We start from the raw sequence: 89,333 nt of genomic DNA on the forward strand, positions 1-89,333 counted from the left end.
GGATAGTCGCCCAACGCTTCTATCAGCATGCGAACGGCGCGTTCTTTAATCTCAGGAGTGTAGTTTCGTGTTTTCATTGTCGTATTCTCTCAGAATGTTGAGTCTCCGACAATCCCGGGGCGGTTCATATAACGAAAAACAACCTAATAAGCTTAAAGTAGACTCTCTTTCAAAAGTACACTCTGAAGCATTTAGAGCCTATATCAGATATTGCCAAAAAAACAAAATAAACCTAGAGATTCCATCAAAACTGAAAGCAGCAATTATTGATTTTTCTGAAAAAACAAAGTTAATACCAATCCCTTCATTACCCAATGTTACAGCTTTTAAAAGCAAAAACAAGCCAACAGAACCATTAAATAAAATTTGTTATGACGATTTAACACAAGCTTTAAAATCAGAAGTAGATCGCCTCTACGAAAAAATTAATTTTATTGAAAAGGTTAATAAGGCAGAGCCATATACATTAGCTGAAGCTCATTCAGAAATATTCCCACCCATGACTAAAGAGCGTATTTTTGCATGGTATGAGATGATACTCAGTGGAGAGGTTTCTACTAGACTTAATATACAGACTCTCTCTATAAAATTAAAAGATTGCATAGATACTGAGTTGTCGGAGTTAATGGAACAACGTGATCCAAAAATACTTGATAAATTCAGAGCTATTTATGAAAGAGATAAAACATTAATCAATACGTCTCAAACAACTCTACATTTAAAAAAACAGCAAGGATTTGGCTTAAGTAACTGGAATTTTGATGTCTTGAGGGGATTAAAAACCTTAATCGCTAATGGCTATCCAATGCAAAAGACGCTGGATGAAATTGATGCAAAATATTCGGCTGATTCTTGCATCGCTATAGGAGAGTGTGAGGATATTATCCAACTATTAATTTTACGAATATCCCGTTCACAAAAAAAATATAAGCACCCCCAAATAGACAATTGGGATGCTTTTTTAGGAATGTATTTTCCTTCTATGATTGATTCTGCTGCAATCTATTTAATGCTCGCACTTCAAACTGGGTGGAATAAAGAGACTATTTTAGCAATTGATCCTAACAATTATGAGCATGTATTAACTGGTGCTTTAAACGAAAATCAATCCATTATCTTCTCAGAAAAACATAGAAGCCAAGATTCTAACCTACCTTATGGTAATTCGAAGGAATTTATAGCTCCAAGCAATAAGGATGATAGATATTCAATCTACAATATTATTCAATTAGCAAAAAATATTGTAGCACCTCTTGAGAGATATTCATTTGATTATATCCCTATGCATCATCAAGAAGATAATTTAAACCCTCTATTTATATGTCTTAGATATTGGGCCGACTGGGTTTCTAAAGGAGGAAGACATACTTCGATATCTCAAAACAAAGCCTTCCAAACCGCAATCAAACATTTTATTAACAAACATGAAATTAAAGAGCATGGAACGCAAATTTCTGCAATTGGCGATCTTACTTCGAGAATTCGTATCACTTGGATGCAAATCAAACGGAAGAATCTTCCTTTGACAGTCGTGAGACTAGTTCAAGGACATAATTCAAAAAATACTACTGATCAATATTACGACAATTCTGGTATAGCAAAGCAAGATAGAAAAAACCGTTTAAGAATAGAACAAGAAGAGATCGTTACTTTACTTAGAAATAAGAAATTCAAAGGGATTGTGGGAACAAAAAACGATGAAAATCTAAATACAAACATAGGGCTAAAGATTTTTCATATACCTGGACAAAGAGGCGCTCTATGGGGATGCTCTAATCAATATGACCCAACATGGCTTGAGGCAGAAAATGAAATTTCTAACGGTGAAAAATGTTACTCAATTCAAAATTGTATTTTCTGTAAACAAATTCGACTCTTTGAAGACTCCGTACCTTATTTGATGGAGAGATTACTACATATAAGAGACTTAACGAATGAGACCCTTGAGTCTCACTCTATTTTAAATGATGAAAAACTGATTATCGAGTCAATTCTAGATAACTGGAATGATGATGATCACATTAAATACTCAGCAAGATATCAAAGAAAAAATGCACCGCTTTTACCTAGAAATCTAAATGACTTAAAGGTTATTTTTGAGGATGATGATGCTTGATCTAGATAAATATTTTACCATTGAATCCTTACAGAGAGATAAAGGTGAATCTGCTAATAAAGAGTGTAATCACTCTTTAGAAACAACGTGCGGGAAAACATCTGGCTCTGCTATTTCACTTTCTGTAAAACTAAGGGAGAATTCTAGCCATGACTTTCCTATTTCAGAATACTCTTTATATAGAGACAATGTTTGGTTGCTTGAATACACTACTGGCAAAAACCCTACAAAAATACATTTTTACAAAGAAGACGAAAAATACAATGGTTTAAAACGAGTATTATTATATTACGCAATTCCAGACTTCTCTCTTTCCGGCACTATTAAAAGTTACAGCACTACTAGATCTTACTCTAATCTCTTTAATATATTTATATCCTATGTTTTTAAGCATAATCATTTATCAGCAAATGATCGAACCGATATAGATTGCATTACTCCAAGCATGTTAAATGAAGCTCTTGATAGAGCCAAAAATAATAATGATGCCCCAAGGCATTATTCTTCAATGTTTAGTATGATCAGATTATGGTTATCCCTATCACGTCAACGATCCATACCTGAAAAATATAGACTAGATATTGATTTTACGTCTGTTGATAACAAAAAGAGGCACAAGGATGTTGTTAATCACTTTCAAGGCATAGTATCTACTTGGGTACCATTTTCTGAAAGTGAATTAGCAAAATTAATGGAATATTCACTGTTCTGGCTCGAAAGTGCATTACCAGAATTAATAAATGTACGTGATTATCTCGGTGGACTAGATTTAGCTAACAAAAGTAGTGCCACTTTCTATTCATGGGAGCCAAATGAAGAATTTGAAAAACTTACGAATATCACAATACATGAAATAAACGTAATGTCTAGTAGTCGAATTTACTCGAAAACAAAACTTGAAAATCGGAGCAAACCTTACTCTTATACATGGAAAAATCAATATGCGATAGCCTTAGATCACGTTAGGAATGCTTTGTTTATCTTTGTTGGCCTTCTTATAGGAATGAGAGCAAGAGAGATTGGACAAATCATGCTAGATGATATCTACATTGATAATAACGGAGAATACTGGATTAATATTACACGATTTAAAACGACCAATGACTCAAATTATCAAGGTGAAACTGAAGTAATTCCGATTCCTTCTTTTATCGGTGACTGTGTATCTTCTTTCAAGCATTTGAAAAGCTTATCCGACTTTAATAAGGAAAGTTATTTGTTTCAGTCTAATAAAGGCAGAAAGGTTCTAAATAATTTCACAGATGCACAGATTAAACTCATCACAAATGAGATCAAAAAATTTACTGGAATAGAAAGAGTTCATAACCATCGGTTCAGAAAAACAATAGCTGAAATATTAATTAATCGAAGTGAAAAGAATATCGATTTAATTCGGATGCTATTTGGGCATGAGAGCTATGCAATGACACTGAAGTATATAGCTAGAAATCCATTTATGGTTAATGCTATTGCAGAAGCTATTGAGGTGAATTTTACCAAGGACTTTCATGAAGTATTAAGAAGTATTAGAGATGAATCTTATTCTGGTAAATCAGCGGAAAAAATTGCACATGCTATGATTAAGACTCCAGAAAAATTCGTGGGTAAACAACTTAAACTTCAAGTAATTAACTATGTATCTCACATACTTTCTAGTGGAGAGATGTGGTTTATCCACAGATCTGCATTGGGAACATACTGCATTCATAGTGGGGAAATAAAGAAAGACGATTTACCTCCATGTCTAATTGGAAAGAAAAATTTGGGTCAATTTTTAAGTCCTGATGTAACTAACTGTCAGTTGGATTGTCAATATTGTGTCGCGATTGAGAAATCAAGGAAAGCTATCTCTGACAATATTAACTTTTATCATAGTGTTTTAGAATCTACAGATAATATTGGTAAGAAAGCTGGGAAAATGATTCGTAAAAAACTTGCTGCAAATGAAAAGCACTTAGAAGAATTAGATATGAATCATCACAGAGTCAAAAGGACTCTTAAAATGAAAGTGGTACAATTATGAGTTCAGTAATAACCAGATCTAAAATTGTTAGCGCTATCGTTGAAGAAAAGGTCAAGAATCCTAGCGTTAAACTGAAAATACAAGATATATGCGCAATCGTAGAAATATCTAGACAATCATTTAACCGATACTATTCTGACTTAAAACCCTATATGAAAGGTGAAAAACCTATAAGTGAATTAATTGAGGGTGAAGATGAAATTTCTTCTAATCAGTTATTATGTACCTACCAATCAAAGATTATTGAGTTGGAGAGCAAGCTTCATAATATTGAAGGAGAGCATATTAAAGAAGTAGCTAATATAAAAAATAGTATAACAACTTCACTAATGAATAATGATCTTACTTTGTATGATGCAGACGCTGTTAGACTACAGTTGCAGAAACAAAGTTTACATAATGATAAATTGCTTAATAAGATTAATACTTTACAAACTGAGCTAAGCAAACAACATATAAAACAAAATATTGAGCCTGTAATAACTCTCTCATCTGCTAACTTTGAAATTTTAGAAGATAATTTCGAACTAATCTTTAGAAATTATATTGATAAGGTTGATATTGACACTTTCGAAGATGAGAAAGATAACGAAATTGATCATATAATAACTAAGTTGAATAAAATTTCAGCAAATAGAAAAGTTATTACTATCTTATTCATGGAAAGGTATTTATGTAGTTTTAAAAAATTCGTAGAACGTTATGTATTCGATTCTGAAACATTCCATCTATTCACCAGACTACCTATACATTCAAGATCGGAATTAAAGTTAATTTTAAAAAGACTTAGCTGCCAATTAGAGATAAAAATCTATATTCCTTATTCAGAGTCAGAAGCAATTACTAAAACACAACGTCAATTCTTTTTCAAAAATGTACCTGAGCTTGAATTACAAGCAGCTGATAAGTCATTCATACCCTCAGTTCAGGATGGTTTTGATACAGTTTGCCAATATCGAATCAATCAGGGGGATTAATGATAGTAATCAAGACAATACTTATCGAGTATAAAAGCATTGATACGCTTAGTAATGCTCAGCATTACATTTTAAAAGCTTTACTTCATAATGATAAAGAAATATTGCTCAGCCATCCTAATTTATTTCTTTACAATGAAACAAATGGGGCAGTTAACACATCTAGGCGTTATGCAAACATAATATCGCAATTTTATTCATATTTATCTACAGAGAACAAGTTTAGTAGTATTGATATTGGTAAATATCATGTTCTTATTGATAACCATGACATCAGAAAATGGCAAATTTATCGCCAAATCAAGCGAGTAGAAAAACAGTCTATTAAACCTACTTCAAAGACGATTTTTGAAGACGCAAGAATTCTTTTAAATTATGTTAAGTGGCTACACAATGCTGGATATATTACGAATGTTTCAGTACAGCATAAAGATTGGATTGCAAATTTCAAAAATAAGAGAATGCTAAATTATATTCAACAAGAAGCTAAACAAGTCGCAGATGCTAAAAATATAAGAATTTTAGATAAGGAAAGAAGACAAAAATATTCAAAATCTCTAATTACAAATCAAGAGATTAAAGCTCTTCTTGATGCCTATGCTGATTCCGTCTATTCTGCATTATTCAAGCTATCACTTGGTACTGGAATGCGCCCTATAGAACTGGTTCAATTTCCATATATTGGAAATGGAGATAATAAGAGCATTATGCCTTATTCTGAAATGGATAAAGATAAAGCTACTGTAGAATTCAAAGTGGTTGGAAAAGGTAGAAAACTCCGAACTGTCATCATTAATCTCAAAGATTTAAAAGAACTAGATAATACCTATATCAAACCTTTTTATAATGAAAGAAGAAAACTATACCGAGAAAAATATGGTGTTGCTTGCCCACCTTCAGTTTTGTTTTTGAACAAATCTGGCAAACCTATAACTCCAATGATGATTTCAAGACGCTCAAATGATGCCAAATTAAAAGCGATGCAGTTTTATCCTGATTTTAGAGAAAAAATTACTTTTTATGAAGCTAGGCACTGGTGGCCAACAATGTTTGCAATTGAATTTTTTAAGGAAAAGCTTCTTAATGAATCCTCAGAGGTTCTTTACGCTGCTTTCGGTGAAGCCTTAAAAAACCAGATGGGGCATGAAGATTTAGAAACCACTTACAAATACTACATAGATATGGCTAGACTAGTATATTCAGCACATCAAGGGACTGTTCATGAGTTACTAACATCACCTCAAAAAACAGTTCAAGAAATGCTTAATGACATGGAATGAGCTATGCTGAAGAAACCGTACAACTAAACTTGGTAAACTAAGCGTATTGACAGGAGTTTACCATGACCAAGAAAGTAAGAACCTACAGTGACGAATTTAAAGCTGAAGCCGTCAAGAAGATAGCGGATAACAACGGCAATATTTCAGCGACCGCAAAGCAACTTGGCATTGCCATGCAAACGCTCTCAAATTGGCATAACAAAGCCAATCAAGGCAAGCTTGTCGGCACAGAGCAATACGATCCTGATCTTATGAGTGCTCTTCAAGAAATAAAGCAGCTCAAGCGTCAGCTCAAAGTGGCTGAAGAGGAGCGCGAGATTCTAAAAAAGGCGACCGCGTACTTCGCGAAAAACAGCCCGTAAAGTACGCTTTTATCAAAGACAATCGTCAGATATTTAGCACCACTACTATGTGCCGTGTATTAAGCGTTAAGCCCTCAAGCTACTACGATTGGCTAAGTCGTGACATCAGCGAACAGCAGGTACACCGCAATCAGTGCGAGCTACTAGTTAAAGCCGCTCACAGTGAAATGAAAGAACGTTATGGCGTAGATCGATTGCATGCTCATCTAAGCAAACAAGGCCACAACATTAGCCTGTATATGGTAAGAAGCATCAAAGAGCAACACGGCATTAAATGTCGTCGTCATAAGCGCTTTAAAGTCACCACCGACTCCAATCACAACAAGCTGGTCTATCCAAACGTACTGGATCAGAAGTTTGATGCTAAGCGCCCTAACGAGTCGTGGGTCAGCGACATCACCTATATCTGGACGAATGAGGGTTGGCTGTACTTAGCAGGGGTCAAAGACTTATACACCAAAGAGCTTGTCGGTTACGCTATTAACAAGCGTATGACCGCAGATTTAGTTTGAAAAGCACTAAATATGGCCATCAAGAATAAACGTCCAAGCAAAGGGCTAATCGTTCATTCAGACAGAGGCAGTCAGTATTGCAGTCACGCCTACCACAAGACCATTAAGCAGCATCAATTTATAGGCTCAATGAGCGGCAAAGGCAACTGTTTCGATAACGCTCCGATAGAAAGCTTCTGGGGCACATTAAAGAACGAGCTGGTATATCATCAGGATTATAAGACTAGATTTGCAGCGATCAACGATATTATTAGATACATCGAGCTGTACTACAATCAGACGAGGATTCAAAAGGGTTTGGGCTATCAATCGCCAAGACAGGTGTGGTTTGATTATTATCGTCAGGCTGCGTAATTAAAATCTCCCAAGTTTATGTGTACGGATTTGACGGCAGGGGTCATTATCTAACGGGTTCCAAATAACACCGCTAAAATCTGTCGGAATGTCTAAGTCACCTGATTTAAATGCACATACCTTGTTCCGACCGAGTTTGCCCATGAAATAACCCAACTCTAAAATCACATTTTGACGGGCTCGAGGGTGGTAATTATCTGCATTTTTCGATTTACCTACATCATCTGGAGTCAGTAATATAATTGCAAACCCTACATCAGAATAATGCTCAATTTTTTCAATAATCGTTTTATTACCACTTGCCTGTTCATGAAGAACAATAGCTTCAAAATCATTTTTTTCTAGAAAACGCGCCATCATTTCTTTTGCATGATCGTCATGCCCATGAACGACAAATACTTTTCTATTAGATTGAGCTACAGAGTTAGCATCATGTGTCTTAAGCTCAGGCTCTATTTTGCTATTTGAAGCAACATATTCTTTGTAGTCGCGCACAAAGGGAATCATTAGCCCTCTAACTAAGTTGTGAATAGAGGAGATTATTTTATTGTCGCGGCTACTAAAAAACTCATATGCAAAATTTGACGCATAACTTGTATCATTACCTAGTTTTTGGATTAATGCATACTTTAACCCTAAGTCATTTTTATCATCACCACTCCATTGCAATTTGCTAGTACCAACCATTCCCTGCTGAGTGGCATAGCTCGCTTCTAGAAACTGTTCTAAATCAATATTTTCAGTAAGTATTTCATTAAAAGGCTGTAAGTCTTTATGACGTAACAATTGAGCCAGCTTTTCAAGCAAGCCTTCATAAGTTTGGCTCTGTGATGCTTGGAGATCTAACACGGTATTATCGATTTTTTTGAATAGATCAACGGCCATTTTTATTCTCCTCGCTATCAGCCTGTATTCTTGCTTCACTTGCTTTATCTATAATCATTTGTCTATAGGCTGCCTTGATGCCGTCAGCCATGTCAATAGCCACGGGGTTTGAAGCGTAATTTTCGAACTTTTTATCAACCATGTTTTCCATTTCAACGATAGCTAACTCAATGCTTTCAGCACTTTCAGCATCGAACTGTATGGTTCCTAATTCACCTTCAAGCTCATCGGTCACTTTGCCCAACTCACTTAATGTCTTGTTCAGTTGATCCAGCCCTTTTATCTCAAACATCTTATCTACTCCTATTTCATGACTATCGAATTTTATAAAGTTATAATAGCAGGTTAGCTGATTAACAATTCACATTAGCCGAGCATATGCGACAATATGTGTCGTTTGAAATATTTGGCTCATTGTTTGGATAGAATGACTTTGTCATAATGCCAAAGCAGTTTTATAAGTGCTCCTTTTACCTTACACCTTAGGAAGTATCATGACCAACCTGTCTACCGAAACCCTCTTTGATGAAACTGAAACGGCAAATAGCAAACAAATTGCTATTTTGAAAAAGCACTTTCCTCAATGTTTTGACAAGGATGGTCACTTTCAGCCTGAAAAGATGATGGAGGTCGTAAAAGCCAACGAAGTAGATATGGTCAAGGAATCATATAGCTTAAATTGGCTTGGTAAAGCCTATGCTAGGCTGTTAACCAACTTACCGCCACAAAAGCTACTAAAGCCTGATACAGCCCATAACGAGAGCTCAGAGAACAGTGATAGCGGTAATGTACTGATTAAAGGCGATAATCTTGAAGTATTGAAGCATTTGGTCAATGGCTACCGTGAAAAAATTAAAATGATATACATTGATCCTCCTTACAATACGGGATCAGATGGGTTTGTGTACCAAGATAGCTTTAAATTTTCAGTGGATGATTTAAGTCGCTTAGCTGGTATTGATAAGGCTGAGGCGGAGCGTATTTTAAGCTTTAATGCTAAGGGTTCGAATAGTCACAGTGCTTGGTTAACCTTTATGTATCCTAGGTTGTATATTGCTAGAGAACTTCTTCAAGAAGATGGTGTGATTGCTATATCAATAGATGAAAACGAGTTTTTCACTCTTAGAACAGTGATGAATGAAATTTTTGGTGAGAGCAATTATTGCGGAGAGATCGTCTGGAAGAACACATCAAAGAATGATCAAAAATATATATCTTTCCAGCACGAGTACATTCTTATTTTTACAAAAAGTAAAGGCACAAATGAAGGAGACTGGACTGAAAAAAAAGGTGGTTTAGATGAAATTTATAAAGCCTTTGATAAATTCCATAAACAATATGGCGATAATTGGAACCAGATTCATAAAGAAGCGTTAGCTTGGTATAAAGGATTTCCACAGTCCAGCCCAGTTTTTTCGAGTAAACACTATAACTGGATGGACAATAGAGGAGTTTACTTTGCCTCTGATATATCTGGTCCTAATGATGGTCAATACGTATATGATGTAATGCACCCTACTACTCAACAACCTTGCAAGCAGCCATCAAGAGGTTGGTTTTGTCCTGAATCAAAAATGCTAGAGCTTATAGAGCAAGACAGAATCCATTTTGGGGAAGATCACACGAAAGTACCGAACAATAAGACTTACCTGAAAGAAACAGAAAATCAAAGTTTAACTAGCTTGAGATTTACAGATAGTCGTGCTTCTTCGAAGAGGCTAAGTAGATTGATGGGCGGGAAAGTATTTACTAACCCTAAAGATGAGCTACTTCTAGCTGAATTAATGAAAGCTTTTGGAGTTACGAATGAAGATATAGTTTTAGATTTCTTTGCTGGTTCAGGGACAACTGCTCACTCAATTTGGCACTTGAATGCGAAAGAGTCATCTAACTTAAAGTTTATTCTTGTTCAAATAGATGAAAAATCAAAGCAAAAATCAGAAGCATACAAAGCTGGATATCTAAGTATCTTTGATATAACTAAAGAACGGTTAAGTAGAACTGCTAAGATCTTTAAAGAAGAAATATCTAACAATTTTTTGGATTTAGGCTTCAAAATATTTGAAACCACTAATGATTTCCGTCCCAAGATAGATGATGACTTTGAAGTTAGTAATGAGAGCCTATTTGACGACATGGTGCTCAGTGATGAACAGTACCAAGCACTGCTGACGACATGGATGTTATATGACAATAACCATCTAACACAGCAAATTGAAGATATAGACTTGCAGGGCTATAACGCTGAGCTGGTGAATAAGAACCTATATCTAATCGCCTCTGACTTTGGCACTCAAAACTTGAAGTGCTTGTTAGACAAGTTAGATGAAGATAAAGATTTTGCGCCAGATAGAGTTATAGTTAATGGCTACAACTTCGATACCGCCATACAGATGGAGTTAAACGAAGCCATCAAAAGCTATCAAAACAAAAAGAAGATCACGATCAATATTATTGTTAGATACTAAATTTTTGATAGCTATTTTCTTTTTTAACTTCATATACGAGAGTGACTATGGCAGGCTTTAATTTCGAACCAAATCTACCTCATCAAGAAAAGGCAATTATTGCGTTAATAAAGTCGTTTGCAAACGTAGAGTTTCATTCTTCAAGCGACTATACCATCAATCAATATATCAACCCTAAGATCAGTTTTAAAGCTATAGCGCTAGCCACTGATATTGAGCAAGTGCAAAAAGATAACGGTATATTTGGCACAGATAAACGCAGTGACGACCCTATATTTGATATATCAATGGAAACGGGTACAGGTAAGACCTATACCTATACCAAAACCATGTATGAGCTTAACAAAATCTATGGGCTGTTTAAGTTTATCGTCGTCGTGCCTACTCTTTCTATTAAAGCTGGTACGGTAAACTTCCTAAAGAGTGACGCTTTGCGTGAGCACTTTCGCCATGATTTTCAAGGTGAATATCATGATAAGCAAATTGTCACTTACGTGGTTGAAAGCAAAAAAAGTAAGAAAGGCAAAAGATCCTATATGCCTGAGTCTGTGACTCAGTTTGTCAATGCTAGTCACGGTGACAAAAGTAAAATACACGTTTTGGTGATTAATCAAGGCATGATTAACTCACCTACTATTCAAGAAGAAAGATTTGATCGAGCATTGCTCGGAGAGAAATATGATCGCGCCATCGATGCGCTAGCAGGGGTCAATCCTGTCGTTATCATAGACGAGCCGCATAAGTTTCCACAAACTGGTAAAACTTGGAAAAGCATATCAAACTTAGAAGCACAGTTCACGCTACGCTATGGTGCAACTTTCAACGATGAATATAAAAACCTCATTTACCATCTAACTGCTGTTGATGCCTTTAACCAAGACCTAGTCAAAGGAGTTACCGCCTATGTTGAAACCTTATCAGGTAATGACAACGCTAAGCTCACTTTAAAGTCATTAGATGGTAAAGAAGCCGAGTTTGAGCTTAGCGAAAATGGTACTAAGACTCGCCATATACTTGGTAATAATGATTCACTTTCAAGTATCCATTCAGCGATACATAGTTTAAATATTGAAAAATTAAATAAAACTACTTTGGTTCTTAGTAACGGTATTGAGCTTAAAAAAGACGAGAGTATCAACCCCTATTCTTATCATGAATCACTTCAAGACAGTATGATTCAAAAGGCTATCAAAGAGCACTTTAAGCTAGAGCGAGAGCTACTTACTCGCAGTCCTCGTATCAAACCGTTAACATTGTTCTTTATTGATGATATCGAAGGTTATAGAGACGGTAATGAGCTCGCTGGCAGTTTAAAAACACAGTTTGAGGCTTGGGTACTAGCAATAGCTAAGTCCTATCTTGCTAAAGAAACAGATCCATTCTATAAGCAGTATTTACAGCGTACTATTAAAGATATTAGCCTTACCCATGGTGGCTATTTTTCAAAAGATAACACGGGTAACGACGAAAAAATCGAAGCTGAGATTAACGAAATTTTGCATGATAAAGAAAGTTTATTGTCACTAGATAATCCTAGACGCTTTATTTTCTCTAAATGGACACTACGCGAAGGGTGGGATAACCCAAACGTATTTCAAATCTGTAAGCTACGCTCAAGTGGTAGTACGACCTCTAAACTACAGGAGGTAGGACGAGGTTTGCGACTGCCTGTCAATGAGCACATGGCTAGAGAGAAAACAGATGACTTTCGCTTAAACTACTATGTCGACTTTACGGAAAAGGATTTTGTAGAGGAGCTCACCCAAGAGATTAATCAAACCTCTGCATCAGAGATAGTGCCAGAAGAGCTGAACAATGAGTTAGTTGAGCAAATCAAAAATCATTATGAAGTGAGTAAAAGAGAGCTCAGCAATCAACTTTATGACCAAAACCTAATTGATGATGACGAGAAGTTCTTGGAGGGTGGTTATCAAGCCCTTAAAGACCTCTATCCTGATGCCTTTGGTACAGCACTTAAAAAAGGCAAAATTGAGAATAAATCTAAAGAGGATACAAAAGCTAAAACCAAGGTTAGACTCGGTAAGTATGAAGAACTTAAGGAGTTATGGGAGCTGATTAACCAGCGTGCCATTTTAGAATATCAGTTTGAAGATGAGGGTAATTTTTATGAAAAGCTACTTATGGACTATCTTAAGCAAGAAATTACCGCTAATAACTTTAGTAAGACTGGGCTCGTAACAAAGGTATCGAAGCTTCATATCCACAATAACCAAGCTGGTTATCAGAGTGTATATGACGATGAAGAAGACTTTGCAAAAATCAGCACAATGAGTTACGGCAGTTTCTTACGTCAGTTATCTGAAAAAACATACATAAAACTTCCAACCTTACATAAAGCTTTTGTTACTCTCAAACATCTGAAAGACAAAGATGAACAGGGTCTAGATATTAATGACTACTTAAATGTCCAAACTATCCGTAAGTTTGCTGACGGGATAAGGTCATATTTGCTGCACAATGCTATGCAAAAATTTGAAGTAAGCTATAACGTTATATCTAATAAAGTACATCCTACTAGTTACACAGATTCGGACGGTCAGCCATACAGCGAAATAAAATCTAGCAATCTGGGTAAGCATTATGATAAAGCGAAGCCTAGCGATGACTTCCTTTTTGAAGATATTTTTTATGATTCGCCCTTAGAAAAACAAAACATGAAAGAGCAGATAAAACACGTGACAGTGTTTAGTAAGATCCCTCGCAATTCAATTAGAATACCGATAGCTGGAGGTGGTACTTACTCACCTGATTTCGCTTATGTTGTTGAAACTGAAAAAGGTCAAACGCTAAATTTAATTATTGAGACCAAAGATACCAGCTCATCTGATAATCTGAGAGCAGAGGAAAGCCGTAAGATTAAGCATGCTGAGCGGTTGTTTAATCAAATGGAGTCAGATGGACTTAGTGTCAGCTTTAGCACACAGTTTCAGGATGACTTGGTAAAGGATATTATTAAGAATGCTTTGGAATATACTACAACCTAATTAAGATCTTGCTTTATACAATGAGATGTGGACTGCCTACTACAGCATTGAATAACAATAGATACTATAATGTAGAAATGCTATGATAAAAAGTTGATTTCTATCATAGAGAGCTTGGCGGAATTACTATGCTAATCGATGCTGGAAAAGACTTAATAGCCTCTTTGGGCTTCAATAGAGCGGTTTCTGTTCATTCAAATGAATGTACGGAAAGTGAAGCTATTGTTTTACAGCAGGTTAAAGATTTAAATGTAGATTTAGTATATCTTAATACTGATGAAAACGGCTCTAGCTTCCCAGCTATTTTTCTAAAAAAAGTTTCAACATTTGATTCCATGGCACTTCTTGAAATTGCCGAAACACAAAAAAATATCTGGAATTATAAGAAGGTTTTATTCTTATATGTGTTTTCTGACACTGAAATTCGCATTTATAACTGTGCAGGAAAGCCAATCCTAAAGGCACAACAAACAGATTATGAAAAAGAACTAGAAGGTTTAGAGATTGGAAAATACAGCTTATCTAATCAACAACACCTAGAAGAACTGAATAGAGTTTTTTCTAGAATTGCGATAGATACTGGTATTGTCTGGACATTGGAAGAATCTGATAAGATTCGCACAAAAATAAACTTGAAACGTCGAGTTGATAGGTACTTAGTTGATAGTTTGGTAGAAACGACCAAACAACTTGAAGCTGACGGACTATCAGAAGATTTAATTCATAAACTTATTTTACGTTCCGTTTTTTTGTTATACCTAGAAGATCGTGGTGCAACTGATGACAATCTTTATCAGCAGATCAATGCAAAAGCAACATGCTATTTTGATATTCTACAAAATGTAGAAGATACTTATCATCTATATCGAAAGCTAGAAGCACATTTCAATGGTAATGTGTTTACTGTCAAAGCAGACGAGATGAAGTTGGTTACTAAAGAACAGCTAGCCGTTATTCGTAAGTGCTTTATTAGTGGTAATGAAGATACTGCGCAAGTTGACTTATTCTCTGAATGGCGATTATTTGACTTCAGTATTATTCAAATAGAGCTTTTGAGTGAAATATACGAACGTTTTTTATTAGAGTCCAATCCAGAACAGAAAAAACGATCAGGAACATTTTATACACCTCCATCATTAGTTGAGTTTATTCTTAATGAAAAACTTCCAACTGCTAAATCATATACTAACTATAATGTCAAAATCCTTGACCCTAGCTGTGGTTCAGGGATCTTCTTGGTTGAAAGCTTTAAACGCCTTGTCAAACGTTATGAAAATCATCATGGCAAAAAGCTCACTGATTTCAAAAAACTAAAGAAATTGCTGACAGAAAATATTTTTGGGATAGAAATAGAGCCACAATCAATTAGAGTTGCAACTTTTAGTTTATACCTTGCTTTGGTCGATTTCCTAGATCCAAAAACTATTTGGCAAAAAGAGAGTCATTTATTACCTAATTTAATCAATGATCCAAATGATCACACAATAAAGATTCAAGGCCATAATTTATTTTGTAGAGATACAATCGAAGTAAATGAAGAAGTTGAGAGTAATGGGTTTGATTTAATCGTTGGTAATCCGCCTTTTGGTACTAAACAACTGTCGCAATCAATTCGGCAGTATTGCGATAAGTATAATTTTGCCAAAGAAATGGTATTACCTTTTTTACATAAAGCAGTCGACCTTGCACCCCATGGAGAAATTGCACTGATCTTCAATACTAAGGTATTGACTAACACGGGTGGTACATATCAAAGTTTTAGGCAATGGCTGTTTAATGAATGTTATGTAGAAAAAGTTTTCAATTTTTCAATTTTGCGGAAAGCTCCGAAGAGTTTTGGTGGTCATTTATTTGGTGATGCTGTTGGACCAATAAGTATTGTTTATTATCAAAGCCAAACACCTGAAAACCCATCGACTCAAATTGAGTATGCTGCACCCAAAACCTATGTTAAATCTAATGTGATTGAAGGTTTGCAGATTGACCGTACAGATATAAAGCATCTACCTAGAGTAGAGTGTCAAAATCCAAATAGCAAAATATGGAAAATTGCTATGTGGGGAGGTGTTGCAGATTGGAAGTTGATTGAAGATTTAACGGACAAAACATCTTCTATGAAAGAGTTTTTAAAAAACTCAAACAATAAGTGGGAAGAACCAAAAGTAGGTCTTCATGGGGAACAAAGTCATATCAACTTTACTCCTGAAAAAGTCATTAATACTAGATATATCGAAAGATACTATACGCCTGAATCAGCTTCTGAACCTAATCTAAAAGAATTTAGGTCAATTAATAAAGGGCTATTTAAGCCACCCTTTGTCATCATGAAAAAAGGTCAACATAAAAAGAGACTTACAGCTTCTTATATTGATTATTTTTCTTATTGTACAACTGCTTGTTATGTATTTAACGGCAGTGTAGCTGTACAGGACAAGAAAGTCTTGGTTTGTGTTCTTAACTCCAAAGTGATGACATATTTATTGTTTTTAACAAGCTCGTCTTGGGGTATCGAAAGAGAACAGATTTTCATGGATGAAATCTTAGAAAGCCCAGCTTTGATGCCATTGTTGAGTAATGAAACACTATTTTTAATAGAAAATAAATTCAATGAAATTAAGACCATTCAGTCTGAGTTTAACTTAGCTAATACAAGAATATCTGAAATAGAACAAGAAATAGATTCTATTCTAGTATCTGATATCTTTGATGCCTCAGAAGAAGCAGGTTTAACTATTAGTGACAATTTAACCTACAACTTAGATTTATTTGACAAACAGTCACAGTCCATTGCTTTACATTCAGTACAGCAAGATCAAATAACGGATTATTCAAAAGTCATTATTGACAATTTAAACGCCTTTATTGAAGATCAAAATTTGTATGTAAATGCGACTATTTTCGATATTAGCCACTATAGTCCGCTGATGATTGTGAAGCTATCATTTTCTGAAGTAAAAGAAACAATACAAATTTCTAGTGAGAATATATCTGCTCAATTAAAGCTATTAGATGAAAAACTTTGGGAAGAAAAGGCGAGTAATATTTATTTTAGAAAAACATTAAACTATAAATCAGATGATAATATTTTTATTATTCGTCCAAACCAACGTCGATTTTGGTCAAAATCTATGGCGATGGAAGATGGTTCCAACTTGATCCTTGAAATACTTAACGGGGTTTAAATGGCACTATCAATTACTATTCAAAATGCATTCAAGAATGCTTTCGAGAAAGACTGTATTGAATTACTGATAAATGCCTATAGTCAGGCGCTTTCTGAAAAAAAGTATCAATTAGAATGGTATGAAAACGATTTTACAGAAATGCTTTGTTGCTATATCAATAGCAACAAAGCCTCTATAGATAAGGAAATAACAGCTATAACTGAGCGTAAGTTATTAGTATCTTTAAATAAACAAACCAAAGGTTATGCCGATAAGCTTTCAAGATTAGATTTAGTATTATTCAAAATATGGAGTAAAAATCGACACACCTGTCAGATGGAAGCCAAACGTTTGAAAGAAAAAGACTCGACTTTAAAGCGAGCTTATATCAATGAGGGTATGGATAGGTTTATTTCTCAAAAATACCCATTAGGAAATATGATAGGTTATCTTATAGAAGGTAATGAGCAAAAAACAGTAGAAGGAATTAATAAGCTACTTGCATTAGATGGTAAAAGTGCTGAAAGCTTGGTGTCTAAAACATTCCCTTTACATAGCAGTTATTATGAGTCTGATAACCATGCCAATATAGGCCAACTAAAACATATCATTTTGGACTTTACTTAATTATCTGATATATTTTTTACAACTTATAGTTAACTATTTCAGTGCAGATATTATCAACTTCATTTTAGCCCTATGAGTATTACAAAGGTTTTCAAGCAAACCACCTCAGACTCTATACTCCTTATCGTTCTTCGTTTCATGTTGCTTCTGAAACTTTTCAAGCTCGTTCAGGTTTAGTGTTATGAAATTCCTACATACTAGCTCTATTAAATCAATTCTTTAATATCAACCTTTAAAGCATCACAAATTTCATAGACCTTTTTGAGCGTGATATTCTTCTCACCACGCTCAATATTTCCCATATAGCTTCTATCGATTCCTGCTAATTCAGCCAGTTTTTCCTGAGATATTCCTTTATTTCTTCGTACCTCACGAACACGCTTTCCAAAAGCAATCATACGTTCATCTGTCGTCATCTCATTAACCACTGCTAAAAATAGCAATACTCACAGTGGTAGGCTATAATATCCACGGGATATAGTCGGTATTAAAGGTAGGTATGAAAACAAAACTAGAGTATCAGTCAGAAGCTACAGAGACGAATAAACTTATCTGTGAGAAGTACTGGCTACGTGAGAGCGATAAACGAAGTGGCTATATATATACTTGTAAAGAAATAGGTCAGGAGTTTGGCCTTAAACATCAAGACGTACCCAGTATTGTTAAAGCAAATGCCCATCTTGTTGTACTAGACTGCCAATGCATAGAATGTGGTAAAACTAAGGTTTGCTATACTCGTTCACAGCTGACTCAATTAAAACCTGATAGTTGGCGTTGTGACAGTTGTTGGAAAGTGCTTCAAGAAAGAAGAGAACAAGAGTATCTAGAGTATCGGCTTGAACAAAAGCGTTTAGAAGAAGAACGAAGACAAGCGGCTCTCGAATATATTAATGACTATAGAAGTGCGCAATTAACTGCGGTCCCGCTAATAACTGAGCTTAATGAAGTAGATAAGCTTTTACTTGCTGCAACTATAGAAAGCCTAGGAGCAGAAAACCTAAAAACCACGATCTCTCTGCGCGATAATATATCACTATTTTTATCACCGTTCTTTGGACTAGATCAAAAAATACTTCACCATCTTTTCAAGCTAAATCTACTTTTATTGGCTCCTGAAGAGAGCTATGAATATGTTAGTGTCAATGAAGAAAAAGAGTTAGAGATTGATTATTATCAGGCAACTTTTGAGTTTGCTTATGAGACTAATGACCTGACTAAAATAATGGTAGATGCTAAATCCAAAAAGAATATCAGTGCTTTAGTCAGCAATACTCAGTTTGAAATATGGTGTCAGCAAATACAGCTAGGAGAGTGCCTAAGCTATCTGATTACTAGGTCAAAACTAAACAATTTGGCACCGCCTATTGGTGAGAAGCTTGTAAGCTTACTTAGAGCATGTTTAGCTGAATGCTCTGTCTCTGTTATGCAGTATATAATCTATAAAGCGGTTGAAAGTGCCGCTGCATACGTGCAGAAACCAAATATTACTAGAAAGCATGCCTCAAACTCCATTTCAGGTAATATCGAACGGGTTTTCGGTAAGATATCTAGTGGTAGTTGGTATTCTAACAAGTCTCATCGTGACGCTAGTCATCCCCAATCTGCCATGACTAAAGTATTTTTTGATTACGTGTTTGGCATAGAAGATTGTGGTTTTCATTACACTCTCGATGAACTGTTTAATCCTTACAAACCACAGCAGGCTATTGGACAAGTGGGTTATGCTACCCTAGGAAGTGCGCAAAATACTAACTACTCAATTACAATAAATAATTTAAAGTAGTGTAAAGCCTAAAGCGCCAAATACAGTTCAAGTGCCTAAGACCAAAGCCAAATACTAAGTGTATTTGGCTTTTTTAATGATTCTAATAATAGCTTAGAAATTGATGCGACAATAGTTGTCGTATATTGTTTAGTTGTTCATACAAACTAATGCCTAAATCTCTTAAAAATACGATAATATTGATATGATTGTGAACACTCATAATAAAAGTGAAATGAAGTGGACTGAAATAACTCAAGAATTTAAAACTTGGTTTTATATATTATAGAAAGGATTAAAGATGCTGAAAACGGATGAAGCCTTAAGCATAGCAAACGAAGACAATACGAAACCAGTTATAAAAGATATCAATAAGCTTCTACGTGTCGCATTGATCAACAGTTACCCTAAAGGTCAAAGCCACCTTATTGAAGTTGGTGATAACACAATCATTACGGGGCGCAATAGCGCAGGCAAAACCACCTTGATGGGAGCAGTCATTCCTTTTTTTGGCACTAGATTGAGTGAGGTTTCTAAAAAGAATGAAGCGGTTAAAAGCTTTATTGACTTTTATCTTCCTTATGATGACAGTTACTTGGTTTATGAATATAGAAGACAGGGCGAAAAAAAATGCGTGATCCTCAGGCGGAGCAGTGAGGGGCAACAAATTTTCAACTTTATCAATGCTGGATACAATGAAACCTGGTTTGTCACAAAAGATGCTACCAATCAGCGAAGATTTAGGCAGTTTGAAGAAGTTAAAGGCATAATCGAATCTCAAGGTTTTAACGTCTCAAATAATATCAAGCAGCTGGCTTACGAGGCCATCATATCTAATTGTCCTAATAGACGCTTAAAAGCCTCTATTCGTTCATCTAAAGCTCTACAGACCATCAATTCGCTTCGTCCTGATTACTCACTGGCTGTCGGTAAAGGTAGCTTCTACGGATTTTCCTTAATCGCTAGCAATATTCTAAAAAGTAAAATTGAGTTTGATCAAATATGTGAGTTTTTGGTTGAAGCAATGAAGACGGAAAATAAAGTTCAGAATAATGAGATTTCTATAGATTCTCAAGGGGTTGATACCAATAAGTGGCTTTCAGATCGCAACTCATGGAATGAGGTTGAGCAACTTAGAGGTAAGTTTAACGAACTAGGCCAATATGTTGAGCAAAACGCCTCTAATCAAAACGCCCTATCGATAATAGTTAAGACGCTCAGAGGCTTAGTCAAAGCCTTTGATACAAAGATTGCAGAAAATAAAACCATTGAAGATGATGTCAAATTAAAAGTTGAAGCTCTAGAGCAAGCAATTACCAAGATTGAAATTGCTTGGGATAAAGAAAAAGGCCAATTGCAGAATGAAATAGATGATCTGAGCTCTAAGATAATAAAGCTTGAAAGAGCGAAACGAGATTTTGAAGAGGGTGTACCTGGGCATCATCAACCATTGGCCATATTACAAAATATGATTAGAGGGATCTCGTCACTTGAAGAGCAAATAAAGCACGAGAATGAGCGACTCAAAGCTCTACGCAAAGACGAAGAAGATGCCACTAAAATAATCGAAAGCATTAAAAATCAGCTTGCTAAAGATTTGAAGCAAATAGAGTCTAAAAAAGGTGGACTAGCTTCACAACAAGAGTTAACGCTACAGCAGATTAAAACAGGTTATTACGAGTCTCTTTCAAATTTAGGTGACGATAAGGCTGCTAAGCTTAACTTAATTAAAAAAGAATATGAGATCAAGTCTAGTGCCATCAAGGAAAAACATACCCAGCTTATTATCGATAAAAATAATCTGGAATCAGAATTAAAGAATATTAGATGTAGTATCGAGCTTACCAATGAAATAGAGAGCCTGAAGCTAAATTTAGACAATGCTAAAACTCAACTTAATCAGGATATAAAAAATCAAAGAGCAGCTGAAAAATATCTAGATAAGACCAGTAATGAGTATGAAAAACTACAAAAAGAGCATGAACGCTTATTAAGTGATATTGCTGACAAGACCTCGAACATTGATGACCTATATGCTTTGCTCAAAGATGACACATTGCTCAGTTTCTTATTGAGAAATGAATCCGATGAAGTGCTTTCGCCTTTGATCAATCAGATACGAAAAACTATCGATCCATCCCTATTCAACCGCTCCGACCTATCACCTCAATGGCTTGCACCTAAAGAATCAGACGACGAGGCTTTGTATGGTCTGTATCTTGATACATCAAGAATAGACACAACTAATAATCCTCAAAAACTACTTACCCTTGAAAGTATTACTGAGCAAAGACTGGTGTTAGAGGATAAGATATTAAAACGTAGAGCTAATATCTCATCACTCGAAAAAACAATTCATCAAGCCAAGCTTACTAAGAAAAAAGCCAATGAAGATGTCTATAAGGCAAATACCAATGTGGTTAACACTGAAAAAGACATCGAAAATAAACAAACGACGCAAAAACAGCTAGAAATAAGAGCTGAAAACGAAATTGAAGAAGCTAAGAGTAATATTGAGAACCAATTAAACGAAATTAAAAATAAAATTAATGACAAAGTATCAGAATCTAAGGCTACTGACGCCAAGATGAATGACGCTGAGCAGAAGATAGAAAACAATCACAAGTTGGCTATTGAACGACTGAAAGAAGATAAGAAAAAAAGAGAACAGGCAGTAGAGCAACAATACGTTAAAGAGCTTGAAGGCTTGAAACTTGAAGCTGATCAGGCTCAAGAACGTCACGACAGAGCTATTGATGAAAATGGCTACGATGATAACGTTATAGCTCAGACTATAGCCAAAGTGCAGCAGCTATCCACAAAATTAGATGTTGCTGAAAAAGCCAAAATCCGCGTTAAGCACTATCATGAGTTTATTGATGAAGAATATCGAAATTTACCTATGCTGTTCGAAAAACGCAATGGTCTATCAATTGAGCTAGTGGATAAACAAGCGGCTTTTGATAAAGCTCTGATATCTAAGCAGGAAGATGCCAAATCCCTTGCTGAGAAAGCGAAGATCATTAACAATCGAATTGAGAGCGCAAAAACCGATCTGATAAGTATCAAAGAAAGCTTAAGTAATGCCAGTAATGCCTTTGATCAAGCTTTGGTTGCAGACCATACCTTAGAGCCTGAATATATGGGACATTCTTTGCAAGACTTGCATAATGCAAGCTTAGCAGTCTTGAACGATGCCAAATCTTTGGTTCGCGACACCAAAAAGAATATGGAAAAAGGTATTTATGCACTAAAGACCATAAGAAAACCCTTTACCACCAATGGGTCTATGTTTGAGAGCTTAATGTCTGACCGTATCCTACTCAGCATACCTGATCAGGAAAACTGGTACATACAAGCTAGAAAGTTTAGCGACTACCTAAACAACGAGCATGAAATTAAAAAAGATACACTCATTGGCCAGTACCGAGTCACAGCTCACCAAGTTAGAGAGTTTAAATCAAAGCTAGATGATGCTCATAATAGCTTGAGTAATTTTTCGAAGCGTATTAATACCAAATGCAAAGAGGTTTGTGAAAAACTAGAAGCTTTAGCCATTGAGGAGCTTCATATAGCTATAAGTTCGGGAATCAAAGAAAACAAATGGTATTCCACCTTGGCTGATTTCACTGATGCGCATCAAAGATGGGCTAATGAGGACATCCATGACACAACGCGTATGCCTAATCAGGAGCTGCTGTCCAAATTACAACTCGTGCAAGACTATATTGGTCAAAACCAGATGAATATCAAACTGTCAGAGCAGTTTAGTTTCAGTCTAAGGATCAAACAGGTCGGCGGTGAAATCAAGGAAACCAAAAGAGCAAAGGTATTTAAAGATATGGGGTCAAACGGCACCATGCGTATTGCTCAGCTCATCATTTATATTTCTTTGCTCTCAGTTATATCAACCACATCGAGCGATGAGGTCGAGCTGAAATTCTTTATTGATGAAATTGGCGTGTTAGATCCGCAAAATACTCGTGAGTTATTAAACTTGCTACAAAAACTTGGTATATCAGCAATGTGCGCCGCTCCTGAGAATCCAGATGATGAGGTTGTCCCCTTATTCGCTAATAATATTGCCTGCCATCACAATAAAACCAGAAATATGTACTCAATCTCTCAAACGGATGATATGTATATGTTGACTCAGGATTCAGAACTTGAGGAATTTGGAGTGTTTTCCTAATGAAAGAGCATGAAATACTAAGATTGTTAATGAACAATAAATTTATATGCTCTGTGAGTTATCCAGAGGCATATAGGCATCTAAGAGATAACAAAGTAGCCTATGATCGTATGGTGTCTCAGCTACAACCATTTGGGGTCAATCTAGTCACCCTCAGTGATGGGGAGGTTTATGCTGGTTTAAATAATATACCTAGTGACTCTGACAGAAGAGCAGTGGTTAAACAGTTTAATGAAATTTATCATGACATAGCGCCTATAGTAGAAATGATTGCTTGCCTATCAACAGCCGATGAAGGTAATGTATTAACTGTTGGTGAAAATCTAAGCCAAACAGAGCTGGTTTTAGAAGCAAATAATAACAAGCATTTTGCAAGTATGCTAAACGAGGTTTCTGAGATCACAGGCGCTTCTAAAAAACCCAATGACGAAAAGGTAGCTGCTCTTTTAGAAAGACTCCAGAAGCACGAAATACTGAAGTTGGTTGAACCCAATAAAAAGATTTATCGAGCAACAGGAAAAATTGGCTATATATATGATGTATTTGATTATATTGCTGAAAACATATTAGATGAGCCCACTGAAGAGATCTTTGCTGAGCAGCAAGGGCTTGGGTTATGAGTAAAGTCAGCCTCAGGTTATCGGAAGAAACAATCAGAACACTTGGTAGAGCTGTAACTGATAAAGCTGATTTGATTTATCAAGCCTACTCTCCTAATGGCTGCTATGAGTTGGTCAACGATAAACATAAACAGTATCAGATACTACAAGACAGTGGTGTTATCAGTATCAATCCTAATAACATTACCCTAGGCTCAAACTTTACAGCAATCTTAAAGAATCTGGATAGAAAGTCTCGTAATGCAAATATTGCTCCTGATATTGAACTGTCTAAACATCAGATCAGTAATGAGGTTGCCCTAGCGCAAATACAGTCAGATTCGTTTGAAGATGAAAGTGAAGAGATGATGCATTTGGCTAATATACGAGATATCTGCATCTCCATCGCTGAATATCTTGGGCGTGAGATGGCTAATATCGAGTATGTCATCAACTCTGATCTAAACAACACATCAAACGTTAAGGTAAAAAGACAGATTCTTGAAGGTTTAAATAAAAAGATCAAACTTCAACTCGAAAAAATAGAAATATTAAGTCGCGATGAACTCCGCAAACTACATGGCGAGTATACGCCAGCGGCAGCTATACTGAATGAGTATTTGGCGGATTCTATTTCTAGATTCAATCTTGAAATGGGAGTCCACTTACAAAAAATCCTGATATTAATTGATAAACTGAAAAAAGAGCAAGATCAGAAAAGTAGGAGGCTTTGGCTATTACGCAAGGCTTTAAGAAACAGTCAACTCGTTCCTGAAAAAATAGATATTGAGTATAACGATATTGTGGATAAAGGCTTAGCTTTTGGTGGTATGGCTTTGGCTGGCACTTTGCACAATATTGAAACTGTAGATGACAGCGAATTTCTTTTCTCTGTGGTAGGTAAAATTAGCGCCAAAAAGCCCAAACGCAAGAGTGATAATCTATACAAAGGTGAGTATGAGGAGTTTGACCGAGAACATAAGAAACCACCACCCTCCCCTGAAAAATTGCTTGTTATGCAGTATATGGCCGATAATTGCGACATGCCTTTTACCAAAGCCTTATCTGTCAGGGAGTACTGGGATTTGTCAGGTTTGAAGCGCAAGATACGCTACAAAGCCTTTTTAGCCTTGTTCTTAAAAGTAGCAAAAAGTGATTTTATTGACGACAGGATCATTAAATCTAAAGGTCAATTTAACTATAAAGTTTATTTAAAATCACTAAACCTTTCTGATACTTGCGACACACGCTATGTCATCGATGCTAAATATATAAAGTTTAATAGAAACGAAGAGTCGCCATCAAAGGACCAGATATGGAAGTAGACCTAGAAAAATCCTTAAATACAGCGGGTAAACTTGATTACTTGAAAGAGAAGATGATACTGGGGGTGAAATTCGCTACCTATCGAAGCCCTGACAATATCCTTGTATTATTGGCGTCTTTTGACCCCAGTATTGGCTACACAGAAAATGGAAAAGTGATCATTAATATGGGTGGCTGGGGCCGTATTAGAGAGATCGTAAAAGCTCAAACAGGGATAGACCTACTCAGACACAATTTAAATGAGCTAAAAGGTAGAGACCGTGTAGATAACACAGCCATCACAACTAACGATAAATTATTAAGTAAAGCACCTACCAAAGGCTTTCTTGAGTGTCGTCTACTAGGTAGTGAAAAACATATTATTAATGTATCAAACAACTACACGCATAAGCAAACTCAAGAGAATGCCTATTTAGGTGTGGAAATTAACGACCTCACTGATTGGAATATCGATAACATTATAATCATAGAGAATTTTAATGCATTTTGTAGATTTAATGAGCAGCATGCCAAGCTAGTAAAAGGGTTAACTGGCGCAGTAACTGTGCTTGCCTATCGAGGTCATAACAATAAAAATATAACTTCTATATTGAAAGCTTTAGCTCAAAAAGACTGTAAACGCTATATCTTTGCTGACTATGACTTGGCTGGTCTGAAAATAGCTGAATCGATGTCAAAAACTCTCAAAGCTCACGGATATATACTACCTAACAAACCTTGGATGCAGACTGAAAAATATATTGAAATGACGGTTAAAGAAAATCGTAAGAAGCAGTCATCTATTAAGATAAGCTCACCTAGCTTAACTTCCTACTTTGAACATATCCGTGACAAGTATTTAGCAGTACCACAAGAGACGCTTATAGCGAGAAGAACTCCACTGAAGGTAGTTAATATCTGAACACACAGCTATGCTCTCCGTCATTAATAGACAGCTTCTTCTTACTCGTTATTAATAAACATATGTTTTATTAATAAATTTTATCAAATAGACCTTAAAGTTGTATACCAATCTAGAACCGTAAGGACACAACCTACCTCTACAGCAAATAACATCTTAATTTCAAGTGAAAACTATATTCTTTTTAGATTGAAATATTGTGTAATAGCCACCATGTATGTCAAAACTGATTACTTAGAATAAGGATATAAAATGCACTATAGTTGGGATGTGGATAGAGCGGAAGGTCATATAGATAAACTTTGTGACTCAGTAAAAGATGTTGAAATAGTGCCTTATACTCGCGAGATGAGTTTGGGTAATATACCAGTTAACAAAGCATATGAAATGGATGCAGTCCATATCTACGTTGATATTTTAAATCTTGAAGACTTATTGACTAAAGATGGTAATGAGAATGAAACTTCGCACAAAAGGGCCATTAGATTCTTTGATTCACATTTTAGAACCATCAGGTACATATTGGATGAGTCCGAGTCTTTATTTGTAGACTTCCACAATCAACGCCTACATGCCGTCGTCACAAAGCCTTATGACAATGAGAAGAAGCGCTTAGATAGAGCCGTGGCCCTTAGCGATTTGATTATTGATGCTGTCGCTCAGCAGAAAAAAGATAGTAACGACAGTTATATCGATGCAGCGACGATCAGAGTGGGTATCGACTCTGGTATCGCCTTAGCTGTTAATAATGGCCGAGCTAAGAATAAAGAGCCTTTGTTTTTAGGTAATCCCGCCAATCATGCTGCAAAGCATGCTGCAGGTGACAAAAAAGGAATTTACCTCACTACTAACGCAAGGGATGTTCTTGAACTGTCCAAAGTGGCTGCTGACAAAACCAAGACATCAGCGTTAACTTCTGATGAGATCAAACTATCAGTTGATCGTACAACGCTACCGAATGGTTTGTCACTTGAGAGTGTTAATAAGAACGCGCCTGAGCCTAAACTATTAAAAGATTTTCAGTTCTCGCGGGCAGCATCACCTTTGGAGGATTTTGACTTTAATAAGTACTACTATAAGACGGCTAAAAGACAAGAGCTGGTTTCTTTGTATGCCGATATTGATGGATTTACAAACTATGTGAACGTCAATATTGGTTCAGAGCAAGGTAAAAAGAACATTGTCCGCTGTTTGCACGTGATCAGATCAGAGATGGATGATTGCATCAATACTGATTTCAAAGGTAAGCGTGTACGTTTTATTGGCGACTGCATGCATGCCATTATCTGCGAAGGTAGTAATAAATATACAGACAGACTAAAGACAGTGGAAGTTGGCACTGAGGCATCAGGCGGTATTAGAAGCAGCTTTAACCTATCACTAGAAAAGCTTAATGATAGATTTGGTATTCAAACCGACGATTTGGGTTTGGCTATTGGTTATGAGCTGGGTGATGTGTCTAATCTTAGAGTTGGTCAAGAGGGCGTAGATAATAGTACGCGTTTTTCATTAGGGATATCTACGATAGCCTCCGAAAAAGAACAAATGCAGTGCGAACACGAAACAGAGACGCGCATCGGTAAAACGGCATTTGGAGTATTAGAAGGTTCTAAATATGAAGATTTATTTTCTGATAGATCAGCCACAGACATAACCTTTGAGCGTATTGAAGAAGTTGATAATGAAGCGATAGAAGAAGATACCGCTAAAAACGAAAGTTCAATGTACGACGATATCTCTTATTCTGTACCGACTCCATCGGATGAAGAGCTAATATCATCACGACCTGCGTTTAAGCCTCATGCCCAATTTAAATGATCTTGAGCAGTACCTCAATGCTGATGGTATAGCCTTCAAAAAAGACAATGCATCCAATCTTTGTTTTGCATTGAATGTGCCGATGTCTAACGGTAAAAGAAAGGGCTTTGAGCTAACCGCCACTCAATCTGATTCTGAATTGTTGATCAAAGAAAGTGGCGGTTTTTTGCCAAATTTCTGCCCTAACAGGCACATAAACATGGGTGGTTATTTTTGCTTAGGTTTAAAGGTCGATAGCCTAGAAATAAGTGATTGGATCTCTGTCGTTAAAAAGTATTTAAGAGCTCAAGAGTACGTCAATAAGCATAGAAAGTGGCCAAAGAGTATTAATGAATGGAGTCATGGGGAAGCAGCGTACTATCAGAATCTTGTAGAAGAAGGCTTGCTCAAGTTGCATGCCAATAACTTAAGTATTGATTTCAAAGAAATTAAACTTATTGAAGTTAGTCCTGCTAAATCCTATCCATGCCAATCACATTATCGTTTATATTATGGATCAAAACTTATAGCCACAGGTATTGAGGATAAAATACTTAATAAGAGAGCTTTTTGTGTTTGTGTCAAAGACGGTAGCGGAAAGCGTAGACATAAAACGATAGGTAATTGTAAGCATCAATGCGCTAATATTCTGTATCAAATACCCTTTAATGAAAAAAGAAGAGTATTAGAAGAAAGAAAATTTTGGAAAGCTTGTGAAGCCGTAGATTGTTGTATGACAATGGATGACTGTAAGTTAAACAATAATACATAGGGGACTAAGATGTCGCTTTCAGAAAGATTTAAAAATAAAGATCAAGCTGTCATAAGCGAGCTGTTAAAGCAAAAAATTGTTAATGGAAATATAGAGCTTGCAAAAGAAATTCAGCAAAGAGGTCAAGTGGTAGGTTTTGAGCAGGGTGATAACATCATTACTCAAGGAGATGATGACCAAGATGTTTTCTTCATCATTGCAGGTAACACAAGCTTGATCATCAATGGCTCAGAACTATTTTCTAGGGGGTCAGGCATCACTATTGGTGAGATGTCAGCAATCAACCCAGCCGAACCAAGGTCAGCAACTTTAATTGCTAAGGTAGATACAGTTACTGTAAAGGTTGATGTTGATTCGTTTACTGAGTTACTAGACAAATATCCTATGGCTTACAAGTTTTTGCTTATAGATTACAATAGTAGGATGCAGGAAAAAAATGCCTTAATCCAACAACGTAATGCAAAGCCACGGTTATTTATCGCGAGCACCGTTGAAGCCATACCTGTAGTTGAGGATATAAAGCTTAATTTACATCACGCAAATATAGAAGTGACGCTTTGGAGTGAACCAGAGACTTTTCAAGCTGGTTCTTATACATTAGAGTCTTTAGAGCAGCACGTTAAAACTCATGATTTTGGTTTGGCCATCATGACTGCTGATGATATTGTCATATCAAGAGAGGTAGAATCAGCTGCACCGCGTGATAATGTCGTATTTGAATTGGGATTGTTTATGGGTCATTTGGGCAAAGAGCGCACACTACTTGCTTTTCCAAGTGGGCAAGAATCTAAACTTGCAAGTGATTTACAAGGAGTGACGCCTTTGCACTATAAAGATGAGGATGGCAAAATCGATACCACAAATTTAGTAACACTTCTGAAAAGAAAAATCGCAGAGAAAGGGGTTAAATAAATTCTATTTGGAGACCATCCCAGATTCTGTGTAACTGCCATTTAGATTAAATGCTTACTGATACGGTCATCAAACATAATCATAAAACGATTCAGAGCAGACGTCCAGTTACGGATTGGCATCGACCACTTTTTAGACGCCTGCTGGGTGGCTAAGTACACCACTTTGAATGCTGCCTGATCAGATGGGAACACCTTACGCTTATTCACTGCCGTCCGAATCACACTGTTTAGCGACTCTATCGCATTGGTGGTATAAATCACTTTTCTGATGTCTTTCGGATACTCAAAGAACACCGTTAAGCCCTCCCAGTTATTGCGCCAAGACTTGATGACATGCGGATACTCCTTGCCCCATACTTCATCAAAGTGCTCAAGGTTGGCCTCTGCTATCTCAAGCGTATCAGCGCCGTAGATGGCTTTTAAATCAGCCGCTACGGCCTTTTTATCCGTCCACGGCACAAACTTCATTGAGTAACGCACCATGTGTACGATACACAGCTGAACCTGAGCGTTAGGGTAGACCGTATTAATGGCATCAGGGAAGCCCTTTAAACCATCAACACAGGCAATGAGTATATCTTGTACCCCGCGGTTTTGTAGTTCAGTGAGAACACCAAGCCAGAATTTAGCGCCCTCATTCTCTGATAGCCACATGCCAAGCAGCTCTTTTTTACCATCAAGAGCAACGCCTAAGGCCAGATAGATAGCTTTGTTGATGATCTGCTTGTCCTGACGAACTTTGACGACAATGCAGTCTAAGTAGACGATAGGATAAACACTGCTCAGTGGCCGGTTCTGCCAAGCGGTGATGTCCTCTAATATGTTATCGGTGATTCTTGAGATAAGAGAGCTTGAGATGTCAACGTCGTAGAGCTCTTTAATGCTCTCTACAATCTCGGTGGTGGTTTGACCCTTGGCGTAAAGGAATATGATCTTGTCATCAAGGCCTGAGATACGGGTTTGATGCTTACGCACTAGTGCAGGTTCAAAAGCGCCATCACGGTCTCTTGGGGTGGAGATTTCAAGATCGCCTGTATCACTGCGGACGGTCTTTTTAGTGTGCCCATTGCGCTTGTTAGGCTTATCCGCCTTTTCATGTTTGGGGTAGCCGAGATGGTCTTCCATTTCAGCTTCAAGGGCAGTATCGATAAAGGATTGCATGAGCTGCTTTTGAAAATCTTTGATGTCATCAAAGCTATTAATGCTACCAGCCATTTGCTCGGCCAGTTTCTTAATGTCAGATTGAGTAGTCATTGCTTATTCTCCTGTTAGTGGATTATAAGCAGTTACACAGTTTTTAGGAAACTCCCTCTATTTGAGTTGTTTAAGCAACTGTTAACAACAAGTTTATTTGGTATAACCAACAAATATTGATTTTAAATTGGTTTTTGAAGAAATATTTAAGATAACTGAGTATGAAACTTTATTACTCCAAATTGTAACAAGTTACTATTGGTAATAGCTCTCAGTATGATACTTTATTATTTTTCACTCAAAATGGCAGGTAATAAAATCAAGAGTTTAGCCGAATCTCAGTATGATACTTTATTACTCGCTGACATATGGTGCGCTATTCAATGAAGTTTGTACCATGGACGGATAAAAAAGCAGTAGCGGCTGATTTAAAAGCTATCTATGCCGCTGATAGGCTTGAGATAGCACAGGCAAACCTTGAGCACTTTGATAAGACTTGGTGTAAAGAGAGTACCCGCAAATGGTTACCTCTTGGCGCAATAACTGGGAGGGCTTAACGGTATTCTTCGAGTATCCTAAAGGTCAATGTCGATCCTTAACTGGACGTCTGCTTTAAATCGCTTTGTAATTATGTTTGATGACCGTATTAGTAAGTATTTAATCTAAATGGCAGTTGCACAGAATTCGAGATGGTCTCCAATAACTATTAATACGAAATTTTAAAAATGAGCCATTATGAGGCTCATTTTTATAGATTGAAAAAATGATCTAATCTTTTTAAGTTACTATATTCTATTGAATCTGAAGAAAATCCACTTTTTAAGTTGTTAAACGCTATACTTTTAATTTCTGGTTCTAAGTTCAGTATTACAGACACGACCTTCTCTAATAAAGATATAATTGAAGAATTTTCAGGATCTAATATTCCCATAACTGATGTATATTTATTCCACAAGATTAAATGTTCAGTACTAAAATTAGTTTCCATGCCTTTCTCACATTTCCTTCCAAGACCAGAGTGGATTAACCACGTCGTAATAACTGCCTGCGGTTCGTAATTATCTTCACTCTCAATGAGTTTATAGACTAGAGTTAGTAAAGTCTGTGGACTAATTTTCTGCACGTCAACATAAAGAAAAATATCTAAAAACAACTTATATTTTATTTTGAAATTTGTATGAAACAGTATTATCTTGTCAAAAATATATTGAAAATCTGTATCTTTATAATCTAGAACTTCTGGTCTTCCTAAGAAGTAATCTACTGAATCACCCAAAAAATCTAATCTCATATTTAAGTCTATAATACCTAACTTACTGGTACTAACTATTTTATCTTGTAAAACACTCTTGTCTAACACATGTTTATCACCTAAATACTCTAGAATATTAAAAATATTTCCAGTCTGAACACCTTGATTTTCTATAGAAACCAATTTGTTAACGTATAAATCATCAGTAATTAGAAGTCCTTTCTTATCCTTTAACGATTGGTCATACTGTAATAAACTTTCCTCATCTAAGTGTATCAAATCTAACTTAGTCAGATTATTTTGTATAGCTTTTAAAATTTCTCCTGCAATATTATTATAAGGGGAAAGTAGAGCATGAGCTGTAAGGTTAAGTTCTTTAAAGAACCTTTCCAAGATAGAAAATCTTGGTAAGGACTCCAAGAAGCTATTAAAAATCCCTAATTCATTAAGAACTAGTATTGAAGTTTCCTCTATTAACAAAACATCAGACGTATCTATTAGGTCTTTAAAATCATTTTTATTTAACTGAGGAGAATGTATAATTTTAAATTCTAATTCTTGATCTGTAGAAGATTTTGATAAAAACCAAGTAGTAAAAATATCTCTAGTATCCTGTAGATATAGCCCTCTCATAAAAAAAGGTATAGTTAATTCACTACTTCTAAGCTTTTGCTTATTACTTTCCCATAATTCAATCAGTTCTGGAGTAATACCCGCCATGTCTCTCAAAGATTCTAATAATCCTTCAGCACCTTCATCCGTATTGATACTCCCTATCTTAAAAACTTTAGAGTTAGGAAATTTCTTGGTATATTCATTTCGTCTTTCTGTATAATCTGTAAACTGATTATCATTTTCAAATGGGCACAAAAGCATGCATAACTGTAAATAATCACCTTCCTGATCACAGTTATTTTGATCTACAAGTGTTCCATATTTTAAAACCGCAGTCTTTGTTTTTTCCGTATAGTCAGCTCTGTTCGGATAAATACTAATAAGTTGTCTAATAATAAAGATTTTATCTTCTATATTAGACGAATTTGCTAAATTCTCCTCAAGCAGTTCGACTACATTATCAATTAAGCCTAATGAAAGAGAGAGATTGATAAAAAAATCTTTTTCTTGCTTTCCTATGTCCTCTAACTTAATTACATCTGCAATAATCTGATAGGCAACTCCTACCCTACCTTGATTTTGTAAAGCTGCCGCTTGTACTAGTTTCCATTTTGAAATAGCTATACCTTTAGCAATATTCTTTTCTGCTAATCTTTCTGCATCAGCCCAGCGCTCTGTAGTGATAAAAGCTTGGGCTAGGTCTAAATATCTATTTTTACTCAACTCTCTTGTTTCTAATATATTCTCTGCTAACTCAATTAATTGATTAGCAGTCATACTGTCCCGAGGATTTAAATATCTAATCAGTTGTACAGCGATAACTAAAGGCTTATCTAAATCTATATATTTTTGATATAAGTTTTGGGTAAACTCATTATGTCTACTTTTATCTCGGTTGGACTTATTGACAAAATCTTGAATCGCAATGAATGCTTCACCGTCTGGGAGCGACTTTACAATTTTCTCATATTGAGCAGCTAGATTTTTGTCGAACATTGAGTCAGCGATTTCAGCCCCAATACAAAAAATAGCAGGAACATTTTCTCTAGAAGAACTTAATAAAATACTTTCATATTTTTGAATTAACGACAAACATAGTTTAGATTTATTTAAATTATAACATGAGAGGATATGCATACTACATTCATCACCATCTAGTGACTCTAGCTTTTCAAGTAATTCGATTACTTTTGTATATTGCCCACAATTAAATAATATACGAACATATGATCGTATGACTTCTGAATGTGATGTTCTTTCACTTAAAATCTCATCAAAATAACAGGTAAGCTCTTCTAATTTGTTAAAATATCCGTAAATTAATGCACTGATATCTATAAGCATAGTAATATCATTTGGATATCCTAGTTTTTTAGCTGCAATCCATGCTTTCTGTAATGAACTAAATGCTTGCTTCATCCCTTCTAGATCGTAATCAGGTCTTCCCTCAATAGGAAGAATCTCTCCATATATTCCCACATCATTTGAAGATTTCTGGAAGAACCTTCTAGCAGCTAATGCATTAAAAATATAGGTTTTTCTATCATCCTCAAATTCATGACCTAAATTTTCTTCAATGATGAGATCTAGTTCTTCATGAAGAGATCCTATAGTACATATAACCATTTGCATCATAGTTTCAGTGGGATAATATTGTTTTAGTAGTTGTAGAGCCTCTGTAGGTCTCTTCAGCATTGCTAGAATTTTAGCTTTCAGTGCGCATTCTGGAAGACTGCTACTCCCTAGTGTGTCAAGTGATTCTTCGAGCTCATCTTGTGAAAGTGTTGAGTCTAGTTTAAATTTTGACTCTAAGTATGCCAAACGATATCGATCTTTAGAACTCTTCTCTTGTGCTAACTTAAAGTATTTTTCCGCATCATCACGAAATCCTTCATGAGACAGAATATTACCTCTTTGATAGTAAAACTCTGCCATTTCATGGGTATTAAAGTTATCTTTTTTAGTATTTAGTTTGTCTAATACTACTTTCGCAGCCTGTATGCGATTATTTGACAAATAATCTGAACACATCTTTAAATCAGTTGAAACCTCATCCTTAGGATTATCAATCCAAGGGGCTTCATTTTTCAGTTCAATCGATTTCAAAAAAATAGGCTTTTCATCGATGTTTTTTGCAATTAAACTCAAAGTATCCAACAAAGGTCTTTCTAATTCGTTAATACCTTTTCTAATCTCGGAGAATGCTAGTTTTTCTTGAAATCTATTCGCATAAAAACTATATATATCTAAATCCTGATTTAGCAGGTTTGTAGTAGGAATGCTTATCGAAATAGTTTTTTGACTATTCAACTTTTTAGCATTTTTGTCAAACCATTTCTCATCAAGCCAAAAATAATAAATAGGACACTCATAAAACTTTTTTTCATCTCGAATATCTACAACCGCTACCATCACAAGAGGTTCTTGTCGGTGATAATATGCTAATGTAGTGGTTTTGAAGTCGTAAGAGATAGATGTATGAGTTTTATTATATGTTGGCGACATAGTACCTTTGAGCTGTAGATAGAAGCTAAACTCGACTTGACTACTATCATTTTTCAACTGTATCAAGTAGTCAATTCCAAAGTCTGAATCACCATCTTGTTCTTTTTCTATCCAATCAAGTGGCATATGATTAGTCAAAGCTTTTTTCGCTAATCGTCCAATTCTTTGGCTATCACCTTCTTCAGGCAAATTTGTCATATTCACATCCTAAATATTTGTAGAATCAAGGTTATCTATAACCAGCTTTGTTGCAAAAATATATTAATAATGGCTTATTTATAAATATGATTATCAGATGGATAAGTTTGCAACTAAAACTTACTGTACATCAATTGTTAAACCTATAACAACTCCCTGATTAGGGCATGTCTTCAATTGGATAAGCCCTAAATAATAGTTACAATACCGCATCTATTGAGTCGATGCGAGAAATACAAGTTATGGCAAGAAAAGCATTAACAGATACGCTTTGGGATCAATTGCAATCGACGATGATAAAGTACGGCTGCTATCAAACTCAAAACAGCCGAGAGATCATGGAAGCCATACTGTGGAAGCTACGCACAGGCGCGCCTTGGCGTGACATACCTGAAGAATTATGTTCGTGGAAAACAGCCTATAGTCGTTTCAACCGCTGGTCGAAAACTGGCTTATGGGCGGATTTTTTTTTAGCTTACGAAAAGAAATTGATACGGAATGGATATTCACAGACGGAAGCTATGTTCGCTGTCACCAGCATGCAAGTGGAGCTCGGCGTGGTGAAGATCGAGCAATTGGACAAAGCCGTGGCGGCGCAACTACAAAGATACACCTATCCTGTGATGCCGATGGATATCCGCTCAATTTTAAAATCACTGGGGGTGAAGTCCACGACAGTCAAGTTGCAGGTGAATTGATTGAAATGATTGGACAAGCTGATTACTTTATCGCTGATAAAGGCTATGACTCAGAGTCTATCAGAGACAAAGCTCGAAGCCATAATATGATACCCGTCGTTCCTAAAAGGAAAAATGCCAAACAGCCTAATCCAGAGTTTGATAGCTATTTGTATAAACTGCGTCATCTTGTTGAAAATATGTTTGCAAGGCTTAAGCATTTTCGTAGTATCGCTACTCGCTACGAGAAGTTGGCTCGTAATTTTAAGTCAATACCCTACCTGGCGTGTACTATCATTCATTGTAAAATGAATGATAGTACACGCCCTAGTGACATCTTGAATTTGAGTCGTTTATGAAAATGCTAACTTTTAACTTTATGTACTACACCGCCCATCCATGATGTTTACATTCTTATAATTTTATTATCAAATTTAGGCTCTTATTCGGGCTACTTTAGTTTCCAAAAAGCCAAATAAATTGAAAAATTTAATATATTTACATTTACAATCTAAATTTTACCATCAGAACGATAAACCTACCGTATCAGTTGCCTTTTAGATATTATTTACTAGTTTACATAAAAAATAACGGATTATAATGAATCGGTAAATCTGTCACATATTACCCAAGTACCATTTTGGAGCGCTGGTAGAATAACCTGCTGCATATGATCACAGCGCGCCGCAAACAATAGTAGCAGCTCAGTATCGTCTTCGATATCAGTTGCTGGGTCCAATAATATGTCACGCAATTGCTCGGCAAATGGGCTACCACCCGGCTCACGAGTACGCAGATATGGAATGCCATTAGCTTCTAAGCGCAAGCACAACTGTTCAATCGCGGTGGTTTTGCCCACGCCTTCAGTCCCTTCAAAACTAATAAAGCGGCCTAACGTAGGTGCTGTTTCCGTATTTGAAGCACTTGATTCAGGTAGATTCGATGATGGTGTGTTGGCATGTGACGGTGTTGCGCTGGTGTGCATAGATACTGACATGATATGACCTTATGTCATTGATGAGCGCTACCTCTACTTTGTAGCACTCAATAAACGATAAGTTTTTTAAGAGGACTAAGAAGGAATATTACTGCGGCGGCGTTTGAGATTTTTTCTCACGCATGACACTGAGATAGTCTTTTACCGCTTGATTATGTTCAGCCAAGCTGTTGGTAAATTTGTGCCCGCCATTGCCCGTTGCCACAAAATACAACGCTTCACTATCGGCAGGATGTAAGGTCGCTTCGATAGAGGCCGCTGATGGTAGCGCAATTGGCGTTGGCGGTAAACCATCAATTTGGTAGGTATTGTAAGACGTTTTTTCATTAATGTCTTTGCGGCGGATATTGCCATCATAACGACTGCCCATACCATAGATAATGGTCGGGTCCGTCTGCATACGCATGTTTTTATTCAAGCGATTTCTAAATACGGCAGAGACTAAAGGACGTTCATCAGCAACGCTGGTCTCTTTTTCGATAATAGACGCCATCACTAACGCTTCATATGGACTCTTATAAGGGAGGTTCGGCGCACGATTTTCCCACGCATCAGTCAATACCTGCTGCTGACGCTTATATAAGTCAGTCAATACTTTTTTATCGCTGGTTCCTTCACCATAATAATAGGTATCAGGCGCGAACCAACCTTCAAGATTATAGTTAACAATCGGGTCACTGCTATTAGCCACACTATCTGGCAATACACCCGTCAAATCTAGTGCTTGAGCAATACTGGCATTGTCACTATCTGCGGTCAGTACTTCTTTTTCGATTTTGTTATTGTCACGTAGAGCTTGGTAAAGGTCTTTAGATGTCTTGCCTTCGATAATCTGTACCTTGACCATGGCCGCTTTTGCGCCTTGACCTAGTATTTGTAGCGCCTCAGCGATAGTTGGGTTTTCGGGTAATTGATACGTACCAGCATGCAACGGTGCATCGACTTGCGATTTGATATACAGCTTGGCCACGCCTGCCGAAAACAGCGGAATCTGCTGTTGCCACTGCGGTAGTAGACCATAATACGTCTGACCTGGTTCAATCGTGACCATTTGCTGCGGCTGCTCGATACGCCCAAACAACGTCTGATAAACCATGACCAAGAAAAACGCAGCAATTAGCCCCAACACCAGCAGCACTTGATAGCCGCGTTGCATAAAAAACGATGGGTTATTGACTTTATATTGACGCGGTTTACTGTTGCCGCTGATGAGCGAGACGTTGGTTGCTGGCGTTGCTGATGTGTCTTCCACCTCATCTACCACTGGTTGTGCGTCCGGCAGCGTGGTATCGACACGCTCCTCGACTGTGCCATCTTGCTTGTTTGACGGCGACTCATTGGGACGTTCAGGTGGTATATTGGGTGTAGGCTTGCTCATGGCAACTCGCGAGGCAGATGTTTGCTAGAATTTAGCACTGAACCGTGCGATTTTCAATGGTATTTCATTGTTACTTATCTTTTTAGCTTTCCTTAACTTGAGTGAATATCCACTCTATCCAACTTTTAACAGTAAGACACCTTCTTGAGAAAGTGCTAGAAGCTCTATTTAAATTTTCAATTTTACAAGCTTCAACAATATCTTGAACGTTTTCAATTGATAGTACACCTGCCTTACTTATATATAAATCAAATACTTTGGAAAAAGGTTTAGATGAGAGAATGAGTTCTGCAAACCGAATTTGTTTTGTAGTGAGTGGCAACTGCATTATTTCTAAACCTAAATCAGTAAAATATACCAACCCCCTATCTATAGATACCAAGCCTAAATATCTTGCTGCGTTCGCATAGTAATCGGCTTGCCTATCAGTAAAATCGTAAATATCAGCTATTTCTCTCTTAGAAAAACCTCTTCCACCACTCTCATCAACATCTTCACTTAGACTACTAAAGTATTTTTTTACGAGCTCTTCACATAGATTCACGATCTTATTGAAATCGTCTGCTTGAGGGAAAGGTGCATCTTGACTATTGAGCTTAGGTAAGGTTTTATTTAGTAAGTTTTTCAAATATTCTAATGTCAATTCTTTAGTTATAATCGAATATCTACTTGAACTCAACAATCTAATCGACATAGGGTCATTTATATCCTCAAACAAGTATTCTCTAATGTAAAATATTCCATTAGAGTATGTGAGATAGATATTTTTGATATCCTTTGTCGACACTTTGTTTAACCAAGTTCTATAAGGATAATACAGCTGTCTAACTACAAAATCTCTTGAAAGTACGTTCTTAGCCTCTATAAGATAAATACTATCGTGACTTTCGTAACCAGCATCGATTTCTATTTGAGAACCTCTTACTTTAAAATCAAAAATCTTGTTTGGCTCCTCGATCTTAAAATCAAACTCGCCTGATCCCATTCGACCGCTTATAGTGCTATATAGTTCATCCGCACCTGTAAAACTCGTTAAAATTGAACATAAATCAGCACAATATATAGCTGATGATTCAGTAGTAATCAGATTTGGATCTATTGTTTCAATAAATGACGGGAACTGCTTCTCTAGAACTACATCTGATCTTTTAGGAGTATCGTAATCTTCAAAGTTATGGAACATGTCAAATCTTCCAACTTTATAGCCTCCTCTACTAATTGGCAAAATAGATAGCTTATTCTTTTTGAATATTTCTGGTAAGTCTTTTCTAGCATCAAACTTAGTCATAAGCCTAGCTTGTCTGAAATCGTTGATTCTTTTAGAGTGTACAATGAATTCACCTTCAGCCTCTATCTTGTCCAAGAGACTATCTTCTTCGAATAATCTCTCCCAAGCTAGATCGTTTTTAGATTTATTCATAGCTAATAATTCCTTACCAGAATTTCTTTAACCTCGCCTCGCTTACTTCCAACAGAGTTAATACTTCTATTAGCTCCTACTTCAATTATCTCAAAGTCTTCATATAATTCTTTCATAAAGGCAGTAGCAGAGTTAGACAAAAGGAAATTAACACCCCTTTTATTTAGATTGATACAAGTATCTCTAAGTCTTACTTGTTCATCATCACCAAAACCACCCTGAACGTATCCTGTAAAGTTTGAGCTTTTCGAAACAGGATCATACGGTGGATCAAGATAAACAAATGAGCCTTTACGCGCCCCCTTAACAGCTTCCTCAAAATCTCCATTACGCAATGCAATATCATTATTCTGTAAGTAATTACTTACCGCTTGCAGAACAGTTTCGTTGATTATATTAGGGTTTTTATAACGCCCAAAAGGTGTATTAAACTCGCCTGAGCTATTGACTCTATACAGTCCATTGAAACAGGTCTTATTTAGGTAAATAACACGAGATGCACGCTCTATCTTAGTTAAATCAACAAAATCTTCCTGCCTATCTAGAGCTCTTATCCGATAAAAGTACTCGGAGTTATTTTCATGAATAGCTAAGTGTTCAATAAGAGCATCTACATCATCTCTAATCGTTTCATAAACATTGATTAATTCAGAGTTGTAATCATTGATCACTGCTTTTTTTGGTTGCATGTGCAGAAGTATTGCGCCACCACCCAAAAAAGGCTCGTAGTAAGTAGATATACGGCTAGGAAGCAACGGCTCAATCTCAGTTATAAGTTGGCGTTTTCCACCTACCCACTTCAAGAAGGGCATGACTAATTTATTTTTCTTTGCCACTCTTAACCTCTTTTTCAAATGATTTATCATTAAATAATACCGACAAGCTGATATTAAAACTATCTGCAAAAACTTTGATATTTACTAACGCAGGATTACGCTCTCCACGTTCAACCATACCTATATACGTGCGATGAAAACCGGTTTTTTCGGCTAATTGCTCTTGGCTCAAGTCATTTTTTTTACGCAACTGGCGTATTCTTTCACCGAAATCACATAGAACTTTTTCTTTCATATAAGGCACGCATATTGGTTTTTTTGTTTGACTCATGCTATATTTTGTATACAATAAGTCTACATACAATAAGTATCATAGAGGAAGGTAGGTTATGATAAGTATCGAAAATATGACTATCAATATTAACTCCAGCTCAACAGTACTTAGTGAACTATTAGATACTGTAGACTCTGCAGTAGTAAGAGATGAATTAGTAAATATGCTTCGCATCATTAGTGAAGATAAGAGGTTTATTGATCAAACTGTTGTTATTCCAGATGATTGTGGGCAGTATGGTTTTGTACAAGGAGAGTTCAATTTGCCTGAGCTTCTTTATTTCTTAGCTGACATGCTGGAATAGACATGGAAAGTCACTCGTTTTTCAGTAGTACTAATTCAGATTTTAACTTACTGAAAGGTGACTGCTTAACTGTTATCCCTCAGTTAGATAATAACGTAGATATGGTCTTTGCCGATCCACCTTATTTTTTGTCCAATGATGGTCTGACAGTGAAAAACGGTAAAGTCCAGTCAGTCAATAAAGGTCAGTGGGACAAGCTTGTCAGTGACAATGATGCTTACGTATTTACATACGAATGGCTGTCTGCTGTACGAGAAAAAATGGCAGATAATGCGACCTTATGGGTCAGTGGTACACACCATAATATTTTTACCTTAGGACGTATTTTACCGCAGCTTGGTTTTAAGATACTTAATGTTATAACTTGGGAAAAAACCAATCCACCACCTAACTTTTCTTGTCGGTTTTTCACTCATTCTACAGAATTCATTATTTGGGCAAGAAAACACCCTAAAGTACCGCACTACTTCGATTACGATTTGATGAAACGACTTAATAACGATAAGCAAATGAAAGATGTATGGCGCTTGCCAGCAATTGCTAAGTGGGAAAAATCTTGTGGTAGGCACCCTACGCAAAAACCTTTGGCTTTACTAGCTCAAATTATTTTAGCCTCTACTAAGAAAAATGCAGTGGTTCTTGACCCTTTTTCTGGCTCTGCGACGACAGGTATTGCAAGTAATGTCTTAGGAAGGCAATTTATTGGTATTGAACAGGAAGCTGAATACCTACAACTTAGCCAAGCGCGCTACGAAGACCTGCAACAAGAAGGAAGAAAAGAGTTTTTCAAACAGCATTTCTATCGTTTATTAAATAAAGAGAGTAACAACTAAACGGATTTAAAATCCACAACATCACCTGACAATAACGTCAGACTGCTCATTGGCATGATACCGCGCAGTGCATTGCAAAAGAAGAGGTGCGTTAATTTAGGCAAATCCTCATCTTGTAGCGACCTGATTATGACTGGATATTGCGTCGTGGATAGTGCATCTATAATTACCTGACGCATGACGCCAGCGACGCCCGATTGAGCCATAGAAGGAGTGTACCACTGACCGGTGCTTAGGTAATCTTCATCATCTTTATGAATACTAGAGGTAGTTTTGGATTCCGATAGCGACTCTTCTGCCAATTGATAGAATACATTACTCATCGTACCCTCGACCCACTGCCCGCTCATATCGCGTAGCAGACCTTCACCAAGTGTTGAAGCAAGCTTTGATGCCAATGGCTCAGCTTTTATACGTTGTAGCTCACCACTAGCGAGGACATTGTCTAAACGATTAAGGCTCTTGAGACCTGCCAGCGGTGGCGGTAAGCAAGCAATCTGAGAAGCCAAACATATTGCCGAAGCATAAGGTTGGGTGGGTACCAAGTTTCCATCAGGCAAAGACAATTGCAGCGCAGTAGAAACTCTCATTGCCGTAGCCTTTAGCCATATCTCACAGTCGCTACCATTTGCATTAGGTGTATAGCCATAACCGCGCACATCCTGCGCAGCGCGGGTTACTACTAGCTTTAGCATGCCCTGCTCTAACTGCTGGGCATACAGTTGCAGTACGGCTAATAGCTCTTCGCTATTTATGTTTAGCTGCAAGGCTTCAGCATGAGAGACAAGCCGCTGATAATGATAATCTGACCATAGTATCAACCCATCAATGACACCCATAGTGGTAAAAAACCCGTCAGCGTATGCCAGTCCGCGATTATCTAGAGACATGGTCGCTGTTTGGCTGGTCGACCTATCCTCTTCGGTCACACTGCTGTCTTCGGTCACACTGCTGACTTGTGGGTACAGACACACCCAACCGTTTGGTACTAACGTCGTATCGGTCATGATTTAGCTATTGTCTGTTTGAGCAGCGGCTTTATTGATCACCAGCATGCAACTATAAAACTCGCATTTTGCTAGCTCTATTTTTTGTCCACCGACGATTCTATTTTTGATGATTTGACTATTGAGCATATCAGCCACCATTTTACCGCCATCATCGCCCATCAGTTGACGCGATAGTTGATAGGCTTTTTTGGCGTGGTTTTGGCTCAGCTCTTTTTCTTTGTCTGTATCAGTAGGATTGGCATAGTACCAACCCAGCTCTAGATATTTTTCAGAGTCGATGATATCTAGATAAGGCGCATCCGTTTTCATAAAGCGATATTTTGCCGCTGGATTACTGGCATAGTCTAGGCTGTTTTCGTCAGTGCTCATCACTTCGCCAAACACAGATTTTATACTATCTAACTCATCCACCGCGAGCGACTCTACCTTATCCGTACCCCATGCTGCGACATCATATCTCACTGGCGTGCCTTGCTGAGCAGTAGCGCCGTCTAGGTCAGGATTGTTTGCGCTGTCCTGTACTGGCTCATTCGTTGTTGCCTGCTCAGTGGTCTCCGCATCTGGATTTGGAGCATCTTCTTTGGTGCTGTCACAGCCACTGAGCGTCACACCAACTGCCATTATCGTACCGACTAGAAGGGTCTGTAGGTTAGGATTCCACATGGATAATTTACTCACACTTTTAGATTGATCTCGAAATAGTATTAACGAGCTGGCAGGAACGCCGCTGATAACGAATAGTTTTCAATAAAGAGCATATTTCACAAATATTATAATCTAGCAGTCATTACAGCATATTGATATAGGTTTCCATATTTTATAGTTTACCCAACTGCTCAGCACTTGACTACCTTTTACGTTACGCGGAGTACTCCCCGAGAGTACAGATTTGTTAAATATATAACGTACCAAAACGACCTTCTCTTTAATAGGAAGTGGAAAACTGCCTGAGCGTGTTTTACATATATTTGCCTCAATGTCAGAATTTATTTTCAAAAACGATAAGGCAGCTTCTGACTAACACTGTCACTTCCTAATCATTGATTGGTGATGGCCTCTTGGTTTGTCAATCATAGCGTTATCCCTTATGATGATTGAGCGCTACTTATTGCTTCTTTGATAGTATTTTTATTTTCTAGCCAGCGGACTATTTATGACCCAACACTTTATCGTTATTGGCAATCCAATCGCCCATAGTAAATCTCCTGAAATTCATGAGCAGTTTGCTGTACAAGCAGGGATTGATATTAGCTATCAGCGTCAGTACTGCCCTGATGATGCCACCAGTTTTACGGCTGTCGTTGAGGCGTTTTTTTGCGGTGGCGGTTTGGGTGCCAATGTGACAGTTCCTTTTAAACAAGTGGCTTATGACTGCTGCGCGGCGCGTGGTGGTTTATCAGAACATGCCAAGACGGCAGGTGCGGTCAATACGTTACTGTTGAACAAAGCACTATTAGAAAGCGGCGTGCCAATCACTGAAGCACTCTATGGTGATAACACGGATGGGCAGGGACTTATCAATCACATTATGAGTATGGACTGGCCGCTGACCGATGCTCGTGTGGCGCTAATAGGTGCAGGCGGTGCCGCTCGTGGCGTAATACTGCCATTATTTGAAGCGGGTATTGGCTCTCTCACGATTGCCAATCGCACCGTGTCTAAGGCAGCCGATTTGGTAAATGAGCTCAGTGCGGCCAGCTCAGTGATCGATGAACAACATATCGAGGTTTGCGCGACCAATGAACTCAGTGGCGCTTTTGACATTATCATTAATGCCACCTCTATCGGTCTATCAGGTGATACATTACCGCTAGATGATGCTCTAAACTGTCAATACGCTTATGACATGATGTATGGACGTCCGCTACCGTTCTTGCAGCACTTTGCCGCTCGCGGCGCACAGACCTCTGAAGGCTACGGTATGCTTATCGGTCAAGCTGCTTTAAGCTTTGAGCGTTGGACTGGGCATACTATCGATGTCGCACAAGCGACAACAACGTTAAATAAAGACCGTTAATCAAAGAAAAATCTTTGCAGAGCTATGCTATTAGCTAAAACGTAATAACAGCCAATTTTCAAAACGGCGCAGCGGTACACGCAATCGTGTAGAGTGTATCGCCAGCCCACCGCTCAATCCAATCATGCAACCGAGTGCCGTATCAATCATACGCGCTTGAATAACCTCCCCAACGACTGGAGACACTGACATCGTACTACCATACTCAGCGATAAATATCGTCAGCGGCGTGATAAATATCACCGCCAGTCCATAATGCCGATCGACAAATGACTCAATCAAAAACATCATACATAGTATCGCGATAGCGATGCCCCATCCTGATAGTCCCCAAGACAGCATCCAGCCTGCTACGCCCATGCCAGCTAATGTACCTAACAACCGATGCAACTGTTTGATCCACATGGTCCGTAGCTGCATACCTTGGATGATAATAAAGCAGCTCATCGCTGCCCAATAGGGATAAGGCAGCTCTAACAGAACGGCAACGACCAACGCCAAACTAACGAAACTTACCACGATAAGACTATCGCTAATCATATCAGGCTGATAATCATAGACAGGTACGGAAGCAATAGGTCGCGTCGCCAATAAGAACAAACTATAGAGTAGCGCTAGCAACATCGAGGAGCCACTACCCAATATCACAAGCCCTATCGCTGAGAGCAGTTGATCGATCGGGACAGGGATAAATAGCGCAATCGCACCCGCCATCAATACAAACAATCCCGCTGGTGGTGGTTGTCGATAGTAGCGACCTAACATCACCACGCTAATCCCAATCAGCATAAACACAGGTAGCCGCAGCACTGGCAGTAGCTGCGCGATCAGACCCAATGCAAAGCTCATTATCATCGCAAATCCCCAAGCCATGACCGTCACTAGCCGATGTGGTAGCCCGCCTACAAACGGTAGGTTTAGAATAATCATTGAGCCTAGCGAGGCTTTGATACCTGAAGACAAGTCACCAAAATAAGCTCCTACAAACACTGGAAAGCTAATCGCAATCGCCGCGATAATTGGCATATGCCATGGTCGGTGACTACGATTGATTGTCAGTAAATGACTTAGCTCACCATCGATTAACCACTTGATACTAGCTAATAGTGTGCCCAACCAAGAGGCTCGCTGTTGCTTTTTTGAGGTGCTCATAAATGGCTTTTCCTATTTGATAAGTCCATTTGTCTTTGAATTTAGATGAGTCTACATAGCCCTTTATAGAATATTTTCAAGCGAAGATACAATTCACCTATACAAACTAAAATGAATTAATAACATAATTAATCATGAATAATAGTTATTAGTTGTATATTTGTCGCTGTAGAAGATTTATAATCATATCAACGCCATAACAGCTGACCGCCACTAAAGGCGTTCTAATAATTAATACACTGGAAAGCTGTCCACTAACAACTCACTTGATGACTAATATAACGTCTAGCTCATCCAAAATAAGTAAATATCGCTTACATAAGTTGTGACTCAAATATTGCGCCATAAGTCTATGATAGCGAACTAACCAAAGAGAGCGATTATGTTAACTTACAAAGCCCCCTTACGTGATATCAAATTTTTGATTAATGATGTATTTGACTATCAGACGCATTATAAAAGCTTAGACAACGGCGAAAACGCTGATCCTGAAACTGTAGACATGATTCTACAAGGTATGGCTGATTTTGCTGAAAACGTCATTGCCCCACTCTATCAATCAGGTGGTGAAGAAGGCTGTCATTTTGAAGATGGCGTCGTGACCACACCAAAAGGCTTCAAAGAGGCTTATGACCAGTTTGTAGAAGGCGGCTGGCAAGGTATTTCATACCCTGAAGAATTCGGTGGTATGAATCTGCCAACGTCAATCAACCTTATCAAATCTGAGATGATCGGTACTGCTAACTGGTCATGGTCAATGTATCCTGGTCTATCAACAGGTTGTATCAACACGCTGCTTCAGTACGGTACTGACGAGCAAAAAGCACTGTATTTACCTAAGTTGGTCGAAGGCTCATGGGCAGGTACCATGTGTCTGACTGAACCACAGTGTGGTACGGATTTGGGTCAAGTTAAATCGAAAGCCATTCCACAAGATGACGGCACCTATAAAATCAGCGGTACCAAAATCTTTATCTCAAGCGGTGAGCATGACTTAACAGATAATATCGTTCATATCGTTCTAGCACGTCTACCAAATGCACCAGAAGGCACGCGCGGTATTTCACTATTTATCGTACCTAAGTTCACGCCGAACGCTGAAGGTGAAGCTGGCGAGCGCAATGCCGTTGTTTGTGGTTCAATTGAGCACAAAATGGGCATTAGCGCATCTTCGACGTGTGTATTGAACTTTGATGGCGCAGTCGGCTACCTAATCGGCGAACCGCATAAAGGCCTAAAAGCCATGTTTACTTTTATGAATACGGCTCGTATCGGTACTGGTATTCAAGGTCTAGCTCATACTGAGCTTTCTTTCCAGAATGCACTACCATATGCTAAAGAGCGTCGTTCTATGCGTACGCTATCTGGTACTAAAGATCCTGAAAAAGTAGCTGATGCTATCATCCATCATGCCGACGTACGCCGTATGCTACTGACGCAAAAAGCCTTTGCTGAAGGCGGTCGCTCAATGATTTATCATTCAGCACGTTATGCCGATAAAATGGCACAAGGTATTATCAATGGCGATGATGAAGAGTTCGAAAAGTGGGACGACAAATTGGGCTTCTATACGCCAATTCTAAAAGGCTTCTTAACCGAGCTAGGCATCGAAGCTGCTAAACACGGTCAGCAAGTCTATGGCGGTCATGGCTACATCAAAGAATGGGGCATGGAGATGATCGCTCGTGATGCTCGTATTGCGACGATGTACGAAGGCACCACTGGCGTACAAGCACTTGATCTACTAGGTCGTAAGGTTATCCTACAGTCTAAAGGTAAGATTATCCGTGACTACACGTCAAACATCATGAAATGGTGTGGCGAGTACGCACTCGATAAAGAAATGCGTAAATTCGTTTGGGCATTGACCAAGCTATGTGCTGAGTGGAACACCTTGACGGTACGCTTGATGCTGATGGCACGTAAAGATCGTGAAATCATCTCAGCAGCGTCAGAGGATTTCCTAATGTACTCAGGCTACGTGATGATGGGTTACCACTGGGCGCGTATGGCAGCGGTCGCTTATGAAAAGTTAGAAAAGGGTGGCACAGAAGCACCAGAATTCTACAAAGCAAAAATTCAGACTGCTGAATTCTACTTTGATAAGTTGCTACCACGCACGTCTGGTCACGCAGAAGCGATGGTTGCACCAAGCGAAAGCATGACATCAATGGAAATCGATCACTTTGCTTTCTTAGATTAAAATTGACTAATACAGCATCGATAATCAATAAAAAGCGCCTATCATTTAGGCGCTTTTTTATGCTTAACTGAAAATCTGCTTATACAGAATATAAAGTAACGAGCAATTTTAGGAGAAAGCTATGCCAATACCCTATTACAAAGCTGCCGCGTTAGCCACACGCTGTATGCAAACATTGGTAATTAGCACTGTACTAGCAAGTATCGCTGCAAATAGTGCGATTGCAAAAAATAGCGACACCCCTCTTCATTTTTCGAAAAGTGCTATTAGTAGCGTCATCACTGGTAAATTAAATCCTAATGACAATGAACGTTGGTATCGTTTTGACGCTACCAGTGGACAGTATGCCGTGATTAATATTGCCCCACTTGCGGGAACATCTGAGACTGCCAATGTCGGCGTATTACATATGCCAAATGGTACGCAAGATGGCGGCAAAGGCGGTATTATCTATCAAGGCTACTTACCTGCGACGGGCACATATCGATTGCGTATCGCCCGCAATCTTATGGCCACTGAAGACAAAGTTGCGGGCTACAAGGTTGAAGTAATGATACTACCAACGTATGCCAGTCAGCTTTTATGCAATTGATTGTCGTCATTTAAGGTTGGTAACTTTAGCCTGCGAGCAGTCGCTTCTTTAACCAAACAGTTTTTGAGAAGATGGTTTTCAAAATACAGTTTGTAAAAAGGCAGGCGCTGTTAACTACCAAGCATTTTCTTATGATAGACCGCACTAATCTCTTCAACTTCTACACATATCTGCAATGCTGCACGTCCTGACTGCTCTGCGCCTATTTTTTCCTCGATAGTAGCAACCAGCAGCTCAGCCAACTGGTCACGAGTGGCCATATCACGTCCACTCATCAGCTTTAGGTGAGCATAAATAAATCCATTGGCTTGTTCATCGTCTTCAACACCTACTAGAAATGAGTTAATAGGTACAATGCGTGCTTTTATATCAGCAGGTTGCTTAAACTGACCACTATCCCATAATACTTTGTTTAGCGATTTGAGCAATGATTCTTCGTGAGCGATACTGACGTTTGGTGTTACTTGAATGGTTAAATGTGGCATGAGCATGTCCTTAAATGTAGATAAAAATAATAGATAAGCTGGCGTATAAGTCTACGCCTTATCGCTATGGTCAATCCACAATAATCTTGCGCTCAAATATCTTCAATACAAGCGAGCCCAGTATAGATTACTCATAAATATGCTTAGCGAAATTGTCGACATGTCCATTTTGTACTAGGCAGATTATAGCCACCGTAAAATCTTTTATTCATCCGTAATAGCGTCAAAGCAAGCATCAAGCGTTGCAGCCAACTGTGCAGGCGGCAATTCAATCTCCAGACCGCGGCGACCCCCACTTACATAGACAGTGGCCTGATCTTGAGCTGTGCTATCTATGACAGTTTTTAGTCGTTTTTTTTGACCCAGTGGACTGACACCGCCCAACACATAGCCCGTACTACGCTCTACTTGTTTGGGGTCGGCCATCTGTACTTTTTTGCAAGATAGCAACTTGTTAGAAGATAGCGCCTTAGCCATTTTTTTAAAGTTAAGTGTCTTATCGACTGGCAATATCGCCACAGCCAGTACGCTAGTATCGGTAGTCACGACTAAAGTTTTGAACACCTGTGTCACCGCTACGCCAAGTTTTTCTGCGGCTTCTAAGCCAAATGAAACGGCATTGCTGTCATGAATATATTCGTGTACTTGGTAATCAAGGTTACGTTTTTTGGCAAGATCGATAGCTGGAGTCATAAGTTTTAGGCTTAATAAAGTGAAATTGAAAAATGGACGCTATATCTATGAATCATCAATGATAAAAATATATTATTACGCTAAATATATGAACTTTCCAATGTTTGAGCATTTTATATAATTTGTCACTCACTACAGCGTAACCAAACCGTATTAATATTGGTAGTATATACAGACACTATATATCGCTTTGGTGGCTTTTATGGCATCATAAGCGCAACATATTTGACTATTTTTGATACTGATTATGATACCGAAGTTCCTAAAAAAACGGATTTTTAAAGCGCCGGTCGCGACTGACCGTGCGTCTGAAACTGATGGCAATGCAATCGCTACTAAGCCTTATTCTAATGCACCGATCAATCAGCTGTATCGTAAGCTGTCAGGTCAGATGCTCGATATCGCCGTAAAACCTAAGCTATTAGGCGAGCTGCCTGAGTTCGACAATGATGATCAGACGCTAAGGTTTTATGTACTACAGGACTATTCTCGCTCCAACAGTATTCTGATCGACTTGCAAACGCAAGAGCACAACTTACCGCCTGCACTGGTTGGAGTAAATGATGCCGCCCATAATATTAAAGAAAATGCGGCCATCATATTTTTGAATCACCCAAGTGCCAAAGACAGTCAGTTGTCTCCTCGACTTTCTCGCTTAGTATCTGCTATATTGCAATATCCAGAGTTAAAGGTGCGTTTAGTGCCCGTATCGATTCTGTGGGGACGCGCACCTGAAAAAGAAGATTCGCTATTTAAACTGTTGACTGCTGACAACTGGCAAGACCCTAGCATTACCAAGCAACTATTTAATATCGGGGTTATGGGCCGCGATACTTTCGTACAGTTTCATCCACCGCAAGACTTACGTACCATTATCAATGATAATCTTAAAGGCGATGTGGAAGGACCAGCTACCTTTGATTCGGTCGCTACAGATGCACTGAAAGCAAATTTAACCGCGGCGGATTCACTCGATACAGAGTCAACGGCTACCAACAGTGATGCCGCAGCTGACGCTGAGCAGACACCAAGCTATGCGCTAGTCGCATCAGCTAATAGTAATCGTGAACTGGTTCGTATGTTGCAGCAGCAATTGTCAATTTATTTAGATAAACAGCGCGCTAGCATGCTCGGCCCAGATCTATCAGATAGACGTAACTTAGTGGATAAACTGGTGTACTCGCCAGCTATTAAGCATGCAATTGAGATGGAAGCGGCCGAAAAGGGGACTAGCGTTCGAGAAGCTCGCAGTCAGGCTAGAGGTTATGCTAATGAGATGGTCAATGACTACTCTCATTCTATCATCCGTGGTTTTTATAAATTTCTGACATGGTTATGGACGCAGTTATATGACGGTGTAGAAGTCCATCACTTCGAGCGAGTACGTGACCTTGCGACCGATTATGAGCTGATTTATGTGCCTTGTCATCGCAGCCATGTTGACTATCTATTACTGTCTTATGTCATCTACAAGCGCGGTCTGAGTATCCCTTATGTCGCAGCAGGTGACAACTTAGATGTGCCGGTATTAGGCCCCCTATTACGCGGTGCCGTCGCTTTTTATATTCGTCGTAGCTTCCGCGGCAACGCGCTGTATACCGCTGTACTGCGCGAATATATGCATACTCTTATCACGCGCAACACTCCGATTGAATACTTCATCGAAGGTGGTCGCTCACGTTCAGGTCGCTTGCTACCCCCAAAGATGGGTATGCTAGCGATGACCGTCCATAGTCAGCTACGCCAAACCAATAAGCCTGTGGTATTTATACCGACTTATATTGGTTACGAGCGCATTATGGAAGGCGGCACGTATGTCGGTGAGCTAAAAGGTAAGCCAAAAGAGTCGGAGTCTTTAATCGGGCTGCTCAAAGTTGGCCGTAAAATTGAACGTATCTTTGGCAATGTGCATTTGAGCTTTGGTACGCCGTTGCACCTTAGCGAATTTATGACAAAATTCGATGTGCCAGCCAATAGCTTACCATCCGATCGTACTGACTCACCGCTTGATGAAAAAACCAGTGCTATGGTTGATAACATCGGGGTGAAAGTCATGCAGCATATCAATAAAGCTGCAGTAGTAACCCCTGTCTCGCTGCTGTCATTGGTTCTGCTATCGGCACCGAAAGCTGCATTGGATGAAAACATCTGCCGTGAGCAAATCGCTTTGTATCAAGGTCTGGCTCAGCAGCTGGTCTATGCAGAGGATACGGTTATCACTGATATGACGCCGCAGCAAATCATCGATTATGGTATTAAGCTAAAACTTATTGAGCGTACGCCGCATATCTTGGGCGATATCATTCAGGTCGCAGGTAAGCAAGCAGCATTACTTAGCTACTTCCGCAACAACATTTTGCATGTCTTTATCCTGCTGTCGTTCCTGTCTGCGCTAGTCGCACGCAATGGACGTATCAAACGCAGCCGTCTCGATAGTATCGCTGAGCAGCTATATCCGTTCTTACAAAGTGAGCTATTCTTATATTATCCAGCACACGGCTTAGCCGATACGCTCAATAAGAAAGTTGATAATCTGCTGTCTCATGGACTCATCGTTGATTTAGGTGATGATACGCTCAGTGTTCCTGAGTCTAATAGCAAGCACTATCAGCAGCTACAAGTGCTGGCGACACCAGTTGGACAAAGTCTTGAGCGTTACTTTATGACGCTTGCTTTACTTGCTCAACAAGGCTCTGGTAATTTGACTGAAAACGAAGTTGTGGACCTGTGTCACCTACTCGGACAGCGTTTGTCTGTGCTTTATGCAGATGATATTCCTGACTTCTTTGATCGCGCCTTATTTACCAGTTTCATTAGTGCGTTGACTCGTCTTAACTATCTACAAAAAGACGATGAAACAGGCATACTGACTTTCGACCATCGTATTAACGACATCGCTCATCATGCTAAGTACGTGCTAACGCCTGATATGATGCAAATCTTGCAGCAAGTCGCTAGTTTAGACGAAGAAGAAATCACTCACGCCATTACTGAGATTAGTAATAAAAAGCAGCGTAAATTTGGGCGTAAGCGTTAGTCTTAACAACTACCCATACCCTTTAAGATTTTACGCTAAACAAAAAAAGACCGCTAATCATTAGCGGTCTTTTTTTGGATTGAACTATATTAAGCAGCCGTATTAGTTGGTAATCTTCTTGTACTTGGCACGTTTAGGACTGGCATCATCACCCATTGTCTTTTTACGATACGCTTCAAACTCAGTATAGTTACCATCGAACCAAACTGGGCCTTCTTCTTCGAATGCCAAGATATGAGTCGCGATACGGTCAAGGAACCAGCGATCATGCGATACGACCATTACTGTACCTGGGAATACTTGAATCGCATCCTCTAGTGCACGTAAGGTTTCGATATCCAAATCGTTTGATGGTTCATCGAGGAGCAATACGTTTGCGCCTTGCTTTAGCGTCTTCGCTAACTGCAGACGGTTACGCTCACCACCTGATAATTGACCGACGTGCTTTTGCTGATCTGAACCTTTGAAGTTAAAACGTCCGATATACGCGCGGCTTGGCGTGGTGTAATCACCAACGGTAATGATATCAAGGCCGTCAGAAACTTCTTCCCATACGGTTTTGTTATCATCTAGATGATCACGTACCTGACCGACATAGGCAACTTTAACACTTTCACCCAAATCAACTGAACCAGTATCTGGGGTATCGCGCTCAGTAATCATGTTAAATAGCGTAGTTTTACCCGCACCATTTGGACCGATGATACCCACGATAGCGCCAGCTGGAACGTTAAAGCTTAGGTTTTCGTACAGCAGACGATCGCCAAATGACTTGGAGATATCATTAACTTCGATGACTTTATTACCCAAACGTGGACCAGGTGGAATATAAATCTCAGAAGTCTCATTACGTTTTTGGAACTCAGTTGAGTTCAACTCTTCAAAACGCTGTACACGAGATTTAGACTTAGCCTGTTGGCCTTTTTGGTTTTTGCGAATCCACTCAAGCTCTTTTTTCAGCGCTTTAGCAAATGATTCTTCTTGCTTGTTCTGCTGCTCTAGACGCGTGTTCTTTTGCTCTAGCCACTCGGTATAGTTACCTTCATACGGATAGCCATGGCCACGGTCAAGCTCCAAGATCCACTGAGCAACATTATCCAAGAAATAGCGATCATGGGTAATGGCAACGATAGTACCGCTGTAGTTCTGCAAGAACTGCTCTAGCCATGCAACAGACTCGGCGTCCAAATGGTTGGTCGGTTCGTCAAGTAATAGCATGTCAGGGCGAGACAATAGTAGACGGCATAGTGCCACACGGCGTTTTTCACCACCTGATAGTTTGCTAACGTCCGCATCCCACGGTGGCAGACGGAGCGCATCGGCCGCTTTTTCTAGCTGGTTGTTTAAGTTGTGCGCATCCCAAGACTGGATGATGTCTTCCATCTTGCCTTGCTCTTCAGCAAGCTTATCAAAATCAGCATCAGGCTCTGCGTATTCAGCATAGATAGCATCTAGACGAGCGAGCGCATCTAACGCTTCGCGCATACCGTCTTCGACATTACCACGAACGTCTTTGCTATCATCTAGCTGTGGTTCCTGTGGCAGATAGCCAACTTTGGTACCTGCCTGAGCGCGCGCTTCACCACTAAACTCAGTATCCACGCCTGCCATAATGCGTAGCAAGGTTGATTTACCTGAACCGTTGATACCCAAGACACCGATTTTGGCACCAGGGAAAAACGATAGGTTGATATTTTTTAGGATTTCACGCTTAGGGGGAACAAGTTTTGACACGTTGTTCATCGTGTAAATATATTGAGCCATTAACACTCCGATAGACTGCATAGAAGAGAACAGCAAATGCAACTCAGCGATGATGCCAAGCGTGCCGTACCTCAAAATCAGGGTTACAAATTATAGGTCATTATCGCATTGTGGCGCATACCCTGCAAGCTGACAGGTTGTTTTACCAGTTGTTTTACTGTTTTTGACAGCAGGCTATGCCTTTTGGCTATAAAACTCGCTTTAAAAAATAACTCAAGGAGTCTTATCTTAATGAACTAACTTAACATTTTGATTCATTAGCGTTTTATAAAGACCACAAAAAATAGCATCAAAACTTTCGCAAATTTAATCAATAGCCGTTAGCATGTTAGTGTGGCTTAACAAGGTCTATCGGCTCGATTTCATTTTCGATTATTAGAATGACTTATGAAATGACTTTGTATGCGTTACATCATTCACTTTCATAGCAATCATACAGGTACTGATAATATGGCCAACGGCTATCGCCCTGAAATTATTCAACGTGCGTTTGTCGATTTTATCGGATCGCGCCTTCATCCATTTTGGTCGCTGACAACGCCCAAACTAAGACTTGTTGCACGGTATCCATTGAGTGATGATTTGATCGCACTTAGATTTGAGACCAATAGTGCTTTTAGGCAGCAGACTTCTGAGATGATGTGTGGTTGGCAAGGCGGTCAGTATCTTGATTTGCGCGTTTATATTGAGGGGGTCTATCACCAACGTAGTTACTCGATAGTGGGCTTGGCGCATCAACCCCTCTGGTGGCTCGACGATAATACCGAGAGCCATACGGCAGACCAACGTCATACGGTAACTATCGCGATTAAACCACAAGGGTTGGTATCTGACTATTTAACCAAGCAAATGCCACTGGCTAGCGTCGTTGATACAAGTCTGCCACTTGGACATTTCACTTTGGGACAGACCTCGATAGTAGGGCAGCAAATATCAGAGAATGACAAACCTATTCCTTTGCTATTTATCGCTGGTGGTAGCGGTATCACGCCTATGCTCGGACTTATCACTCAAGCCCTGAATAATGGACATCAGGTGACGCTATTGCATTACAATCGGACTGTTTCATCCAAACTGCAACATCAGTGGCAACAGCTGAACGATAATCATTCAGACTTCACTTATCATCTAATCCATACTGAAGAGCCGACTACCTATTTGGCTGGCACACGATACTTGAGTGCAGAGGGTCTGCTATCGCTAAACTTACCTCTAGCAGATACACAAATATTTGCTTGTGGCTCACAAGCGTTATTAACTGGCTTATATAAAGCCGCCGCAGAGATAACTTGCTCTACAGATAAACAGCTGCGCGATAACATCATCGTAGAGAACTTTGGTAACTCCCTAACTAATGTTGATAACGGTAGCAATCGGAAATTCGATAAAACAATACCTGTAGAAGAACACACTGTCTATTTGCGATCACGGCAACGACAATTTAGCAGTGACACGACCATATTGGATGCTGCTGAGAATGCAGATGTACGGTTAGCACATGGTTGCCGGCAAGGTATTTGCCAGTTGTGCCGCTGTAATAAAATCAGCGGCGTGGTCAAAAACGTTCAAACAGGGAAAGTGAGCAGTGATGGTTACGAGTCTATTCAGACTTGCATCAATATTGCCATGACTGATGTGGTTCTCGATGTTTAATGACTGGTTTAATAGAATGGATAGCTCAATAGAAAGCATATGCTAGACACCCTATGAGAAATAAAAGATAAACGTCACTTTATAGGTTAAAACTCAGATAACTTATCAAACCGGATGCAGTACTGCTTATTCATGCCGTTTCGGTTAAGGATTTATTTATGCGCTTATTACTACCTGTTACTACGCCACAATCTGCTGTGCCTATCTTGACGCCCCTGTCCAATGCACAACTAGCGAAAAACGCGCCTTTGCCTTTGACGCCGCAAACGCCGTACTCGCAGCTTGATGATGGAGTAATCAATGATAGCGGTCAGCCAGACACGTCAACACGGACTCGCTACCCAACAGTAACTGATGCCCCTTTATCAAAGCCTCAAAGTGATGCTTTAGCCGTAGAGCTCAATGCCCTGTACAAAAGCGTTATGGACTCGTTAGGCAGTAAGGATGCACGCTACATACAGCGGATATATGCCACCGTGGTATATAGTGAAGTTATTGGCCGTGGTCTACTTGCAGTGGCTGGGCGTATGCCATCAAAATGCAGTCTGGTCGCTACTTGGCTACTAGGTACGTCTTTACTTAGCTTTAGCAAAATATTGAACAATATGGAGCTGGGTCATAACGTCATGCATGGTCAATATGACTGGATGCAACACCCGCACCTTAATAGTCAAAAATTCGACTGGGATATTGTCTGCCCTGCTCCATTATGGCAACACTCTCATAATTATTTACATCATACTTTTACCAATATTGTTGGCCGTGATCATGACGTAGGCTATCACTTGATTCGAGTGACTGATGAGCAGCCTTGGACGCCGGAAGATCGCTATAATATGCTTAGTACAGCGGTACTGGCATTTGGCTTTGAATGGGCAGTAGCCTTTCATGATATCCAAATCAGTGCAGATGAATACGCTGACTCTCCTAATCTGCACAAAATCATGCAGCAAAAGTCTCGTGCGTTATTTGCCAAAATTGGACGACAAATAGGCAAAGACTATATTGCCCTGCCGTCTGTGGTAGCGCTGACACTAGGTCGTCGTAGCGCCTTTAGTACGTTGAGCGGTAACATGACTGCCAACACTGTCCGTAACCTATGGACGTGGGCGGTGATTTTCTGTGGGCATTTCACTGAGCAAGCGCATATCTATACCCATCTCGATGCCAATGAAAGTAAAGGCGACTGGTATGTACGCCAAATCCTTGGCTCTAGCAATATCAAAGGCAGCAAATGGTTCCACCTTTTGACAGGTAATTTATCTCATCAGATTGAGCATCATATATTTCCTGATATGCCAGCTGGCCACTATGCAAAGATTGCACCGCAGGTACAGGCCATATGCCGTAAGTATGGTTTAAGCTATAACACTGGCCGCTTTGGCACACAACTAAAGCAAGTACTCGGACGTATTTATCACTTTAGCAAACCTAGTGAAAAAGAATGGCAAGCCCATGTACAGTCAGTGGAAAATGCAGATAGTACTGCTTATAAAGATAATAGGTCAGCGGCCGATTTAGAAAACAAATTAGCAATAGAAAACACTAGTGGTCTCACTCGTTTTCTACCTCCAGTCGTTCGTAAAGCCATATCCTATGCATGGTGACATATTCAGATTTGCAACCAGATACGGCCATGATAAGGTAGGACAACAAACATAGGTGACGTTAACAGTCGTCCTATCTACCATTACGGTAAGCGTCTAGACTGTTAAGTATCAAAACTACATACTACACTGGCACTATCAAATTAATAAATATTTAATTCATAATAAAAATTCGACAATAAAAAATGGAGTATATTAATGAGTAATCAAGCCTCTAAACCAAATCTAGACATTGTCCATAATCAAGCAGCAAAACGCTTCGAGACCTCTATCGATGGTCAGACAGGTTATATTAGCTATCAGGAAAGTGCTGACAAGTTGGTCTACGATCATACTATCGTACCGCAGCAATTAGGCGGTCAAGGCGTTGGTTCAGCACTGGTAAAGCACGCATTGAATTATGCGCGTGAACAAAACAAAAAAGTGATACCGCAATGCTCATTTGTCGCGTCATACATTAGCAAACATCCTGAGTATCAAGATTTAATTTAGCTAGCTAAGTAATTAGGCTCAAGTAATTCGTTAACTAGGTTCAGTTAAATGATATCGGTCAAAGCAGGAAAAATGTGCAAATATTTATTTCGCATAGGAGACATACCCTAGCACCACTTTTAATAAACCAATTCGACATAACAATAAAGGTTATTAATATGAGTAGTTTATCTGACAAACAAATCAATCTACAGCTAGAAGAGCTTGCTGGCTGGCAGCGTGACGGCAATAGCATCGTCAAGACCTACCACTTTAGCGATTTTATCGAGGCTATGAGCTTTATGAATCAAGCGGCATTTCATGCTGAAGCGCTCGAGCACCATCCAGAATGGCGCAACACCTACAATATCGTGGAGGTTCGTTTAACCAACCATGATACAGGCGGTATCTCTAGTTTAGACATTCGTTTAGCCAAACGCATGGAGCATATCATTCAGCCCAAACGGTTGTAGTAGAAAGTCTATAATGCATACCTTGATACTAATTATCTTGGCTCTATACCTATTACCCTAATTAAAAAAGACAAAAAAGACCCTCAATTGAGGGTCTTTTTTATAGTAATTATTTATAACGATAAGCCGTGTTTACATTTTACGACTGACAAAAGCAACGATAAACAAAATAACAGCGACTGCTAAGAAAATGTATGCCAAATTAGCAGACAAACCTGCGACACCGCCAAAACCTAGGAAACTTGCTAATAATGCGATCACTGCAAAAATAATAGCCCAACGAAACATAATCTTCTCCTCAAATAATGGTAAAAAACAGATATTAGAATTTATATAGCATCTATTTAACTTGTTTTTATCTAATGCTAGTTATTACTGTTTACGTGTATAGATTAGCAATGTTCGTCTCTAAAGAACGTTCATTTTAGTAATAATATCGGTAGGTTATGTAAAGTTTGTAGTAACTGTTAATGTCTCATACCTCTTTCTCTTTAATAGATGATATTTTCGAAATAGAATTATATTTCTGAATACAGCCTTTTTTTAACTGAGAGTTCTTAAACTAAGCGCTTCTTACCTGGACGTGTTTTTATTGAATGATCTTTTACTGAACACTACTCTTCCAACTGTATGCAGAACTATTTTAAATTTCTAACGTTATATGCAATGTTGTATGGGAAATAGGCTGCAAACTATAAACTGTAGCGACTTCACAAACCCCTAACCTAATCAAACGACTTGGTTTATAGTTTACTATCCACCTATTCTCAAATCTATTAAGGACAATACATATGGATACCAATACGGATACTGAAAACTCTATACAAAAAACCAGCGGCGACACACGCCCTTATGCAGTTGTTCTATATGGTGCGACAAGCTTCGTCGGTCAGATCACTGCCCACTATTTAACCAATTTTTTATCAAATAATAAAAATGAAGATGGCTCAAATGTATCATGGGCGATCGCAGGTCGTGATAAAGACAAGCTCAATAAGCTACAGGCCAAACTTGAGAGTAAGGTAGACATTATTATTGCCAACAGTAACGATGCTACCAGCCTTGATAAGATGACAAAGCAAACTCAAGTCATCATTTCTACTGTAGGCCCATATCTGAAATATGGTGAGCCACTGATTAAATCTTGTGCTGAAAACGGTACGGATTATGTCGATCTTACTGGTGAGGCTATTTTCATCAAAGATATGATGGACAAGTACCAAGACACTGCCAAGCAAAGTGGTGCTCGTATCGTCAACTCTTGTGGTTTTGATTCTATCCCCTCAGATTTGGGTGCGTACTTTACCCAAGCTAAGGCAGAAGAAAAGTTCGGCGAGACCTGTAATGTCATTCATATGCGTGTCAAAGCAGCGAAAGGTGGGATCTCAGGCGGTACTATCGCATCGATGGCATCAATATTTGAAGAAGCTGGTGAGGACAAAGCACGTCGCAAACAAGTGGCCAATCCATACCTGTTAAACGATGATGCCAACGCACCAAACGTACGTCAGGATAATGTTAGCAAACCGGTATATGACAGCAACCATAAGCGCTGGTTAGCACCGTTCGTCATGGCGACCATCAATACACGTATCGTCCATCGCACTAACCAATTGCTCAGCTATGAGTACGGTCGCGATTTCAAATATGACGAAGCAATGTGGATGAAAGACGGCGTCAAAGGAAAACTGTCTAGCTATGCTATGAGTGCAGGTTTGTTAGGCTTTGCCACTGCAATGATGATTAAACCAAGTCGCGAGTTACTATCCAAGCACGTCTTACCAAAAGCTGGTTCAGGCCCTTCTAAGGACGAGCAAGAAAACGGCTACTTTGATATTCGTCACTTTGGCCAAACGGCCAAAAATGACACTATTACCGTTAAAGTAACAGGTGATAGAGATCCTGGTTATGGCAGTACCTCTCGTATGATTTCGCAGGCGGCATTATGCTTGGCACAAGATATCAGCAAAGAGGACGTTGGCGGTGGGTTCTGGACACCAGCATCTGCGATGGGAAATAAGCTAATAACACGCTTAGAAGCGCATTCTGGTCTTAGCTTTGAAGTAATTGAGAGTTAGTCTATTGAGTGAGAACAAAGGCTCAATGTCTTTATGACCGTATCTTGGTTTCGAGATACGGTTTTTTTATGGTCTACTCTGAAATTCAGAAGAGAATTAAATAAAGAATAACGTACTTTTTTGGTGAACAATGTTTCTGTTTTCCGATTATTTAATACTTTATGATACTAACCATTAATCCAATATTGTTACTGTCATTTTGTAGATATTATAGAAAAATCAGATATAAACATTAGTTTAATTAAATGTATATAAACAAAGAATACACGTACCAAAATCTGATAATCATATAAACACTGGTTTTGAATTATAAATAAAAACTACTGATAAAAATCTCTATAATGCTGACAAATGGCACTCAAAAAAACTATTAATAACAATCAGCTAAGTTTAAATAATAACTATAAGTAATCAAAAATTCATATTTTTAATACTAGGGATGTCGGTAGATATTTGTTATTAACAGACTCATTTATTAACAGCTTTAATAACACAATCAACCTTTGCTACTAATGAGTCTTTGAAAAATTTAGAAGTTAAAATATCAGCTAGACTTTAAGTATGACAGTTTCATAACGTCACAAGAAAACATTAAACTGTTAGAACCTTAATGAGTTTGCTACTGAAATATAAACTACATCGTTGATAATTTGCATACAGTATTTATAGACACCTTTAAATAAAAACAGCTCATCATTGAATATGAGTTACCGTTTTTAACTATTGCTAATTATATATCATGGAGTTTTATAATGAAAAAGAATGTTTTATCACTAATCGTCGGCGCTACCCTTGTATTACCAACTATGACAATGGCGGCACCCGTTAACAATAGCGATCTAATGCCAGCAGATATGCGTAATACTCCTGTCGAGAGCACTGTGCAAGCCGAAATAGAAGGTCCTGATGGTGAGTTGCTCGCGACTCAACCTGGCGCTGTAGATGTCAAAGCGTCAAACACTGCTGATGTCGATATGGACATGGATAATGAAGCAGATGAAACTGACGATATGGATAATGAAGCAAGCGATGATAACGCAGCTTTGATGAACAACGCTCAAGCGACAACAAATGCGGCAGCAATGACTACTGCTACAACTGTTCAGGCTCCTGTACAGAACGCTCAAGCGCCTAACATGCAACACAGCAATGCAGACTATCAGCCTTTAATCGCTGGTGAAGCGGCTACTGAGAATAAAGTTGCAGATGCTGCTAGTACGTTGCAAGAAAAGAAAAAAGACAAGCGTGGTGAGTTATTAGCTACTCAGCCAGCAAATGTACAGTTCAAAGAGAATCGTCGTATCGCTGTATCACGCTAAGCAGATAGGTAGTTTGTTTGATTAGTTTGTAAGCGTACTACTTATATAAAAAGGCAGCCATATGGCTGCCTTTTTATATATCAAACTATCAATTCTAGCTATTTTTAGCAGTATTTATTTCTTAGTTTTAGTCACGCCAGCTTCTTGTAATAAAGCACCGAGTGTACCCATTTTACTTGGGGCTTCAGCTTTATCATTTTTTACTGGCTTACTACGATTGCTCGCGTTGTCTTTATCCTGACGCTTGCCACGTGGCTTAGACGGACGTTTGTCAGTAGCTGGACGGCTATTATTTGGACGGTCACTATTTGTATTATTACTGCGTGAACGACTGGTTTTCTCGCCATCTGTACTAGCTGTCGTAGACTTGGCAGCCGTACGGACAGGTTTTTCAGATTCAGGTTTCATGCTAAATCCGATACGACCACGTTTTTCATCGATAGAGATAACCCGTACCGATACGATATCACCAGGTTTGACACGGTTCATAGGATCTGCGACAAAGTCATTGGCCATCTGCGAGATATGTACCAAGCCATCCTGATGTACACCAACATCAACGAAACAACCAAAGGCCGTTACATTGGTGACTACCCCTTCTAACATCATGCCTTCGCTCAAATCTTTGATGCTATTGACGTCATCACGGAAATTGGCCGTTTTAAATTCAGGACGAGGATCACGAGCAGGTTTGGCAAGCTCTTCGATAATCGCTTTTACGCTGACATTATCGTCGTTAGCAGCCAATGTAGTCGTATCGATAGTATTTAACACGCCATCATTACCGATGACTTCTGACAACGGCTTTCCCGCTTGTGCGAGTAAACTATCGACCAATGCATAGCTCTCTGGATGCACACCAGTGGCATCTAATGGATTGCTACCATTATGAATACGCAAGAAACCAGCTGCTTGCTCAAATGTCTTAGCGCCTAGACGTGGGACGTTTTTAAGCGCTTCACGGCTATCAAATGCACCATGCTCTTTGCGATAGGTGACGATTTGCTGCGCTACATTGCGGTTAAGACCTGCGATGTGAGCCAGGATAGCTGGGCTGGCTGTATTTACGTCCACACCCACGGCATTCACGCTATCTTGAGTTACTTTATCAAGACTATCGGCAAGTTGGTTTTGATTGACGTCATGCTGATATTGACCCACACCAATGGCCTTTGGATCAACTTTCACAAGCTCTGACAATGGATCTTGCAAGCGACGCGCAATAGAAACTGCACCGCGTACAGAAACGTCTAGATTGGCCAGCTCTTCACTAGCAAGTTCACTCGCTGAATAAACAGACGCGCCCGACTCATTAACGATAACGGCTTTGGCTTTTAGTGCATCGTTCGCAGCCAAAATCTCTTTAATCATCGCATCTGTTTCGCGACTTGCCGTACCATTACCGATAGCGACCAAATCAACGTTATAAGTGCTTAACAGCTCATCGATGACTTTTTTAGCTTCATCCATCTTATTATCAGGTGCAAATGGATACACTGTCGCGATGACAGGCTTCTCTTCGCTATCTGACATGACATGACCTTGCGCATCGACGATGGCCATTTTTACGCCATGACGGATACCAGGATCGACACCTAAGATCACTTTAGGACCTGCAGGTGCAGACATTAGCAAATGCTGTAAATTGCTAGCGAACACATCAATCGCATCCGCTTCTGCGGCTAAGCGCTTTTCAGTTAACAAGCGGTGCTCGATATGCGGACGCCATTTGTCTTTCCATAAGCTACTGGCTGCCTCTGCCAAAAACTCACGGCGTGCTGCTGGCGCTTTGGCATCGACGTCGAAATGATTGATAATTTTTTCGATAAATGGTGCGTCTTCGCCTTCAATTTTTAGACCCAAGACATTTTCTTGACGACCGCGCAACATTGCTAATAGGCGATGATTTGGCAGTCGAGCAAGGCTTTCACTATGCTCAAAGTAGTCTTTGAATTTTTCGCCAACTTCGCGCTTTTCTTCGCTCGCAACGCTCGATACGATACTGGCAGTTTTGGCAAAACCACTGCGTAAGTTGTCCAACAAGCCCAATGCTTGTGTCCATTCATCAACGATAATCGCTTGTACGCCAGCGAGTTGCTTTTCGTTATCGCTAAAATCAACCTCGATTTCATTACCACTGTCATCAGTGATACTTGACTGGACTTGATAATCAGCCAAGGCATCCATCGGAGTGATCTCTTGGGTCAAGACCGCTTGGGCAGCAGCATCAAGACCAGCGGCACGAGCTTTGGCAGCAGGTGAACGACGACGCGGACGATATGGCAGATAAATGTCTTCAAGCTCAAGCTTAGACGTCGCATTATCGATACGCGTCTGTAGCTCGTCAGTCATATTGCCCTGTGTGCTTAGCAGCTCAGTAATTTTGAGGCGACGTGTTGCCATATCACGCTCATAATTAAGAGACTTCTCTAAAGCACGCAGCTGCGCATCATCAAGATTCTGAGTCTTTTCTTTGCGGTAACGCGCAATAAAAGGAACCGTCGCGCCTTCATCATAAAGTTTGACAAACGCATTGACTTGAGCAGTCTTAATGCCAAGCGCGCGAGCAAGCTTGTCGTGAATATTCGCGTGTGTGGTTGCATCTAAAACCTGTGCATTTGTCGAGGTTTGAGATGACGTTAAGGTATCAGTGCTACTCATATACGTATCAATCGTTGAGAAATGTAGCTTTGCATTATAGCAAAAGCTGCATGAATAAAAATCCTTTTTATCTTTTCGTTATTTATGGCGCATTTTAGGACGCAAATCGTTCTATATCACACATTCTATGGACTTGTTAAACAAACGCATACAGCATTTATTACCATGGGTGATGCAATTCTCGGTGCAATCTTATACACTAAAGTATCAATAACACAAATATTGATATGTGCTGACATATTGAACAATAGTTTTTAATTTTATGAAGTGCTTATTCGTAACCAATAATTAAATAATGATAATTAGTGGCAGTGTTTTTGCTCATAGCTATTTACTTGTAGTTTCTGATAACAATAATTTTTATAAAAGGATGCCTGTATGACTGATAACAACAGCCCTGACACGTTGACTCAGCGTATTTTAGTCGTCGATGACGATGCTCGTCTGCGCTCTTTGTTGCAACGCTTCCTAGAAGACGACGGTTTTGTCGTTCGTACCGCTCATGATGGCAGTCAGATGGACAAACTCATGCAACGTGAGCTTTTCTCTTTGGTCGTGCTCGATTTGATGCTGCCAGGCGAAGACGGTATCAGTATCTGTAAGCGTCTGCGCGAGGACAATGCAGATATTCCTATCATTATGCTGACTGCCAAAGGCGGTGATGCTGACCGTATCGCCGGTCTAGAAGCGGGTGCAGATGACTATCTGCCCAAGCCTTTTAATCCAAAAGAGCTGTTGGCTCGTATCAAAGCTGTATTACGTCGTCAAAACCGTGAGTTGCCAGGTGCACCAAGTCATCAAATGGAAGTGGTCGAGTTTGGTCCATGGACACTAGATCTATCGACACGTACACTTAAACGCGATGGTAACGTAGTCACTTTGACGACAGGTGAGTTTTCAGTGCTAAAAGCGCTCGTACAGCATCCACGTGAGCCATTGACCCGTGATAAATTGATGAACCTTGCCCGTGGTCGTGAATGGGGTGCGATGGAGCGTTCTATCGACGTCCAAGTATCACGTCTGCGTCGTCTGATTGAAGACAATCCTTCACAAGCGCGTTATATCCAGACCGTCTGGGGCGTTGGCTATGTGTTCGTTCCTGATGAAGCTGAGGTAGAAACCATCAAGAGTGAATAACTTTTGACTGATCTAATTCCTTTTAATATAGGCCGTGTTTGTTTACTCACAAACACGTGCCAATATGATGAGCCTATTTGTGAAAAACCCAATTATTTTTCAAAACATACCCTGCACGTTAGTGACAGGGTTTTTAGGTGCTGGCAAAACCACTGTAATTAATCAGTTACTGGCCACAAAACCTGATGACGAACGCTGGGCCCTCTTAATCAATGAGTTTGGCCGTATCGGTATTGATGGCGCACTCCTTGCAAGATCCCAAGATAACGAGCTTGAGCAAAAAAATATCGCCATTCGTGAGGTCAGTGGTGGCTGTATTTGCTGCACCAGTCAGCTGCCCTTACAAATTGCAATCAGTCGCCTGCTCAGTGAGCATCATCCACAGCGATTGTTAATCGAGCCCACAGGATTGGCACATCCACGTGAGCTGATATTACAACTCAGTGCGCCGCATTGGCAAACTGCCCTAAAAATGAATGCTGTCATAACCGTGCTAAGTGGCGAGCAGTGGCAACAGATTAAGTATCGTGATCATGATGGTTTTCAAGCGCATGTCCGTGATGCCGATGTGCTGATAATCAATCGTTATACCCAATTAGATACTAGCGAAAAACAAACCTTGGTAGAATGGATAACCACGCTAAATTCACAAGTAAAAATCATTTGGGCAGCATCAGAACTAATGGCACCTGAGGCATCTGAGGCAATAGACTCATCAGATGTCCATTCATCAGACACTCATTCCTCAGATAGTCTTGTAGCAGGTACATACTCGACTACGTTAAACGACCAACTAAATCAGCCCAGCTCTATCATTTCGAAACAACGAAAAGTCAGTATCTCTAATCCTACAAAATCTATGATTGGTTTACAGTCTCAAGCCAATTCTTTAGCAACTGTGCCATTATCGAGTTCATCTACCGATGAGACAGAAGCTCAGGCTAGTGCTAATAGTGATCTACCCTATCGCTATCATGAAGAGCAGCAAGATTTTCAATTGGCTGGATGGCGACTACCTGCACACTACATACTAAACGCTGACGATTTACAGGATTGGTTATTAGCACTGCCAAACTGGCAACGTATCAAAGGCGTGGTACATACTTCTGATGGCTGGGTGCAGATCAATTTTAACCCTGGTAGTCTAACCACCAGAACCATCGACCCACAGACGGATAGTCGATTGGAAATTATTTTGCAATTAGGCAATACTGTCGATACAAATGCTGCCGATACAGATATAGAAGAAACTGAGAGTGATGCCAAAGCGTCATCAGTATTGATAGATTGGGAAGAGTGCGATCGCGAACTGATGGCACTGGTTATATAGCAACAGACAAAAAAAGGGCGGACATTGCTATTTTAGCTAGCAATGTCCGCCCTTTCTTTTTTTAACGCAACTAGAGCGTGTCCTCATTTTAAAAATGGTGATAAACATGAGATAAATCGCATTCAAACAAGGAAAATAGCGCAGATAATATCGAGATATTAGTCAGCTATTTGATGCCGTTTGGCAAGATTTAGCCATTTTTAACCCATTTAGATGACTATCGATTGAATTGAGGACAAGCCCTAACTATTCTTAACGCAATTGACTGTCTTTACTACCACGGCGATTAAACAGCTCAGCTGCTTTTGCTTCCTGCTCAAGCTCCGTCTGACAGCTAACACAATGCTTAATACCAGGTACTGCTAGTCGCCTTGCCTCTGGAATAGGCTTACCACATTCGTCACATAACTCAGCACTTACACCTGTCGGTAACGAACGTCGCGCTCGCTCCAATGCATCATTTACAGTTGCATCCATTTGTTCGTGCTCAGCACCATCTCTTGACCAGCCACCTGCCATAATCTTATCCTATTTTTTTATTCATTATAATTAGACAATACAAATGTCTTTAATAACAAATAGATGGGGCTAGTTATGGTTAATTGCAACCTGCGATAGTGTATAAAACCATCAATAAAGAATGACGTAATTATTTTGACTTACCTTAAAACTTTGCTACTAGTCTTTAGGTTGTAACTCAATCACTTGACCGCGTACGCCAATACTTTCGTCACTCATCAGACAGACATAGCCTGCCATGATATCTTCAGGTGTTTTTAAGCTCATAGGGTTTTCACCGGGATACGCATGCGCACGCATGTTAGTGCGAGTACCACCTGGGTTGACACAATTGAAACGTAGATTGGTTGTGTTCTGAGTCTCTTGAGTAAAGATATCACTCATACCTTCTACTGCTTGTTTGGAAAGTGCATAAGCACCCCAAAATGCGCGAGGATGTGTACCTACAGTGCTAGAGGTAAAGACAACAGATCCATGATCAGCATCTTTTAATAACGGCAATAGCGCTTGAGTCAGCATAAAAGTCGCTGTGAAATTGACTTTCATCACTTGGGCAAAAGTATCGACGTCATACATCTCAAGCGGCGTCAGTTGTCCTAATACACCAGCATTATGCAATATGCCATCTAACTGGCCGACTTCTTTATTGATTAGCCCTTCGAGCTGCTGCATTTCAGCGTAAGTCGCCCCTTCTAGATTCATCGGCAACATAGCAGGCTGCTTACCACCAAGACTCTCAATCTCATCGTAGACGTATTCAAGCTTGCTGCTAGTGCGTCCTAACAATAAGACAGTGGCGCCATAACGAGCATAGGTCAATGCCGCAACGCGGCCAATACCATCCCCTGCTCCAGTCACCAAAATAGTCTTACCATCTAGGCAATTACTGGACGGTACAAAGCTACGTATATCATCATGAGTCAAAGGCTGAATAGGACTTTGAACAGTTTTTTTATTGTCTTGTGGAACGACTGGTTGATTATTATTGTCACTCATGGCATTGCTCACTACTTATCATTAAATCGTTGAGGATATGTGCTTATGGTTGTAAATCTGGTGATATATAGCAGTCTATATATACTCAAATTTGCCAGACGATAGCAGCAATTTATTTAGCTGCTCAGGGGTGTCAGTAATATAGTCGGCGCCCCATTTTTTCAAAGACTTTTGATCTTCAGGTGGAATATATCCATAAGCGGCCAAAATCGTTGGCATGCCAGCAGCGTTGCCAGCTTCAATATCACGTACATGGTCACCGACATAGAGTACGCAGCCTGCCGCGCCTCGAGGGATACCCAGTTTTTCTAGCGCCATATACATTGGCTCTGGGTCTGGTTTGGTACGTGATACGTCATCTGGACAGACCAAAACCGCACAGCGTTGATCCAGTTGCATCTCACTTAATAGCTTTTCGGCTAAATAACGTGGCTTGTTGGTAACGATACCCCAAGGCACACCTTTTGCTTCAAGCTCAGTCAGCACCGCTTCAAGCGCCTGAAACACGCAGCTATCGACACAAATATCTACTTCATAATCATCTAAGAACTGCTGACGAAACTCAAGCAACGCTTCCTCGCTGACTTCGAGTTGATCGTTATGTCTTAGCATCAATTGCACCATAGCTGAGGCACCCGCAGAGACTTGCTCACGGATTTCTGCTTCAGGCGGTGCCTGCCAATCATTTTCGAGACTCATTTTGCCAATAATACGAACAAAATCAGCAGCAGTATCGATTAATGTCCCATCAAGGTCAAATAAAACAGCTTTTACAAATTGGGTCATAGTGAATGCTCTTGAGATTGATGACGTGTTTAGTGAAAGTACGGCAAATAAATGGCTGCGTGCAGCATTAAATCAATGGCTTTTGTACGGCTATCATATAATTAACATCGACGTTTTGGGCAAGCCAGTAGCGTTTGGTCAGCGGATTATAATGCAAACCGATAATATCCTGACGAACAAATCCAGAATTAAGTGCCATTTTGTCTAATTCTGCTGGTGTAATAAATTTGGCATAGTCATGGGTACCACGATCAAGCAACCGCAGAACATACTCTGCACCAACGATGGCAAACAGATAAGACTTAGGATTGCGATTAATCGTTGATAGTACACAGACACCGCCAGGAGCCAGTAACTCATAACAAGCCTGCACAATCGAGCTAGGATCTGGCACGTGCTCTAGCATCTCCATGCACGTCACCACATCAAACTGACCAGCCTGCGTTTTTGCCAACTCTTCAACGGGTATATGCTGATAGCGTAGCGTGTTCTCTAACTGGCTTTGCTCCGCATGTAATGCTGCAGCCTTTAAGTTTTCTGTACCTAAATCAATCCCTGTCACATCAGCACCGCGGCGTGCCATAGATTCTGACAATATTCCGCCGCCGCACCCTACGTCGAGTACTTTTTTGCCAGCAAGTCCTTGCTCAGCGGTTTTATTAGCAGCATTTTGATAGCCACGTTTAACGTTTTCTTCTATCCAATTTAGACGTAATGGATTGATCTCGTGTAGCGTTGCAAACGCCCCTGTATTGCTCCACCATTCACTCGCCAAGTTATTAAATTTTTCGACTTCGCTAGGATCCACGTTGATGGTGTTAGATTCTGTATTATTGAAAGTGCTATTGTTATTTTGATCACTCGAAGTTGATGAAGAATTTAAAACTGAGCTCATGGTATGTTCCTTGATTGTCACTATCGTTATTATCGTTTACAGTGCACGATTATGTGCTTAATATTAGCATGAGAGTAGCAGTTTTGTCGTAAGCACATCGTCAGCGATTGTGAATAGGCTTAAATTTTACCCTGTTTTTTGGGCAATATCTTGATATAGAAAAGATACATATCCTCGTGACAATATCGCGTCCTGATACTTTCGACTGTCTTAAATCTTACATAGAAATAAAGCAGGCGTTTAAGAAACAGTAGGTTCAGAAAGTAACAAGCAATATACCTTAAATAATAGCTAACAGCTTTACAACTATCGGTTAAGAATGCGATTCACAAGTACATACATTTTACGTTATCATAGTCGATACTTGGCTGTTGTTCGATTATACTCGACACTGTCTGGTTTAGACGCTTTAAGCGCTATATATTTTAAAGTGTCACATATTTAACAACCATATAGACACCAACCTCCTAACCCATTCTAAGTCTCCACACCTCAAGGATAAAGTATGAAACGTGTCATCACACTGACTGGTCTAGCCATGGCCATTGGACTTGCCTCTATGGGCGCACAAGCTGCAGACTATGTCGCTGGAAAAGATTACCGTGTGCTAGACAACCCAGAGAAAATCAGCGGTGATGCTATCATTGTTCGTGAATTCTTTTGGTATGGTTGCCCACATTGTAATGTGCTTGATCCGCATATGGAAAAATGGGCAAAGACTAAAGACAAAGATGTCGTATTCTTCAAAACACCAGCGGCACTTAACCCTGTTTGGGAAGCCAATGCACGCGGTTTTTATGCGGCTCAGCTTTTAGGGTTCGAAGACAAAACTCATTCTGCATTATTTGATGCTATCCACAAAGATGGTAAAAAACTGTTTGATCAATCATCATTGAGCAAATGGTACGCGTCAAAAGGCGTGAATGAAAAGAAATTTAACAGCCTATATAACTCATTCGCTGTTGGTACAAAAATTGGTCGCTCACAAGAAGGCGCTAAACGTTATCAGCTTTCTGGCGTACCAGCTGTGGTGGTGCAAGGCAAATATGTAGTCACTGGTGAGAGTGCTAAAGTACCTAAAGTCGTCGACTACTTGGTCGACAAAGCCCGTGCTGAAAAGAAATAACTCAAGCAATAAATACTTGAATAATAGACATAACGCACAGTACATCCGTACGTCATGCACAAAAAAGCCAATCATAAATTGATTGGCTTTTTTTCATCTTAACCTTTTAGCTATACGTCTTTTAATCACCCATTTTTTAACTACTAATCTTTCAACTAATAAAATTCTAATTAATAGATTTCTAGCTTGGTTATAAATGTTATTTTTTCAGCTGCGACAAAATAGCCACTTCACGAATATAACTCGCTAAATCTGCTTTAGATTCTGCCAGCAACTCATCGTCTTGCATATGTTTGGCATATTCTATCCACAACAGCAACTGATACATACTGTGGTGCTCAGAAGCTTTATATTGCTTCACAAACTGCTTGAGCGTACCTTCATCATTGATATTTAGACGCTCGTACCAGCTCTCTATTTTTGAGACTTGCTCTTTAGGAAAGAAGGCATCAAATAACGCCTTTATCAGCTCATGGCGATTCTCTTCAATCATCAGCTTACCAACACGTTTGGTCTGACGGTTGCGAGCATTGGCGCTAGTAATATCAGCCAATGCCATTAGCTCTGCCATAAAATAATCACTGGCAGGTAAGGCTTTTAACTGTTTTTTCGATAAGCTAGCAAGCGGTATCGATAACTGCTGCAAGCGCTCATGGGCTTTTTTGAGTTCTGTGCGCGAAACGCGCATGTCCTGTTCTTTCCAGTCAATCATAAAAGCTTTCCAAAATAATAATTAATAAATTAAATAGTGTCTGATATCATTACCAACGACTTTTTTCGCGGTGTTTTGCCAATACCTTCACGCCTTTAGGCATAGCATCAGCAAGGCGGCGTTGTAGATGATCAGTGATAAAAACAGAGCGATGTTTGCCGCCCGTACAGCCTATGGCAACCGTGACCGTATGACGATTATTGTGCAAAAAATCTGGTAGCCAACGGGTCAAAAACTTATCGATATCACCCGTCATTTCTGCTACTTCTGGATAATCTGAGAAGAAAGCCCCTACCTCAGTATCCAGACCTGTCGAGTCACGTAACTCAGGGTTCCAGTGCGGATTCGGTAAAATTCTAACATCGAATACAAAGTCAGCATCGATAGGGCTACCGTATTTAAAACCAAAAGACAGTAGATTGATGAAAATCTGGTTGTCCATACCTATGTGTTCACGCAAGCTGTCTTTCAACTGATGGATATTTAGGCTACTGGTATCAATCCTAATATCAGCGTGACTAGCAATTGGCTCTAATAGCTCAACTTCTTTTTTGATAGCAGCAGGTAAGTTGAAAGTAACATGCTTAGCATTATCACTATCGATATCTTGAGACATCAGCGGATGTACGCGTCGCGTCGCATTGAAACGAGCTATCAGCGTACTCTCTTGTGCAGTCACATATAAAATTTGTACCGCATGAGACCCATAAGTCTCCTTGAGAGAAGCATACGTTACTGCAAAGTTAGATAAATCAGCACGTGGCGTTCGAATATCGACACCCAGCGCAATACGATGAATGCCGCTTTCATTGACCAGTTTATGAGCAGCATTAGGTAACAAAGACAGCGGTAGGTTATCAATAGAGTAATAGCCTAGATCTTCTAAGATATTCAATACTGAGGTTTTACCAGATCCTGAACGCCCTGAGACCACCAATATACTGAGCTTATTCGTAGACGTCTGATCCGCTATCGTTGCTGCTGCATTACTATTTTGATCCTGACTTACACCCATGATCTACTCATCCAAGTCTATTGTATCTAGTCTACTGCTATGTCATAAAAGCTAATTTACCACTACCAACTGATTGTCTAACAAACGCGCTTTTCCTAGCCACGCTGCAACTAAAATAACGATATTTTTGTTTTCTATATTAAAGGTTTTAGAGTCACTTACGACAGAACATAGCTCTTCAGTCTTTATTTCCAGATAATCAATAATAAAACCTGCGTCACTAATACGTGTCCGCATATCTACTAATAGCTTATCAAATGCTTGCTGACTAAGAGCCTTACTTTTCAAGCTCTGTGCTAATTCTTGCAATGCTTGATGTAATACAGGAGCTACTTGACGCTCATTTGCACTTAAGTATTGATTACGCGATGATAGCGCTAAGCCATCATCAGCACGAACAATAGGCGCACCAATGATATTAATAGGATAACTCAAGTCACGTACCAATTGCTTAATGATAGCAAGCTGCTGATAGTCTTTTTGTCCAAATACTGCCACATCTGGTTGTACGATATTGAATAGTTTAGCGACAACAATACCAACACCATCAAAGTGTCCAGGACGTGATTGACCACATAACTGATTGGCAATAGCACCAGCCAATACAGCAGTAGGTGGTGGTAATACTGGATACATTACATCAATACTAGGTGCAAACACATAATCTGCATTCACTGTCGCAAGCTTAGCCACATCTGCATCTAGCGTACGCGGATAGCTGTCAAAATCTTCCCCAACGCCAAACTGAGTAGGGTTAACGAAGATACTGACCACCACTACATCTGCATGCTGTTTGGCAATTTCTACCAGCTCAAGATGACCGTCATGCAGATTACCCATCGTTGGTACTAACGCAATGCGCTGCTGACGGCCTTGTTTGTCACGTTGCTGACCACGATAAGGCTGAAGCGCTTCACGTAGTGACGAGATATCATGATAAATAATTGGAGACATGATTACTTTTCTTCTATTCAAACGTTCTGTTGTTCAATAGCTCAAATAACTTTAATAACGTCAAAATCAGCTAAATTGGTGCTGCTCAGTCGGGAAGCTACCTTTACGTACTGACTGCTGATAGAGCGCAAAAGCACCTTCGATACTGTGTGTACTATTGCGCTCATCTGTTAAAAAATCATGGACAAAACGTGGAACTCGGCCATGCGCCATACCTAGCATGTCATGCATAACCAATACCTGACCATCAGTATCGGCTCCAGCACCAATACCAATGACTGGCACGGCCACAGCTTCAGTAACGACTTTTGCAAGCGCAGCTGGAACACATTCTAACACTAGTAGTGCAGCGCCAGCGGCTACAACTGCTTTAGCATCGGCAAGCAGTTTATCAGCTGCTTCATCGCCGCGACCTTGAATTTTATAACCGCCAAACACGTTCACAGACTGCGGGGTCAAACCAAGATGTACACAAGTTGGTGTGCCTGCTTGCGCCAAGGTCGTTACCAATTCACAAAGCTCACTACCACCTTCGATTTTTATGACATGCGCCCCTGCTTGCATCAGCGTGCGGCTATTAGCAACGGCTTCTGGTAGTGTCACATAACTCATAAACGGTAGATCAGCCAATATCAACGCGTGCTTGTTACTACGGGCAATATTGGCAGTGTGATAAGCCATATCATTGACTGTCACAGGTAGTGTCGAGTCATGGCCTTGTACAACCATGCCCAAGCTATCCCCAATTAAAATCGTATCAATTTCGGCTTTTTCCATCATTCGTGCAAACATCGAGTCATAGCAGGTCAAGCAAGTGAACTTGGTACCGTCTTTTTTAAACTTATTTAGAGTAGATAATGTCGTCATATGACCCTCAATTAATCTGCAATGCCTTTGATTATCAATATTGCTACTATCAGAGCTATGCTTGAAATACGTTAGACAAATCTTTCAAACATTTAACGTCTATCACTTAGCATCAATTACTTATAATCAATCGCTTGATAGTAATGTTAAACCTGTCCAATCGCGACTTTGGGAATAGTCACCTATCGACTTACCTGCGATGGTTAAATTTGGTGCCAACTCTCGCAGTGGTATTAAGACAAAATTACGCTCACTTAAGCCAGCGTGCGGTATTGTCAGTGTTGGATCAGTAATCTGTGTCTCACCGTATAGCAAAATATCAACATCTAGACTACGTTCACCCCAACGGCGCAAACATGCTCGCTTAGCCATACTCTCTAACTGCTGACAAAAAGCAAGCAGCTCGTAAGGGGCAAATGTTGTCTCAAAACCAGCCACTGCATTGACAAAATCTGGCTGGTCTTGTGGACCCATCGGTGCTGAAGCGTAAAAAGAAGAGACACTTACTTCGCGTACCTGCTCATGTGCTCGCATCATTGCAAGCGCCTGCTGCAAATGATCGTTAGGCGACCCTAACTCATTAGCGAGGTTGCTACCTAGGCCTACATAACAGGTAACCCAGTTACTATTATCTGTACTGTTGTCCATATTATGCGCTTTCAGTACTAGGCTGACGGCGGCGGCGCTTCGATGGTACAGGGCCTTTGTTATCAGTTACTTTCATAGCGGGCATCTGATCGCTCGTATCTTGCTTCGCTTTAGCACCCTTTGCAGTAGTTGCTTTCACCGATTTCTTGGCTCTCGCAGGTGCAGCGGTTTTTGTCGCGTCTTTGCTATCTAATGCCTTGCTACCTACTTCCTTTACACCTTTAGTATCGCTTTTATCAGTCGATTCAACTGCAGGCTTAGGCACTTTTTTCGCATACTTCGCTGCTGGCTGTGCTTTGCTATCACCGCCCTTCGCATCGCTATTGCCTTGTACTTCGACACTGCTTGTACTATCTACAGTAGGTTGACGACGGCGACGCTTATGAGGGATCGGCTCGTTATTCATACTGACTAGCGCAGGTGATCTTGCGATCGAGCGAGCTGGTCTAGCCTGACTAGCTGACGCTTGAGCTTCTGGCTTATTAGTATTAGACGGCTGAACGTTATTTGAGCGTTCAGACTTAGCCGCTTGCTTTGATGCATCTTGATTGGTTGATGCTGGCTTTCGTACAGGTGCTTTACTACGTTTCGATGTATTATCAGCTGACAGTTGCTTCTGTAAAGGTGGCACAACGTTCTCGTGCTCGATAACAAATAATGGCTTAGGCTTTGCCTGTTGATTTGCCGACTGTTTGTTATTAGCAAGAGACAACTGCTGTAGCTGAGCAAGCTCGTTATTGTCTTGCTCTACTTGCTGCACGTTGTGTCTGCTACTGTCAGTGCGACCAGCTTTAGCTTGGCTTGCAGCGCGGCGGCGACGGGCTGGAATATTTGACGAATCATTTACCATTGTTTGATTATTTCTACCTTTTTCAGCACGGTCATCGGCTTTGTTTTGCTTTGTACTGTTCTGATTAGGTGTTGCGTTATCAGTAGTCTGTGTTTTTGATTCTTGACGATTACGTCCGCGACCACGTTGCCCTTTTTTATAAGCACCTCGGCGAATATTTTCGTCAAACTCATCAATCGCTTGCTGCTGTTCTTGTTCAGACAAGGTTTGATACGTCTGCCACCAGTCACCCATATCGTTGGTTGACTCTGATAGCGGATGCTCAGCATCGCCACATTGCTCACGCAATAACAAAAAGTCAAAGCCAGCACGGAAACGCGGATGCTCAGATAGCTGAATGATTTGCTTGCTACGCGGAGCTGCAAGTTTTGGCTGCAATATCCAAATATCACGGATAAACTGCTCAGCAAATTTCGGAATAGCGGTTTTGATACGCTGGCGGTCGATGACTTTACCAGCCGCATGCATTTGCGCTTCGGCAAATGGCATATTGCGCTTCTTGGCTTTTGCTAATTGATGCAGATAGTTTTCCCACAGTAAGGCAGCATAGAAGAACGCAGGGTTGATACTCTTGCCCGCTGCAATACGCTTATCGGTATTGATAGCTACCTGATTGACTAAAGCACTTGGCTCAGACGGTGGATAAATAATGAGACTATCAATCGCACCTGATTCAAACAATAATGGCAATAGGGGTACTAGATATCCACCAGTAAACATCTTTTGCGTTTCATCATAGAGACGATGCGGCGATATTTGCTCAAGCAGCGCCCAGTTCCCGTCATTGAATTGCGCGGACAACGCTTCATCAAACTCAAAACCTAACTTGGCTTTGAAACGTAAGGCACGGAGCAAGCGCACAGGATCTTCTTCGATACGTACTGGCGCATTGCCCAATAGGCGAATGATTCTGTTATCAATATCATCAAGCGCGCCGCAGAAATCATGAACGATGCCTTTGAGCGGTTGATAATAAAGCGCATTAATAGAGAAATCGCGACGGGAGAAATCTTGTTGGATATCGCCCCAAACATTGTCGCGCAAAATCATACCATCTTGATTGGTATTGGCATCACTGGTTGGTGGCCCACGGAAAGTAGCAACTTCGATCAGCTCACGACCTGAATATACATGCGCTAACTGGAAGCGGCGACCGATAATGCGGCAGCGCTTGCCAAAGACATCTTTAATCTCATGTGGCTTGGCATCGGTGACAGCGTCAAAGTCTTTCGGGCGCAGACCTAATAAAGTATCGCGCACCCCACCACCGACGATATACGCATCAAACCCAGCACGGGTCAATGTGGCAATCACTTCAGTAATGGAATTGGGTAATTCAGATTTGTTCAGTTCTAACTGCTTGGCGGCACGCTCGGCCATGCATCTACTCCTCGCCGGTATTCTTTAACTACCCCTGAATAACACAGCGTTTATCAGGCGGATGTACCCGCTAGTTTAACAAATTTTGGACCTACTGGGGGTGTTATGACATTTACTTACATGCTATTTTGTCAATATTAGGGTTAATTAATGCAAAACACCGTCATTAATCGCGCACGCTTAAACGTCTTTGGTTTTTCTCGACTGTTTTTGCACCGATACCTTTCACTTTGGCTAACTCATCCACTGTCTTAAAACCGCCAAACATGTCACGATATAAAATTATCGCCTGCGCTTTACTGCTGCCGATACCATCTAACGAAACTAGCTCGCCTTCATTGGCTCGATTGATATTAATGACTTTCTGTTCACGCGCTTGTGTAATAGCTTTTTCTTTTGCGATTAAATACTCATAGGCACGTTTAGGGTCGTCAAAACAAGGATCTGCATTGGCGTTATTGAGTGCGACCACAGACAATAGGAGACTAAAAACTGTGGTCGTCAGTAAGCTGACAAGTGAAAATTTACGATGAGCGTTCATGCTGTTTCGCCGCTTCCCACAGTGCATCCATTTCTGTTATATCGCTGTCCTCTAACTGCTTGCCAGCAGCAGCCAATTGCGTTTCAATGTAACCAAAGCGAGATTTAAACTTGTGCACGCAGGTTAAGGTAGCCGCCTCTGCATCCAAATTTAATTTGCGTGCGACATTGACCAGTGCAAAAATACAGTCGCCTAATTCTTTTTCAACCTCTCTGATGTTAGCTTTGACCTCAGCTGTAGACTTATCTGTTAGCTCATGTTTTAGCTCAGCAATCTCTTCGTCTAACTTATCTACGGCACCTGCAATACCTTCCCAATCAAAACCCAACTTTGACGCTTGCTTTTGTACATCTTGCGCCTGCATCAATGCGCTACCCGCTTTGACTTGATCTAAGCGACGCTTTGATTTACCACGTGCTTCGCGTGCCTGCTGCTCCTCAAGCTTGATTTCGTCCCAGCGTACTTTTACTGCCGCATCGTCTTTGAGCGTTTCAGCTTCAAACACATGCGGATGACGGCGAACCAGCTTCTCTTGCAAAGTACTGATAACATCACTCATATCAAAGCGCCCTTGCTCCGCATATATCTGACAATGAAACACCACTTGCAGCAGCACATCGCCAAGCTCACCTTTGATGTCTTCATCATCGTCGCTTTGTACCGCTTCGCCTAGCTCGTAAGCCTCTTCAATGGCATACGGAATAAGGCTATGGTTGGTTTGCTTTTTGTCCCACGGACAGTCTGTCCTTAGTCGTGCCATCAACGCTAACAAATCATCAAGCTGGCCAGTGGCTTCTGGTGCTCCTTGTACTGGTACAGGCACGGTAACTTTATTGTCTGAAATACTCATAAGGGCGGCTCTTATCGTTTATGTGTTGTTTGCTGATTCGTCTAATAGTTAGTGTATCATTGAACACAGCTTGGCTTATAATTGTGCTACTGACGACTTCATTTTACCACTGCTCATGCGCGAGGAACTTTATCATTATGTCCACTTCTGCGACCACCAACTATCAACCAGCCGCGAAATTCGACCCTATTACTATCAGTTCATTTAAAGCCTATGACATTCGCGGTGAGCTTGGGGTCAATCTCGATGAAAATATTGCCTACCGTATCGGGCGCGCGTTCGCACAGATTTTATATCAGCGTTATCAGGCAACGGCTCAAACCCAAGTCGATGATATGGCAACTTTAAAACCTGCTATCGTTATTGGTAGTGATATTCGCCACTCTAGTGAGCAGTTAAAGCAAGCAGCTATCACAGGTATGATGGATGCAGGCGTTGATGTGATTGACTTGGGTATGAGTGGTACTGAAGAAGTATATTTTGCCACCAGTCACTATCAGGCGTTAGGTGGTATTGAGGTAACTGCTAGTCACAACCCTATCAATTATAATGGCCTAAAACTGGTTAAAGAACATTCAAAACCAATCAGCGCTGATGATGGTTTGGCAGAGATTCAAGCACTGGCAGAATCTGGGCAGTTCACTACGGATAATCAATCAGGCAAATTGCAGTTATTGACGGATAAAAGCGCGTATATCGATCATGTCATGACTTTTATCGATACTGATAAACTAAAACCACTCAAACTGGTCGTTAACTCAGGCAATGGTAGCGCAGGTCCTGTGGTCGATTTATTAATCGATAAATTAGCACAAGCAGATGCACCGATTGAAGTGATTAAATTGCATCATACACCAGATGGTAGCTTCCCTAATGGCATCCCCAATCCAATGATTGAAGCCAATAGAGTGGCTACCCAGCAAGCCGTTTTGGAAAATAACGCGGATCTTGGCATTGCCTTTGATGGTGACTTTGATCGCTGCTTCTTATTTGATGAACGTGGTGAGTTTATCGATGGTAGCTACATCGTCGGTATGCTCGCTCAAGCATTTTTAAATAAATACCCAAGCGAGTCAATCGTCTATGATCCACGAGTAATTTATAACACCGAAGCAGTGATAGAGGAACATAACGGTAAGGCTGTCATTAGTAAATCTGGACACTCATTTATTAAGCAAGTCATGCGGGACTCAGGTGCTGTGTACGGTGGTGAAATGTCTGCCCATCACTATTTCCGCGACTTCTTCTATTGCGATAGTGGTATGGTTCCATGGTTATTGACCATTGAACTGTTGTCTATCACTGGTAAAACACTATCCGAATTGGTCACAGGCTATATTGCTGCCTATCCTAGCTCAGGCGAATTAAACTTTCGTCTCACAACTCATGATGCACCAACAATTATTAGCGCGATTGAAGCCAAATTCAGCAACGAGCAACCAATTAAATCAACACTCGATGGTTTAAGTCTGAATTTCGGTGACTGGCGCTTCAATCTACGTGCCTCGAATACCGAGCCACTTATCAGATTGAATATCGAAAGTCGCGGCGACCAACCGTTACTGGCTGCTAAAATTCAAGAGATAGAGCAGTGGCTAGCAACGCAAGGTGCCGTACCAGCATAAAGTTATTAATCCAGTAGAAACAATTCTGATTGTCAGTCTAAAAAGGCTCGCTAATGAGTGTTAGCGAGCCTTTTTTCTATACACAGAAAACCTTAAACCAAACTATTTAGTTCGACCAATACCCATATAGTCACCTACTAAGCTATTAATTTGTGAGCGTGTCAGGGCATTTTGCGCATCAAATACTGGCATGGCTTGCTGATTGATTTTGGCGATATCTAATTGATCTCGTGGTGACCAACTAATGATGAAAATAGCATTGGTATCGCAAAGCTGATGATAAGGACTAGCAATCAGCTCAAGCAATGACTGTTGTTGATAAAGCTCAGCAAGCTCGTGCTGTGCCTTATCACTATAAACCAGTGTGCGAATATTATAAGACCACAGTAATGCTAATAACGGATGGATAGCTGAGCTAGCAGTACGTCCTGAACCTGATTTATAACTACCGCCCCAAATCATGACTGTTTTATTATCAATAAAACCATCAAAATATTGCCAAAATTTACGGAATATCAGCTCTTTTTGGTCTTCATTGATATGTACAATAGATTGTAATAAAGGCATATCCAAACTGTGTGTGCGGCTTGATTGTTGCAATTTAGCCAGCTCGGTAGGCAAAGTATTACCACCGAATCCCCACCCTGCTTTTAGATAACTGCTGCCTACCCGCTCATCCAATCCCATGATACGACTGACTTGACTGATATCAACATTTTGACTATCAGCCAAACGTGACATTTCATTCATAAAGCTCACTCTGGTTGCTAGCATTGCCATGATACTACTGCGAGCGAACTCTATCGTTGCGATATCCGCATGGTGAGTCGCGCGTGCATGCTGCATTAAAGGCTTCAACACATTCAAGTGCTGGCTGCTACTCACTGTCTTTTCACCCAGTAGCCATAATGAAGGGTTCAACATCGAGCTATACGCATCGCCGTCCTGTAAGAATACAAATGGCACGTAATACACCCAAGCACGCTGTAAACGCTGAGCCAAACCGGCTACATGGCCTAATTGCTCAATGCCGCTCATAATCACAGGTAGCGCCTGCTGATGACTTTGATTAAATGCGGTAATCCAACTGTCTTCTGTCCATGCTAGCTTGACACTGTCTAAAAACAACCAATAAAGCGTCACCGTACTTTGAACATCAGTTTTGTCATGGCCTACTGCTTCATAACCTTTTATTAGCATATCGGCACTAGCTGGTAGGGCTTTACTAATAATAACCTGCTGCTGCTCATACATTTGCCATAGCGCTTGCAGATGATGCTCAAAACTATACTGTTGTATCTGCTGCGTCAGTAGCGCCTTGTCTGCATAAAGATGCACACACTGACCAAGACTTGCCAGCACCACTGCACTGGTAATCGCCTCTATACTGTGACCAATAAGCACACAAACTGTAGAGTCAGTTAATTGGTTTGGTTCAGATTCATTATTGTATTTATTCATATGGCTACCATCTAAAGCCGTCTCCATGAGCGTGCTTTCCTATATTATTGACGTATCAATACTACTAAGACAGCTGCTTAATACGCTGTAATAATTGGTCAGTAGACGTATCGAATAGACCTTGAGCATCTTTTTGCATGTGCTGCATAGCATGGTGTACGGAGTCTGCCATTTGCTTGCCCATCTCGACGCCCCATTGATCAAACGGATTGATATCCCAAATGCTGGCCATGACATAGACCTTATGCTCGTAAAGCGCTATCAATGCGCCTAAGCTATGCGGCGTCAGCTCATCAATCAGTAATGTGGTTGACGGTTGATTCCCATGGTAGTACTTATATTTATCCGCATAAGATACTGTCTTTGGATCGGCCAGATCTGTTACAGCCGCATTGCCAAATGCCAATACTCGACTTTGCGCCAGACAATTCGCTAAAGACAATTCGTGCTGTTGTTGCAATGATGAGTTTCGCGCCTCATCACCGTAGCGACGTACGCAAGCGATAAAGTCACAGGAGACCTGCTGCGTGCCTTGATGCAGCAGCTGATAGAATGCATGCTGTGCATTTGAGCCAATTTCACCCCATAGAATTGGACACGTATCATAGTCAATATGATCCCCGTTCCGAGTAACAGACTTACCATTACTCTCCATCTCTAGCTGAGTAAGATAACTCGGCAAATAGCCTAGCCTGCCATCATAAGGTAATACAGTGTGCGCATTTACTTGTAAAAAAGTACTATTCCAAACTGCCAGCAAGCCTAGCAGTACGGGTAAATTGTCGGCAAAGTCAGCTTGTGCAAAATGCTCATCCATACTATGAGCGCCACTTAATAATGCCTTAAAGCCATTCATACCGATACGAATAGCAATGGCAAGGCCAATCGCCGACCATAAAGAAAAGCGACCGCCGACCCACTCCCAAAGTTGCAACTGATGCTCAGGATGAATTCCCCAAGCCCTCATTTTTTCACTATTGGCTGAGATGCCGATAAAGTGTCGACGCAATACACTATCTTCTGTGCCTGCACGGAGTTTTGCCGTCGCAAGTAGCCAAGATAATGCTGTCTTAGCATTCGATAAAGTGTCAACCGTACCAAAGGATTTGGAAGAAATAATAAATAGTGTGGTCTCAGGGTTTAAATGCTTGAGTAGATTGTCAAGCTGCGTACCGTCCATATTGGAGACAAAATGCACCTCAATACTGGTATCTGCCCATTCATCAAGCGCTGTAGTCGCCATGAGTGGGCCAAGATCAGAACCACCAACCCCGATATTGACAACATCTGTAATTGCCTTGCCCGAAAACCCGCGCCATGTACCATTGCGCACGCGCTCAGATAGGCGCGCTACTTGTGCCAAACTATGATGTACATCAGCGACAATATTTTGTCCATCGACTTGTAATGTCGCTGTCGCTGGCAAACGTAGCGCTGTATGCAACGCAGCACGCTGCTCGCTGGTATTTACCATCGCCCCTTGCAGTAATGAATCAATACGAGTATCCAGCTCACAACTATCGGCCAAACTTAGCAAGTTAGACAATACTGTCTGATCGATACGCTGCTTACTAAAATCCATATACAGCGCACCAGCCTGCGCGCTAAAATGCTTGGCACGCTTATCATCTTGCGAGAATAACTGTGCAAGCGACCACGGATGTTTTGCAAGCGTCTGTAGTTGCTGCCAGTATTTAGAATGTCGAGCACTGCTATATGCCTTGTCGCCCTTTATCTCGTTCATCAGCTACTCATCATCTGCTAATTGCTGCTCGGCGAAGTAGATGAACGCCTGCATATACGAGCGCATATCGCCTGCATCGTAGCTATCACCACGCATGGTCGTGACATGGACACCATATTCACTAATGAGCGCATCAATCGCATCTGTCAGCTGAATCTCACCACCGACAGATGCTTTAGTATTGGCTAAGTAATCAAAGATATGGTTGCTAAATACATAGCGCCCTACGACGGCCAGATTTGAGGGGGCATCATCTAGATTAGGTTTTTCTACAAAACCAGCCACTTTAAAGCTAGCATTAGTATTTACTTCTTCATCAATGTCATTAGTATTGCTGAGCTTTTCATCTAGTTGAGCGATACCATACTTATGTACGTCTTCATCCGCTACTTGATCAACCAATATCTGTGAATGACTATCTGTAGCAAACGCATCTAACATAAAGGCCAAATTATCAGCTGACATATCAGTGGTAAATGGATCAAGCACGACATCAGGTAACAATACGGCAAAGTCATGCTCACCGATGATTGGTCGCGCTGCCAGTACCGCATGTCCCAAACCTAACGCTTTACCTTGACGTATCATCGATACCGTCACATCTTCTGGCAACCAATTTAAGCTATCAGCCAGCTCGTCTTTACCTTTATGACGTAATTGATTATCCAATTCCGCATTGATATCAAAGTAGTTTTCTATCGCGCTCTTTTGCGCATGACCGACTAAGACAATATGCTTAATACCCGCAGCGATAGCCTCTTCAACCACGTAGTGAATAGCAGGACGATTGCCAAGCGGCAATAACTCTTTTGGTACAGACTTCGACAATGGCAACATACGAGTACCAAAGCCTGCGACAGGAATAACGGCGTGAGTGATTTTTTTCATAGTATGTTAGCTATATTAAAAAGATGAAAGGAATATAGATAAGCGTTAGAAACAATAACGTATTAAAATTACTATAGCTCAATAAACTCAACGATGTTCTTAATCCATTTATTGTAATTATAATTTTGCAATACATGGTTGCTAGCATAGCGCATCATTTCTATCTGCTGTGTAGTATAACCTCTAGATAATTGTGCAAATAATTCACCTGCTTGCTCTTTACTATCAATGACTTCACACATACCTTCAAAGCGAGTACTGATCGACAAACTAGGATTGGTCACTGCTAAACGACCGCATGCCATAATCTCAATCAAACGACGGGAAAACATACTTGGAGAGTCAGTCACAGTATTAACATTGAGACAGTGTGAATACTGCTTGAATAGTTCACCTGTTTTATCATAAGGTACAGCAGATTTTAAAGTCATATTAGGTAAGTTAGGATAACGATAAACGTCAGACTTACGATCAGAATTGCGATCAACAATAGTCAGCCCATAGGGAGAAGCTGCAGTAAACGCCATATCCTGCCACTGTTGCCGTGCATTATGTATGTGGTGACTATAGCTACCAACAAACAAACTTTGGTTATAGCGTGGTGGTAATGCAATAGGATAGTGAAATTTAGGCTGGACTGCAAAAGGCAGAACCCCTACTTTTACGCTCTTACCTAATATAGAACGATATCGCTCGACACAGTTTTCATCCACAGTCAGAATGTACTTAAACAAACTGGCGGAGTCGATAAAGCGATTGAAATGCGCGCCGTCTTCTTTATTCCAAAAGACGGCAGGGATATTATATGTATCCGCCAGCTCTAACAGCTTGCGTAGCTCAACGTTATTACGTTCAGGGTAACCAGGATAATTGGCAATCTTATAGCGCCATTTGTCTTTGTGACCGCGCCATGCAGATTCGACGAGTATGAAGTCGGGCTTATTACGTTTCCTCAGTTGGTAGAATAGATAGTTTTCTTTGATTCTAATTTCATTTGCAACTTCTAACGATCTAGATGAAAGCTCATCGCTAATCAATACCAACTCAACTATATTTGTTGAAGTTTTTGATTTATTCCTGAAGAAAACCAAAATAAGACCCTCTGATAAAATCTATAATAAGCCGAACATTCATAGTTTTAATTACAAACTCCTTTAGATATAATCCTTTGTTTCCCAAATATATTCCTAATGTATATTCTAACTTTTAACTCTTCAGCAGGATAACCTTCAACTTTAAATACTAATTTCGTGCGTTTAGTATCCCAAGCAGACTTTATTGCCTTACCTTCATGAACTACATAATACACTAGATTATAAACTGAAAAATACTTATCAATATTAAAATTAATCTGCACCTCAGAAGTTTCTTTATCATACTCCACTGATAACATTTTTAGCCATTGCTCATCTTTAAGCTCCAATAAATTACAATTATTTAAGGCTGCCTTATCTGATAAGGGCACTTCTTGAGCTTCTTTTTCACCTATAGCATCGAATTTCTCTTGTAACAGTAAGGTGAGAAAATACTTTATATTCTCCCTATGAGGAACAGCATGCCCCTTGCCCCAAGATCCGAATATAATTTTAATATTATCTTCAAAAAATAGATAGTTATGACCACAGGTATAGCTTTGACTTAAACTACACTTCTGTACAAACTTAGAAACGTGTTTGAATATATGTTTATGATCGTTCTCATTCATTAATATTATAATTTTAGAGTTAATATTACACTCTATCTCTTCGTTAATTCCATTAACTAGCGCCAATTCTCTTAAGTCTCTTTTAAGTTTATAATTTTCTGGACTTAAGTTTGGGAAACAGCAATCGAGATATTTTTTAAATGCATTTAAATTATACTCGCTCAATATTATTTGTGGGTTCCATATCAGAGCAGATGCTTTGTTATCATTTTTCATGTGATTTAAGAGATTTAAGATTGCATAGCCTGCACCAGATCCCCCACACAAAACTATCTCACAATTATACTCTGAATATAGGTTAACTATATTGTCTAAAATACGAGCAATTGCGCTTGTTATATCCGGAAACAAGTGATTGCCGTTATACCAAGCGAGTGAGAGCTCTTTTGAAAGATATAAACTTGGATCGGAAAAAGCAATAAATGGTAAGTCTGGGCTTAATTCTGTACTTAAGTCCATCTTTGAGAAAAATGGATTACTCTTTTCAGATCTATTAGTAATTGCTCCATTTAATGAAACTAAAATCTTTTTATATTTTCTTATATTATTTTTACTGAACCCTCTAAATAATATATCTAAGGGAGCTTTAATACTATTATAGTTGATAGAGTAAGCAGCTGTCTCATTCTTAGGTATCAAACCAAACAACTCTTCTTCACTTATATCGAAATAGGTTTTCTTATTCCACCTTTTAAAACCTTCTCTTTTTAATAAAGAAAAAGAATACTCATCAATTTTCTTCAAAAAGAATTTATACAATTTATCAGAATAATGAAATGGACTCTTACCCCATTTATGATTAGCATTCGCTAAAATCAACTCTTCAGGATAATAAATAAACTGATTCGGTTTAAGTTTTGTGGCCAAATAATCATATTGTCTTGTTAACAAATCATTAAAGGACTTAATATATTCTTGCGAATCATGATGAATGCTAGGATAATTTTTAATCTCAGCACCATCCTCATAAATATTTGCCCAAAACACTGCATTAACAATAACTTTATCTAATAAATCTTTTTCTTTAACAAAGTCTAGGAACTTATCAACACCTAATTTCCATACACTGAAAAACTCATCATTTTTAGCTGTTACTAAACTTGATTCAGGATTGCAAGCCTTTGATTTTCTCAGCTCGAAAGAGTTAGTTACAAAAATACCTTCTTCAATTTCAATCAGTCCAAATCTATCGTCAATAAAATCTAAAATTATAAAATCAGGATCAGCCTGTGATATATCATCAAATAGACTATTTAGTAACTCTCTCTTTAAAATTCTTTTTTGAAACTGACTTTTTAATAATGATAGATCATAGTTATTATGGACCTTAGGGTATATTAAGCGAGCTAGAGAATACCTTGCTGTATATCCCACAGGATTTAGTTCTCTTTTATCAATTGAGCTAAATCCGTCTCGAGACACACAAGATCCATAGATATAAAAACTTCTTTCCATAACTTGATTCTCTTTCGATTATTTTTGGATTAAATTTAAAAGCATAACAAGGCAATTAACATTGTAGCTAAAATATAGTAAAATTATCTTAGGAATAATATAGCCTATTTAAAAC

68 protein-coding genes and 2 pseudogenes are annotated in these 89,333 nt (G+C 39.6%); 35 read left to right on the plus strand and 35 right to left on the minus strand.

The annotated features are described in order from the left end of the window. Positions 1-67 precede the first annotated feature (67 nt). The 5 genes and pseudogenes from JMX91_RS08850 (at position 68) to JMX91_RS08870 (ending at position 7,624) form a co-directional block, all read left to right on the plus strand. Positions 68-2,116: a hypothetical protein gene (locus JMX91_RS08850; protein WP_201548659.1), complete on the plus strand. Its 2,049-nt coding sequence runs from the start codon at positions 68-70 to the stop codon at positions 2,114-2,116. Further along, on the plus strand, positions 2,103-4,139 hold the full coding sequence (locus tag JMX91_RS08855; protein ID WP_201548661.1) for a tyrosine-type recombinase/integrase: 2,037 nt from the start codon (positions 2,103-2,105) through the stop codon (positions 4,137-4,139). Before JMX91_RS08850 ends, JMX91_RS08855 begins: the two co-directional genes overlap by 14 nt. After that, the gene (locus tag JMX91_RS08860; RefSeq protein WP_201548662.1) at positions 4,136-5,116 is read left to right on the plus strand and encodes a hypothetical protein; all 981 of its coding nucleotides are present in this window, start codon (positions 4,136-4,138) and stop codon (positions 5,114-5,116) included. Before JMX91_RS08855 ends, JMX91_RS08860 begins: the two co-directional genes overlap by 4 nt. Continuing rightward, positions 5,116-6,396 carry a tyrosine-type recombinase/integrase gene (locus JMX91_RS08865; RefSeq protein ID WP_201548663.1) on the plus strand — a complete coding sequence of 427 codons (1,281 nt, stop codon included), beginning with the start codon at positions 5,116-5,118 and terminating at the stop codon, positions 6,394-6,396. The genes JMX91_RS08860 and JMX91_RS08865 overlap by 1 nt, the downstream gene beginning before the upstream one ends. A 62-nt stretch (positions 6,397-6,458) precedes the next feature. Further along, positions 6,459-7,624: pseudogene (locus JMX91_RS08870) on the plus strand (IS3 family transposase). Here the strand turns inward: JMX91_RS08870 and JMX91_RS08875 are convergent. Together JMX91_RS08875 and JMX91_RS08880 are read right to left on the minus strand one after the other, a co-directional pair. Beyond that, positions 7,625-8,509: a TIR domain-containing protein gene (locus JMX91_RS08875; RefSeq protein WP_201548664.1), complete on the minus strand. Its 885-nt coding sequence runs from the start codon at positions 8,507-8,509 to the stop codon at positions 7,625-7,627. Beyond that, a complete protein-coding gene (locus JMX91_RS08880) occupies positions 8,499-8,801 on the minus strand; it encodes a hypothetical protein (protein WP_201548665.1) in 303 nt (100 codons plus the stop codon). Before JMX91_RS08880 ends, JMX91_RS08875 begins: the two co-directional genes overlap by 11 nt. A 202-nt stretch (positions 8,802-9,003) precedes the next feature. On the opposite strand from JMX91_RS08880, the gene JMX91_RS08885 reads away from it, so the two are divergent. From JMX91_RS08885 to JMX91_RS08900, 4 genes are all read left to right on the plus strand, one after another. Next, the gene (locus tag JMX91_RS08885; RefSeq protein WP_201548666.1) at positions 9,004-10,977 is read left to right on the plus strand and encodes a site-specific DNA-methyltransferase; all 1,974 of its coding nucleotides are present in this window, start codon (positions 9,004-9,006) and stop codon (positions 10,975-10,977) included. Positions 10,978-11,024: 47 nt separating this feature from the next. Further along, entirely contained in the window at positions 11,025-13,982 is a 2,958-nt protein-coding gene (locus tag JMX91_RS08890; RefSeq protein WP_201548667.1) for a type III restriction-modification system endonuclease, read from the plus strand. A gap of 128 nt (positions 13,983-14,110) precedes the next feature. Next, positions 14,111-17,164 carry a class I SAM-dependent DNA methyltransferase gene (locus tag JMX91_RS08895; protein WP_201548668.1) on the plus strand — a complete coding sequence of 1,018 codons (3,054 nt, stop codon included), beginning with the start codon at positions 14,111-14,113 and terminating at the stop codon, positions 17,162-17,164. Continuing rightward, positions 17,165-17,773: a hypothetical protein gene (locus JMX91_RS08900; RefSeq protein ID WP_201548670.1), complete on the plus strand. Its 609-nt coding sequence runs from the start codon at positions 17,165-17,167 to the stop codon at positions 17,771-17,773. Positions 17,774-17,979: 206 nt separating this feature from the next. On the opposite strand, the gene JMX91_RS08905 is transcribed toward JMX91_RS08900, so the two are convergent. Next, entirely contained in the window at positions 17,980-18,189 is a 210-nt protein-coding gene (locus tag JMX91_RS08905) for a helix-turn-helix domain-containing protein (protein ID WP_201548671.1), read from the minus strand. Between the two features lie 83 nt (positions 18,190-18,272). On the opposite strand from JMX91_RS08905, the gene JMX91_RS08910 reads away from it, so the two are divergent. From JMX91_RS08910 to JMX91_RS08945, 8 genes are all read left to right on the plus strand, one after another. Further along, a complete protein-coding gene (locus JMX91_RS08910) occupies positions 18,273-19,556 on the plus strand; it encodes a hypothetical protein (RefSeq protein ID WP_201548672.1) in 1,284 nt (427 codons plus the stop codon). Between the two features lie 280 nt (positions 19,557-19,836). Then, complete coding sequence (locus JMX91_RS08915; protein ID WP_201548673.1) at positions 19,837-23,727, plus strand: ATP-binding protein; 3,891 nt, start codon at positions 19,837-19,839, stop codon at positions 23,725-23,727. Next, entirely contained in the window at positions 23,727-24,347 is a 621-nt protein-coding gene (locus tag JMX91_RS08920; protein ID WP_201548674.1) for a condensin complex protein MksE, read from the plus strand. Before JMX91_RS08915 ends, JMX91_RS08920 begins: the two co-directional genes overlap by 1 nt. After that, the gene (locus tag JMX91_RS08925; protein ID WP_201548675.1) at positions 24,344-25,651 is read left to right on the plus strand and encodes a hypothetical protein; all 1,308 of its coding nucleotides are present in this window, start codon (positions 24,344-24,346) and stop codon (positions 25,649-25,651) included. Before JMX91_RS08920 ends, JMX91_RS08925 begins: the two co-directional genes overlap by 4 nt. Continuing rightward, complete coding sequence (locus JMX91_RS08930; protein ID WP_201548676.1) at positions 25,642-26,553, plus strand: DUF2399 domain-containing protein; 912 nt, start codon at positions 25,642-25,644, stop codon at positions 26,551-26,553. Before JMX91_RS08925 ends, JMX91_RS08930 begins: the two co-directional genes overlap by 10 nt. Positions 26,554-26,805: 252 nt before the next feature. Next, positions 26,806-28,371, plus strand: coding sequence for a transcriptional regulator (locus JMX91_RS08935; RefSeq protein WP_201548677.1), 1,566 nt, complete (start codon positions 26,806-26,808; stop codon positions 28,369-28,371). Beyond that, entirely contained in the window at positions 28,355-29,122 is a 768-nt protein-coding gene (locus tag JMX91_RS08940; protein ID WP_201548679.1) for an E2 domain-containing protein, read from the plus strand. Before JMX91_RS08935 ends, JMX91_RS08940 begins: the two co-directional genes overlap by 17 nt. Before the next feature lie 9 nt (positions 29,123-29,131). Continuing rightward, entirely contained in the window at positions 29,132-30,034 is a 903-nt protein-coding gene (locus JMX91_RS08945; RefSeq protein WP_201548680.1) for a TIR domain-containing protein, read from the plus strand. A gap of 41 nt (positions 30,035-30,075) precedes the next feature. On the opposite strand, the gene JMX91_RS08950 is transcribed toward JMX91_RS08945, so the two are convergent. Continuing rightward, a complete protein-coding gene (locus JMX91_RS08950) occupies positions 30,076-31,290 on the minus strand; it encodes an IS256 family transposase (protein ID WP_201548681.1) in 1,215 nt (404 codons plus the stop codon). Positions 31,291-31,613: 323 nt separating this feature from the next. Here JMX91_RS08950 and JMX91_RS13315 point away from each other — a divergent pair, with 323 nt between their 5' ends. Next, positions 31,614-31,787: a hypothetical protein gene (locus tag JMX91_RS13315; RefSeq protein WP_227679346.1), complete on the plus strand. Its 174-nt coding sequence runs from the start codon at positions 31,614-31,616 to the stop codon at positions 31,785-31,787. Positions 31,788-31,978: 191 nt separating this feature from the next. On the opposite strand, the gene JMX91_RS08960 is transcribed toward JMX91_RS13315, so the two are convergent. Further along, a complete protein-coding gene (locus tag JMX91_RS08960) occupies positions 31,979-35,800 on the minus strand; it encodes a DUF4365 domain-containing protein (RefSeq protein WP_201548682.1) in 3,822 nt (1,273 codons plus the stop codon). 242 nt (positions 35,801-36,042) lie between these two features. Here JMX91_RS08960 and JMX91_RS08965 point away from each other — a divergent pair. Further along, positions 36,043-36,836 (plus strand): IS5 family transposase gene (locus tag JMX91_RS08965; RefSeq protein WP_201548734.1). Its coding sequence is split into 2 segments (ribosomal slippage): positions 36,043-36,250 and positions 36,250-36,836, totalling 795 coding nucleotides; the frame shifts between segments, so codons are not numbered across the junction. A 242-nt stretch (positions 36,837-37,078) separates the two neighbouring features. On the opposite strand, the pseudogene tmk reads toward JMX91_RS08965, so the two are convergent. The 5 genes and pseudogenes from tmk to JMX91_RS08990 form a co-directional block, all read right to left on the minus strand. Continuing rightward, positions 37,079-37,462 (minus strand): annotated as a pseudogene (gene tmk / locus JMX91_RS08970) (dTMP kinase); the annotation flags it as partial. Between the two features lie 100 nt (positions 37,463-37,562). Next, a complete protein-coding gene (mltG, locus tag JMX91_RS08975) occupies positions 37,563-38,852 on the minus strand; it encodes an endolytic transglycosylase MltG (RefSeq protein WP_201548683.1) in 1,290 nt (429 codons plus the stop codon). A gap of 82 nt (positions 38,853-38,934) precedes the next feature. Beyond that, positions 38,935-40,272, minus strand: a complete 1,338-nt coding sequence (locus JMX91_RS08980) for a type II restriction enzyme (RefSeq protein ID WP_201548684.1) — start codon at positions 40,270-40,272, stop codon at positions 38,935-38,937. A gap of 2 nt (positions 40,273-40,274) precedes the next feature. After that, a complete protein-coding gene (locus tag JMX91_RS08985) occupies positions 40,275-41,108 on the minus strand; it encodes a DNA adenine methylase (protein ID WP_201548685.1) in 834 nt (277 codons plus the stop codon). After that, complete coding sequence (locus tag JMX91_RS08990) at positions 41,092-41,343, minus strand: helix-turn-helix domain-containing protein (RefSeq protein ID WP_201548687.1); 252 nt, start codon at positions 41,341-41,343, stop codon at positions 41,092-41,094. Before JMX91_RS08990 ends, JMX91_RS08985 begins: the two co-directional genes overlap by 17 nt. Positions 41,344-41,437: 94 nt before the next feature. Here JMX91_RS08990 and JMX91_RS08995 point away from each other — a divergent pair, with 94 nt between their 5' ends. Both JMX91_RS08995 and JMX91_RS09000 read left to right on the plus strand, forming a co-directional pair. Beyond that, positions 41,438-41,686: a hypothetical protein gene (locus JMX91_RS08995; RefSeq protein WP_201548689.1), complete on the plus strand. Its 249-nt coding sequence runs from the start codon at positions 41,438-41,440 to the stop codon at positions 41,684-41,686. Between the two features lie 2 nt (positions 41,687-41,688). Further along, positions 41,689-42,519, plus strand: coding sequence for a DNA-methyltransferase (locus JMX91_RS09000; protein ID WP_201548691.1), 831 nt, complete (start codon positions 41,689-41,691; stop codon positions 42,517-42,519). On the opposite strand, the gene JMX91_RS09005 is transcribed toward JMX91_RS09000, so the two are convergent. Further along, the gene (locus JMX91_RS09005) at positions 42,516-43,526 is read right to left on the minus strand and encodes an aminotransferase class IV (RefSeq protein WP_201548692.1); all 1,011 of its coding nucleotides are present in this window, start codon (positions 43,524-43,526) and stop codon (positions 42,516-42,518) included. The two genes, JMX91_RS09000 and JMX91_RS09005, sit on opposite strands and share 4 nt — an antisense overlap. A 3-nt stretch (positions 43,527-43,529) precedes the next feature. Then, positions 43,530-44,192, minus strand: coding sequence for a hypothetical protein (locus JMX91_RS09010; protein ID WP_165598150.1), 663 nt, complete (start codon positions 44,190-44,192; stop codon positions 43,530-43,532). 490 nt (positions 44,193-44,682) lie between these two features. Between JMX91_RS09010 and aroE the strand changes: the two genes are divergently transcribed. Continuing rightward, positions 44,683-45,546: a shikimate dehydrogenase gene (gene aroE, locus JMX91_RS09015; protein WP_201548694.1), complete on the plus strand. Its 864-nt coding sequence runs from the start codon at positions 44,683-44,685 to the stop codon at positions 45,544-45,546. Positions 45,547-45,576: 30 nt separating this feature from the next. Here aroE and JMX91_RS09020 read toward each other — a convergent pair whose 3' ends face one another. Then, entirely contained in the window at positions 45,577-46,698 is a 1,122-nt protein-coding gene (locus tag JMX91_RS09020) for an FUSC family protein (protein ID WP_201548696.1), read from the minus strand. Between the two features lie 382 nt (positions 46,699-47,080). Here JMX91_RS09020 and JMX91_RS09025 point away from each other — a divergent pair, with 382 nt between their 5' ends. Further along, positions 47,081-48,901 (plus strand): acyl-CoA dehydrogenase C-terminal domain-containing protein, encoded by a 1,821-nt coding sequence (locus tag JMX91_RS09025; protein WP_201548698.1) that lies wholly within the window; start codon positions 47,081-47,083, stop codon positions 48,899-48,901. Between the two features lie 121 nt (positions 48,902-49,022). Continuing rightward, entirely contained in the window at positions 49,023-49,493 is a 471-nt protein-coding gene (locus JMX91_RS09030; protein WP_201548699.1) for a hypothetical protein, read from the plus strand. A 110-nt stretch (positions 49,494-49,603) separates the two neighbouring features. Here JMX91_RS09030 and JMX91_RS09035 read toward each other — a convergent pair whose 3' ends face one another. Beyond that, a complete protein-coding gene (locus JMX91_RS09035) occupies positions 49,604-49,978 on the minus strand; it encodes a 5-carboxymethyl-2-hydroxymuconate Delta-isomerase (protein WP_201548700.1) in 375 nt (124 codons plus the stop codon). Between the two features lie 204 nt (positions 49,979-50,182). Further along, entirely contained in the window at positions 50,183-50,671 is a 489-nt protein-coding gene (gene ybaK / locus JMX91_RS09040; protein ID WP_201548701.1) for a Cys-tRNA(Pro) deacylase, read from the minus strand. 247 nt (positions 50,672-50,918) lie between these two features. On the opposite strand from ybaK, the gene plsB reads away from it, so the two are divergent. Continuing rightward, positions 50,919-53,708, plus strand: a complete 2,790-nt coding sequence (gene plsB, locus JMX91_RS09045) for a glycerol-3-phosphate 1-O-acyltransferase PlsB (RefSeq protein WP_201548702.1) — start codon at positions 50,919-50,921, stop codon at positions 53,706-53,708. A 102-nt stretch (positions 53,709-53,810) separates the two neighbouring features. Here the strand turns inward: plsB and ettA are convergent, their stop codons facing one another. After that, on the minus strand, positions 53,811-55,472 hold the full coding sequence (gene ettA, locus JMX91_RS09050) for an energy-dependent translational throttle protein EttA (protein WP_134292306.1): 1,662 nt from the start codon (positions 55,470-55,472) through the stop codon (positions 53,811-53,813). A gap of 402 nt (positions 55,473-55,874) precedes the next feature. Between ettA and JMX91_RS09055 the strand changes: the two genes are divergently transcribed. The 4 genes from JMX91_RS09055 (at position 55,875) to JMX91_RS09070 (ending at position 59,676) form a co-directional block, all read left to right on the plus strand. Next, a complete protein-coding gene (locus JMX91_RS09055; RefSeq protein ID WP_227679348.1) occupies positions 55,875-57,125 on the plus strand; it encodes a flavin reductase family protein in 1,251 nt (416 codons plus the stop codon). A gap of 158 nt (positions 57,126-57,283) precedes the next feature. Further along, positions 57,284-58,732: a fatty acid desaturase family protein gene (locus JMX91_RS09060; RefSeq protein WP_201548703.1), complete on the plus strand. Its 1,449-nt coding sequence runs from the start codon at positions 57,284-57,286 to the stop codon at positions 58,730-58,732. Positions 58,733-58,930: 198 nt separating this feature from the next. Beyond that, positions 58,931-59,224, plus strand: a complete 294-nt coding sequence (locus JMX91_RS09065; protein WP_201548704.1) for a GNAT family N-acetyltransferase — start codon at positions 58,931-58,933, stop codon at positions 59,222-59,224. Positions 59,225-59,382: 158 nt separating this feature from the next. After that, positions 59,383-59,676, plus strand: a complete 294-nt coding sequence (locus JMX91_RS09070; protein ID WP_057757953.1) for a 4a-hydroxytetrahydrobiopterin dehydratase — start codon at positions 59,383-59,385, stop codon at positions 59,674-59,676. A 132-nt stretch (positions 59,677-59,808) separates the two neighbouring features. Here the strand turns inward: JMX91_RS09070 and JMX91_RS09075 are convergent, their stop codons facing one another. Then, positions 59,809-59,964: a DUF1328 domain-containing protein gene (locus JMX91_RS09075; RefSeq protein WP_082624527.1), complete on the minus strand. Its 156-nt coding sequence runs from the start codon at positions 59,962-59,964 to the stop codon at positions 59,809-59,811. Between the two features lie 503 nt (positions 59,965-60,467). Between JMX91_RS09075 and JMX91_RS09080 the strand changes: the two genes are divergently transcribed. Beyond that, positions 60,468-61,754, plus strand: coding sequence for a saccharopine dehydrogenase family protein (locus JMX91_RS09080; protein ID WP_201548706.1), 1,287 nt, complete (start codon positions 60,468-60,470; stop codon positions 61,752-61,754). Between the two features lie 752 nt (positions 61,755-62,506). After that, the gene (locus JMX91_RS09085; RefSeq protein WP_201548708.1) at positions 62,507-63,073 is read left to right on the plus strand and encodes a hypothetical protein; all 567 of its coding nucleotides are present in this window, start codon (positions 62,507-62,509) and stop codon (positions 63,071-63,073) included. A gap of 114 nt (positions 63,074-63,187) precedes the next feature. Here the strand turns inward: JMX91_RS09085 and JMX91_RS09090 are convergent, their stop codons facing one another. Next, positions 63,188-65,734 carry a Tex family protein gene (locus JMX91_RS09090; RefSeq protein WP_201548709.1) on the minus strand — a complete coding sequence of 849 codons (2,547 nt, stop codon included), beginning with the start codon at positions 65,732-65,734 and terminating at the stop codon, positions 63,188-63,190. 378 nt (positions 65,735-66,112) lie between these two features. Between JMX91_RS09090 and ompR the strand changes: the two genes are divergently transcribed. Together ompR and JMX91_RS09100 are read left to right on the plus strand one after the other, a co-directional pair. Then, a complete protein-coding gene (gene ompR / locus JMX91_RS09095) occupies positions 66,113-66,871 on the plus strand; it encodes a two-component system response regulator OmpR (RefSeq protein WP_057757943.1) in 759 nt (252 codons plus the stop codon). Positions 66,872-66,950: 79 nt separating this feature from the next. Further along, the gene (locus JMX91_RS09100) at positions 66,951-68,201 is read left to right on the plus strand and encodes a GTP-binding protein (protein WP_227679349.1); all 1,251 of its coding nucleotides are present in this window, start codon (positions 66,951-66,953) and stop codon (positions 68,199-68,201) included. A gap of 252 nt (positions 68,202-68,453) precedes the next feature. Here JMX91_RS09100 and JMX91_RS09105 read toward each other — a convergent pair whose 3' ends face one another. The 4 genes from JMX91_RS09105 to ubiG form a co-directional block, all read right to left on the minus strand. Then, positions 68,454-68,720: a DksA/TraR family C4-type zinc finger protein gene (locus tag JMX91_RS09105; RefSeq protein WP_201548710.1), complete on the minus strand. Its 267-nt coding sequence runs from the start codon at positions 68,718-68,720 to the stop codon at positions 68,454-68,456. A gap of 159 nt (positions 68,721-68,879) precedes the next feature. Then, on the minus strand, positions 68,880-69,716 hold the full coding sequence (locus JMX91_RS09110) for a YciK family oxidoreductase (RefSeq protein ID WP_227679350.1): 837 nt from the start codon (positions 69,714-69,716) through the stop codon (positions 68,880-68,882). 75 nt (positions 69,717-69,791) lie between these two features. After that, positions 69,792-70,502 (minus strand): HAD family hydrolase, encoded by a 711-nt coding sequence (locus JMX91_RS09115; protein WP_201548711.1) that lies wholly within the window; start codon positions 70,500-70,502, stop codon positions 69,792-69,794. 67 nt (positions 70,503-70,569) lie between these two features. After that, positions 70,570-71,397: a bifunctional 2-polyprenyl-6-hydroxyphenol methylase/3-demethylubiquinol 3-O-methyltransferase UbiG gene (gene ubiG / locus JMX91_RS09120; protein ID WP_201548712.1), complete on the minus strand. Its 828-nt coding sequence runs from the start codon at positions 71,395-71,397 to the stop codon at positions 70,570-70,572. A 505-nt stretch (positions 71,398-71,902) separates the two neighbouring features. Here ubiG and JMX91_RS09125 point away from each other — a divergent pair. Next, the gene (locus JMX91_RS09125; RefSeq protein WP_102091399.1) at positions 71,903-72,523 is read left to right on the plus strand and encodes a thiol:disulfide interchange protein DsbA/DsbL; all 621 of its coding nucleotides are present in this window, start codon (positions 71,903-71,905) and stop codon (positions 72,521-72,523) included. Positions 72,524-72,722: 199 nt separating this feature from the next. On the opposite strand, the gene yjgA is transcribed toward JMX91_RS09125, so the two are convergent. The 8 genes from yjgA to mazG all read right to left on the minus strand — a co-directional run bounded on the left by yjgA (position 72,723) and on the right by mazG (position 80,340). Continuing rightward, positions 72,723-73,235: a ribosome biogenesis factor YjgA gene (gene yjgA / locus JMX91_RS09130; RefSeq protein ID WP_057757930.1), complete on the minus strand. Its 513-nt coding sequence runs from the start codon at positions 73,233-73,235 to the stop codon at positions 72,723-72,725. Between the two features lie 49 nt (positions 73,236-73,284). Continuing rightward, positions 73,285-74,250: an RNase adapter RapZ gene (gene rapZ / locus JMX91_RS09135; RefSeq protein ID WP_201548713.1), complete on the minus strand. Its 966-nt coding sequence runs from the start codon at positions 74,248-74,250 to the stop codon at positions 73,285-73,287. 51 nt (positions 74,251-74,301) lie between these two features. After that, positions 74,302-75,204, minus strand: a complete 903-nt coding sequence (panC, locus tag JMX91_RS09140; RefSeq protein WP_201548714.1) for a pantoate--beta-alanine ligase — start codon at positions 75,202-75,204, stop codon at positions 74,302-74,304. 66 nt (positions 75,205-75,270) lie between these two features. Continuing rightward, a complete protein-coding gene (panB, locus tag JMX91_RS09145; RefSeq protein WP_201548716.1) occupies positions 75,271-76,071 on the minus strand; it encodes a 3-methyl-2-oxobutanoate hydroxymethyltransferase in 801 nt (266 codons plus the stop codon). Positions 76,072-76,197: 126 nt separating this feature from the next. After that, complete coding sequence (gene folK, locus JMX91_RS09150; protein ID WP_201548718.1) at positions 76,198-76,719, minus strand: 2-amino-4-hydroxy-6-hydroxymethyldihydropteridine diphosphokinase; 522 nt, start codon at positions 76,717-76,719, stop codon at positions 76,198-76,200. Position 76,720: 1 nt separating this feature from the next. Beyond that, positions 76,721-78,949, minus strand: coding sequence for a polynucleotide adenylyltransferase PcnB (pcnB, locus tag JMX91_RS09155; RefSeq protein WP_201548720.1), 2,229 nt, complete (start codon positions 78,947-78,949; stop codon positions 76,721-76,723). A gap of 166 nt (positions 78,950-79,115) precedes the next feature. Beyond that, the gene (locus JMX91_RS09160) at positions 79,116-79,490 is read right to left on the minus strand and encodes a ComEA family DNA-binding protein (protein ID WP_201548722.1); all 375 of its coding nucleotides are present in this window, start codon (positions 79,488-79,490) and stop codon (positions 79,116-79,118) included. Beyond that, on the minus strand, positions 79,474-80,340 hold the full coding sequence (gene mazG, locus JMX91_RS09165; RefSeq protein WP_201548724.1) for a nucleoside triphosphate pyrophosphohydrolase: 867 nt from the start codon (positions 80,338-80,340) through the stop codon (positions 79,474-79,476). Before mazG ends, JMX91_RS09160 begins: the two co-directional genes overlap by 17 nt. 137 nt (positions 80,341-80,477) lie before the next feature. Here mazG and JMX91_RS09170 point away from each other — a divergent pair, with 137 nt between their 5' ends. Beyond that, the gene (locus JMX91_RS09170) at positions 80,478-81,965 is read left to right on the plus strand and encodes a phosphomannomutase CpsG (protein ID WP_201548726.1); all 1,488 of its coding nucleotides are present in this window, start codon (positions 80,478-80,480) and stop codon (positions 81,963-81,965) included. Between the two features lie 102 nt (positions 81,966-82,067). Here JMX91_RS09170 and JMX91_RS09175 read toward each other — a convergent pair whose 3' ends face one another. From JMX91_RS09175 to JMX91_RS09195, 5 genes are all read right to left on the minus strand, one after another. Further along, the gene (locus JMX91_RS09175) at positions 82,068-83,426 is read right to left on the minus strand and encodes a UDP-glucose/GDP-mannose dehydrogenase family protein (RefSeq protein WP_201548737.1); all 1,359 of its coding nucleotides are present in this window, start codon (positions 83,424-83,426) and stop codon (positions 82,068-82,070) included. A 64-nt stretch (positions 83,427-83,490) separates the two neighbouring features. Beyond that, positions 83,491-85,170 (minus strand): glucose-6-phosphate isomerase, encoded by a 1,680-nt coding sequence (gene pgi / locus JMX91_RS09180; RefSeq protein WP_201548728.1) that lies wholly within the window; start codon positions 85,168-85,170, stop codon positions 83,491-83,493. A 3-nt stretch (positions 85,171-85,173) separates the two neighbouring features. Continuing rightward, complete coding sequence (locus JMX91_RS09185) at positions 85,174-86,058, minus strand: UTP--glucose-1-phosphate uridylyltransferase (RefSeq protein ID WP_201548730.1); 885 nt, start codon at positions 86,056-86,058, stop codon at positions 85,174-85,176. Between the two features lie 71 nt (positions 86,059-86,129). Then, the gene (locus JMX91_RS09190) at positions 86,130-87,149 is read right to left on the minus strand and encodes a glycosyltransferase (RefSeq protein ID WP_201548732.1); all 1,020 of its coding nucleotides are present in this window, start codon (positions 87,147-87,149) and stop codon (positions 86,130-86,132) included. Between the two features lie 47 nt (positions 87,150-87,196). Beyond that, a complete protein-coding gene (locus JMX91_RS09195) occupies positions 87,197-89,218 on the minus strand; it encodes a DUF6270 domain-containing protein (RefSeq protein ID WP_201548733.1) in 2,022 nt (673 codons plus the stop codon). Between the last annotated feature and the right edge of the window lie 115 nt (positions 89,219-89,333).

It is taken from the genome of Psychrobacter sp. Pi2-1 (genome assembly GCF_904846645.1).
Classification (GTDB): Bacteria; Pseudomonadota; Gammaproteobacteria; order Pseudomonadales; family Moraxellaceae; genus Psychrobacter.

What these genes read in the sequence shown, in the direction of transcription:
- JMX91_RS08950 (WP_201548681.1), bottom strand. Translation starts at nt 31,290, where the DNA reads ATGACTACTCAATCTGACATTAAGAAACTGGCCGAGCAAATGGCTGGT.
- JMX91_RS09175 (WP_201548737.1), bottom strand. Translation starts at nt 83,426, where the DNA reads ATGAATAAATACAATAATGAATCTGAACCAAACCAATTAACTGACTCT.
- JMX91_RS09075 (WP_082624527.1), bottom strand. Translation starts at nt 59,964, where the DNA reads ATGTTTCGTTGGGCTATTATTTTTGCAGTGATCGCATTATTAGCAAGT.
- ettA (WP_134292306.1), bottom strand. Translation starts at nt 55,472, where the DNA reads ATGGCTCAATATATTTACACGATGAACAACGTGTCAAAACTTGTTCCC.
- JMX91_RS08925 (WP_201548675.1), top strand. Translation starts at nt 24,344, where the DNA reads ATGAGTAAAGTCAGCCTCAGGTTATCGGAAGAAACAATCAGAACACTT.
- panB (WP_201548716.1), bottom strand. Translation starts at nt 76,071, where the DNA reads ATGACGACATTATCTACTCTAAATAAGTTTAAAAAAGACGGTACCAAG.
- pcnB (WP_201548720.1), bottom strand. Translation starts at nt 78,949, where the DNA reads ATGGCCGAGCGTGCCGCCAAGCAGTTAGAACTGAACAAATCTGAATTA.
- JMX91_RS08935 (WP_201548677.1), top strand. Translation starts at nt 26,806, where the DNA reads ATGCACTATAGTTGGGATGTGGATAGAGCGGAAGGTCATATAGATAAA.
- JMX91_RS09090 (WP_201548709.1), bottom strand. Translation starts at nt 65,734, where the DNA reads ATGAGTAGCACTGATACCTTAACGTCATCTCAAACCTCGACAAATGCA.
- ybaK (WP_201548701.1), bottom strand. Translation starts at nt 50,671, where the DNA reads ATGACTCCAGCTATCGATCTTGCCAAAAAACGTAACCTTGATTACCAA.
- JMX91_RS09035 (WP_201548700.1), bottom strand. Translation starts at nt 49,978, where the DNA reads ATGCCACATTTAACCATTCAAGTAACACCAAACGTCAGTATCGCTCAC.
- JMX91_RS08855 (WP_201548661.1), top strand. Translation starts at nt 2,103, where the DNA reads ATGATGATGCTTGATCTAGATAAATATTTTACCATTGAATCCTTACAG.
- JMX91_RS08960 (WP_201548682.1), bottom strand. Translation starts at nt 35,800, where the DNA reads ATGACAAATTTGCCTGAAGAAGGTGATAGCCAAAGAATTGGACGATTA.
- folK (WP_201548718.1), bottom strand. Translation starts at nt 76,719, where the DNA reads ATGGACAACAGTACAGATAATAGTAACTGGGTTACCTGTTATGTAGGC.
- JMX91_RS08930 (WP_201548676.1), top strand. Translation starts at nt 25,642, where the DNA reads ATGGAAGTAGACCTAGAAAAATCCTTAAATACAGCGGGTAAACTTGAT.
- JMX91_RS08915 (WP_201548673.1), top strand. Translation starts at nt 19,837, where the DNA reads ATGCTGAAAACGGATGAAGCCTTAAGCATAGCAAACGAAGACAATACG.
- JMX91_RS08900 (WP_201548670.1), top strand. Translation starts at nt 17,165, where the DNA reads ATGGCACTATCAATTACTATTCAAAATGCATTCAAGAATGCTTTCGAG.
- JMX91_RS09060 (WP_201548703.1), top strand. Translation starts at nt 57,284, where the DNA reads ATGCGCTTATTACTACCTGTTACTACGCCACAATCTGCTGTGCCTATC.
- JMX91_RS13315 (WP_227679346.1), top strand. Translation starts at nt 31,614, where the DNA reads ATGAAGTTTGTACCATGGACGGATAAAAAAGCAGTAGCGGCTGATTTA.
- JMX91_RS09070 (WP_057757953.1), top strand. Translation starts at nt 59,383, where the DNA reads ATGAGTAGTTTATCTGACAAACAAATCAATCTACAGCTAGAAGAGCTT.
- JMX91_RS09010 (WP_165598150.1), bottom strand. Translation starts at nt 44,192, where the DNA reads ATGTGGAATCCTAACCTACAGACCCTTCTAGTCGGTACGATAATGGCA.
- JMX91_RS09105 (WP_201548710.1), bottom strand. Translation starts at nt 68,720, where the DNA reads ATGGCAGGTGGCTGGTCAAGAGATGGTGCTGAGCACGAACAAATGGAT.
- JMX91_RS08945 (WP_201548680.1), top strand. Translation starts at nt 29,132, where the DNA reads ATGTCGCTTTCAGAAAGATTTAAAAATAAAGATCAAGCTGTCATAAGC.
- JMX91_RS09055 (WP_227679348.1), top strand. Translation starts at nt 55,875, where the DNA reads ATGCGTTACATCATTCACTTTCATAGCAATCATACAGGTACTGATAAT.
- JMX91_RS09020 (WP_201548696.1), bottom strand. Translation starts at nt 46,698, where the DNA reads ATGAGCACCTCAAAAAAGCAACAGCGAGCCTCTTGGTTGGGCACACTA.
- JMX91_RS09110 (WP_227679350.1), bottom strand. Translation starts at nt 69,716, where the DNA reads ATGAGTGACAATAATAATCAACCAGTCGTTCCACAAGACAATAAAAAA.
- JMX91_RS08940 (WP_201548679.1), top strand. Translation starts at nt 28,355, where the DNA reads ATGCCCAATTTAAATGATCTTGAGCAGTACCTCAATGCTGATGGTATA.
- JMX91_RS09170 (WP_201548726.1), top strand. Translation starts at nt 80,478, where the DNA reads ATGTCCACTTCTGCGACCACCAACTATCAACCAGCCGCGAAATTCGAC.
- JMX91_RS08860 (WP_201548662.1), top strand. Translation starts at nt 4,136, where the DNA reads ATGAGTTCAGTAATAACCAGATCTAAAATTGTTAGCGCTATCGTTGAA.
- JMX91_RS09115 (WP_201548711.1), bottom strand. Translation starts at nt 70,502, where the DNA reads ATGACCCAATTTGTAAAAGCTGTTTTATTTGACCTTGATGGGACATTA.
- JMX91_RS09005 (WP_201548692.1), bottom strand. Translation starts at nt 43,526, where the DNA reads ATGACCGATACGACGTTAGTACCAAACGGTTGGGTGTGTCTGTACCCA.
- mltG (WP_201548683.1), bottom strand. Translation starts at nt 38,852, where the DNA reads ATGAGCAAGCCTACACCCAATATACCACCTGAACGTCCCAATGAGTCG.
- JMX91_RS09000 (WP_201548691.1), top strand. Translation starts at nt 41,689, where the DNA reads ATGGAAAGTCACTCGTTTTTCAGTAGTACTAATTCAGATTTTAACTTA.
- ompR (WP_057757943.1), top strand. Translation starts at nt 66,113, where the DNA reads ATGACTGATAACAACAGCCCTGACACGTTGACTCAGCGTATTTTAGTC.
- JMX91_RS09160 (WP_201548722.1), bottom strand. Translation starts at nt 79,490, where the DNA reads ATGAACGCTCATCGTAAATTTTCACTTGTCAGCTTACTGACGACCACA.
- JMX91_RS08980 (WP_201548684.1), bottom strand. Translation starts at nt 40,272, where the DNA reads ATGAATAAATCTAAAAACGATCTAGCTTGGGAGAGATTATTCGAAGAA.
- JMX91_RS09025 (WP_201548698.1), top strand. Translation starts at nt 47,081, where the DNA reads ATGTTAACTTACAAAGCCCCCTTACGTGATATCAAATTTTTGATTAAT.
- aroE (WP_201548694.1), top strand. Translation starts at nt 44,683, where the DNA reads ATGACCCAACACTTTATCGTTATTGGCAATCCAATCGCCCATAGTAAA.
- JMX91_RS09065 (WP_201548704.1), top strand. Translation starts at nt 58,931, where the DNA reads ATGAGTAATCAAGCCTCTAAACCAAATCTAGACATTGTCCATAATCAA.
- JMX91_RS08990 (WP_201548687.1), bottom strand. Translation starts at nt 41,343, where the DNA reads ATGAAAGAAAAAGTTCTATGTGATTTCGGTGAAAGAATACGCCAGTTG.
- JMX91_RS09085 (WP_201548708.1), top strand. Translation starts at nt 62,507, where the DNA reads ATGAAAAAGAATGTTTTATCACTAATCGTCGGCGCTACCCTTGTATTA.
- JMX91_RS08995 (WP_201548689.1), top strand. Translation starts at nt 41,438, where the DNA reads ATGATAAGTATCGAAAATATGACTATCAATATTAACTCCAGCTCAACA.
- JMX91_RS09030 (WP_201548699.1), top strand. Translation starts at nt 49,023, where the DNA reads ATGCCAATACCCTATTACAAAGCTGCCGCGTTAGCCACACGCTGTATG.
- JMX91_RS08880 (WP_201548665.1), bottom strand. Translation starts at nt 8,801, where the DNA reads ATGTTTGAGATAAAAGGGCTGGATCAACTGAACAAGACATTAAGTGAG.
- JMX91_RS08895 (WP_201548668.1), top strand. Translation starts at nt 14,111, where the DNA reads ATGCTAATCGATGCTGGAAAAGACTTAATAGCCTCTTTGGGCTTCAAT.
- JMX91_RS09080 (WP_201548706.1), top strand. Translation starts at nt 60,468, where the DNA reads ATGGATACCAATACGGATACTGAAAACTCTATACAAAAAACCAGCGGC.
- JMX91_RS09125 (WP_102091399.1), top strand. Translation starts at nt 71,903, where the DNA reads ATGAAACGTGTCATCACACTGACTGGTCTAGCCATGGCCATTGGACTT.
- panC (WP_201548714.1), bottom strand. Translation starts at nt 75,204, where the DNA reads ATGTCTCCAATTATTTATCATGATATCTCGTCACTACGTGAAGCGCTT.
- mazG (WP_201548724.1), bottom strand. Translation starts at nt 80,340, where the DNA reads ATGAGTATTTCAGACAATAAAGTTACCGTGCCTGTACCAGTACAAGGA.
- rapZ (WP_201548713.1), bottom strand. Translation starts at nt 74,250, where the DNA reads ATGGGTGTAAGTCAGGATCAAAATAGTAATGCAGCAGCAACGATAGCG.
- JMX91_RS09185 (WP_201548730.1), bottom strand. Translation starts at nt 86,058, where the DNA reads ATGAAAAAAATCACTCACGCCGTTATTCCTGTCGCAGGCTTTGGTACT.
- JMX91_RS08920 (WP_201548674.1), top strand. Translation starts at nt 23,727, where the DNA reads ATGAAAGAGCATGAAATACTAAGATTGTTAATGAACAATAAATTTATA.
- plsB (WP_201548702.1), top strand. Translation starts at nt 50,919, where the DNA reads ATGATACCGAAGTTCCTAAAAAAACGGATTTTTAAAGCGCCGGTCGCG.
- JMX91_RS08885 (WP_201548666.1), top strand. Translation starts at nt 9,004, where the DNA reads ATGACCAACCTGTCTACCGAAACCCTCTTTGATGAAACTGAAACGGCA.
- JMX91_RS08865 (WP_201548663.1), top strand. Translation starts at nt 5,116, where the DNA reads ATGATAGTAATCAAGACAATACTTATCGAGTATAAAAGCATTGATACG.
- JMX91_RS09195 (WP_201548733.1), bottom strand. Translation starts at nt 89,218, where the DNA reads ATGGAAAGAAGTTTTTATATCTATGGATCTTGTGTGTCTCGAGACGGA.
- yjgA (WP_057757930.1), bottom strand. Translation starts at nt 73,235, where the DNA reads ATGATTGACTGGAAAGAACAGGACATGCGCGTTTCGCGCACAGAACTC.
- pgi (WP_201548728.1), bottom strand. Translation starts at nt 85,170, where the DNA reads ATGAACGAGATAAAGGGCGACAAGGCATATAGCAGTGCTCGACATTCT.
- JMX91_RS08910 (WP_201548672.1), top strand. Translation starts at nt 18,273, where the DNA reads ATGAAAACAAAACTAGAGTATCAGTCAGAAGCTACAGAGACGAATAAA.
- ubiG (WP_201548712.1), bottom strand. Translation starts at nt 71,397, where the DNA reads ATGAGCTCAGTTTTAAATTCTTCATCAACTTCGAGTGATCAAAATAAC.
- JMX91_RS08890 (WP_201548667.1), top strand. Translation starts at nt 11,025, where the DNA reads ATGGCAGGCTTTAATTTCGAACCAAATCTACCTCATCAAGAAAAGGCA.
- JMX91_RS08875 (WP_201548664.1), bottom strand. Translation starts at nt 8,509, where the DNA reads ATGGCCGTTGATCTATTCAAAAAAATCGATAATACCGTGTTAGATCTC.
- JMX91_RS08905 (WP_201548671.1), bottom strand. Translation starts at nt 18,189, where the DNA reads ATGACGACAGATGAACGTATGATTGCTTTTGGAAAGCGTGTTCGTGAG.